We start from the raw sequence: 114,051 nt of genomic DNA on the forward strand, positions 1-114,051 counted from the left end.
CGAGAACATCTGCGCCCCCTCGGACCTCGACTGGCTCACGCGCATGTCGCTCGGCTTCCGCAAGGGCCTGCTCTCGCTCGCCGAGGAGTACGGCATCGAGCGCGTGCACGCCGTGTGCACCGCCTACGCAGCCGAGCACCCGGGATTCCACGTCCCGAAGAGCATCACCGGGAAAAACCTCCCGCGCTTCCGCAAGAACGTCGTGGTCACGCGGGAAGGCGAGCTCGCGATCGTCGCGGTGCGCAGGCCCGAGGTGCGCAATGCGTTGAACCGCGAGACGCTCACCGAGATCGAGGCGTCGATGAAGGAGCTTTCCGGTGACGACGCGGTCAAGGGCGTGATTTTCACGAGCCAGGACGGCGCGCTCGCGGGCGCGGACATCGGCGAGCTCGCCTCGCTGAAGAGCCCGGCCGATTGCGAAAACATCTGCCATTTGGGCCACGCGGTGCTGGACACCATCGCCTCGATGAAGAAGCCCGTCGTGGCGGCCTTGAATGGCCCCGTCCTCGGCGGCGGCGCCGAGATCTCGATGGCTTGCCATGGCCGCGTCGTCGGCCCGGAGCTCGTGCTCGGCCAGCCCGAGGTGAACCTCGGCATCATCCCCGGGTATGGCGGCACGCAACGGTTGCCACGGCTCATCGGCTTCGAGCGCGCCATCGACCTCCTCCGCACGGGCCGCTCGGTCGGCGCGAAGGAAGCGCACGCCTGGGGCTGGGCGACCGTCGCGCCCGCGAAGGATTTCCTCGGCGAGGCCAAGGCCCTCGTGAAGAAGCACCTCGCCGGTGAGATCAAGCTCGCCCCCGTCGATCCGGCGCCGATCGCGGTCTCCGACAAACTCCCCGCCACGGACCTCGGCCATCATTCGCGTGCCATCGACGCGATCCTGGTCTCCGTCGTCCGCCGCGGCAATGCATTGCCGCTCGCCGAGGGCCTCGCGCTCGAAGCGAAGGGTTTCGGGCAATGCAAGGAGACGGTCGACCTCGACATCGGCATGAAGAACTTCATCCAGAACGGCCCGCGTGTTCCGGCGGCGTTCCTCCACGAATGAGATCGGAGCGTTCGATGAGCAAGGAGACCAGCATCGTCATCCTCGACGGCGGGCGTCGCACCCCGCGCGCCGATATCCTCGTGGACAACAAGGCCCCGGGCCTCTTCTCGCGTTTCTCCACGACCCAGCTCGGCGGCATGGCCATCAAGGCGACGCTCGGGCACACGAAGATCGACCCCAGCCTCGTTGGCCACGTGGTGATGGGCATGGCCCAGCACAGCCACCGGGATTCGATTTACGGCGCGCAGGGCATGCGATGGCGCGGCGGCCTCGGCAAGGACGTCCCGGCCCTCACCGTGGCGCGCATCTGCGGCAGCGGCGCCGAGGCGATCTGCGTCGGCGCGGAGATCCTCCTCGCGGGGCTGCGTAATGACGAGGAGCGCCCGTTCACCGTGGTCGGCGGCGCCGAGAGCATGCAATACCCCTTCTGCCTGTACGATTACCGCGGCAAGAAGGTCGGCGCGGCGACGCAGAAATACGGCCCCATCGAGGCGAAGGCGCTGCCCGCGGGCACGCACCTGCAGGACATGCTCCTCATGAGCCTCTACGATCCGAGCGCAAAGATGGCCATGGCGAACACGGCCGAGGAGCTCGGCCGTCGGTATGGCATCAAGCGCGAGGAGGCCGACGTCTTCGCCTACCGTTCGCACAAGAACGCGAAAGCCGCCCGTGACGCGGGCCATTTCGACGAGGAGATCGAGCCGGTCGCGCTCCCCGCAGACGACGGCGGCGCGCCCACGGTCCTCAAATACGACACGCACATCCTCGAAGACCCGAGCCCCGCAAAAATGGCGCGCCTCGCGCCCGCGTTCGAGCCCGGCGGCATCATCACTGCGGGCAATGCGAGCGCCGTCGTCGACGGCGCAGCAGCCATGATCATCGGCAAGGAGTCGGACGCCGAGCGCCACGACGCGCGCCCGCTCGCGCGCATCGCGGGCATGGGCGTGGCCGCCTGTGACCCGCAAATCATGGGCTGGGGCCCCGTCCCCGCCGTGAAAAAAGCGCTCGCGAAGGCCGGCATCACGGGCAAGGACGTCGACATCGTCGAGATCAACGAGGCCTTCGCACCCCAAGCGCTCGCCTGCGTCCGCGATTTCGAAAAAATGGGCATCGACCCGGAGCGCGTGAACCCGATGGGCAACGCAATCGCGCTCGGCCACCCGCTCGGCGCGACAGGCGCGATCCTGACGCTCACCTGCGCCTACGCGCTGCGCCGGACGAAGAAGCGCTACGGCATCGTCACGATGTGCATCGGCGGCGGACAGGGCATCGCGCTCGTGCTCGAGTCGATGGGCTGACCCGCCGCGCCGGGGCTCTGCCCCGGACCCCGCGGGGGCTGTCCGCCCCTCGACCCGGACCAGGCACGGCCTGGACCGAGGGTGGAAGAACTGCGCTCCGCGCAGTTCTTCCAACGGGCCGGTGGCAAGACCAGGGACAACGTTGCCGGTCGAAATGGCAGCGCGGCTGTCTCGATTGGCGGGGGTCGTTCCTCGGCCTGTTCGATGAACTGCGCATCGCGCAGTTCATCGACGATCAGTCCAGCGCTTGCGCTGGTCCGGGTCGAGGGGCGGACAGCCCCCGCGGGGCCTGGGGCAGAGCCCCAGCGAGGCGGCGACCGCGCGAGCTCAGAACTCGTCCTTCCCGCCTGTCAGCATCGCTTCCAGCCGATCCGCCTGCTCGGCGATGGCCATCGCGATTGCCACGAATCGCGCCCGATCCAGCACGCGCAGCGGATACCGCGCCACGATCGTGTAATGCTCGGCCCGCTCGCAGAGCGCACCCACATCGAGCGAGCGGCTCCGGCGTAGCGCTTCCTCCGGCGTCAGACGGTTCTTCGGACAAACGGGGCTCTCCAGCGTCACCCACGTCGCCTCGCCCCCGTTCTCTTCCTCGAAACGCGGCGTGTGCGCGTGCGCCAGCAGACCCTGCGTCCGGCCCACCGGCTTTTGCCAGGCGATCGTCACGCCAAACGCTGTCTCCCCGCGCCCGTCCAGCGAGAACAGGTGCTGCGCCCGCCGCGCGAGGTCGTCGAACGACGCTGGCTTGCTCCACGGATCGACGTCCACCTCGACGTCTTCCTCTTCCTCGGCGTCCTGACCTGCGGCGACTGCGGCGAGATCCCGCACGCTTGCGAGCATCGTCTCGGCGATCGTGAAGATTGCGGGCAATGCCGCGCTCGAATCGCGCGGGTCGATGACGAGCGACACCATCTGCCCGTCGAAGCGCACCGACAACGTCCCGGTGAGCGTCGCCTCGCCCGCGGATTCGGGCAGGAGCGAGGGACCGAGCTCGATATCGACATCGAGCCCTTGCGGGCTTTCCTGCTCCATGTCGACGACGGCTCGCGCGATGCGCGCGTCCGGAAAAACGGCCATGGCTTCCTCCAGGCTCGCGAGCGCGTGGGCTGGGGAGAACCGAGCGTAGGGCAGCGTGAAGCAAAACGGACGGGGCATGGTTTTCTCTCAGGAACGGGCGAGCTTGCCTTCTTCGATGGCCAGACCGAGGATGTCCGCCTGCTCGGCGAGCGCGAGCGTGATCTCCAGGAAGAGCGACGCGTCGAGCGCGCGCACGGGATAACTCGTCGTGAGGAGGTACGTCTCGCCGTCGAGCGACATCTGGAAATCGGCCGCGGTGTTGATCCCGACCGCCTCAGCCGGCGGGAGCGCGGACAGCGGGCAAACCTCGCATTCGAGCGCGACCCATGACGCGCCTTCGCCCTCGCCTGCGGCGAACGCGGGCTCGAAGGCGCGCACGCGGACGCCCTTCTTGCGCGGCGGCTCCTCCCAGGAGACCGTGAGCGAAAACGATTTTTCGTCTCCTTCGATGGCCCCGAAGGTACGCGCGGCGACGACACGGAGCGCTTCGAAGGCCTCTCCGACCTCGTCCTCGGTTTCCTCTTCGTCCGCCTCGTCCTCGTCGACGTCCTCCTCGTCCTCGTCCTCGTCCTCGTCCTCGTCGACGTCTTCCTCGTCTTCGTCTTCGAGATCCTCGTCCTCGTCTTCGTCGAATTCCTCGTCCTCGTCCTCGTCTTCCTCGTCTTCGCTTTCGTCCTCGTCGATCACCTCGAGCCGACGGAGGACATCCTCGACGATCTTGACGAGCACCGGCATGACGTAGGCGTTTCGCTCGAGATCCACGGCGAGCGTCGTCTCTTCGCCTTCGGCGGAGAGCGTGATCTCGGCGCTGGGGGCGTCCTCGTCTTCCGGCAATTCGGGATCTTCGGGTGCGCGGTGTTGCTCGACGAGCGCGCGCGACAGCGAGATCTCGATGCCGCAGAGGGGTTCGTCGGGGTCGTCGGCTGCGTCGAGCTCGACGAACGTGATGCGGGCGCCAGGGAACGCGGCGAGCGACTGCTCCAGCGTCAGGAGGAATCGCGGCAGTTCCAGGCCCTCGAAGGGCAGGGTGAAGGTCGACCAGTTCGACATGAGCGGCGCGGAGGATACACCTTCGCGGCCCGACGTCACGCGCGAACGGCCCGCGCCGCGCGGCGAAGCGCGCCCGCGATGGTGAGGCGCGCATCCGAATCCCGAACCAGGTGGAGGAGCAAACCGACCTGGCCCCCGGGCCGCAATGTTATGTTCCCCTCGGGAACGTGCCACGCTCGCAAGAGCTCGCGCCCGAGCGTGGCCGGGAGAAACGGGTCCGAAAGGCCGAGCACGGCGTGAATGCGCTCCGGCGGAATGCCGGGCTCGCTCGGGGGATCGAAGACATCCCGCAGGCAGGCGAGGGCTTCGCGGGTCCAGCCAGCTTCCAGGATCGCCCGAGACAGACCCATTCGCTCGGCGAGCGGCGCGTCGAGGATCGCCTCGTCGAGCCGGAGGGCCGCACCTGCGAGGAAGACGGCGTCCGGGCGCATCCCTCGCGGAAAACTCCGCGCGCGCCCGCAGACTGCCTGCGCCACGAGCGCCCCGATGCTCGTGCCCCCGATGCCCACCACGCACGAACCGAGCTCGCGGGCCCACGCAATGAGCACCGCCATTTCCTGCGCGCCGGCTGCGCAGAGACGAAAAAGCCCCTCCGGCCCCGCCGAGAGAATCGCCTCGCCGCTCGCCTTTCCTGCGGGCGCGCGCCTCCCGTGCCACGGCGGCGCGAGCAGGATCACGCGATGCCCCCGCGCGGCGAGCCCTCGCCCCATCGCCTCCTCCTCGGGCCAGTACACGACATCGTCGCAAGCCGTGAAGAGGCCGCCGGCGTAAATGAACGTCGCCGCGACCTCCTCGCGTCGCTCGGGCTCGAAGACCCGGGCGTGGACGACGTCGCCGATGCGCGAGGGGGAACGAAATCGAATCAAGTATTCGGGGCCGACGGGCCCCGGGAGCGAGCGGGAGCACTCGATCGCGGGCAGCTCCGCGGGCAAACCGTACAGCAGCTCCGGGCGCGCGATCTCCCGCGCCCACCGCGCCGCGACCTCGCCGGGCGACGGGACGTGGAAGGCGATCGGATCAAAAGGGACCTCGGCCGCGAAAAACCCGAGCGTCCGCTGGGGGACGAGGCACCGCCGCGTGCGCACGCGCCGCTCGATTTCCAGCCGGATGAGCTCCTCGCGCCCGGGCGGCGGCCAGGGTTCGCCCCAGAATGCGCGCTCCCAGCGACGCGTGATCTCCTCGCGCGCCGCGTGCGCCCGCGCGAAGTGCACGAGCCCTCGGGCGAGGCGGCGCCGCATCTTCATCGACACCTCGTTTTTCACGCCGAGGCGCGCGATCAATTCGTCTGCGTCGGACGAGCCGAGGGCCGAGGCCATCGCGCCGAGGCGCAGGAGACGCAGCTCGAACGGCATACGTTCGAGCTTGAATCGTTCGTACGCGGGCGTATCGAGCAGGGCCCCGAGCGGGGAGCTGATCAGCCGGTGCACGGTCGGAGTCGGGAGCCGCGCTCGCATGAGACAGGTCTCCCCACCATGCACGCGGCTTGCCGCCGCATGTTCCCCCGGAAAGCGCTCCGCTACCGGAAAAATGCGCCGCCGGCAAACCGATACCGCCCGCGAAGCACGCAATCGTTCCTTTTCTCGATGGAGGCGCGCGCCGTACCCGACGTAGAATCGGCGCCATGCAAAGTCGCTCGGCTTTCGTCACGGCTTCCCTCGCGCTCGTTTCGATTCTCGCGGTCGGCGCCTGCACCGGCGTTATCGGCGGAGCAGGCGGTGGCGAAGGGCCTGCCGAAGGTGACGGCGGCTCGGCGGGCGTGGGAAACGGCCCTGCGAGCAGCGGCGAAGGCGGGACGAGCGGCGCGGGCGTGGGCGGCGCGGGCGGCGGAGCAAGCGCAGGCGGCGCGGGGCAAGGCGCCGGGGGCGGAGGGGCCTCGTCCACGGCGAGCTCGGGCGGCGGCGCCGGCTGCGGGGACAAGGTTTGCGGCGGCGGCGAGAGCTGCGAGACGTGTCCGATGGATTGCGGCGCGTGTTGTGGCAATGGCGTTTGCAGCGGCGGCGAGACGTGCATGACCTGCGCCACCGATTGCGGCGCCTGCGAGGCGTGCCTGGGCGCCGGCCCGGCCACGACCGCCCTCGACGCCGAGGAGCAAGGCTTTCTGGGCATCCTGAACGATTACCGCGCGCAGAATGGCCTCCCGCCGCTCGCGGCGTGCACCTCGCTGAACCGCGCCGCGCAGGGGCACAGCGAGGACATGCGCGACCAGAATTACTTCTCGCACGATGGAAAGAATGGTTCGAGTTTCAGCGACCGCGCGTGCGACGCTTGCTACGACCACGCGTGTCCTTTGCAGACCGCGATGGCCGAAAACATCGCCGCCGGCAACGGCACCGCGGACGCGACGTTCACGCAATGGAAAAACTCGGCCGGGCACAACGCGAACATGCTCGGCAGCTCGTACAAGGTGATCGGCATCGGCCGCGCGACCGACGGCGGCGATTACGGCGTGTACTGGACGACGGTCTTCGGCGGCGACACGGAGGCGAGCTGCAACTGAACCGCGGCGCTCAGGTGACCACGCGGAGCCGATTCCGCGGCTGGAACGAGGCGTGGCTGCCCGTCTGCGGGGCGCGCATCTCGGGATTCTGGGCGCGCGGCGCGGGCGCGCTCCAGACCCCGTAATCGGCCGAAAGCGGCCCCGGGAGCATCGGCTGCACGGTCCGTTCGAGGAGCTGAAAATCGTTGTTCGCTTCGAGCTCGAGCGGCGTGCCCCGGAGCGGCCCCGCCTGATCGAGCCACGCCTTCACCTTCTGCACGTTGCGCACGAGCACCCAGTGCTGCGGATCCTTGCGCCAGGCCTCCGTGAAGAGGTCTTGCATGTTCTTCCACGCGGAGCGCCGGGCCGCGATCACCGCGAGCATGTTCAGGCAAAGCCCGGGCAAGGGATGCCCGAGCTCGAGCGCCCGCGACGCGTGCCGCTCGGCCGCATCCAGGTTGTTTTCCCGGTAATGGGCGCTCGCGCAGTCGAGATGCGCCGGCGCGTGATCGCGGAGCCGCCCGAGGATCGCCTCGCATTCGGCCGCGTTCTCCCGGTAATGCTCGCGCAGGCCGCTGTTGTCGCGGAACCAGTCGCTCATGAGCTTCGTGTCCTCCTCGGAGGCATCGAACGGCACCTTGAGCTCCTGGAAATCGCCGCTGAAATAGACCTCGGGATCGAGCCAGCCGGAGGCCGTCGCCTCCTCGTAATCGCGCGTGCCCGGGTAAATCGAGAGGCACGAAAAAATGTACTGATGGGGCCGCGCGCGGTCGAGGAACGCGAGGGTCTCGCGGAACGTCTCGGCCGTCTCGCCGCGGTTGCCGAGCATCATGTAATAGCGGACCTTGATGCCGTACTTCTTCGCGAGCTCGGTCGAATCGATGATCTTCTGGACCGTGATCTTCTTGTCGACCGCCTTCAAGATCCGCGGCGAGCCACTCTCCACGCCGAGCGAGAGCCGCTCGCAACCCGCGAGGCGCATCTCGTAGAGCAGCTCCTCGCCGAGCACGTCGACGCGCGTGTCGCAGCTCCACAGGAATCGAATGTTCCGCTCCCGGATGCCGCGGCAGAGGTCGAGGACGCGTTTTCGGTTCGTGGTGAAGGTGTCGTCCTTGACGAGGATCATCTTCACGGGCAAACGCGCCACCGTCTTTTCGAGCACGTCGAGCACGTACGGCACCGATTGCCCACGAAACCCGCGCCCCCAGGTGTTCTCCGCCCCGCAGAACGTGCACGCCCACGGGCAGCCGCGCGACGTCATCAGGATGTGCGTGTCGAAAAACGAATGCGGCGAGGCGAGCGTGTCGAGATCCTCGACCGAGGCGCGGCTCGGGCCCATCTCGACGCGGCCTTCGAATCGATACGCCGCGCCCGGAAGTCCCCGCAGGCTGCGGCCCGCCGAAAGGCGATCCACGACCTCGAGGAACGTGACTTCACTCTCGCCGACCGTGGCGACGTCGACCTCGGGCCAATGTTCGAGGATCTCCTTCGCGAACGGGCTCGCGTGCGGGCCGCCGACGACGATCGGCGCCTTCGGCCGGCGCGCGCGGATCGCCTTCGCGACGAGCGCGACGCCGCGGCGGTTCGCGGTCCAGCACGACATCGCGTAGAGATCGGCGTCGAGCGTGGCGAGCACCTCCTCGACCTTCGCCCACGTCATCGCCGAGAGGTTCAGGACCTTGACCTGATGACCGGCGCGAATGGCCTGCGCCGCGATCGAGAGCAGGCCGTACGGGATCTGGTAGAAATCCGCGTCGAGATCCCCCTCGCGGTACTCGGCGGGCGGCCCGTCGCCGCGCGCGTCGTACGGCTCGCCGCGAGCCGGGATCTTCCAGGGCGGGGGATACAGGAGCGCAATACGCATCGGTGCCTCTCGACGGACCGATTGTAACGGGTCCAAAGCGCCCGGCGCGTCAAAAATCGCCCGTCACCGCTCGGAACGCCCGGTGAGATCGCCCCCTGGAAGGCGCAAAAAAAACGCGCCACGCGGACCTCGGGGGGGACAGGTCGACGCGCGGCGCGCGAGGACGTTGATAGCAGCGGGGTCCGGGGCGTGCAAGGCGCAGAAACCGGATCTCCGCGATTTCATTCGATCTTCATGCCCGGCGGCAACTCCCCGCTCCATACGGGGATCCCGCGCGCCGAAAGCTCACGTGCGAGCTCCTCGGCGCGCGCCGCTTGCCACGCCGGATCGCGTGTCCGGGCAAACCGCGGATCGGAGAACTCCGCTTCTGCCCCGAACGCGCCGCGCAGCACGTCGATGCTGACCGAACGAACGACGGGCGCGAGCGCGTCCGCGAGCGCGGGGATCGATCCTTCGAGGATCGGCTGGACGACGGCGAACGTGCGCACGCCATGCCGGGAGAAGGTGGAGAGGATGTCGAGCCGCTCCATGATGCTCGCCCCGCGCGGCTCGAAGAATCGGCGGACCTCTTCGTCGACCGTGGGAATCGAGACCCCGAGCCACGCCTCGGGGAGCGCGGCGAACACCGCGAGATCCTGCTCGACGAGGCGGCAGCGCGTGAGCACGAGGACGGGGCGCGCCGAGCGAGCGGCCCCGATCGTCTGGAGGCACGCGCGCGTGAGGCCATAACGGCGCTCGATCGGATGGTACGGATCACTCACGATCGGGCAGAACTTGATCGGCCACGGCGGGAGCCGTTCGAGCTCGTCCGCGAGCACCTCGGGTGCATTGATGCGCACGTCCACGTACGAGCCCCACGGCACCTCGGGCAAACGAGCGAGGCGGCGCGACTCGACGACACGCGTCTGCGCATAACAAAAGCGGCACCCGACGAGGCAGCCGACGTACGGGCTCAGGGTATGGTGCCGCTCGCCCGGCGCGCCGGCCGCGGTGAGCAAGCTGCTGACGCGTACTTCGCGCACGCGCGCACCCGCCTCTTCGAGCTCGCGCGCTTCGAACGCCTCGCGTTCGATCGCGGCGAGCACGTCCCGCTCGCTCGCGGATGCGCGCGCGGCGAGGGCCTTGCAAAGCGCGAGGCCGAGCGCGGGATCGACGTCGCCGCGGCCCGCGCCGTCGCGGTAGCGGAAGAGCAGGCGCTCGGTCCGCGCGGCGAAACGGCCTCCGTCTTCGACGCGGGCGATCTCGAGGTGCACGTCGCGCCCGCCGATGTCGACGGTCACGCGTAGCCCGAGCTCGGTCGAGAGCGCGGTGATCCGCGCGCCGTTCGTGAGCTCGTCCCCGGGCGCGAGGGGCGCGAGCAGGGCGCGGAGGTGGCGATCGAGATCCATGCGCGGCGGCGAACGATAACGTACCGGCGAGGCGAACGAAATAAGCTTGCCGACCGCCGCTTCCGGAAGCGGCGCGTGTTCTGGTAACATCGGGAACCGATGGAATGCCCTCGTTGCAAGATCGAGATGACGAACGACCCCTACCGCGGCGCCGAACAGCGCCATCACCGGCGTGAGCGGCTCGAAGCCGTCGCCCACGAGGCCGGCGTGGAGATCGATCGCTGCAGCGGATGCGGCGGCGTGTTCCTCGACCACGGCGAGCTCGCCAAGATTCAAACGGCCGCGGCCCACGGCGACACGAAGCCGACCCACGCCCCGACGACGGCCGTTCAGCGCGTCTACGCGCGCGCCCGCGAGCGCAGCGCCGCAGGGGAGGCCGAAGCCGCCGCGCTCGATTGTCCGGCCTGCGGCGGCGAGATGGCCGCGCGCAACTGGGGTTTTGGTTCCGAGGTGATGGTCGACACGTGTATCGAGTGCCGCGGCGTGTGGCTCGATTCCGGCGAGCTCGAGGCGCTCGAAGACCTGTTCCGTTAAAACCCGAGCCCGGCGTGCAGGCCGAGCTCGACCCATTCGAGGGGCGTGTAGACCGAATAGATCCCGCGATCGGTCGTGCTCTGCACGGCCACGTACCCTGCGTGCACGCCGACCCGGACGATCGACGCGCTGAAATCGACCGCTCCGCCCAGGTCGTACGTGGGTCCGCGGACATCCTGCTGCACGAGCGCGAGCCCGTAATGGGCGAAGATCGAGGGTTGCACCACGCCGCGCAAGGAAAGGCGCGCCCCCGCGACGCCGCGCATCGGGGTCTCGACGGCATTCAAGCGCAGGTAGGATCCCCCGAGCTCCGGGGTGATCGCGAACGGCCCGAGGTTCGCACGATATCCGATCCGACCGCCGATACCGCTGCCGACATCGCCGAGGGGGCCTCCGCCGCTCGTCACGACGCCCACGTTCATGTCGGCGTTCACCGAAAGGCCAGCCCGGGCCGTGGAAGGGATGAACCCCACCACGCCAAAACCAGTGATCACGGAAATCAGGAAAAGGTTTCGGCGCATGTTTGCCTCCTGGGACGGTCTTCGGCAAACGTAAGCACGTCCGGCGCCGACCCAGGAGGCATACAGCCCGAGCTTTGAAATGCGTCCCCGGCGGCGGATCCGCGTTTCAGGCGGCCTCGGCCTTGGCCCAGTCCTCGACCTCGTAAAGGAAGCGCGTGCCGCCGATGAGCTTGCGGTTGTACGAGGTGCTCTGCACGAACACGACGTATTTCTCCAGGCTCGCGGGCTTGATGCGCACGGTCGCGCCGGGCGGCAATCCGAGCATCTCGCGGGCGCGCTCGCCGCTGTAGAGATCGCCGGTCTTGCGGTCCATGAGCACCACCTCCTTGTGCCCCTGGATCGTCTCGGTCTTCATGAACTCGTAGAAGCCGCGGCCCGCCTTGAAGGTGAGGCCGTTTTCCAGGACGAACTGCTTGATGGGCATGTCGCGGTCCACCTCGAGCGCCTGGAACCGGCCGGGCGGCACGGCGCGCAGGTCGGTGTCGCCGTATTCGGCGGACGCCTCGCGCTTCATCATCGTGCCGAACATCTTGTCGAGGCCGCGGTTCATGCGGCCCTGCTTCTTCACCTCGCGCTCGTAATCCTGGAGCCTCTCGTCGGACGATTGCTTGTAGCAAACCGCGAGGATCATGTCGGTCACGTAGGCGAACTGGTCGAGGCCGATGTGGAAGCCGCCGCTCTTTCGCGCGAGCTCGGCGTAAAACGGCGTCGCGTGACGGCGGCCCAGGCATTGCACGCCGTAGACCGGAATCCCGGCCGCGCCGAGCGCGTCGACCTCGCTGCGCCAATCGAGCTTCTTCGGGTTCTGGTTCGGGCCGTGTGGCACGTCGTCGCCGATGAGGACGAAGACCTTCGTGTAATCCTTGGTCCACGACATCGACCGCGCCTCGTGCAGGACGAGCTCGTAACACTCGGGCGCGTCGCCGCCGCCCGTGGGGCCGACCTTCTCCACGAAACGCACGATCGCGTCGCCGTCGTCGGTCAAATCGAGGGCCTTCGTCACGTACGTCGAACCGGCGTCGCAATAATCGCCGTGGGCGATGATGCCGATCCGGATCCCCGGGATCTCCTTCATCAATCGCCGCACCGTCTCGCCGACCTTGCGGCGAACCTGCGTCAAGCAGGGGTACATGCTGCCGGTGGTGTCGAAAGAAAAGACGACCTCGATCCTGTTGTCGATCATGCCCAAGCCCTCCGATTCGTCGCGACCGCGTCGCGATTGGTTCGTCCAATGTGCGGCCATTCGACGCGATTGTCCATTGACGATTCAGGTGGGTCGGACATTGTTCGACACAGCGTTCCGCAATGGCGAACCGTGTTCCGCGATTGCCGCGAAAATGCGACAGAATCACGATAGGACATTGTTCGTCATAGACAGGGGACGACCACGGCGCGCCTCCGCTTTACGAGCGGACGCCCCTCCGGTAGCGTCGCGCGCCCCGGGCGTTCCGCGCGCCTGCCCTTGCGGCCCTCGGCTTGCAGGGCGTATGAAGACGGCCCCCTCCGGCCTATCCGCGCACGATGAGCCTCTCCCCCGCGATCGAGGTCCGCGACCTCTCGAAGCGCTTCGGCGACGTCGAGGCCGTCCGCGGCGTGAGCTTCACCGTGCAGGAAGGCGAGATATTCGGGTTTCTCGGGCCGAACGGCGCCGGCAAGACCACGACGATCAAGATGCTCTGCACGCTGCTCGCGCCGACGAGCGGCGCCCTCCGCCTCGCCGGCTTCGACGTCACGAAACGCCCCGAGGACGTGCGGCGATCGATCGGCGTGATCTTTCAAGATCCGTCCCTCGACGATCGCCTCACCGCAGAGGAGAACCTCGAGCTGCACGCCGTCGTGTACGGCGTGCCCCGCGCCGAGCGTCGCGCGCGCCTCGACGAGGCCCTCGCGTTCGTGGAGCTCTCCGATCGAAGAAAAGATCTGGTGCGCACGTTCTCGGGCGGCATGAAGCGCAGGCTCGAGATCGCCCGCGGCCTCGTGCATCGCCCGCGCGTGCTCTTCCTCGATGAGCCGACGACCGGACTCGATCCGCAGACGCGGAAAGCCACCTGGGAGGTGCTGCGGGACTTGCGCGACCGGAACGGGATGACGCTGTTCCTGACGACCCATTACATGGACGAGGCCGAGAACTGCGATCGAATCGCGGTGATCGATCACGGGCGGATCGTGGCCGAGGACAGCCCCGAGGCGCTGAAGCGCGCCGTCGGAAAGGACGTGGTGTTCGTACGGACGAACGAGCCGGCGGCGCTCTGCGCGGTGCTCGCCGAGCGCTACGGCCTCACGCCGGATCGGACGGAGGAAGGGCTCTGCTTCCGCGTGGAGGACGGCGAGGCGTTCGTGGTGCGTCTCGTGTCCGAGGTGCGCGTCGCCGTCACGGGCATCGCCGTGCGCCGCCCGACGCTCGACGACGTGTTCCTCGCGCTCACGGGCCGTCAGATCCGGAACGGAAACGGCGAAGCCGGACGCGACACGATGCGCGCCATGGCGCGGCGGAGATGAGCATGCGCGCGGAGGTCGTCTACCACCTCGCCCGCCGCGACGTCGTGAAGTTCCTGCGCGACCGGCAGAACCTCGTCGCGACGCTCGTGCGGCCGCTGCTCTGGATCCTCGCCGTCGGCTTCGGGCTTCGGCGAGCGTTCGACACCGGCGCGATCGGCGTCGACTTCGTCTCCTTCCTCGTGCCCGGCGTGGCCACGATGGCCGTGCTGTTCTCCAGCATGTTCTCCGCGATCTCGATCGTGTGGGATCGCGAGTTCGGGTTCCTGAAGGAGCTGCTCGTCGCGCCCGTCCCACGCGCCACGCTGGTCTTCGCGAAGATGATCTCCGCGAGCGTGACCGCGCTCATCGAGGTCTCGGTGGTGCTCCTCGTCTCGCCGCTCTTTGGCGCGCGGATCGATCCGCTCGGCGCGCTCCTCGCGATCCCCGTGCTCGTCGCCTTCGGCATGTCCGTGAGCGCGCTCGGGATCACCGTGGCCTCGCGCATGAAGACGTTCGAGGGCTTCGGCGGGATCGTGAACTTCCTGATCCAGCCGGTGTTCTTCTTCTCCGGCGCGCTTTACCCACTCGAAGGCTTGCCGCCCGCGCTCGCGGCCGTGGTGCGGCTGAACCCGATGTCGTATGCGGTTGACGCGACGCGGGGCCTCTGCGTCGGGGTGCACCATTTCCCGATCCCGCTCGACGCGGGCGTCGTGCTCGGGACGCTCGCCCTGCTCGGTACCCTCGCGGTACGCTCGTTCTCACGGATGCAGGCGTGAATCCCCGCGCCCGCCGCGGCGCCGCCGCAAGTTCTTGACGCCCGCGCGCACGAATTCCATACGTCGAGGAGCGTCGTTCCGATCGAAATGCGAAGGCTCCACCGCCGCCCTGCCCTCCCTGCCTTGCTCCTCGCCGTGTCCCTCGCGCTCTCCGCGGCGGGCTGCGGACGCGCTTACAAGCGCGCGATGGAGCGCGGCGACACCTTCGCCCGCGCCGGCGACTGGGACGCGGCGGCAGCGGAGTACGAGCGCGCGACACGCATCGATCCGGACGAGGCCGAGGCGCAGCGCAGGCTCGCGAGCGCGCGGCGCAAGCAGTCGGAGGCGCGCACGGTCGAGAGCCGCGAGGCGCTCTCGCGCGGAGAGCTCGAAAAGGCGCTGTTCCTCGCGCGCGACGCGGCCCTGTTCGATCCGGTGAACCAGGAGGCGCGCCGCGCCTACGTCGAGGCGCGCGCCGCCGTCTTCAAGCGCGCCGAGGAGCTGCTCGCGAGCGGCCACGACGACGCGGCCCTCGCCCTCGCGCGCGCGGCGCGGAAATGCGACCCGAACGATCAGGCCGCCGCCGTCCTCGAAGGTCGCATCCTCGATCGGATGGCGACACGCGCCTACGACCGCGCCCTCAAGTATGCCGCCGAGGGCAAACGTGGCAACGCCGTGCTCGCGTTCCGTGACGTCGAGGCCGCCCGCCCAGGCTTCCGCGACGCGAAGCAACGCGCCGAGGAGATTCGCCGCGCGCTCGAAGACGAGCTCCGCTTCTACCTCGTGATCGAAAAACCCGCGGACACGAAGGCGAGCGGCGTCTCCGCGCTCGTCGCGTCCGAGCTCCTCCGGTGGAAGGGCGACTCGCGCGCGCGGCTCGTCGTCGCGACCGCTCAAGAGCCGCCGCCGAACGCCGCCGGCGTACGCATCCAGGCCGCCTTCGACACCATCAACCGCGGCCACGACGTCGCCACGCAAGCTCGCACCTGCGATTACGTGTGCGGCACCGATCGCCTCCCGAACCCCGCCTACGACGCCGCCTCGCGCGAGGTCGACGAAGCCGAACGGCGCGCGCGCACCGCGGAGAGCAACGCCCGCCGCGCGAAGAAGATCGTCGAGGACGCGCGCCGCGCCCTCTCGTTCGCGACGAACGCACACGACCGCGCCAAGGCCGACGAGAAGCGCCTCGACCGCGAGCTCGATCAGTGCCGCGCGACGCAAAAGCCGCCCGCCGACTGCAAGGTCGAGTCGGATCGGTACGACGAGGCGCGACGCGCGCGGAGAGACGCGGAGACCCGCGAGGACGAGGCGAAACGAGAGCTCGACCGCCGGGAGCAGGAGTTCACGGACGCGCAGCAGAAGGTCTCGAACGAGCGCGACACCTGGGACCGCGCCGTCGCAGAGCTCCGCAGGACGCCCACGACGGTCCTCGTCGATCGCATCTGCACGCACAACTACGGCGTCGAGCTGCACACGTGGAGCGCGGCCACTTCACTCGCGCTCCGCGCCCACGTCCTCGGCGACGCGAACGCCGTGACCTTGCCGCCGGATCCGATCACGACGCGCGCGACGGACGAGACCTTCCGCGCCGAGTCGGGTCGCTGCCGGGAGGTCGCCGCGGGGGACCCTCTGCGCGTCCCGTCCGACGCGGACATCGAGGCCGCGCTCGCCACGCGCGCGGTCGAGAAGATCCGCGGGCAGGTGTTCGTCTGGTACGCGGGGTACGTCCAGAGCTACGCGGACGATCACGCGCGGGAGAAAGCGGCGGGGCGAACCGAGGAGGCCAACGAGGCCTGGGTCCGCCACCTGCTCACGGGCCCGGGCCTTCCCCCGATCGGCCGCTGACGAGCGCGCTGCGCGCCGCGAGCACCCGCGCTGCGGCCTTCTCCGCGGTCTCTGCCATCGCCACGAGGTGCCCCATCTTCCGACCCGGGCGCGCCTCGGTTTTTCCGTACAGATGAATCTTCACGTCCGGGAACGCCGCGACCCGCTCCCATTGCGGCTCGCCGTGCGCCCAGAGGTCCCCGAGCAGATTCGCCATGGCCGCGGGCCGGAGCAGCGTGGGCTCGCCGAGGGGCAAACCGCAGACGGCCCGCAATTGTTGCTCGAACTGGCTCGTCACGCAGGCGTCGAACGTGTAATGCCCCGAGTTGTGCGGCCGCGGGGCGAGCTCGTTCACCACGATGTCGCCGTTTGGCAGGTAAAACATCTCCACGCCGAGCACACCCACGAGGTCGATCGCCTTCGCGATGTCCGAGGCGAGCTCCGTCGCGCGCGCCCGCGCCATCGCGGGCACGCCCGCGGGCGCGAGCGAGACATCCAGGATGTGCCGCGCATGCCGATTCTCGGCGACCTCGAAGGGGACGATGTCTCCCTCGCGCGAACGCGCGACGACCACGGAGAGCTCACACGCGAACGGGACGAACGCTTCGAGCACGCCGAGCTTTCCGGCGAGCGCCTCGAACGCGCGGCCCGCGGCCTCGGGCGTGTCGATCCGGACCTGGCCTTTGCCGTCGTATCCGAACTCCGCCGTCTTCAGGATCGCCGGTGTGCCGAGACGAACGAGTGCTTCGCGCAGATCGTCCTCCGTCCGGATCTCGGCGAAGCCCGCCACGGGAAAACCGCCTTTCGCGAGAAAACGCTTTTCGTGCAGCCGGTGGCGGCACGTATCGAGCACGGCCGGCGAAGGGTGCACGGGCCGGAGCTCGGCGACGGCGGCGAGCGTCTCGGAGGGGACGTTTTCGAACTCGAACGTCACGACGTCGACCGCCTCGGCGAAGCGCCGCGCCGCGTCCACGTCCTCGTACGGCGCGACGACCTCGACGTCCGCGACCTGGCCTGCGGGCCCGTCCTGCGAGGGGTCGAGCGCGTGCACGCGGTAGCCCATGCGCCGCGCCGCGATCGCGAACATGCGGCCGAGCTGTCCGCCGCCCAGAATGCCCACGGTGCGTCCGGGGAGAATGGGGCCGCCGGAGGTCACGTCGTCAAACCTCGCTTTCGAGCGCGGCCCGGGTCTGCTCCGCGCGGAAGGCCTTGATGCGCTCGCGCAGCGGGGCGTCGGTGAGCGCGAGGATGGAAGCGGCGAGGAGCGCGGCGTTCTTCGCGCCCGCGTCCCCGATCGCCAGGGTCCCGACCGGGATGCCGCCCGGCATCTGCACGATGGAAAGCAGCGAGTCGAGCCCGTGCAGGGCGTGCGAGAGGATCGGCACCCCGAGCACGGGCAGGACGGTCTTCGCGGCCACCATCCCGGGCAAGTGCGCGGCGCCGCCCGCGCCGGCGATGATCACCTGCAGGCCGCGCGCCTCGGCCTCCTCCGCGTAACGGAAGAGGAGGTCCGGCGTGCGGTGCGCGCTGACCACGCGCATCTCGTACGGCACCTCCAGGCGATCGAGCATCTCGGCCGCTTTTCGCAGGGTCGGCGCGTCGCTCGTGCTGCCCATGATGATCCCCACGCGGGGGGCGCGCTGCGTCATGGCGCGTGTTCTAGTCGGTTTCGGGGCGCACGTCACCGAACTCGGACGTCGAGTCCGACCGCCCGGTGAAACGAGCGGACGGACCCGGGCCCGTGCGCCTTCCCAGGGGTCCCCGAGCCCAGCACGAGCTCGGGGACCACGGGGGTCTTCGGGTTTGCCGAAGGCGAGGCGCCTTCGATCAGTCCCAGCCGGCGCCGCAGGGCCCGATGTCGTTGAACGCGAACTCGCGACCGGCGATGTAGAGCCTCATGCGGCGGAAATCGAGGCCGCCCGCGTAGGCGCCGGCGCCGTCGCAGAAATCGCCGTAGTAGTCATTGAGATCGAGCGCGCCCTGCCAGATGTTGCCCTGGAGCGGCGTGGCGTAGTAGCCGCCGACTTGGACGTCACTGAAGTACGCGTCTTTGTTGTACCACCCGCCGCCGGCGCCGCCGCAGGTCGCGCCGCCCGTGAGGAACGCGTACATCTCGATCTCGTCCTCCAGGCACTCGTCGACCGCGAAACGGCAGAAAATCTGCTGGCCGTCGAAGCAGACGTCGACGTCACCGAACACGAGATCGTCGACGGGGCCGGGGAGGCCGCAGTCGACGCCGGGGGCGCAGCCGCCGCCGTAAGGCCCATAGCCGCCGTAGCCGTAGCCGCCGCCCCAGTCGTAGATCCGGCCCTTGCCGCCGTAGTACCCGCCGCGGGGGCCGTACCCGCGGTATCCATATCCATACCCGCCGCGATAGCCAGGTCCGCCGTATCCATATCCGCCGTAATATCCAGGACCGAACCCGTCATCATCGACGCCCCAAGCACCCGTACCCGCAAGCGCCTGCCCGGAAGCGGCGAGGAGCATGGCAGAAGCGAATGCGGCGGAAAGGATCCCGAGCGACTTCTTCATGAAAACCCCCTTTTCGGTTCTCTGCCTCCTCTCGCGTCAAACATCGACGCGAGAAGGGCCGGCGTCTCATTACATCAAGCAGCGGCTCGCCGGCGGGCCGCGCGACCCGAAGCATTGCAAGGTCGCGGCCGCGCGGATGACGCGCCGTGGTCGTTCGGAAGCGTGCGATATGGGGTCGCACGCCGGCTACGCACCACGGCCGCGAACGTATTTCGGTCCGCGGACATACGCACGCCGTGCAATGAGAAACCATACCGCCCCGCCTGCGCCGCGCGCCCGGATCGAGGACGGAGCCGCGCGCCCCGCGCGAACGGGTGAAGGCGGCCCGGACGCCGCGGCGGCGTGGGGATCGTCGGGAACGTCCCCTCAGCCGAATCGCTCGAGCGCCTCTCCCACGGTGGAAAGGCGCCGCGCGCGGAGCAGGCCTCCTTCGAGGAGCTCGGCGCGGACCGGATCGACGAGGTGCGTGTCCGTCGGCCGGCCTTCGAGATCGGCGCAAAGCACGTCGAGCAGGACGCCGTCGGTCTCGGCGACGTGCCAGTGCACGTTGTCGCGCTCGTCGGAGATGCTCGTCGCCTCGCCCGGGCCGAGGACCCGATCGATCGTGGGCCGGAGGACGATACCGCCGGGCTCGTCGCGCACGCGATCGTAATGGCGGACGCGGAATCGACCCCGGAGCACGTAATGCATCGAGACCATGTTGTCGTGCGCGTGCGGCGGGTTCGCCCGGCCGGCGCGCAGGACGAAGAGCTTCGTCACGAGCCGCGGACCGTCGTCTCCGGGCAGCGTGGTCGAGAACGGTACGACCGCGGCGCCGCGACTCGCCGCGGGCGCGCGCGCGAGGAGCGATTCGATGTCGATGGCGCGGGCGATTTCTTCCGGCGTGACGCCGCGGAAGGCCTGCTCCACGAGCTCCTGCCACGTCGCGGACGAAAATCGCCCCTCGGCGAGGGCACGGGAGGCCTCACGGGCGGCAAGAAAGACATTCTCTGCGGCACGACGCTCGGCGGATGCGGCCGCGCCCGAGAAGAGGGTGTACCGGGCCAGGGCGCCGAGGGCCGCGGTGAGGCACGCGCCCATTGCGACGCGTCGCCCGATGCGACGATCGGCGCGCAGAGCCCCCATGGCCGAGGGCCTACCCGGGAGCACGAACGTGCGCGTTTCGCTGGGCATGGATATGCCCGCATTACGAGACGCAGGGCCGAAAGTCAAGAAAACAGCGCGATCGAGGCGCCGCGTTCGTATCCATTCCCCGCGTTCGCCCTTCGCCGCCGCTCATTCCGGGAAATATCCAGCCTGGAGATACCCCACGTGTGTCGCGTACGGATCTCGCGTAGATGACGTCGCCAAGCCGATGACGGTGAATCGGCCCACGTTTCGAGCGTCATGACATTGCCGGTGCCGAAAAACCGTGGCAAGAGCGTCTCTACGTGGCAAGAGCGCCCTTCATTTTCAGCGATTATCGTGGCCTCGTTCAGCTCAAGCTGGAGACGGCCGAGGACCTCGCGCAGATCCACGCGCTCCCGGCGGCCCGTTGGTCCTCGACGAGCGTCCCCATCGACCAGCTCCTCTGCGACGAGGCGCTGCTCCGGTACGTCGACATCGACGGGAACGGGCGCATTCGCGTGCAGGAGCTGCTCGCCGCGCACGATTGGCTGCGCGCCCGCCTCCGGAACACGAGCCGCATCGCCGAGCGGACCGATACCGTTCACCTCGACGACCTCGACCCCTCGCAGCCCGACGCGGCGCGCCTCCGCGCCCTCGCGAAAAAACGCATCAAGGCGAGCGGCCAGGCCGCCCGGCCCGGGGCGACGCTCTCGCTCGCCGACATTCGCGCGTTTCGCGACGGATATGCGCGAAAATCCCCGAACGGGGATGGTATCGTGGCGCCCACGCAAATCGAGGACGCGGCCCTCGCGCGCCTCGCGGCGCTGATCATCGAGGCGACGGGCGGCGTGATGGATCTCTCGGGCGAGGTGGGCGTGAGCGTGGCGAAGCTCGACGCGTTCCTCGCGCTCGGCCACGCGGCGCTTGCGTGGGAGGCGGCGGGCGCGCTCCGCACGGGCGCGGAGACGAGCCTCGTCTTGCCATTCGGCGAAGCCACCGCGGCGGCGTTCGAGGTCGTGGACGGGCTCGCGGGCAAGCTCGACCAATTCTTCGCGCAATGTGATCTGCTGGGACAAGGCCCGGTCGCGGAGGATCGGCTCGCCGTCAAGCCGGAGCGGCTCGCGGCGCTCGACGTGAACGATCCCGCGGCCATCCGGGGCTATTTGCGCGAGGCCGCGCTCGGGCCGCCGGACCGCTCGGGCGTGCTCGACCTCGAATCCGGGGTGAATTCGCTCTTCGCGGACGAGGCGCGGCGGCTCTCGGTCGAGGTCTTGCCGCGCGCGCTCGGCGAGCCGGGGCCCGTGCAGAAGCTCGATCGCAAGGGCTGGGAGCGGGTCCGCGCGCTCTTCGAGCCGTATCGAGCGTGGCAGTCGAAAAAACCCGCGTCCTTGCCGGGCGGACTCGCGGGCGCGGAGCTCCGCGCCTTGCTCGAAGGGCCCTTGCCCGCGGCGCTGCGCGCGCTCGTGAACGAGGACGAGAAGGCCTCGGCCGAGCTCGTGGGGCTCTCCGATCTGGAAAAGCTCGCGCTTCTGCAGCGGTGGATCCTGGATCTCGCGAACAACATGGTGAGCTTTCCGGCGCTCTTTTCGGCAGGGGGGCGGTGCCTGTTCGAGGTCGGCACGCTCGTGCTCGATGGCCGCGAGATCAACCTCTGCGTGCGCGTCCTCGACAAGGCCGAGCACCGGCCGATCGCGGAGACGAGCAACATCTTCGTCGCGTACGTCGAGCTTTCGCGCAAAGAGGGCGACGAACGGAAGACGATGCACGTCGCCGCCGGCGTGACCTCGGGCTCGCGCCGCGGCATCGCCGTGGGCAAGCGCGGTGTGTTTTACGATCGCGACGGCAAGGAATGGGACGCGAAGGTCACGGACGTGATCGTCAAGCCCATTTCCATTCAAGAAGCCGCGCTCGCGCCCTTCGTGAAGCTGCGCGACTTCGTCGGCGACAAGATGACGAAGCTCTTCGGCACGAAGCTCGAGGCCATGGAGAAAAGCGTCTCCGATCGGGTCGACGCGCAGCTCACGCCGCCGAAGAGCCCGCCCGCCGCGCCGCCCCCGCCGCCGGTCGCGCCCGTCGCGCCGCCCCTCGTGGCACCGGGGGCGCAAGGATCGATCGTGGGCGGCGGCATCGCATTCGCGGCCGTCGGCTCGGCCGCGGCGTTCGCGTTGCAGACGCTTTCGAATACGAACCCGCTGAATGCCCTGCTCGCCGTGGCGGGCGTCGCGCTCGGGGTGATGACGGTCTCGGGTTTTCTCGGCTGGCTCAAGCTCCGCAAACGTGACGTCTCGGCGCTGCTCGAAGCATCGGGCTGGGCGTTCAACGTCCGCATTTACCTCCGGCGTAATCTGAGCCTCCGTTTCACGCGCGTGCCGCCATTGCCGCGGGGCAGCGTACGCGAGCTCCGCGTCCTGCCCGTCTTCGTCTCCGGCGAGGACCGGCCGCCCGTGGGCCGCATCGTGCTCGTGCTTGCCGCCGTCGCGCTCGGCGTATCGCTCGCGTGGCATTACCACGGGATGATCGTGGCATGGCTCCGCCATTTCTTCCCGATCTGACTTCTTCGTCTTCGCGGCCCTGCCCGGGCTCGGCATGCGCCGAGCCCCTTTTTCATATCAGCTCTTCGCGGCGGCGATCACAGTCGAGGCGTGCTCTTTCGGATCCACCTCGAGCCACACGTGCTTGATCTTCCCATCTTTCCCGATCAAGAACGATTGCCGTGCGGCGAACGAGAGCCGCGTCGGCACGCGGAACGCCTTGGTCACGGCGCCGTCCGTGTCCACGACGAGCGGGAACGGCAGCTTGTATTTCTCGATGAACGCCTTGTGGCTCTCGGCGTCCTGCGTCGAGACGCCATACACCTCGAGCCCGGCCGCCTGGATATCGGCCCAGCCGTCGCGCAGGCCCTGCGCCTCGATGGTGCACCCCGGCGTGTCGTCCTTCGGATAGAAATACACGAGGACCTGCTTGCCCTGAAGGCTCGACAGCTTGACCTCTTTGCCGTCCGTGAGCTTCAGCGTGATGTCGGGCGCGGCATCCCCCACCTCGAGGGGCTTGGACTCGTCGGCGGCGTGAGGGTTCGCCGCGGCGGCCGGATCGGCCTTCGTTGACGCGGGCTTGTCGTCCTTGCAAGCCGCGAGGCCGAGCGCGGCGATCACGAGAAACGGGAGGAGGCGGGGCGATCCGTTCATGGGCGGCAGGATGGCAAAGTCGTGAAGGCGCCGCAAGGGCGCCGTTCCGGCCGTCGGATCAAGGCTTCTTGCCGGGCTTCGGCTTCGGGGGCGGCAGCGTCGTGAGCGGGCGCGTCGTCGGCATGTAGCCGCCGAACTGCTTGTCGAAGCGCCACAGGATCTCGATCGCCCGTGGCGTCTCCTCGTCCGCATACTCGCGGGGCACGCCTCGCATGCCGAACCAATCGAATTTGTCCGAATGAATCTCGTAGACCTTCTCCCAGCGACCGACCCCCGTCTCCGCGTTGAACGGATACGAAATCGAGCCGTCCTCGGCCACGGCGACGACCGACCATCCTGCCTGAAAGCCCGCGGCGTCGAGCTCGTTCGTCTGCGAATAGCTGAAGACGTGAATCTGCTTGTTTCGTTCGACGATGCCCATCGGCTCCTCCCCGATGTCCGCGACGTCGATGACATCCACGAACGCGCCCCCCTTGAAGACGGCGACGGAGGGCAAAACGGCGGACGTATATCCGATCTCGACATCGCCGAGCGTCCGCTGGGGCACGTAAAGAGGGGACTCCGAGGTCACGACGGAGGAGGTGTCCTTGCCTGGATGACGGACCGTCTCGATATGGCCCGGGTCCGCGGGGGAATACGACAAGCCGAGCGGCTTTCTCTCGGCGAGATTCTGCCGGTAGACAGCGGCCCGTAGCTCGGCGTGCGGCTCGAACGCCACGGGTTCGGGCGCGGTGACGTCGATCCATTTTGCTCCGTCGATCTTCGGGGGCGTGGAGGTCGTCGCGGCGATCACCTGGACCCGCGCCCCGGGGATCGGCGCCGCCGACGCGCGGGGATACGCCGCGACGGGGATCCGTGCCTCGATGGTCATTGCGCGCGGCGTGAATGCCATGGTCGTGACGGAGTGCGGGACCGGGACGAGCGCGCCGCTCTCGCTCACCTGAAAAAGGCCACTCTTGTCGAGCCGGAACATCCGCACGAATCGCGCCTCGTGCGCCTCGACGCCGGACGAAGAAGCGGGCGTCGAGGGAGGAAACCCAAAGGCGAGCCAGATCCCGTCTTTCGAGAGCTCGGCGAGCTCCGCCGCGACGAATGCGCCGTCCTTCGTGAGCGCGAACGCGAGGTGCGAGGGTGCGCCGGCCGGAGGCTGATTCCCCTCGGGCGGCGGCAGGAGCGAACCCCACTCGGCGAGGTTGCCGTCGATCAAAACGTTCGCGGGGAGTTTGTCCGGGGCCCTCACGCTGACGAGTGGCGAGGGCTCGCGGGGCGCGGGTGCGGACGCGACCGCGGACGGCTCGGGCGACGGCACGGGTTTGCCGTTGTTCTGTGCGGTCGGCGCAGAGGCGCACGACGCCGACAGCGCGGCAAGCGAGGTGGCGAGCACAACGCACCGGGTCATGGCTCCAGCGTCTACCATACCCCTTGACGTCTTCGCCATCGTGGTCTCCCCTCCGCGGCAGGAACCGGAGGATCGACGGTGAAGATCACGTGCATCGGCGGCGGACCCAGCGGCCTCTACCTCGCCATCCTGGCCAAGAAGCGCGACCCTTCGCGCGAGGTCGTGGTCCTCGAACGCAACCGGCCGGACGACACGTTCGGCTTTGGCGTGGTCTTCTCCGACGCGACGCTCGACAACCTGGAGGGCGTCGACAGGCCCGTCTACGACGCGATCCGGAGGAGCCTCGCGCACTGGGACGACATCCACACGTTCTACCGCGGCGAGCGGCTCGTCTCGACCGGGCACGGCTTCAGCGGTCTGTCACGCCAGCGCCTGCTCGCCATCCTGCAGGCTCGCGCCGAGGAGCTCGGCGTCGTGCTCCGGTTCGAGCACGAGGCCACGGACTTCGAGGCGATCCGGCGCGCGAGTGATCTCGTGGTCGCGGCGGACGGCGTGAACAGCGCGGTGCGGAGCCTGTACAAGCCGCAGTTCGGCACGCGCATCGACGGGCGGCCGAACCGCTTCGTCTGGCTCGGCACGACGTTCCCGTTCGACGCGTTCACGTTCTACTTCGACGAAAACGAGCACGGCCTCTTCCGGGTGCACGCCTATCGTTACGAGCCCGAACGATCGACGTTCATCGTGGAGTGCCGCGAGGAGACGTGGCGCCGCGCCGGGCTCGATCGGGCGACCGAGGACGAGACGCTCGCATACTGCGAGAAGCTCTTCGCGCCGCGCCTCAAGGGGCACCGGCTGCTCAAGAACAAGAGCGTCTGGCGGAGTTTTCCCACGATCTACAACGAGCGGTTTTCCTGGGAAAACGTGGTCCTCGTGGGGGACGCCGTGCATACGGCGCATTTCTCCATCGGTTCCGGGACGAAGCTCGCGCTGGAGGATGCGATAAGCCTCGCGGACGCGCTCGATACGCACGCGCGCCTTCCCGACGCGCTCGCCGCGTACGAGGCGGATCGGCGGCCGAAGGTGGAGACGCTCCAGCGCGCGGCGCAGGTGAGCCTGGAGTGGTTCGAGAACACCGAGCGATACATGGATCTCGAGCCGCTGCAGTTCAATTTCAGCATGCTGACGCGTAGCCTGCGCGTGACGCACGAGAACCTGAAGGTGCGGGATCCGGCGCTCGTGCGCGAAGTCGACGCGTGGGTCGCGGCGAAGGCGGAAGCGCAATCGGGCGTGCGGATCGAGAGCAAGGAGCCGCCGCCGCCGATGTTCACGCCGTATCGACTGGGCAAGCTGCTCCTCGACAATCGCGTGGTCGTCTCGCCGATGTGCCAGTATTCGGCGGAGGACGGCGCGCCGAACGATTGGCATCTCGTGCACCTCGGCAGCCGCGCGGTCGGCGGCGCGGGGCTCGTGATCGCCGAGATGACCGACGTCAGCGCCGAAGGCCGGATCACGCCCGGATGCACGGGCCTCTACCGCCCGGGCCACGTGCCCGCGTGGCGGCGTGTCACCGATTTCGTGCATCAGTTCTCCACGGGGAAAATCGGCGTGCAGATCGCCCACGCGGGCCGCAAAGGATCGACGAAGCGGATGTGGGAGGGCATGGATCAGCCGCTCGAATCGGGCGGATGGCCGCTCCTCGCCGCGTCCGCGATTCCGTATCTGCCGCATAGCCCCGTGCCACGCGCGATGGATCGCGAGGACATGGACCGCGTGAAGGCCGATTTCGTGACGGCGACGAAACTGGCCGACGAGGCGGGCTTCGACCTCGTCGAGGTGCACATGGCCCACGGGTATCTGCTCGCGAGCTTCCTGTCGCCGATCACGAACCGGAGGACCGACGCATACGGCGGCTCGATCGAGAATCGCCTGCGGTTCCCGCTGGAGGTCTTCGACGCGGTGCGAGCGGCCTGGCCGAAGGACAAACCGACGAGCGTGCGTATCTCGGCGACGGACTGGGCGCCGGGCGGAATCACGCCGGAGGACGTGATCAAGCTCGCCGTGGCGCTGAAGGAGCACGGGGTCGACATCGTGGATGTATCGGCGGGGCAAACCGATCCGTCGGCGCGGCCGGTGTACGGGCGGCTCTTCCAGACGCCGTTCAGCGAGCTCGTGCGGCTCGAGGCGAAGGTGCCGACGATGACCGTCGGCAACATCCAGAGTTATGCCGACGTGAACAGCATCATTGCCGCGGGACGGGCCGATCTCTGCGTGCTGGCGCGAGCGCACCTGTTCGATCCCTACTGGACGCGGCACGCGGCGGCGGAGCAGGGATACGTGATGCGGTGGCCGAACCAGTACGGATCGGTGGAGCGGTACGTGCCTCGAATGAAGTAGGCGTCATCCCCGGCGGCGCACGAGCGCGAAATAACTCGGAAGCGCCTCGATTTCATCGGGCGTTCGCAGCGGTAGCGTGTACATGACCGTGGGGCCGCTCTCCAGGATTTCCCATGCGGCGCCGGGGAAGTATTGGCGCACCTCGGCGTCGCCGAAGCGCGACGGCGGCCTTACGCCGGCGGCGACGACCCTGCGCACCGGCTCGGGCATGTACGTCGGGGTCGCGCCCTGCAGCACCATGTGATCGAGCGGATCGCCGTCGATGCTGCTCTCCGATAGATAAAGCACGCCCCGCGCGCCGAGCACGTCGCGCATGTTTTCGATCGCGACGGCGCGGCGCTTCGGATCGAGGACGTGGAGGACGCCGCGCATGAAGGCATTGGCCTCTCCGAGCTCGTCCACGAGCCATCGGAGCGCGTACGGGACGCTGACGTCGGCGACGTGGAAAGAGAGATTCTCGATCCCGGCAGACTCCTCGCGCGCCATCTCGATAGCGTGGCTCGATACGTCGAGGCCGACGACCTTGGGATACTGCGCGGCGAGGAGCCGCGAAAACCTGCCATTGCCGCAGCCGATGTCGATGACGGGGAGGTCGACCGCGAAATGCGTGGTGACTCTTTTCAGGATCTCCTCGATTTCACGAGGATCCTCCGTGTCCCAAAGCACCTCCCCGTGGTTCCCCGTGCGCCGGATGCCGCTCCAGAAGCGGTCCCACGCCTTCGCCGGATCGCGGGGCGCGCGTGCGGCGTACGAGAGGAGCTGCGGGAGGAGAAGGTACTTTTTCCAGGGCATGGCGAGAAAACGATAGGGCGAGCGGGAAGCGTAGACTATTCGTCGCTCGCGCTACGGAACCGCTGGACCACGTAATCCACGAACGCGCGCACCTTCGTCGGCATGTGCCTCTGGTACGGGTGCACCACGAAGACGTTCGTCTCGCCAAGCGCGTGCTCCGGCAAGACACGGCGCAGCCTGCCCGCCTCGATGTCGGCCGCGACATACGACAAGGGCAGCCGCGCGACGCCGATGCCGTCGAGCGCCGCCTGGCGCAAAACGGCGATGTTGTCGGTGATGAGGGTCCCAGTGACGGGCACGACTTGCGTGCGGCGGCCGGGGCATCGAAAGGACCACTCGCGCCGGACCGGCGAGAGGCGCAGGCAATTGTGGTGCACGAGATCCCGCGGGGAGACCGGCCTCCCGCGACGATCGAGGTAATCGGGCGACGCGCAAACGATCATCCGCACGGAGCCGATGCGGCGCGCCACGAGCGCCGAGTCTTCGAGGGTGTCGGCGACACGAATGGCCACATCGTACCCCTCCGCGACGATGTCCACACGGTGCTCCGAGAGCGAGAGCTCGATCACGAGGCGCGGATATCGCTCGTGCAGCTCGCGCAGGATGCTCGGAAACTGCAGGATTCCCGTACCCACCGGTACGGTGACGCGCACGAGGCCCTCGGGCTCCGCCGACGCGCTCTCCAGCACGCCCTGCGCCTCGTCCGCCGCGGAGACGAGCCGCGCGCAGGTCTCGTAGAGCCGCGCGCCCTCCTCCGTGAGCGAGAGGCGCCGCGTGGTGCGATGCAAAAGCCTGACGCCGAGACGCTCTTCGAGCCCCGAGATCCGCGCGCTCACGACCGACTTGGAGAGGCCGAGGAGCGCCGCCGCGCCCGTGAACGAGCGCGCCTCCACGACCCGCGCGAAGACCGCCATGGAGACCACATCGTCGAGCGCCGCCGTCATCGATTGTTCGCCCTGGCGAACAGTGTTACCCGAGCCGCCCCCCTAATCAAGCGTCCGTTCGGGGCGCATGGTACAGCCTCGATACAACCCCGAAGGGACGATCCGACCATGCGCACGATTCGATTTGTCGTTCTCGCCGCCGCCGTGCCCGCTCTGCTCTCGCTCGCGGCTTGCGAGGACCCGGCCAAGGACAAGCCCAAGGCAACCGTCGCTCCGGCCTCGTCGGCGCAGGCGGAGGCGAAGCCCGCGAACGCCGCGGCGGTCCAGGAGACGCTCGACGTCGACGCCACGGCCTCGTCGGTCGGGTTCATCGGCTCGAAGGTGACGGGCAAGCACGAGGGCAAGTTCGAGAAGCTCGCCGGCAAGATCACGCTCGCGGACGGCAAGGCCGAGGGCGGCAAGATCTCGTTCGAGGTGGAGACGGCGTCGGTCAAGACGGACGCGGCCGACCTCGACAAGCACCTGAAGAACGCCGATTTCTTCGATGTCGAGAAGTTCCCCAAGTCGACGTTCACGTCGACGGAGATCAAGGCCGGCGGCACGAACGGCGCGACGCACACGGTCACGGGCGATCTCGATCTGCACGGCGTGAAGAAGTCGATCACGTTCCCCGTGACGATCACGATCGCGCCGGACGCCGCCACGGGCACCGCGGAGTTCTCCATCAACCGCAAGGACTTCAACATCACGATTGCGGGCAAGCCGGACGACCTCATCCGCGACGACGTGCTGCTCAAGCTCACGCTGAAGGCGCCGCGCAAGAAGGGCTGAAAGGCCCGCTTCCCCTCACCCGCCCGACAATCGCTGATTTCCGCGGTGTTTTGCCGTTGTTCCGCGGGAGCTCCCCCCTGCCGCACCGTTGTTCTGGCCGGCGTCGACGGCGTGAATCGTTGTTCGACGGGTCGACGTCGGCTGACGTCGTTGAAAGCCTCCATCAAGCCCCCGAGGCGTCGTGAAGGAGCGGGATGGCGTACGCGGCGCGCGCGTACGCTGCGAGGGGGTCCGGGAGGCGTGGGACGACGATGCCGGGCGGGGCCCGCGGCCGGCATTACAGCAGGTGCCGGGCCTTGATCTCGAGGTAACGATTGATGAGCGCGGGCGTGAGGTCGCCGGGCGCGACGTCGAGGACGAGGGCGCCGTGTTGTTTCAAGCGGCGCACGAGTTTATCGCGAAACGAGAGGATCTCGGCGGCCGCGCCGCGCAGGTAGGGGCCGACGCCGGAGAGCGCCGCTGCCTCGCCCGCATGGCCGAGCGCGAGGGCGTCGACATCGACGTCGCGCAGGAGCACGAGGAGCGGCAAATGGCGGGGCATGAGCCCACGCATGAGCTTTTCGAGCTCGGCGGCGGCAACCTCGTCGACGACCTGCGTGAAAAGGACGACGAGCGTCCGTTTTTTCACGCGAACCGCGAGCGCTTCGAAAGCAGCCCGGTAATTCGTGGGGGCGAGGTCGGGCTCGATGTCGTAGCCGGCTTGCATGATCTTGCGCGTCGCGCGGGCGCCGCCCGTGAGCGGGGCATACGCGAGGATCTCCTCGGCGAAGGCCATCATGGAGACCTTGTCGCCGCCGCGGGAGGCGACGTGCGAGAGCATGAGCGTCGCGTTCAGCGCGTGATCAAAAAGCGAGAGGTTCGCGAACTCGGCCGTCATGAGGCGGCCGGCGTCGATCAGAAAGACGACGTTCTGGTCGCTCTCGAGCTGGTATTCGCGGGCAATGAGCTTTTTGCGGCGCGCCGTGGCCCGCCAGTCGATGCTGCGATACTCGTCCTCGCGGCGATACTCGCGGAGGCGCGCGAACTCGCTCTCGCCGCCGAGGCGGCGTGAGGCACGCACGCCGGCAGGATCGCGGTCCTGCCGCGCGAGGAGCTCGTATCCGCGGACGGCTTCGAGGTCGGGGTACACCTTGACGGGCGAGCGCGCGGAAATGGGGTACTGGCGAATCCAGAGGCCGAGGGGCGAAGGATAACGGACGTAATGGTCGCCGAGGACGTGGGCGCCGCGGCGGGAGGGCGTGACGCGGTACTTGAGGGTCGTGTGTCCACGCGGCGGGAGGTCTGCTTCGAGGGGGAGCTCGTCGCTCTCGGACGAAGGAAAAAGCTCCTCCTGCACGTGGACGTGGAGCTTGCGCCGGGCGAGGGAGCGGACGTCGAGGGAAATGACGTTTGGCCGGCCAATTGAGAGCACGGCCGGGGCGCGGCGGACGACGGAGACCAAACGGCGCCGCGCGAGCAAGGCGTCGAGCAGCGCGAGCAGGACGATCGCGGTGTCTGTGAGGAGCATGGGGAGGATCAATCCCCGGTCGAGGAGCGTGAAAAAAGAGAGGACGAGCGGCCCCGCGAACAGGAGGACGAGCGCGCGCGAGGGGACCATGTCGAAATCAGGCCGCCGTGCGCGGGACCTTCGCCTCGCGCAGGATGTCTTCGACGCAATCGTCGGCGCTCGTGCCTTCGATCTCGGCGTCGGGGTGGAGGATCAAGCGGTGGCGAAGGACGGCCGGGGCGAGCGCCTTGACGTCGTCCGGGGTGACGAAATCGCGTCCCTCGCTGGCGGCACGCGCGCGCGCCGAGCCAAGGAGGCCAATCGATCCGCGCGGGGAGGAGCCGAGGTAGACGGCGCGGTGGGCGCGGGTGCGGGCGACGATGTCGGTGATGTATTCGAGGATGCCGTCGTCGACGCGCACGGCGCCGAGGGCCGCGCGCATGGCGAGGATCTCGTCGGCGGAGGCGATGCGCTCGATACCCGCGCGATCGAGCTTGGCGGCGGAGAAGCCGTCGACGTGGTGGCGAAGGATCTGCTTTTCGACGGCGGGTCCGGGGTAACGGACGTGCAATTTGACGAGGAACCGATCGAGCTGGGCCTCGGGCAAGGGATAGGTGCCCTGCGATTCGACGGGGTTTTGCGTGGCGATGACGAGAAAAGGCTCGGGCAGAGGGCGCGTGACGCCGTCGGTGGTGACGGCGAGGTCCTGCATGGCTTCGAGCAAGGCGCTTTGCGTCTTCGCGGGGGCGCGGTTGATTTCGTCGGCGAGCAGGAGCTGTGTGAAGACCGGGCCCTCGTGGAAGACGAAGCGGTCCTCTTTCTGGTCGAAGACGTTACCGCCGGTGACGTCGCTCGGCATGAGGTCGGGCGTGAATTGAATGCGGCGGAAGCTCGCGCCGAAGACATGGGCGAGGGTGCGGACGAGCAGCGTTTTCCCGAGGCCGGGGACGCCCTCGATGAGGACGTGGCCGCCGGCCAGGATCGCGAGGAGCGTGGTGTCGATGATCTCGTCCTGGCCGAGGAGGACCTTGCCCGCCTCGCGGCGGATGCGATCGAAGGTGTCGCGGAAGAGGGACAGGTTCATGCTTTTCGGGTCTTCTTGCGGGAGCGCTCGCGGGAGGTCTGGGCGAGGAAATGGTCGAGGTGGCGCATGACGGCGAAATCGGACGCGGCCTGGGCGCGGTCCTTGCCCCGCGAGCGGCCGCGGGGCGATACGTCGCCGGAGCGGAGGGACGCGGGGGCCGCCTCTTTTTGTGCCTCGGTGGCCTCGACGAGGACGTGCATGACTTCGCCCGTGGATTTGCCGACGCGGACGCCGATGGCCTCGGCGAGCCCGGATAGCCCCTGCCGGCCCTCGCGCGGGACACGCTCGCGGAGGCGCTCGACGGCCCACGCGGCATAAAGGCCGAGGGCGTGGCGCGAGACGCCGGCGCGGGCATACGCGAGGCCGAGGGCGCGGACGTGATCGGCGAAGGCGCGGCGACGATTCGCGGGCGGGTCGCGCAGGACGCCGAAGGCGCGGCCCTGCCAGAGGAAAAAGAGGCCGAGGAGCAAAAGAAGCTGGAGGAGAATGGGCAGGAGGCGCGCACGGCTCAGGGTTTCGAGCGGCGTGTCGGCGCCGAGGGAGGTCCAGGCGTCGCAGAGCTCGACTTCGCGGTGGAGCGGGCGGAAGAGGGAGATCAAAAAAGCCGCGTTGTCGCCGGCCGTCAAGGCGACGTTCGTGAAGAGTTTGTCGTCGGCGAGGACAATGACGCGGCCGTCGCCGAGCTGCTTGAAGGACGCATAGGCGCCAACGCCACGGCCTACCATGCGATCGGCATCCGTGAGCGTGAGCGCTGGCCCGCGGGGAACGGCGAGGAAGATTTCGCCGAATTGGGATTCGTAGGTCGAGGCGGGAACGACCGCGCTGTCGACGAGTTGATCCGGTTCGAGGGACGCGCCGGTCCAGCCGGGGAGGCCTTGCACGCCCGCGAGGACGAGATCACCACCCGCCTCGACCCACGCTTGCAAGCGGCGGAAATCGGAGGCCGAGATGTCGAGGTCGGGCAGAAGGACGAGCGTCGCTTCGTCCTCGTCGGGCAGTTTGTCGAGAGGATCGCGGCGATGGCGGAACTCGATGCCATAGGCCGAGAGCATGGCGCCGATCGCGTGCGTGCCCGAGGGCGAGGTGTCGCCGCGGAAGACGCCGTCGGATTCGTCGAGCGCGGCGACGCGGCCGCAAGAGACGGTCGCGGAGAGGCCGAGGATCACCACGAGAATGCCGAGGGCGCGCGAAACGATGGGGACGACGCGGTCGTGAATGCGGGCAAAGGCCTCGGCCGAAGGCGCGCGGGAGCCGAACTGGACGCTCTCGACGTCGGCGACGATGTTCCGTACGTCCGCGGCGATCTCGGGCCGCTCGCGGCGCAGGGTGCGCACGTAATCGCCGTTCGTGCGGGAGGCGTGGATCTCGATGATGCCGTCGCCGTCGAGGCGCCGGAGGAGCGCGGCATAGACGTCATCGATCGCAGGGCCAAACGCGCCGCGCTGGGCCGCCGCGCGGGCGCGGGCGAGGAGACGGGCGACGTCGGTCTCGACGGGGCCGCGGGGCACCTGTCGTCGCTCGCCCGGGGCATTCTCGGGGCGGTCCTCGGGCGGAGGCTCGTCCTCGGGCGCGTCGCGCTCGGAGAGGACGTTTTTCAGGACCATCCACGCGATGAAGGCGAGGAAGCCGCCGAGCAGGACGAAAAAGAGGAGGCGCGCGAAGCCGCTGGCGGCACTGCTGACGGCCGGATCCATGGGCTCGGGCGGCGGCGGGGGATTCGCGGGTCTTGGTTCAGCCTGCCCCTTCCCTTCCCCGCCGCCGGGATTCTGGCCGGGCGCGTCGCCGGGTTTGCCCGGGCCGGCCTCTCCGCCGGGTTTGCCGGAGCCGTCCTTTCCGCCGGGATTGCCCGGACCGGACGCATCCCCACTGCCATGTTTGCCTTGTTCGCCGCCGGGCTTGTCTTGACCCGCTGGGCCCGAGCTTGCGCCATCTCCGCCGCCGCCGGGCCCGCCGGGTTTGCCCGGCTCGCCCGCGCCTTCCCTCCCGTCGCCGGAGGCGCTGCCGGAGGATCCCTCGAATCGGCGGACAGCCGTGCGATCGTCGCGGCCCGAGGAGCGTCCGGCCAAACAGCGGGAGCCCGCCTTGCAGCTCGGGGAGATGCCGGCCGGAGGGCCGCCTTTTTCGATCGGCGCGGGCGGCTTGCGGCAGGCCGCGGGCAAAGAGGGGCAAGCCTCGCTGGTCTCGCCGACGAGGGGGCAGAAGGCGCGCTCGCCCTCGCCGAGGGGATAATCGTCCTCGTGGCAAAACCGGTACCGCTCCGATTCGAGGACCTCGCGGACCCGATCGTCGGCGTTGTATACCGGGCTCGCGCCGAGCGCCGAGAGGAGGAGGACGAACTTGATCACGCGGCCCTCCTGCGCTCCTGTTCGGCCCGAGCGCGGATCGCCGTGAAACGAAGCTGGATGTCCCAGCCGTCCTCCCGCGTGCGGGTGTCGATGTAATAAAGGAACCGCGCCGTGGCGACGAACGGTACGGCCAAGAAAAACCCGGCGAGGGCGGCCGGCGAGCCGCCGTCGTCGAAGAGCCAGCCGAATGGACGGCCGAACTGGAGGAGGTCGTTCACGAGCCCGTCGAAAAGGAGCTCTGCCGTGAGGACACCGCCGAATCGCGCGCCGAGGAGCATGAGGAGGACGAGGAACGCGTCGCCGGTGCGCATCGAGACGAGCCGCTGGGCGCGCTCATGCGCGCGCGAGCCGGAGAGGCCTTCGAGGAGGCAGGCCTCGTCGAGGAGCAGGAGGCGAATGCCGACGAACGGCAGGAGGAGAAAGAGCGCGAGGGAGCCGATCAAGAGGCCCAGGATACGAATGAAGAACGAGCCGAGCAGCGCGCCGAATCGCTTGCGAAAAAGAGCGAAGACGGCGCGCGGGGTGATGGTGGGCGAAAAGATGATCTGGCTGACGGCGACCGTGAAGAGGGCCTCGACGAAAGGCACGGTGAGGAAGGCCGCGAGCCAGACGAGACTCCAGGGGGCGTCGAGCGCATACCGCAGCGCGAGGCATCCGGCGAGGAGCGGGACGATGGCGAAGAGGGTGAGGCGCGCGTAAAGGGAAAATGCGAGGGAGAAGCAGAGGCGAAACGCGAGGTCCATGACCTCGGTGAGGTTGCGGGGGCGCAGGACGATCGCGGAGTCGCCGAGGTTCAACGGGCCCTCCCGCGTTCACGGCCGGCGAAGAGGAAATAAGCCGTGACGAGCAAAGAAAAGAGGGTGGCGACGGCCCATTTGACGGGCGGCGGCGCGCCCGAGGGGGACCAGAATCCCTCGATGCCCGCGGCGATGAGCAACATGACGGCCGCGCCCACGACGAGGCGGACGATGTCGGGCGCGCTCTCGCGGAGCGAGCCGAGGCGCGTGCGGCCGCGGGTGATGACGAGGGAATACCCCATGCGGAGCCCCGCCGCGCCCGCGACGACGATGGCCGTGAGCTCGAAGGGCCCGTGGCCGCACATGAACGTGCCGATGTTCCGGCCAAACCCGGCCCCGGTGACCCAGCCGGTCACCATGCCGATGTTGAGGCCGTTGTAGATGAGGTAAAAGACGCTGCCGAGGCCGAAGAAGATGCCGGTCGCGAAACAACGGAACGCAATGCCGACGTTGTTGCGAACGTAAAACCCGGCCATCGCGGAGTCGGCCCCCTCGCCGCGGCCCTCGTCGAAGCCCTTCGAATACATGTCGGCCATGCCGTCGAGCATGCTGCGCGGGAGGATCTGCGAGGCGGCGTCGGGGACGAAGAGGGCGAGGACGATGCCAATGGCGCAGGGGATCAAAAAAAGCGCGGAGGAGAGGGCGAAAAACGAGGCGTTCTTGCGGAGCGTGCGCGGGAAGTCGCGCGTGAGGAGGGACCAGAAGGCCGGGATGCGGAAAGGCTCGGCGCCATAAAGAGCGCTGTGCGCGCGGCCGGCGAGGTTGTCGAGGTACGCGACGAGGTCGGGCGTGCAGCGGGCGCGGCAAAGGACGAGGTCACCCGAGAGGGCCCGATACAGCGCGGCGGCGCGGGAAATGGAGGGGCCGTCGAGGTGGTGGAGGGCCTCGGCGCGCGAGACGAGGCTTTCGAGCTCGCGCCAATCGGCATGACGTGCCGCGACGATCTCGTCCTGGCTCCTCACAGAGGCCTCCTGCGCTCGCTGGCGCGCGCGTGAAGCAAAGCGAGGAGGCGCGCGGAGTCCTTGTTCCGGATCCCCATGCGGTTCGCGAAGATGGGCGCGACCATGGCCGCGAGCTCTTCCTCACGCGCAGGGCCGAGGCCTGCTTTGCGGCGGAGAAAGAGCTCGATGGCCTCGAGCTCGTCGCCGGAGAGCGGGAGGCGTTGCGGGAGGCTCGAAAGCTCCTTCGGGGTGGGCGGAGGGTCGATGCGGAGCGTGGTGGCAACGGCGCGGCGCTCCTCGACGATGACCATGGTGCCCGCGACCATGTCGCCGAGGCGCCGAAAACGGCTGTCGCGGGCCATCGCGACGAGGCCGATGGCATAACCGAAGGGGAGGAAATCGGCGGCGCGGAGGAGGTTGCGGAGGAAGCTGTCACCAATACGCAAGGGATGGCCGTGGACGGAGACGACCCGCAGATCGAGCGCACGTTTGCCCGGGGTGCGGCCATTCCAGGCGATCTCCCAGAGCGTGTAATACGTCCACTCGAGGAGAAAATAGATGACGAGGAGGAGCCCGACGGAGAGGCCTGCGACGGCATCACCGACAGCAAGGCCGCCCAGGAGCGCGAAGATGGCGAAGACGACGAGGACGGCGCCACGAATGAGCCAGTCGAGCGCCCAGGCGACGACGCGGCGAGCTGGGCCGGCGACGGGGTAATGGAACCGCACGTGCTCGGGCGTCTCGATCTCCGCGGTGGTGTCGATCGGCTGGAGGCGTCGTGCAGGCTCCGCCATGGGGCGGATGACATCACATCACGAGAGAGGCGTGGGGGTCAAACGACGTCGTCGTCGCCTTTGGTTGCGGCTTCGCGCGCCGCTTGTTCCTCGGGTTCTTCGCCGACGATCCATGCGACCTCGGTCCACAAGGCATCGAGGTCGAGCTCGAGTCCTTCACATCCAGGGAGCCTCAGCTTTCCCTCGGAGACGGAGGCATCGAGGACGTAACGACCATCCGCGCCGAGCTCGTAGAGCTCGAGCACTCGCGCTTCCGGGTCGATGAGCAGGTAGAGCTTGACACCGAAGCGGGCGTACTCCGAGCGTTTGTCCAGTCGATCACGCCGGACGTCGCGGGGACGCGGGGAGAGGACCTCGACAACGAGCCAAGGCGCGGTGCGGGAGAGAGAGCCGCGTCCGAGACGCGTCCCGGGGGCGTACATGGAGACGTCGGGCTTGCGGCCGCGTGTCTTCGAAACGCCGAGCTTGTGCTCGGAGCCAAGAACGGGCGCGCGACGCTCGGCTCCCCAGAGGCCGAGGATGCGGATGAGCCAGGCCACGACGGCCTCGTGCGGGTTGCTGGGCACTTCTTCCTCTTCCAGATGGCCATCGACGAGCTCGCCCGGCTCGTCCTCGTCCATGTCGGCCCATTCCTCGAGGGTCATGGGTTCCGGAGGGAGGATCTCAGCGGTCGCGAGAGAGCGCATGAGTGCAGTGTACCACGCAGAGAAAGCAGGGCACCACCGCCCTCCCGAAAAAAGGGCGGTCTGGATGTTCCCGGTCAAACCCCCGCAGCGTGGAGCGCAAGCACGATCGCCACGACGAGCAGCAACGCGCCAACGACATACAGCAGAATGGTCCGCGACCTCGCCGGCGCCACGCTCGGAAGGGCCATCGCCGCGGCCGTCGGCGCGGCGGCGGGCGCGGCCACGGGCGCCGCGCGTGTGTGCGGCGGGAGGGGAATGCCGCGCTTCTTGAGCCAGTCGCCGAGCGCTTCGTACATCTCGGCGGCGGTCTGGAAACGGGCGTCGGGATCACGCGACATGGCGCGGCGAATGATCGCCGAGAGCTCGGGATCGAGCGAAGGCAGGTGCGTCTCGGGCGGCGGCGGATCCTGCGAGACGACGCGGAACGCGAGCTCGACCGCGTTTTTCACGTCAAACGGGACCTTGCCCGTGACGCTTTCGTAGAGGATGACGCCCGCGGCATAGACGTCGCTACGCGGGTCGACCTTGTCGGAGCTGCGGATCTGCTCCGGCGACATGTACATCGGCGTGCCGACCATGGCCCCGGTACGCGTCAACGCCTGTCCCGCATTCGTGAGCTTCGAGGCGCCGAAATCGAGGATCTTGAGGAATCCGCGGCCCTCGGGGCCCGGCACGAGGAAGAGGTTCGCCGGCTTCAAGTCGCGGTGCACGATGCCGAGCTCGTGCGCCTTCGAGAGGCCGGCGAGGAGCTGGAGGACGAGGGAGACGGCCTCCTCCGACGGGAGCGGGCGGCGCTTGCGCAAAAGGTCGGCGAGCGTGCCGCCGTCGAGGTATTCGAGAACGATGAATCGTCCCTCGGGCGTAGCGCCCGCGCCATACACGTGGACGATGTGATCGGAGCCGATGCGGCTCGCGGCCTCGGCCTCGCGCTCGAATCGCTGGACGATCTCGGCGTTCTGGGAGAGCTCGCGATGCAGGATCTTCACCGCGACGCGATGGCCACGCACGTCGTCGATGGCCTCGTACACGGCGCTGACCGCGCCCTCGCCGAGGAATCGCACGACACGAAAGCGCCCCGCGACGAGATGACCAGGCTCGAGCTCCATGATGATCCCGTCAGGTCTCCAGGACGACGGCGCTCTTGGGATTCCAACCCACGACGACCGAGGTGCCATGCTCGATATGGCCGTGCGTGGCCGGCGGCTCGGTCGCGACGACACGCTCGCCGCCCGCGAGACGCACGACGGTCTTCCAGACGGAACCGACGAAAACGGTCTCCTCGACGGTCCCGGGGAGCGCGACGCCCTGAATTTCGCCGTCGTCCGCTTTGCGTACGGAGACCATTTCGGGGCGTACGCTCAAAGAGATGCGGTGGCCGGCTTCGAGGACGGCGTCGGGCTCGATCGGGATGCGCGCGCCGCCGAGGGAAAACGCGTGCGCGGAGCCATCACGGAAGACCTCGCCCGCGAGGAGGTTCGTCTCGCCGATGAAATCGGCGACGAAGCGGGTCTTCGGGCGGTTGTAAATGGCGACGGGCGCGTCGATCTGCTCGATCCGGCCGCCGTTCATGACCGCGACGCGGTCGCTCATGGTGAGCGCCTCCTCCTGGTCGTGCGTGACGTAAACGAACGTCATGCCGAGCTTGCGCTGGAGGCTCTTCAGCTCGAATTGCATCTCCTTGCGGAGCTTCAAGTCGAGGGCGCCGAGGGGCTCGTCGAGCAGGAGCACGGAGGGGCCATTGACGATCGCGCGCGCGACCGCAACGCGCTGCTGCTGGCCGCCGGAGAGCTCGCGCGGCTTGCGCGCGGCGAACGCGTCCATGCGCACCATGGCGAGGACCTCGGCCACTTTGCGCTCGATCTCGGCCTTGGGGAGGCGCTTCTGTTCGAGGCCATAAGCGACGTTCTGGCGCACGCTCATGTGCGGGAAGAGGGCGTAGCTCTGGAAGACCGTGTTGACGTCGCGCTTGTAAGGCGGGAGCGCGGAGACCTCGCGGCCGTCGAGGTAGATTTCGCCCGAAGTGGCCATCTCGAAGCCGCCGATCATGCGGAGTGTCGTGGTCTTGCCGCAGCCGCTCGGGCCGAGGAAGGTGAGGAATTCGCCCTTCTCGATGGATAGATCGAGCGATTTGACGACCTCGACGTCGCCGAAGCGCTTGACGACCTTGCGTAGCTCCACGATGCCCAAAACGATTACTCCTTGTCGCGGCCGCCGAGCGCGGTGCCGAGCAGGATGAGGCCGATCGATCCGGCGAAGACGAGGGTCGAGATCGCGTTGACCTCGGGAGAAATGCCCCGGCGCATCATGGCCCAGATCTGAATGGGGAGGGTGTTGTCGCCCGCGATGAGGAAAAACGTGACCGGAATCTCGTCGAGCGAGAGCGTGAACGAGAGGAGCGCCGAGCCGATGATGGCCGTCTTGATGTTCGGCAGGATGACCCGGAAGAACGTGGTGAGCGGCGGCGCGCCGAGATCCGCCGAGGCCTCTTCGAGCGATGGATCGAGGCGCCGGAGGCGGGCATAGACCTGCGTGAGCGTGATCGCGATGAGGAACGTGCCGTGGCCGATGAGGACGGCGAGGAGCGAGACAGGGACGCCAATGAGCGGAAAGAAGCTCAACATGGCGACGCCCGTGACGATGCCCGGCAAGGTGAGCGGCAAAAGGACGATCCGTTCGAGGAGCCGTTTGCCCGGGAACTCGTGGCGCGCGAGCGCAATGGCCCCGGGGACCCCGAGGAGGAGGCCGATCGAGGTGCCGCCGAGCGCGACGAGGAGGCTGATGCGGAGCGCCGACACGAGCTGCTCGTCCTCGAGCAGCATGCGATACCAGCGGAGGGAGAAGCCGCGCATCGGGAAGACGTTCACCGCGTCGGGGTTGAACGAATACACGACGACGACGACCATCGGCAGGTAGATGAACGCGAGGACGAACGCCGCCGCAGCGCCCACGAGGAGCGTCGGCAGATCGATGCGGGGGTTTGGGGGCAGAGCTCGGCTTGTCCGAGCGGAGCCCCCATGCGTAGACTGACGCGTCATCGCGCGCCTCCGAGGCGGCCGCGGCCCGATTCGAGGCTGGCGAACGATTTTTCGACGCGGGACGTCGTCTCCAGGAGCAGCACGACGACGACGAGCAGGACGATTCCGACGACGGAGCCGAGGGGACGATCGTTCGAGGTGCCGAAGAGGTTCTGCACGACGTTCGAGATCATGAGGTTGTCGGTGCCGCCGAGCAGGACGGGCGCGAGGAAATCGCCGAGCGTCAGGACGAACGCGAACGTGCCGCCCGCGATGACGCCGGGCAGCGAGAGCGGGAAGACGACGCGGAAGAACGTGGTCAGGCGACCGGCGCCGAGGTCCTTCGACGCCTCGACGAGCGAGCGGGGGATCTGCTCGAACGCCGTGTACACCGGCATGAGGACGAACGGCGTGTAGATGTGGACGAGGCCGATGATGATCGCCCATTCACTGTAGAGAAAGGCCTCGACGGGCGCATCCGTGATCTTCGCCCATTGCAGGAAGGAATTCAGGATTCCTTCGCGGCCGAGGATGATCTTCCACGCATACGCGCGGACGATGTAGCTCACCCAGAGCGGGACGATGATGAGGCTGTAGAGCAGCTCCTTCCCGCGGCGCACCTTGAACGCGATGAAGTACGCAAGCGGCACGCTGAAGAGCACGGAGAGGCTCGTGACGGTCAGCGCGATCTTGAAGGTGTAGAGCAGCGTGCTCCGGTAGAGGGTCTTCGTGAAAAAGGCCTTCCACGGGTCGAGCGTGGGCTCGAGGACGACGTTTCCGAGATCGTCGGATCCGAGGAAGCTCTGGAAAAACAGACCCAGGTACGGCAGGACGAGGAAGCAGAGCAGCCAGAGCGCAGGGGGCAGGACGAGGAACAGGAGCGCCCGCCTCTTCGGCGGGGTTTGCGTGTGTACCGTGGCCTTCGCGGCGGGCGCCGTATCCATGCTCGTTCGCCTACTTCGCGCTCTTCACCTCGTTCCAGAGCTCGTTGTACTTCTTGCGCTCCTTCACGTATTGCCAGAAGTTGAGGCGCTTGAAGTACGTCTCGCCCTCGGTGACACACGGGCTCTTCTTGAGGTCCTCGGACATGTGCTCCTTGGCCTTGGCATTCGCCACGCAATACCCGCCCGTCGCCTCGAAGACGAGCGCCTGGGCCTTCGGCGTCGTGACGTAATCGAGGTACGCGAGCGCGAGCTCCTTGTTCTTCGACGACGAGGTGATCATGAGCCGATCGATCCAGCCCGTCGCGCCCTCCTCCGGAATCACGCCCTTGAGGTTCAAGCCCTCCTTGTTGAGCGTGCCGACCGTGAGCGGCCAGCCGACGGCCAGGACGACCTCCTTGTTCTTGAAGAGATCGTTGAGCTCACCCGCGGTCGCCCAGTACTTGCGCACCTGGGGCTTGAGCTCGACGAGCTTCTTCTTCGCCTCGGCAAGCTGCTCGTCCGTCATGTTGTAGAGCGCCGCCGGGTTCGACTTGTCGAGCCCCATGATCTGGCCGACGAGATAGATGTTCGAGATGTCGTCCCAGAGGGTGACCTTGCCCTTGTATTGCGCGTCGTAGAAGACCTTCCAGCTCTTCGGCTCCTCTTTCACGACATTCGCGTCGTAAATGAGGTAATCGGGGCCCCAGGTGAACGGGACGCCGTAGAGCTTGCCGTCCTTCTTGACGTCGTCGAGGTTCTTCAGCGCGTCCGCGAGGTCGCCCCAGCTCGAGATCTTCGAGGTGTCGATGGGATCGACGAGGCCGCCCTGCATGAGCGTGTACGCGACGTCCGAGGACGGCGAGACGATATCGTAGACGCCGGGGCTCGACTTGAGCTTCGCCACGAGCTCGTCGCTCGAACCGAAATACGTGCCCTTGACGGTGACGCCGTATTTCTCCTCGAACCCCTTCGTGAACTTGGCATCGGCATACCCCTCCCACGCGAGGATGTTCAAGGTCTGACCCTTGAACTTCTGGGCAGGGTCGGCCGGCTTCTGCGCCGCGGGCGCCGCGCTGCCCGTCGGCGCCGCGCCCTCCGGCTTCTGTTCACCCGGGCGGCCACAGCCGAGCGCCGCGATCCCGAGCACGGCGAGGCCCGCCGCCGATACCCACGAAGACAAACGAATCATCGCGAATCCTCCAATCCCCACGGACGGGTCTATCCCCGGTACGAAATGACGGTCTTGCGCTCGCTGTACTCTTCCATCGCGTAACGGACGCCCTCGCGGCCGAGGCCAGACTCCTTCACGCCGCCATAAGGCATGTGATCGGCGCGATAGGTGGGGACCTCGTTGATCATGACGCCGCCGACCTCGAGATCCTCGGCCGCACGACGCGCGACACGCAAGCTGTCGGTGAAAACGCCCGCCTGGAGGCCGTACTTGGAACGATTGACCGCCTCGATGGCCTCGCCGACGTCGCGATAGGTGAGCAGGTTGAGCACCGGGCCGAAGACCTCCTCGCGCACGATCGCGAGCGCCTCGCCCGGACGATCGATGACCGTCGGCTGGACGAGGTTGCCCTCGCGTTTGCCGCCGCAAAGGACGTTCGCGCCCGACTTCTGCGCTTCGTCGATCCACGTCGTGATGCGCTCGGCCGCCTTGCCGTCGATGACCGGGCCGACGAGCACGCCCTCGGCGCGCGGATCGCCGGTCTTGATGCGAGCGACCTCCTCGATCAAGAAGCCGCGGAACGCCTCCTCGACGCTCTCCTCGACCCAGACGTTTTGCACGGAAATGCAGACCTGGCCGGCATACGCGAATGCGCCGTACGCGACGCGGGAAGCGGCGCGGACGAGGTCGGCCCCGCTGTGGACGATGACCGCAGCATTGCCGCCGAGCTCGAGCACGGTGCGCTTGCCGCGCGCCATGCTCTGGATGCTCCAGCCGACGGAGGCGCTGCCCGTGAAGCTGACGACGCCGACACGCGGGTCACGAATCGCGCGCCCCGTGACCTCGTTCGGCGCGGTGATCGTCTGGAGCGCGGCGAGCGGGATGGTCTCGCGGCTCTCGGAGACCTCGTTCGCCGCCGCCTCGAAGACCTCGGCGAGGAGGCGGACCGCGCCCGGGGTCTGCGGCGCCGGCTTGACGAGCACGGGCGCGCCGATCGCGAGCGCAGGTACGACCTTGTGCGCGACGAGGTTCAGCGGGAAGTTGAACGGCGTGATCGCGAGGACGGGCCCACGCGGGACGAAGAGGCTCGTGCCCGGCTCGTACGCGCGGCCCGCCGCGTCGATGTCGACGGGGAAGACCTCGCCGCCGTAACGCTTGGCCTCCTCGGCGCCGACGATGAAGGTGGTGATCGCGCGGGACACCTCGGCGTCCGCGAGCGCCGCGGGTTTGCCAGCCTCGTCGACGATCGACGCGACGAACTTCGCCCGCTCCTCGTCGATCCGTCGCGCCATCGCGGCGAGGAGGCGGCTGCGCAGGTACCGGCTCGTCTTGCGGAAACGTGTCTGCGCGGCCTTCGCAGCGCAAAGCGCGCGCTCCATGAGCGCGTCATCCGCCTCCTCCGCGACCGCGACGATGCGGCCGCTGTAGGGGGACTTGATGGTGTGCGTGCGGGACGACTCCCGCCACGCGCCGTCAATGAAGAGCAAGTGCCGGCTCATGCGCTCCTCCCGAGTTCTGCGAGCCCCGCTTCAAGGACCACGAGCCCTTCGTCGAGCTCAGTGTCTTCGAGGGTGAGCGGCGGGGCGAGGCGAATGACGTTGCCGTACGTGCCAGCGCCGAGGACGACGACGCCGTGCTGATAACAGTACTTCGCGAGCGCTTGCGCCGAGGCCTTGTCCGGCTCCCGCGTGTGGGGATCTTTCACCAGCTCGATGGCCCGCATGGGGCCGATGCCGCGGACGTCGCCGATGATCGGGAAACGCTCTTTCCACGCGAGGAGGCGCGCGCCGATGGTCTCGCCGACGGCGTGGATGCGCTTCAAGAGCGCGCCGCCGTCGGCCTCGAAGCGATCGATCACGGCGAGCGCGGCCGCGCAGGCGACGGGGTTTCCGCCGAACGTGCCGCCAATCGCGCCCTCGATGGGCGCATCCATGATCTCGGCGCGGCCGACGACCGCGGAGATCGGCAGGCCCGAGCCGAGGCCCTTCGCGAGCGTGACGAGGTCGGGCTCGATGCCGTAGTGCTCGCACGCGAAGAGCTTGCCGGTGCGGCCGAACCCGGTCTGGATCTCGTCGACGATGAGGACGATGCCGTGCTGCTTGCAGAAGCTCGCGAGCTCTTTGACGAAAGCCACGGGCGCGTCGATGAAGCCGCCCTCGCCGAGGACGAGCTCGATGACGACCGCGGCGACGTTGTTCGCGCCGACGTGGTGCAGGACGAGCTCGGAGAGCTCGCGCATGGCCCACGCGGAGGCGTCGGGCTCGGGCGAGCGGTAGGCGTAGGGGAACGGCGTACGGTAGACCTCGGGGACGAACGGCGCGAAGCCCTGCCGATAACCGACCTTGCTGGTCATCGTCATCGCGAGGAACGTGCGGCCGTGGAAGGCGTGGTCGAAGACGACGACGCCCTGCCGCTTCGTGTGGGCGCGGGCGATCTTGACGGCGTTCTCCACGGCCTCGGCGCCGCTGTTCGCGAGGAAGGCTTTCTTCGCGAAGGCGCCGGGCGTGATGCGGTTCAGGCGCTCGCAGAGCGCGACGTAGCCCTCGTACGGGACGACGTTGAAGCTCGTGTGCAAGAACCGTTCAGCCTGCGTCTGCACGGCCCGCACGACGTCCTCCGGCGTGTGGCCGAGGTTCGCCACGGCGATACCGGAGGCGAAATCGAGCAGTCGATTGCCGTCGACGTCCTCGATCACCGCGCCGTGCGCCTTCGCCACGAAGATGGGCGTCCCATGGAACGGCCCCCGGGCGACCGCCGCGCGGCGCTGTTCCATGAGCGCCCGGCTCCGAGGCCCCGGGATCTCGGTCTTCAATTCGATCCGCATGCGGTCTCTCCCAAAAAAACGTCGGCTAGTACCAGCCGAGCGGGGCCTCGTCCAGATTGATGTTGACCTGCTTGGTCTCGAGATACGCCTCGATGCCGTAGAGCCCGAGCTCACGCCCGGTGCCGCTCTGCTTGTAGCCGCCCCAGGGCATCTCGTTGAACGTCGGATGATACGTGTTCACCCACGTGATGCCGGCGCGAAGCTCGCGGATCACGCGGTGCGCGCGCGTGAGGTTCTTCGTCCAGACCGCCGCCGCGAGGCCGTACTCGGTGTCGTTCGCGAGCGCGATGGCCTCCTCCTCGGTGTCGAAGGGAAGCACGGCGAGAACCGGCCCGAAGATCTCCTCGCGCGCGATGCGCATCGAGGGCTTGACGTCGACGAAGATGGTGGGCTCGAGGAAGTGCCCGCTCGCGAGCGCAGGATCCGACGGACGCTTGCCGCCGCAGACGAGCCGCGCGCCCTCCTCGAGGCCGATGCGAACGTACGACTCGACCTTGTCGCGATGCGCGCCCGAGACGAGAGGTCCCATCTTCGTCGCGGGATCGAGGCCATGTCCGACCTTCACGCGCGGGATCTTCTCGACCATCGCGGCGACGAGGCGATCATGGATCGAGCGCTCGACGAGGAGGCGTGATCCCGCGGAGCAAACCTCGCCCTGGTTCGCGAAGGCGCCGAAGAGCGCGCCGTCGACGGCGGCCTCGAAATCGGCGTCGGCGAAGACGATGTTCGGGTTCTTGCCGCCGAGCTCGAGCGTGACCTTCTTCAAGTTGGTCGCGGAAGCCTGGAGGATCTTGCGGCCCGTGACGGTGCCGCCGGTGAAAGCGACCTTGTCGACGCGCGGGCTCTCGGCGAGCTCTTCGCCCGCGCCGGCGCCGGGGCCCGTGAGGATGTTGACGACGCCGGGCGGGAAACCGACCTCGGTGACGATGCGGCCGAGCTCCAGGGCCGTGAGGGGCGTGAGCTCCGACGGTTTGAGCACACAGGTGTTGCCGGCCGCGAGGGCGGGCGCGAGCTTCCAGGCCGCCATGAGGAGCGGGTAGTTCCAGGGGATGATCTGGCCGCAGACGCCGACGGGCTCGCGGACGACGAAGCTCACGCTGTTCGCCGGGACGTTCATGGTCTCGCCGGCGATCTTGGTGGCGAGGCCGCCGTAGAACTCGAAGCAGTTGGCGGCGTCGGCGACGTCGAACTGGGCCTCGGCGAGGGGCTTGCCACAGCTCTGGACCTCGAGGCGCGCGAGGGCGTCGGCCTCCTTGGTGATGGCCTCGGCGAGCTTGAAGAGGAGCTTCGCGCGGTCGAGCGCGGAGGTTTTGCGCCAGGGGCCGTTGTCGAATGCCGCACGCGCCGCGTCGATGGCGGCCCGCGCGTCCTCCCGGGAGGCTTCGGGGACCGTGGCGACGATCTCGCCATTGGCCGGGTCGCGAAGCTCGCGCGTCTGACCGGAGACGCTGTCCACCCAATTCCCACCGATGAGCATCTGATAGCGTTTCATTGCGCGGCCCTCTCCTCCCCTCGGAAGGCGGGCAGTCTACCCGGGATGAGGACCACGGCGGGAGAAAAAAGGGCGCGAGGGCGGACGAGGAACCGACGCGGACGGACCCGGCAGGCGTGAGCGCGGGGGCAGGCGCGGGGGCGGGGGCAAACGAGGGGGCGGGGTGCGCTCGCGAGGGCCTGCACGGCTGGCCGCGAGGAGCAAGCGCGCAGCCGGATTGGCGGGGCTCGTTCGAGCGTCGCAATGGTACGCTCGCCATTTCAATCATACGTCGGATCGATTCATCCCGCCGCCGTCTCGTCCCCCTCCTCGCTCGCCGCCCCCGCCCGGCTCACCTTCCGGAAAAACTGACCCGCCCAGTCGCGCGGCAAACCTCGCTCCCGCGCGCGGGCCGACAATGCCTCGTGCAATCCGTCCCGCTCGCGCGTGAGCCCCTCGGCGAGCTCTTCCCGGCCGATGCGCGCCTCGCCGCGCACCGTGGCGACCGCCGTGGTCCTCTTGAGCGCCGCGTCTGCCGCCTTCGCCCAGGGTTCGAGTCCCGCGCGGTGCTTATCGAGGATCGGATCCTTCGAATCGAGCCATCCGATCACGCGCGCGACTTGCTTGGGTAACGCCTGGCGGATGAATTTGCTGACGGGGACCGAGAAAAACTGCGACCACCGCGCCGCCCCGCGTTCCTTGCCCACGGCGAGGAAAAGCTCGTCCCCGAATCGCTGGCAAGCACGATCGAGCCGCGTATTGGCGATGGTACGCGCGGCGTCCGCGTCCGCCTGCGCCTCGCGAGCCGAGCGCTCCTTTGTACGAACGACCTCGATCATCGCGAGCCAGCCGTCCGTGAGGAAAAGGAGATCGTGCGCATCGGGGTCGGCCTTCAGTCCGGAGCGCGTGAAAAAGACCTCGGCCTCGGCTTCGTCGAGCAGCAGCGTGGGCGGGATCTTGCGGGGATGGGACATGGGAACCTCCAGAAAGGGGTCACGTGTGAAACGTCGTGAGGCAGACGCTCCGGCCGAGGCGACGATGCAAGGGGAGCACACTATCGACGGAAAACTCCCCGGTGAGCGTCACGAGACCCGCGTGCAGCCGTTGCAAGGCGCAGTGTGCGCGTACGAATGCCGCTTGCACGCGTTGCAAGCGGCATTCGGACACTCCGAGAGGCGTTTGCAACGCTTGCAAGCGGCGTTCGGACACTCCGAGAGGCGTTTGCAACGCTTGCAGACGGGTCTCGGAGCGGTGCAAATGCCGTTTGCAACCGTTGCACGCGGCATTCGGACGTCACCGACGGCGTTTGCAACCCTTGCAAGCGGCGTTCGGACGTGACGGTTACGCGTTTTCCGCGAGAACCTCGGCCATCGAGCCGACCGTAGCCGCCCGGACGAGCCAGCGCTGGAGCGTTTCGAGCTCGACGCAGGACCGGACGCGCTCGCGGTCGTCGTCCGAGCACGGGATCCCCCGGGCCGCGACGATGGCGAGTAGGCTGTTTTGCAGGCTCGTGAGGGCTTGCTCTGCCTTCGCCTGGGCTTGCTCCGCTTGCGCCTCGGCCTGCTCTGCCTTCGCCTGGGCTTGCTCCACTTGCGCCTCGGCCTGCTCGGCCTTCGCCTCCAAGCTCTGCATCATGCCCTGGAGGCGCCCGATGAGGTCCTCCGTCCCGAAAATCGCGGCCATTCCGTAGAAAAACTCGAGCTTGCCCTTCTCGATGGCCAGGTCGAGGCCCAGCACGCCCGAGGCGTATCGCCCCGCCTGCGGCACGATGCGCTGATATCGACGCGCCTCCGGGGCCGGGAGGCGGAAGCCGTGGAGTTGCTGCTTCTTGCGGTCGTAGACGAAATATTCGGGGATCCCGAGGCGCGCGTACCGCTCCACGTTGTCGACGAGGTCCTTCTTGCGGCGACCTTCGTAGAGGACCTCGATGACCAGGTCGAGCCCTCGCCCCTCGTCGGCCACGACCCACGCCATCCGCTCGTCGTCCTCGGGCTCGGGGACGTCGACGACGGCGAGGATGTCCGGGCAGAACGCGCGCTCGCCGGGGTAGAGGACGCTGAGTTCTCCCTCGGTGAGATAGATGCGTCGGCCAATCGCGTCGAAGTGCCTGCGGAGGCGGTCGGTCGCGCGGCGCTTGGCGAGATTATGGGGCTGACCGTTCCCGTCGTTCCATCGCGGATCCGAGAACGCTACGACGACCTCGTCAATGAACCGCTCGCGAGCCTGGGGTGTCATGGCGCGCCAAGCCCCCGCCGATGGGGTCACGGGCGGTTCAGGCAGGGCGTCCTCGCTCGTCTCGACCGGAGGTGCCATGACGAACGTATACCACGTCCCCCGATCCACGTACTCTCCCCCAATGTCCACCATCCCGCACCCCCTCCCCCTCTCCCTCGAAGCCGCGCAGGCGCTCTTCACCGGGGACGCGTCCTTTGCGGACGTGCGTGGAGTGCTTCTCTGCTTCGTGATGATTCCGGTCGAGGAGCGCATCGGTGAGTGGCGCTTCGCCGGCGTGGCAAGCCGAGCGGTGGAGATCGTGCAGGTCCTCGACCACTTCATCCACGCGATGTCGATGAGCCCGGGGATCAAGGATCCGGCGCTCGATATGCTGAGCTCGTCCGCGATGATGATCTGGGACGGAGTGGTCGATACGTGGTCGTACGGGCACCTACCGCTCGAAGAGATCGGCAAGCACGAGGTGGTCCTTCTGGCGGAAGGAGGCGCGCCCTACGACGACTTCGGCCTGTGTATCGTGGAGATCCCGTCGCTCGAAGGGTCTCCCTTCGAAAACCGCGCCCCTGAGACCACGCGGCCCGAGGCGTGGGAAGCGGCGATGCAGGCCATGGAGGACGAAGACGACGAGGAATGACCTCGCCGAACGAATTCAGCGTCTTCCGCCGCCGCCTCGACGACCCCCGCCACCCATGCGACCACGTCCGCCCCCCTTCCCCGCCGGCTTCTTTTGCGGCGGCGGCGCGGGCGGCGGCTCCTTCGTATACGCGATCAGCACGGCCCGCCCGCCCCTGAATTCGGGCGTGATCTGCGTGTATCCGTTGATCTTTCCGAACCCCTCCATGTCACCCTTGTGCTCGCCCATCCATTCGCTGAAGCGCTTCCAGAGGTCGCGCGCCGCCTCTTCAGGCAGCGCGACGCCGTCCACGAATGCGGCGAGGTTACCGGGCTCAGTCGTCATTGGATTCCGTACTCCTTGAGGCGCCTGTAAAACGTGCGGCGGGGCAAACCCACGAGGCGCGCGGCCTTCACGCGGTTCCAGTTCGAGGCCTGGAGCGCCGAGAGGATACGCTCGCGCTCGTCGGCCTTGTGGGCTTCGAGCGAGGAGAGCTTGCGCGAGGGCTCGGGCGAAACGCTGCGCGGGCCTTCACGGAGGCTCTCCGGCGGAGGGGGCGGGCGCGGGGCGAGGCGGGCCTCCGGGAGCTCGAAATCCTCGGGCTCGAGCTCCGCTTGATCGGAGAGGACCCACGCATTCAAGAGGACGTTCTCGAGCTGGCGCACATTGCCCGGCCAGCTATGCCCCATCAGCCGGCGAAGCGCAGCCCGCGAGACGCTCCGGCGCTCACGACCATAACGAGCCGCAAAGATGCCGAGGAAATGGTCGATCAAGATCGGGATGTCCTCGATGCGCTCGCGCAAAGGCGGGACGCGGACCTCGACGACGTGCAGGCGGTAAAGGAGGTCCTCGCGGAACGTGCCGGCCGCGGTCATCGCCACGAGATCCCGGTGCGTCGCGGCGACGACGCGCGTGTTGACCGGCTCCTCGCGCGCGCCGCCGACCGGGCGGACGACCTTTTCTTGCAAGACGCGGAGGAGGCCGGCCTGCATCTTCGGCGGCATTTCGCCGATCTCGTCGAGCAGGATCGTGCCGCCCTCGGCCTCGCGGAAGAGGCCGCGGCGATCCCGGTCGGCGCCGGTGAAGGCGCCTCGCATGTGGCCGAAGAGCTCGCTCTCGAGGAGGTGCTCGGGAATGGCGCCGACGTTGATGCCCACGAAAGGCTTCTTGGCGCGCGGGCCAGCATTGTGGATGGCCCGCGCGACGACTTCCTTGCCCGTGCCGCTTTCGCCGATGACGAGGACCGGGATGTCCGTGTCCTTCACGCGGTCGATGAGCGCGTAGACGCGGCGCATGGCCTCGCTGCGGCCGACGAGGCCCTCGTAGCCGAAATGCCCCTTGATGACCGCGCGCGCCGAGCGGAGGTCACGCTTCGTGGCCTTGAGCTCCTCGGTGCGCAGGCCGAGCAGCTCTTCGAGCTCGGCACGGGCAGCCTCGAGGTCGCGGTTCGCCCGTTCGAGCTCCTCGCTCTTCTTTTCGAGCTCGCGCGCGCGCCGCGCGTTCTCGCCGACGAGGCGCGCCGTCTCGATGGTGATCGCTACCTGATCGGCGAGCGCGACGAGCGTGGGGAGCTCGTCCGTGAAGCCCATCGCAGGGCGGAGGCGCGTCTCCAGGTAGAGCGCGCCGATCACCTCGCCACCCCGCGCGCGGATGGGCACGCACGCGATCGACTGGAGCATGAGCTGGTGGACCGAGACATACCCAGCCATGCGGTCATCCTCGCGCGCGCTCACCGTGACGATGGGCTCGCCGACATGGACGACACGCTCGGCGATCGACTGCGAGAACCGCGCGTGCGCGTCGTCGCCCTCACGGCCGCGGAAGGCATGGACCGAGAGCGCGAAGGGCAGCGGCGCCGAAGGATCGGCCTCGTCGCGCGGCTGCGTGCTCTTCAGGATGACGAAGCCACGCTCCGCGCCGAGCAGGGCGATCGCGTGATCGGTGACCTTCTCGAGCAGGCGCGCGAGATCGACCTCGCCCGCGATGGCGCGGTTGATCTCCAGGATGCGCGCGAGGCGCTCCTCCGTGGGAGCCTTGCGGATCGCCGCGAGCGTGCTCGAAGGCGAGGCGTTCGGCGACGCGGCCGTCGTGGCCTGCTGCGGCGTGTGCACGGAGGGCATGCAGAGCGCGCGCAGGGCGCGGCGGCGCGGGTCGTCCCAGAAGACCTCGCGCAGGTCGCGCGGCAAGACCGAGGCGATCTCCTCGAGGACGGCGAGCGCGGCCTCCCGATCACGGCGCGCGAGCATGGGCTTGCCGCCGTCCTCGTGCAGGGCCGCGCGCGCTTCGAGGGCGCGGGCGATGAAGTCCTTCTGGCCCGAGGCGCGCGCCGCTTCGAGCGCCTCCTCGCAATGCGCCGCGGCCTGTCGTTCGTCACCGCGAAGCGTGGCCACGCGGCCGCGCGCGAGCGAGAGGAGCGGGCGATGCGCCGAGCCGCCCCCGAGCGCCGCGGATGCACGCTCGATCTCGGCTTCGAGATCGTGCACGTCATCGCTGGGGGTCACAGGCGCGATAAGGACACGTTCGAGCCGCGCTTCGGCCGCGTCGACGCCCCGGCCGAGGCTCTCCCAGCTCTCGGCACACGCGCGGCAGAGGCGCTCGGCCGCGGCGGGATCTCCGGAGCGCGCGGCATGTTCGGCTTCGAGCGAGAGGAGCTGCGCGCGTTGGCTCAGGCCGAGCTCGCTGCGCTGGAGCGCGAGCTGGTCGATGGAGACGCGCGCCCGCGCGAGTCGGCCAAGGTAGAGCTCCAGGTTCGCGAGGTTGAGGAGCGCCTGGCGAAGCGTGGGGACACGGCCCGAGCGGTGGCCCATGTCGACCGCCGCTTCGAGGTGCATGAGCGCGGCCGCGAGGTCGCCCTGCCCCTTGGCGATGCCCGCGAGGTTCAAGCGTGTCGTGGCCACGCTGCCCGCGTCACCGGCTTGCTCCGCCGCGGTGAGGGCTTCTTCGTAAGCGGCCTTGGCGGGGTCGAGCTGATCGTCACGCTGGAGCGCGAAGGCGAGTGAGCCAAGCGCGACGGAGAGGATCCGCGGCTCGCCGACGGCGCGCGCGAGGCGGACGGCGCGCGCGAGCGTGCGCTTGGCGTCCTCGTGCCGCGCGGAAAAGCTCTGCGCGAGGCCCGAGACGGCGAGCGCGTCCGCGGCGATCGCAAGCATGGCGAGCGCGCGGCGGCCTTCCGCGCGTGGCAGCGGGGCGGCGTCGTCCGCGGCCGCCGAGAGGCCCGTGCGTTCGGACGCGGCGCCGGCCTGGGTCTCGGCGCCCGCGTAGTCGCCGGCGCGGAGGAGCGCGCGCGACGCGTGGAGGCAATACGAGGCTGCGATCTCGGCGTCGGCCGCGAGGGCTTCGTCGTGCACGCGTTCAAGCTCGGCGATCGCGCGCATGGCATCGCCGCGGCTCGTGAACAGGCGCGCGCGGGCGATCGCCACGGCCGGCGAGGGGTCGTCTTCGAGACGCGCGAGCACCTCGGCGGCCTCGTCGACGTGGCCCCGATCGAGCAGCTTCATCGCGCGCTCGCGATCGGTGCCGCGCTCGTCCTCCTCGGCGAGGAGACGATCGACGTCAGCAGGGCTCGCGACGGGGGCGCGCGCGATCGCCTCGACGATCGCGCGGATCTTCCCGGGCAAATGGCCCGCGCGCCGCGCCACGTGATCCGCGACGACGTCGCCGAGCGAAGGGATCGCCGAGCGCACGAGGTCACGCGCGCGCGACTCGTCGAGCGGCGGGACGGCGAAGAGCTCGAGCGTCGGGCCCGGCAGATTCGGCAGGCGCTCGGGGTCGAAGGTCACGACGACGCGGGCGCCGGCCTCGCGCAGCGACGCGAGGCGCGTCAGGTCGGATTTGGCGAGGCGATCGGCGTCATCCACGAGGACGATCGCACCTTGCGGCTCTCCCGCCCCCACGAGCTCGAGATCCATCGCGTGCCCCGGATCGGGCGCGACCGCGGCCTCGACCCAGGCCACGCCGCGTCCCTTCACGCCGAGCCACCACGCGACGCGTCGAAGAAGCGTGCTCTTGCCCGCGCCCGGCAGACCCGTGACCACGATGCCGCCGCCCGAGCGCAACGCCTCGATCTGCGCGTCGAGCGCGGCGGCATGCTCGTCGAGACCGACGATCGGCCAGACGAGCGCGTCACGCGAGGCGAACGATTCGGGCATCGGCAGGGAGGCGGCGCGGCGGATGGCGCTCGCGAGCTCGTCCGCGCTCGGGAAGCGGCTCGTCGGATCGGCCGCCGTGGCGCGACGCTCGACGTCTTCGAGCGCCGATACGACGGCCGGATCGAGCGCGGGCCCGACCGCCACGAGCGCCTCGCGCAGCGTGACGCCGAGCGCGTAGATCTCCACGCGCACGCCGAGCGGCGCGCCCGAGAGCAGCTCCGGGGCGGCGTACCGCGGCGTCATGCCCGACGGGAGCTCGCCGCCTTCGCGGAAGTTCGCCGCGAGCCCGAGGTCGACGAGCGTCGCCTTGCCGTCCGGCCCGACGATGATGTTCGCGGGCTTCAGATCGCCGTGCAGCAAGAGCGCACGGTGGAGCCGCGTGAGCTGATCGGCGGCCTGCGCGATCGCGTCGAGGATCTCGAGGGGCTCATCGGGTTCGGCGAACCGCGCGGCCAGGCTCTTGCCGACCACGAGCTCCCGCACGAGGTACGCGCGGCGGCTGTTCGGCAGACGTCCGAAGCCGAGGATGCGCGGCACGCCGAGGCCTTCGAGGCCGGAGAGCGCGACGGCTTCGCGGACGAGGGCGAGCATTTCCGCCTCGTTCGCGCCCTCGGCGAGGACCTTCACGGCGACGGTCACGCCGGTGATGCGGTCTTTCGCGGACCAGACCTCTCCACCGCCGCCCTTGCCAAGGGGTGCGATAGGCTCGTATCGGGGCGGGAGCTGCAACGTTCCCTGGGCTCCTCTTCCTTAGCTTAGAGGATGTAGTCGATGCTGGCGCCGAAGTACACGCCCGAGCTAATGGCGAAGCCCACGTCGGCGCGCGCCTGGAGCATCTTGATGGGTTTGTAGCGGAAGCTCACCTGCGGAAGGGCGATCCACGGGAAAATGAAGGGCTTCGAGCCGCCGTTCGCCCAGCTCGGCTCGGCGTAGTTGCCGAAGTGGCCGTTGTCGTTCGCGCAGTAGATGCCGTCCGGCTCGCCTTGGGCCGTGCAGTCGTTCCACTGCGACGGGACCCCGGGATCGTTCCCCGAGCCCGGGTAGACCTGCCGCCGATAGAGATCACCGATCACGCCGCCGATGCCCACGCCGCCGCCGAAGAGCAGGGAGAAGCGGCTCCGCTTGTCGAGCGGCACTTCGTAGAGGATCTCGACCTTGCCGAAAATCACGGCGAGATCACTCTGCACGCGCTCGTACGCCGTGTCCGGCTGGGCCTTGCCTTTGAAGAGCATCTCGGCGCTCGAGTAGTCGGCGTACGAGAGCGAGAAGATGTATTCGAGCCTGTCGCGGCGCGTGCCGAACTCGAGGCCCCCCATCGGCACGCCCACCGTCGCGCCGCCGTCGAGGAAGATGTTCAGGATCCCCTTCGGGATGATGGCGTGGCGGTAGCGGAGGCCGACGTAGCGGTACGCCTTCGTGGGATCCTCTGTCGTGTCCCAGATCCCGGTGTCGCCGCTCTCCGCCGTTTTCTTCTCCTTCTCGCCCGGCATCTTGTCGCCGGCCGCCGCCTCCTCCTTGTCGTTCGCCTTTCCGGCCAGCGTATCTTCGGCGTCCTTGTCGAACCCGTCCTCGGAGGCCTGCGCATACGCGGTGCCGGTCACGAAGAGGGACGCGCCAAGGGTCAGGAGGGCGAAGCGTGCAAGCAGGGCCTTCTGGAACATGGGACGCTCTTTCGTCGGTGTGTTCGAAGAAGAAGAAGGACGCCGAGACAGTACACGAGCCCGCCCGTCTTGAAAGCCCCCCCCGACGCACAACCCGCCAAGAGGCCCAAGGAGTGATCCATCCCACCTGAAGACGTGCACGTGCCATCCATTTCGGGATCTGCATCGCGCGGCTTCCCGGTTTTCCGGGAAAACGAAGGCGCGCGCAAGCCCCGAATGACCGGGAAGTGCTCGGCGCGTTGCATGCTCGGCACATTCTTGTAGGTAATCGGAGGGTACCGATGATCCTGCATCAACTCCGGGTCGAACAGGCGATCGATCGCGACGCGCGCGGGCGTTTCGTGAAGGAGCTGTGCATCGTACGGGGGGGCGCAGCCGATGACGGGATTCCGCTGGCGATGGTACGAAAGCGCTCAGCGGAGCTCGGCGGGACACGAGGGAGCGTGCTCCTCATTCACGGCTACGGGCAGAATCGGTACGCCTGGCATCTGCCCGCCCGGAGCCTCTCGAACTACCTGGCCCGCGAGGGCTTCGACGTCTTCAATCTGGACCTGCGTGGCCACGGCCGTTCCCGACATCTCGGCGCGCGGCGGCCGACGGACGTGAGCGAGTTCGTGAAGCAAGATGTGCCCTGGGCGCTCGAAGAGGTGCAGCGCCTCGCCGGTCCGCGGCCGGTGTTCCTCCTGGGGCACTCGCTCGGGGGGCTCGTCAGTTACGCGTCGGCGCCGCTCGCCCACGGCGCGGTGGCGGGCGTCGTGACCCTCGGCAGCCCGTACCATTTCACGCGCGGCTCGCTGCCGCTCACGCTGGCGGGGCACGTGCTCCTCGCCGTGGACCGGCGCATGTCGTTCGGGCATGGCGCGCTCGGGCTGCGCGCCTTCGGCGAGGTCGTCAGGCTCGCGCGCGTGCTCGTGGAGAGCCCCATTTTCCCCCTGCCGATCCGCGGCTTCCGGCCCGGATCGATGGAGCCCGTGGTGCTCTCGCAGCACATGTCGCTGGCGATGGATAGCGGCAGCATCACGGTGCTCCGGAACATGTTCCTCGCGGCGGCGGAGGCGCGGCAGAGCGGGCATCGGCTCGGCGGTTTGTCCGGATTCGTCGAGGGCTTCGAGGCGATGGACGTGCCGCTGCTCGTGGTCGCGGGCGAGAGCGACGACCTCGCGCCGCCGGCGTCGGTGGAGCCCGCGTATCGATCGAGCCGCTCGCGGGACAAGACGTACCGCATATTCCCGCAAGGGCACATCGATCTGATCATGGGCAGCCGCTCGACGCACACGGTATGGCCACTGCTCGCGCGGTGGCTCGGCGCGCGCGTCGCCCATTGAAGAAAGACCGATCGAGGAAAACGCGCGGGGGCTCGGCACGGCCTCGCGCGCCGCGCCCCCGCGCGCAAAGATTGCATTCACCAGTTGACGGTGATCGCCAGCGGATCGGTGGAGGACGGGGGCGCCGAATCCGGCGCGGGTTCCTCGGGCTGGCGGAGGACGACGCGGATCGGGCGCGGCGGCGGCGGCGTCGATTCTGCCTTGCGCCCGAGGGCCACGGCCACGGTGATGTCGGTGACGGGCATGATGACCTCGGCCCACGGGACGTAGCCCGGCGAAATGGCGCGCAGGACCCGCCAGCGCAGCTCGCACGGAATGCGCCCGCGATGCGGCCCGATCGAGATCAGCGTATCGTCGAGATAAATGCGCGCATCCGGGGGCGTGACATGGACGCAAAGCAGGACCGTGGAATCGGGCAACGCCTCGGCCGAGCGCTGGGTCCTGGGCTGGGTCGACGGCGGATCGTCGTCGGATTCAGGAACGCCCGGTACGCAGCGATTGGCGAGGCCGTTCGAGTGCATTCGCTCCCCTCCCGAGCACACGCGCGGGAAAAATCCGGCGCAAATGGCTCTGCAGGACTGTGACAAACGTAACCACAAACGCAAATCGAACCCACGCTTTTAGGGGAGGACGGGGGCCGGAGGCCGCCCTCGCTGAACCCCGGAGGTCGCGCGGGTCTGCTAGGCTCGGGCCATGTCCATCAAGGATCGAATCGTCTCCGAGGGGATGAAGCTCGCGGCGAGCCCGCAGGTCGCGAAGCTCATGCAGGACGAGCGCTTCATGAAGCTCGTGATGACGGCGATGAGCATGCCCGGGCGGGTGTCGACGTTCACGACGGAGCAAAAAGAAGCGTTCGCGAAGTCGATGGGCCTCGCGACCTCGGACGAGGTGCGCGATCTCCGGCGCGTCGTCTCGTCGCTGGAGCAGAGCGTGTCACGCCTGCGCGCGAAGCTCGAAAAGGACGCTTCGTAGCGGCAGCTAAGGCGCGGGCTCGATTTGTCGAACGGTGCGGAGGAGCGGCGCGTCCTGGGCAGGCTCCTCGCTCACGCTCTGCTCCTTGGCCTTCTCCTCGATGCCGGCGAGGCGCCCGCGCGCATCCTGGAGCTTTTGCTTCTCCTCGGGCCGCAAGGTCCCGGGGCGCTGCGCCTCGACCTGCTCGGTGAAGTCGAGCCAGCGCTCGGCGCCGTCGTGGTCCCCGAGCATGATCAGGGAAAGCCCCAGATACAGCCCGTAACTCACCTGCTTGCGCGGCGAGAGCTCGGCGACTTCGTCCTCGTGATCCCCGAGCTTCTCGGCCGCTTCGAGGTAACGGCCATCCTGGTATGCGCGCTGGGCGCTGCCGATGTATCCGCCGCAGCCCGCGGAAAACAACAGGAAGAGGGACGAACCAAGGAGCGCGCCGAGGCGTCGCATGAACGATCTATAACCTGGAAAAGACCAGGCCCCAATGGGGAGATCCGCGAAAATTGCCGCGAAATGGGTTTTGCGTAGCGCGAAGGCGGCTGCGCAGCGAGGGCCTTTCGCGAGGTTTCGCGTGTATTCGAGTGTGGCGCTGGGCTCACAGCGCACCGCGGCAAAATGAAAAAGGCTCCCCGCTCGGTGGGAGCGGGGAGCCTCGGGACGCGCTTCCGGAGACGGGGCTACTTGGTATCGCCGCGGGCGTAGATGCTCGCGACGTAGTCGAGGACGTCGCGCGCGGAGACTTCGTTGTAACCGAAGTATTTGATCATCCGCGTCTTGATGATGTCGATCTTCTCCTGGGTCTCCTTGTCGATGACGCTGGAGACGAGGGTCTGGAGCTTGATCGCGTCCTTCTGATCCTCGAACAGCTTGAGCTCGAGCGCGCGGCGCAGGCGGTCGTTCGTGTGCCACTCGAACTTCTTGCCGTCGACCGCGAGCGCGCCGATGTAATTCATGATCTCGCGGCGGAAGTCGTCCTTCCGGTTCTCGGGGATGTCGATCTTCTCCTCGATCGAGCGCATGAGCCGCTCGTCCGGCTCGACGTCCTCGCGGGTGAAGCGATCCTTGACCTTCTCCTTCAAGGTGTAGGCCTTGATCGAGTCGATGTAGTTCGCCGCGAGCTTCTGGATCGCGTCCTCGTCGGCGCTGATGGCGCGCTGGACCTCGTTCTTGACGATCTCCTCGTACTCGCGCTTCACCATGCCGATGCACTCGCCATAGCGCTTGCGCTGCTCGTCGCTCGAGATGAGCGAGTGGTGGCGCAGGCCCTTCTCGAGCTCGGAGAGCACCATGAACGGGTTGATCGTGCCCTCGCCGATGTCGTTCACGAGCGCGTTCGAGATCTTGTCCTGCACGTAGCGCGGGCTGATGCCCTCCATGCCCTCGCGCGGCGCCTCCTTGCGCAGCTCCTTCACGGTGTCCTGCGTGTAGCCCGGCAGGACCTTGCCGTCGTAGAGCTTCATCTTCTGCACGAGCGAGAGGTTGTGCTTCTTCGGATCCTCGAGCCGCGTGAGCACGGCCCACATCGCCGCCACCTCGAGGGTGTGCGGGGCGATGTGCTTGCCGCGGATCTTGTCGCGGTTGAAGTCCTTCTCGTAGATTCGGATCTCCTCCGACACCTTCGTGATGTACGGGATGTCGATCTTGATCGTGCGATCGCGCAGGGCCTCCATGAACTCGTTGGAGAGGAGCTTCTTGTACTCGGCCTCGTTCGTGTGGCCGAGGATGACCTCGTCGATGTCCGTCTGCGCGAACTTCTTCGGCTTGATCTTGTGCTCCTGCGACGCGCCGAGCAGGTCGTAGAGGAACGCGACGTCGAGCTTGAGCACCTCGATGAACTCGACGACGCCGCGGTTCGAGATGTTGAACTCGCCGTCGAAGTTGAACGCGCGCGGATCCGAGTCCGAGCCGTACTCGGCGATCTTGCGGTAATTGATGTCGCCCGTGAGCTCGGTCGAGTCCTGGTTCTTCTCGTCCTTCGGCTGGAAGGTCCCGATGCCGATGCGGTCCTTCTCGCTGAGCACGAGGCGACGCACGCGGATGTGCTGCATGACCTTGCCCCAGTCGCCGCCGTACCGCTCCATCAGCTTGTTGAAGATGAAGCGGCAGGCCGGATCGAGATCACCGTCGACGCGCACGTTGAACGTGGGGTTACTGAGCTCGAGCTCTTTGATCGCGCGATCGCGCCACGAGGGCGGGATGAGGCGCAAGGGCTCCTCATGCATCGGGCACTTGAAGCGACCGCTCTCGGGGCCCGCCATGCCGACGCCGTCGAGGTTCACCCAGTCGAACGTGTAGAGCGCTCCGTCCGGAGACATCGAGTAGTGCTCGATGCCCTTCTTCATGAGCCGCGCGATCGTCGACTTCGAAGAACCGACAGGGCCGTGGAGCAGGATGACGCGCTTCTCGGGGCCGTAGCCTTCCGCCGCCGCCTTGAGCACGTGCACGAGGCGCATGAGCGGGATGTCGAGGCCGTAGATGGCGTCCTGTCCGCCGTTCAGTTCGTCCTTGAAGAAGTTGTACCGGACGAGCTTCTTCTTGTTGTCGGTGTACTCCTCGGTCCCGTACCGAATGATCATGTCGTACGCACGCTGGAACGCGTTGCGCGTGACTTGCGGCTGCTTGCGAATGAGCGCCAGGTACTCCTCGAAGCTCCCTTCCCAAGACAGGTCCCGATACAGGGCGTAGTCCTGCATCGCAGCGATCTTGCCCACCAGACTTTGCGCGTCGCCCATGTGGATACCTTACAACACGGATCACGGTGACGCGAACGCGGCCGCACCGTTCAGAAACGCCTTCCAGGAGGCCTTTTCCTGACCCTGCTCGGTGAAGAGCCCGAGCGAGCATGCATAAGCTGCGTAGGGTCCGTCTGCAGGCTCGCCCAAGACGGCCACGCGCTCTCCGCACCGGACGGGACCAAGGTCGTGCAGCGCTTCGATGTTCACGAACACGAAGCGATCCCGCCTGGGCGCAAGCGCGCCGAAGAACGTCTCGAGGAAGAGCGCCTGCTTGTCCTCCGATCCCCCGACGACGGACGAGCTCGGAGACCCCACGGATTCGAGCACCACGGCCTTGTCCGCAGCATGCGCGAGGATCGTGTCGGCATGCGCGGAGATGTCGCTCGCACGCCCCGCCTCCGCGGCGCCAAGGCCAGGGAGGTACGAAGCGACCGCGACGTCGCTCGCGTCGAGCAGCGGCAAGAACGAGGGATCCGGAGCGGACACGCCCTCGAACGAAAAGCCCACGCCCGCGCGGATGTCCGGCGCGGCGAGCGGATGTGCGCGGACGTAGTCGAGGACGTCGCTCGCGAAGAGCTCGAAGGCCGCGCGCTCGTCGGGGTGAGCCGCGAGGCGAACGTCGACGTCGCGGCCGAGCACGAAGAAACGCGCCGAGGGGCCGAGCGCCGAGAGCGCCGCGTCAATCGAGGCGTGCGCGAAGGAGAGGACCTCGGGCGCGGTCCAAGGCATGTCCGCGAGCTCGGGCGGGAGGTGCAGGGCAGCGCGATCGACGATGACGAGCGAGAAGCCGAGGACGACGCCGCGGCTGTTGAAGAAGGCAGCCTCCTCGGCGAGCGCTTGGACGCCCTGTTCCGTGGCGAGCTCCATCGGCGTGCGTCGCACCATCGTGGCCCGCGCGCCGAGCGCGAGCGCGCCGAGCCGCGCCGTGATCACGTCGCCAGGCTTCGGCGGTCCATCACCCATGGGCGTCGGCGTGAGGCCAATCCAGACGGGCGCGGAGGGGACATCCGGTGCGTCGGGATCGCCGGCGTCGCCGTCCGGGAAGGCGTCGGCCGAGCCGCCGTCGGAGGAGGGACCGGCGTCGCCGGGATCACCCGGAAGGCCGATGATCACGGGGTAGCCGCTGTCGTCACACGCGAGCGGCGCGAGGGCGACGCCGAGGGGCACGCCGAAAAACAAGAACCAGCGAAGCAAAGCGCGCACGAAGAGGAGCGTAACGAATTCTTCGCGTGGTGGCTCGCGCGCGCGGACGCGCGAGGCGCGCGCTACGGAGGCCCGCCGTACCGCGGCGGCGCAGGCATGCTTGCCCCGGACGGGAGCCGTCCGGACCACTCCACGACACCCGGCGTGGCGTGCGCAGGCGCCCAGGCCATGCCGCCCTTCTCGAGCACGCCCGGCCACGAGTCGACGTACTGCGGAGGCTCGGAGGGGCCGGACGCGTCGATCCAGAGCGCGTGTCCCGTGCCGGGCCTGCGCACGTCGACGTGGACGAACTTGCTGTTCGGATAGAAGCCGCAGCCGACGTCGTCGAGGGTGCGGCAGAGCTGGAAGACCGTGGCGTTCGGGATGCCGTGGACCTGGATGTCCGCGGCGCGCGCGGCCGCGTGCATGCTCTGGTGGCTCGTGCCCGCGACCTTCGCGCCGGGGCGATAGCCGCTGTAGATGTAGATCGGCCGCCACGGGAACGAGTCGGCGATGCGCTGCAGCGCCCAGAGCAGGCGCGGGTGCACGAGGCGCACGTCGGAGATCCACTCGCCTTTGCGCACGGCCTCGGGATCGGGCTCGTCGGGAAGGAGGTCCGCGGGGCGCGCGACGTCGGCCGGGCGCATCATGAGCGAGAGGCGATCGAGGGCCTCGGGGGCGACGGATCCGTCACAACGCACGAGCGGGAAGACGTCACGCTCGCCGGGTCCGCGGACGAAGGTCACGGGGCGACGACGGCATCGCCAGTCGCGGACGGGCTTCGGCGGCGGGGCCCAGAGCGAGTCGAAGCCGTTCGAAGCGAAGCTCGGTCCAGTGGACGCAAGGAACGCAGGTGCACGCGCGGGATCGAGGCCGTTCCACGACCAGGACGGCAGGACGTCGGGCTCGATGCGAAGGAGCTCCGCGCCCTCGGAGGCCGCGCGGAAAAACGGGAGCGCCGCGCCGGCCGCGGGCTCGACGTCGAGGAGACGAACGCGGCTCGATGCGAACGCGTGGAGGTCGTCGTGCTCGTCGTGGGGTTCGTCCGCGGCGTCGTCCGCGGCCTGCGCGGGGCGCCACGCGAGTTGCCACCACGGCTCGTTCCGCCACTGACCGAAGGGCCCCCAGATGTAGCGGCGCAGCGGGCCGGGGCTCTCGACCTCGGCGTTGAGGTACGACCGCAGGAGGCCGAGGCGCGGCGCGGACGGGTCGTCGAGCTTGAAGGTGTAGAGCTTGGGCGGCTGATCGAGGAGCGGCCCCGCGTGGGCCTGCGTCGCGGCTGCGAGCACGATCGCCGCGATGCACGTCATCGCGAGACGCGGTGCCTTTTGATCCGAACGAACCACGAGCTTCGTCATCCCAAGAGCCGACTCCCTCGTTTTGCCACAACCCACGAGGAGGCGTCAGCAATTCCCGCGCTCAAGCCGAAGAGGCGCGGCGCAGGCGATCGTGGACGGCAGCCCACGCAGAGCCCGCCGGAGGTGCTTCGACCACGACACTTTCGCAGCCAGCATCGTCGAGTCGATGGAGCGCCGCATAAAGCGCGGCCGCGTAACCTTCGGGGTCCGCGGGCAAGATCTCGACGGGAGGATCGAGCGCGGTGCCGGGCGCACGGAGCGCGGCGCCCGTGACGAGGCCCGCCGCGCGGCGCTTCGCGATCTCGGCGCGCGCTTCGTCGGCAGGCACGATGACGAGCGTGGCACGAGGCGCGTAGTGCCGCGCGGAGGTGCCCGGCGCGGGCGCGCGTTCGTCGAGCGAGACGGTGATCGCACCGGGATCGACGACGTCGACGTGACGACGCAGTTCGTCGAGGGAGATGGCGCCCGGGCGTAAAAGAACCGCAGGGCTGCGCGAGACGTCGACGATCGTGGACTCGATGCCGTGACGGCAAGGGCCGCCGTCGAGCACGAGCGGGATGCGTCCGCCGAGCGATTTGAGGACGTGCTCGGCCGTCGTTGGCGAGAGCGAGGTCGTGCGGTTCGCGCTCGGCGCCGCGATGGGCAAACGGCACGCTTCGAGGAGAGCGCGCGCGACGGGAGCCGCAGGCACGCGGAGCGCAACGGTGGGTCCGCCGGCCGCGACCTCGTCGGCGACGGCGCCCGGCCTGCGCGTGACGACGAGCGTGAGCGGGCCCGGCCAGAAGAGCTCAGCGAGGCGCTCGGCGACGGGCGGAAAGTCGAGCGCGAGCGCGCGTGCCTCGGCGACGTCGGCGACATGCACGATGAGCGGGTTCGTCGCGGGACGACCCTTCGCTTCGAAGATGCAACGCACGGCGGAAGGTTCGTCGGCGCGCGCGCCGAGGCCGTAGACGGTCTCGGTCGGGAAGGCGACGAGACGCTTGCCGCGGAGGAGCGCGGCCGCGCGCGCGATGGCCGGTGGGTCGAAGGGCAGGAGCTCGGTGCGGATCACGGGCGCGGCGATCATGGAGCAAGGCGAGCCGCTTCGCACGCGGCGCGCGAGTTCTTCAACGCGCGGCGCGTAGGTAACGCGGCTCGAACGGCGCGAGCGCCGCGAGGGTCACGAGCGTGACCTGCTCGGCCACGACACTCGTGCCCGCCTGGCAGTCGGGCGGGATCGTCACGACGAACCCACGCTCGAGCGCATCCTTCGCGGTGGCGAACATGCCGATCTCGGTCGAGCAACCCGTGAGGATGATCTGATCGGCGTGGAGCTCGTCGAGCAGCGGCCCGAAGGAGCTGCCCGTGAACGCGCTGTACGTCCGCTTGTGCACGACGTGATCGCCGGGCGAGGGCGCGATCTCGGGCCACACCTCGGCGCCCGTGGTGCCGGCGACGGCGTGGCGCGGCCAGTCGCGGAAGTCCTCGTCGTCGGGCTCGTGTGCGTCGCACACGTAAATCACGGGAACGTTTTTCTCGTGCGCCCACGTGATGCGCTTCTTCACCGCCGGCACCACGTCACGCGCGCGCGGGACTTCGAGCGGGCGGCCAGGCGTGAGGTAGTCGTTGATCATGTCGAGCACGACGAGCACGGGCCGCCTCGGGCCGCGTGGTCGCGGACGCGTCGCGAGGAGGCGCTCGCGCAAGCGCTTCGGCGGCTCGACGGGCGGCGCGGCGTGCGCGACGAGCGCGAGGTCTTCATGCAGCGCGGCGAGGTCGGACGTGTCCTCGGGCGACGCCGCGGCGAGCGACGCGAGGGCCCTTTGGGGCGTGCCCGCGAGCGTGAGTTCGAGGAGCCGTTCTCTGCCGAGCCGATCCACCATGGAACGCGCTTTTTTTTCGTAGCACGTCCGTGCGGACGAACCCACGGCGGAGGCGCGCGCGGGCACAGTTCCTTGGGTCGGGCGGGGAGCCGCCGCGGTCAGGGCGCGGGCGTACCACCCTCGGGGGTGCCCTGCGCAGGCACGGGCGCAGGTTCTGCGCCCACGACGATCGTCGCCTGCGTCACCTCGCCCGACTTGACCTCGATCGGGACGCGGGCGAGCGCGCGCAGGCCTTTTCCGCGGAGATCGAGCTCGTACGCGCCGGGAGGCGCCTCGGCGGCGACGCCGGCTTCCGCAACGGAAGGACCGATCCGAAGGAAGGGGACGAGCGTATCCCGCGGGGACAGGAGCTCGACGCGCGCATCCGCGGGCGGAGGAAACGGCTTGCCTGCTTCGTCGACGAAACGAAGCTCGATCGCGCCCGGGACGCGCTCCTCGCGGACGAGGGCGAGCTCGGTGAGCACGCCGAGCGTGTCGCCACGCGGGGCCACCACGAAGAGACGCTCGTAGCGCGCCGAGCCGCCGGGCGGCAGCGTGACGTTGCGGCCAAAGCGAAGGCTCGTCGTCCCCGCGGCGCCTTCGATCTCGAGCGTGGGTCGATCGCCGGCGGGCGCGATCGCGTACGCGACGGAGCTCGCGAGCGCAGCCGCGAACGGGGCTTCGGCCACGGCGTTCGCGGGGGGTGATGGCTCTTTGCCGACCGAGGGCACAGGCTCGGCCGCGCCCCAGTGGACGGCGTCTCCGAGGCTCGGGATGACAACGGGCTCGTCGGCCTTCGAGGCGATCAGGGTCGACACGAGGATCACGCGCGCGCCCGGGACGAGCATGTACCGCGTAGCGATCGTCACGCGCGGATCCCCCTCGGCGTGGCCACGCGCGAGGATCTGCGCCGATCCGTCACGCCCTTGCGAGAAGCTCATCGTCACGCCGGTCAAGCAGCCGAGCGGCGCGCCGAGGCACGTCGCGACACGCCCGAACGCGTCCTCGCGGACCTCGGCGTCGGCCGCGTCCACGAGCGCGCCGTCCGAGGCGCTGATCACCGCCGCGATCGCGCCGTTGTCGACGAGGACATCCCCCGCCTTCGCCTCCACGAGCGCGCCCGCGAACGGCTTCTTGTCGCCTCCGATCCGCGCGAGGTTGACCGCGGCGGGCGCTTCCGGCTCCGGCGCGCAGAACCCGGCTTTGCCCTCGGCGCCGCGGCGAAAGCGGCACATCGCGGCGACACGTTCGCTCTCGCCGCCGTACATGACGACGCCGCCGTTCTGGATCGGCTCGACGCAGGCGGCGAGGCCCGTCAGGCCAAGACAGAGAGTTCCGATCGCGAGGCGTTTGCGGGGGAAGCCGGGCGGCATGATGAGCCTCCGACGCGCGAACGCGCCGGATCTTGGGACGTCACTCGTCGTCGACCATCTCGGGGTAGTCGCCGGGCGCGAGGTTGTCGAAGCGCGTGTACGAGGACGCGAACCGCACGAGCACCTTGCCCGTGGGACCGTTCCTCTGCTTCGCGATGATGATCTCGGCGATGCCCTTCGCGTTCGTGGTCTCCGGGTTGTAGTACTCGTCGCGGTAGATGAACATGATCGTGTCCGCGTCCTGCTCGATGGCGCCGGACTCGCGGAGATCGCTGAGCTGAGGGCGCTTGCCGTTGTCCTTGTTCGTGCGGGTCTCGACGGAGCGGTTGAGCTGCGAGAGCGCGATCACGGGGACACGAACCTCCTTGGCGAGCTGCTTCAACCCTCGGGAGATCTCGCTGATCTCCTGCTCGCGGCTGGTCACGCCGTCGCGGCCCTTCATGAGCTGGAGGTAGTCGATGATGACGAGCCCCACGCGCCTGTCGGGCTGGCCCGGCCCCGCCGAGCGGTTGTATTCGGCCTGGATGCGGCGGACCTTGGCGCGGAGCTCGAGGAGCGAGATCGCGGGCGTGTCGTCGACCCAGATCGGGAGCGTCGACAGATAAGACGCGCTCTCGGTGAGCCTGCGCCAGTCGTCCGGCTGCAAGAAGCCCTGGCGCAGCTTGCCGAGATCGACGCGGCCCTCGGTGCAGACCATACGACTCGCGAGCTGCTCACGCGGCATTTCGAGCGAGAACACGCAGACGCCGTAGCCGGGCTCCTGCCGCTCGTAGCCATGGTCCGGCTCGCCGGGGCCGGCGGCCACCGTGCGCGGCGAGGCGACGTTCACGGCGATGTTGAGAACGAACGACGTCTTGCCCATGCCGGGGCGCGCCGCGACGATCATCAGATCACCGTCGTGGAGGCCCGCGGTCTTCGAATCGAGCCGCTCGTACCCCGTGGAGATGCCCGTGATGCGATCGCCACGCTCGGCCGCGGCCGTGATCTGCTCGAACGCGGCCTTCAGGACCTGCGCGATCGGCTGCACGCTCGTCGACTGCGCGGTGCGCGCGAGCGCGTAGATCGATTGCTCGGCGTTGTCGATGAACTCCTGCACCGTGCCGACGTCGCCGTAGCCCTCGGCCGCGACGCGCTGGCAGGTGGCGATGAGCTGCCGCAGCCGCCACTTTTCGGAGACGACCTTGGCGTGCGCTGCGACGTGCGCCACGGCGGGCGTCGCATCGGCGAGCTGTGCGAGATAACTGGGGCCGCCGATCTGAGCGAGCCACTCGCGATCGCGTAGCCAGGAGGCTATGGAGACGATGTCGATCGGCGTGCCGGAGAGAGCGAGCGCGGTCGCCGCCTCGAAGATGCGCTTGTTCGCGTCACTGTAAAAGTGTTCCGGCTTCAGGATCTCGAGGACTCGATCGAGCGCATCACGCTCGAGGAGCACAGCCGAGAGCACCGCGGCCTCGGCGTCGAGGTCATGCGGAGGAACACGACCCGCGACAGGGGCCGGTTCCATCGGTTGGTTCGAACGTCCACGACGCTGCTGAGCGATCTGCATGGCACTTCTTCACCAGATGGCCCCAATCAATCCCGAAGATCTCCACATGGTGAGGCCCCAAATGGGAGACGCCCCGAAGGGCGGGCCCTCCGAGGCGTCGGGATCGACGAGCGATCTACCAGGAAACACCCGCGCGCGGTACCCGGATCGGCAAGACGATCGCGAGGAAACGACGACATCCGCCGACGTGGTGTGTGTGGGTGAGGCACTCTGGGACCTCTCCACATCACCGGGTACGTCCCTCGACGATGCCACACAACTCTCCCTCACGCCGGGCGGTGGCGCGGTGAACGTGGCGCTCACGCTGGCACAGCTCGGCCTGCGTGCAGGGCTCGTGGCCTCGGTGGGGGACGATCCGGTGGGCCACGCGCTCGTGGCACATCTGTCGCGGCGCGGGGTCGACGTGTCCCGCGTGCGCGCCGTGAAGTCGACCCGCACGGGGCTCGTGTTCCTGACGCACGCGCCGCCGCGCGCCGTGGCGTATCGCGCCGTGCTGGAAGAGGCGCTCGCGCTGCGTGACGCCTTGCCGCACGCCTTCGGCGCGAGTGTCGTCCACTTCTCCGGGCTCCTGCCCTCGCGTGCGTGCTTGCTCGCGCTCGAACGAGCGGCACGGCAGGCGCAACGCGAGGGAGCGCTCGTCACGATCGACGCGAACCTCCGGCCTCGGCTCTGGGCCGGCGATGCGCTCGGGCGCGCGGATCCGCGGAGGCTCTTCGCGGCGGCCTCCGTGCTCAAGGTGAGCGAGGACGATCTACGGCTGCTCGGCGTATCCGATCCGCGGGATCTCGCGCCCCTGCTCCGGCCCGAGGCGATCGTGGTCGCGACGTTCGGCGCGGCGGAGACGCGAGCGCTCGGGCCCTTCGGCGAGGTACGCGCGGGCGGCCCGGCGCTCGCGGTGGCGAGCACGTTCGGCGCGGGAGACGCGTTCGTCGCGGGGCTCCTCTCGGTGCTCGCGCGCGAGGGGCGGACAGCGCTCCAGGATCGCGCGGCGATCGAACGCGCGATCCAGCGTGGCAACGAGGTCGCGCGGACGTCTCTCCTGGAGAAATCGTCGGGGGTCAAATGAACGAAGGCCCGGACCGATCGGCTCTTCGCCTTTCGACCCGGGCCAACGCCTGACGCTTACGAGATCAGGACTTCGCGGCCACCGTGACGTCGATCGTCGCGGTGACGTTCGTCGCGAGGCGGATCGGAACCTGGTAGGTGCCGAGCGCCTTGATCGTGTCGAGCTCGATGCGACGACGATCCACCGTGTAGCCCTGCGCCGCGAGCGCCTCTTCGATGTCGCGCGACGTCACCGAACCGTAGAGCCGATCACCCTCGCCGACGGGCTTCGTGATCGTGATCTTCACGTTCGTGAGCTTCTGCGCGAGCTCCTCGGCCGCCTTCTTGGTCTTCGCCGCGCGCGCCTCGGCGACCTTCTTCTCGTGCTCGATGCGGGCGACGTTCTCCGCCGTCGCGCCGACCGCGAGGCCGCGGGGAACGAGGAAGTTGCGGGCGTAGCCCGGACGAACCCGGACGAGCTCGCCGCTCTTGCCGACGTTGGGGAGGTCCTCGGTCAGGACCACGTGAATGTAGTTGGCCATGACGTCCTCCTCGTTACGCCGTCACGGTGAACGGCAAGAGCGCGATGTTGCGCGCCCGCTTGATGGCGAGCGTGACCTTGCGCTGATGCCGCGCGCAGTTGCCGCTGATGCGGCGCGGGACGACCTTGCCGCGCTCCGAGATGAAGTACTTGAGCGCTTGCGGGTCCTTGTAGTCGATGAAGAGCGCCTTGTCGGCGCAGTAACGGCAGACGCGCTTGCGACCGGTGCGGCGGCGTCCGGGGGCGTCGGCGTTCAGATCCGGCGTCCGCCCGAAATCGCGGTCGTCCATGTCCATGTTGCGGCTGCCCGAATCCATTCCTCGTTGATTCATGGCTCAGCCTCCCTCTTCTTCGGTGCCGGCGATGTCCGCCTCGCCCTCGAGGTCGTCGAACTCGCCCGAGGCCGGCGCCTCGCTGGTCCGCTCCTGACGACGCTCCGGCTCGATCAGGCCGAGCTGACGCTCCCTCGACTCGTCGCGCTCCTCCTCGATCGGCGGCAGCTCGACGCGCTCGAACTTCACGTCCTCCTCGGCGATCGCGATCCCCGCGACCTCCACGTCGTTGCGGACGAGGACGGTCTGGTACTTGATCACGCCGTCCATCAGGCGCAGGTTGCGCTCGATCTCGGAGACCACGCGGCCCGTACCGAGGTACTTGAGGTAGATGTACACGCCGCGGCGGTGCTTGCGGATGTCGTAGGCGAGCCGGCGGCGGCCCCAGTTCTCGACCTTGGTCAGCCGGCCTTGCTCACGGCCGATCACGTCGGACAGGCGCGAGCCGACGCGCTCGGCGGTGTCCGCGTCGACGTCGGGCTTCAGGATGTAGATCGTTTCGTATTCTCTGGCGCGGTTCGGCGCCGTCACGAGTCGACTCATGCTTCTCCTCTTGGACAATGGCCCCGGAGACGTCGTGCCCCGGAGCGAGGACGGCGCGTCCGCCGGCCATCCACAGGGACAAACCGACGTTCGCGCCTCACGAAGGTGCGGAAAGCGTCCGGGTTACTCTCCCTCGCGCTTTTCGCCAGGCGAAACCGACGGTTTGTCCACCGCCGCCTTCGCGTTCGCGGGCTCGGGCGACGTAGGCGCCTCGCTCCGCTCCTTCGCTTGCTTCTTGCCGGCTTTCGGCCGGCTGTTTCGAACGTTCATCGCGGCGTCGAAGCCGCGGGTCGCGACTTCTAGCACAGAATCCGTCACGAGCTTCAAGATGTCGGGCAGGCGCGAGCGTTCGACCGCGTCGAACGGCGACAGCACGTAGTCCGCCACCTCCCCGCGATACCCCGGCGGGGGTCGCCCGACGCCCACGCGGACGCGCGCGAAGTCGCCCGTGCCGACGTGGGACATGATCGACCGCAGCCCGTTGTGCCCGGCGTGTCCGCCGCCAAACTTGAGGCGAACGTCCCCGAACGGAAGGTCGAGCTCGTCGTGGATCACGACGAGCTCCTTCGGGGCGATCTTGAAGAACGCGAGCGCGGGCTGAACGCTCCGGCCCGACTCGTTCATGTACGTCATCGGCTGCAGGAGCACGCCCGGCTCGTCTCCGAGCGTCGCGCGCGCCCACACGCCGGAAAACTTCTCGCGGAAGGCATCGGCGCGAGCGCGCGCCGCGAGCGCTTCGACGGCCATGAAGCCGACGTTGTGCCGGTGCGACGCGTATTTCTCGCCCGGATTGCCCAGGCCAACGACGAGCAGCATGACGAGGAAGTCGAGGCCCGAAGACGAGCGTGCCCCGCGGAGCTGCCTCGCAAGAGGCGCGCGCCACGGGGCGGATCACTCGGACCGTTGGTGCTGAAACTACTTCTTCTTGGCGTCCTTGGCGGGGGCCGCAGCCTTCGCCGCGGGCGCCGCGCCCTTCGCGCCGGCCGCAGGAGCCGCAGCCTTCGCCGCGGGCGCCGCGCCCTTCGCGCCGGCCGCAGGAGCCGCCGCCGCAGCGCCCGGAGCGCCCGGAGCCGCAGCCGCGCCTTCCTCACCCTTCTCGGGCACGGCCACGACGACGACCGTCTGATCCTCGGGCAGACGCGTCTTCACGCCCTCGGGGAGCGGAACCGCGCCGGCCTTCACCGTGTCGCCGAGGTCGAGCTCGGAGATGTCGATCTCGACGACGGCCGGGATCTTCTCGGGCAGGCAGCGGATGGGCAGCGTGCGGAAGATCTGCTGGAGGATGCCGCCGCCCGCGACGCCCTTCGACTTGCCGACGCAACGGACGGGGATGTCCACGTCGATCGGCTGGTCGAGCTTGACCTGGAGGAAGTCGGCGTGGACGAGCTCGCGCGAGATCGGGTGGTAGCCGTAGTCGCGCACCATGACGGTGAGCTTGTCGCCGCCCTCGACGGCCAGCTCGATGACCGAGTTCTTCCCGTGCGCCGACTTCAGCACCTCGAGGAGGGCCTTCGGAGAGACGGCAACCGCGAACGCTTCGAGGCCCTTGCCGTAGCAGATGGCAGGGATGTTCCCCGTGCGGCGGAGCCTGTTCGACGGGCCCTTTCCGCTTTCCTGACGACGGGTGGCGCTGAGCTGGATGATTTCCATCATGGGACGACTCTCCGGTTCCGATCCGAGACGCGGCGCTATAGCAGAGATCGATCGGGTTGTGCGCCTCTTCCGACGATCCTCCGAGGCGAAGCCAGAAGCCTGAGAGGAAACTGCACGGTTGTCCAGGCGCTTAGGGGGATACGAAACGACGAACGGGGGGCGAGGACGCTAGACGAAGAGGGAGCTCACCGAGTCCGAGTGGTGGATCCGGCGGATGGCCTCCGCGAGCAGGCGCGCCACGCTGACGACCTTGAACTTCCCGCACGCCTTGGCTTCCTCGGAGAGCGGGATCGAGTTGGAGACGATGACCTCGGCGAGCGGCGACTCCATGATCCGCGACAGCGCCGGGCCCGAGAGCACGGCGTGCGTGGCGCAGGCCGCGACGCTCTTCGCGCCCGCCTTCATGAGCGCGTTCGCGGCGTTCACCAGCGTGCCCGCCGTGTCGATGATGTCGTCGAGGATGAGGCAACGCTTGCCCTCGACCTCGCCGATGATGTTCATCACCTCGCTCTCGTTCGCGCGCTCGCGGCGCTTGTCGATGATGGCGAGCGTGCCATCGAGGCGCTTCGCATAGGCGCGCGCGCGCTCGACGCCGCCCGCGTCCGGCGAGACGATCACACAGTCGCGGCTGTAGTGCTCACGAAGGTGCTGATCGAGGAACGCCGGCATCGCGTGCAGGTGATCGAAGGGGATGTTGAAGAACCCCTGGATCTGGCCCGCGTGCAGATCGAGCGCGACGATGCGGTGCACGCCCGCGGCGACGAGGAGGTCGGCCACGAGCTTCGCCGTGATCGGCGTGCGCGGCGCGGCCTTGCGGTCCTGCCGGGCATAGCCGTAGTACGGGATGACCGCGGTGATGGAGCCCGCGGAGGCGCGCCGGAGCGCGTCCACCATGATGAGAAGCTCCATCACGCTGTCGTTTACCGGCGAACACGTCGGCTGCACGACGTACGTGTCCACGCCACGAACGTTCTCCTGGATCACGCAGAACGTCTCCCCGTCGGAGAACCGCGAAACGCGGCATTTGCCGAGCGGGAACTCGAGGCACTGGCAAATCTCTTGCGTGAGCGTGGGGTTCGAGTTCCCCGAGAAGATGCTCACTCTCTTGAACATCGGCCAGCCTCCCTGCCTGCCGAGGGTCGACGCTCAGCCAGTCCGAGCGACCACGACAACCCCGAACGCCGAAGGGTCAACGGCGGCGCGGCTCTACCAGCCACCACTATCTCCGTCAAGGATCTTCTGGTCAATGCATGATGGAACGACCTCGGCTTTGCGCGGGGCCTCGGGTTTGACTAGGTAGCGCGATCGTGGATCGGCAGAGCGGCTCCCAGCGCGGCGAGACGAGCGGACGTACCGGCACGGTCGTCGTGATCGGCAACTTCGACGGTCTCCACCGAGGCCACCGCGCCGTCCTGGAAGAAGCCGCTCGGATGGCCCGCGATCGCGGGCTCGATCCCGTGGTGCTGACGTTCGATCCGCACCCGGCCGAAGTCCTCGGCCGCAAAGCGCCGCCGCTGCTCACCCCGCTCGCGCGCAAGATCGCCCTCTGCGAACGCGCCGTGCCGGGCCTCCGGGTCTCCGTGGCGCACTTCGATCGCGCGTTCGCCGCGCAGAGCCCGCGCGTGTTCGCCGAACGCGTGCTCGGCGATCTCGGCGCGCGTGTGGTGATGGTCGGGCAGAACTTCCGCTTCGGCGCGCAGCGGGCCGGCGATTTCGCCGAGCTCGAGCGGCTCGGCAAGGAGCTCGGCTTCGAGACGCGCTCCCACGCGCTCGTCGGTGACGCGACCGGGCCCTGGTCGAGCACGCGCGCGCGAGAGGCGATCGCGCGCGGCGATCTCGACGAGGCGCGGCGCATCCTCGGTCGATGGCACGCGCTCTCGGGGACCGTCGTGGCCGGGGACCAACGCGGGCGGACGATCGGGTTCCCCACGGCGAACATCCTCGACGCGCCCGAGGCGTTCCCCCCGTTCGGCGTGTACGCGGTCTTGATCGATCGTTTGCCTGCGGAGGGCGAGCGCGGCGCGAAAGTGCTGGGCGTAGGCGTCGCGAATCTCGGCGTGCGGCCCACGGTGGATCCCACGGCGGCGCGCCCGCGGCTCGAGGTACATGTCTTCGATCGGAACGAGGATCTGTACGGCGCGCGGCTGCGTGTGCACCTCGCGCGCCACATCCGCCCGGAGCAACGTTTCGCGGGGCTCGACGCGCTGAAGGCGCAGATCGCGCGGGACGCCGAGGAGGCGCGCCGCGCGCTCGAAGGCATCACGCCGGATCCCGAGGCGGGTTCGGCCTGGGCTTGAAGCGCGCGCGTCATCGCACGCAACGCACGCGCGCCTTCACGGCTACCGACTGGTGATCGATGCGGCCCGTGAGGCCGTCGAGGAGCCACGCTTCGGACGGCGCGGCGGCGACGGGCGTCGACGACCAGAAGCGGCCTTCCTCGTCGAGAAACGACGTCGCCGCGGACGTGGGATCTTCGCCCTCGCCGTGGCCGAGGCTCACGAGCTCCTTGATGCTCGGCAGTCGGAAGCCGCTCGCACCGCCGAGCATGAGCGACGCGCAGAACGCGAGCGCGCCTTGCCACGAGCTCACCTCCGGCGTGCTCACCCGTTGCCACACGAGGCCCGTGCGCTCGTCGATCAGCGTCTCGCCGTCCGCGCCTTCCTCGAAGCACAACGCGCGCGGAGGACCGATGACGCAGCGGGTGCGCGCCGTGAGCGTGCGATCGAGGGACGTCATCGATCCATCGACGAACCCGACTACCCACACGCCATCCATCGCCGTCGTCGCCGTCCAGTAGAGATCCGTGGACGACGTGGGCACGGAGATCATCGAGGGGTTGATCGCGGGCCCGTCGCGCCCGTAGTCCACGAGCGAGACGAGCTCCACGCGGGAAGGCAGCCGTGCGCCGCCGCCGAGTTTTTCACAACGCGCGCGCGCTTCCTCCCACGAGACGGGTGCCGGTGCCGCATCGCTCTCCCACACGAGATCGAGGATCTCGTCGCGCACGCCGCCGTCCTCGACTTCGCCGAACGAAGCCTCCGTGTAGCTCGGCAAGACACCGAGCACGTGACCATCCTGCCCCGCCCCCAGGCTCGTGTCGTCACAGGACACCGCGAAGGCGCCATCGGAGCAGAACCGCGTCGCCGAGTCGGGAAAGCCCGCGCCCGTGATCTCGGTGCACACGCTCTCGGGCGCGGCCGCCGGCGCGAGCCTGCGTGGCTCGATCCCCGCCACGATCTCGCAGCCGAGGGGGCTCGCGAGGAGGAGCTGCCACGCGACATACCGGGCGAACGGAGGGACCACCGTTCGTTTTGTGCTCAAAATGTTCCTCCCAGGAGCAACGTCGCGCCCGATCCCGCGGACGGCGCGATTGCGATCGACGCGCGTGGCTCCGACGGACTCTTCGAGCGCGACACCCAGTAGAGGGTCGCGGACGTGACCAGGCAGATCGCGCCCGCGCCGAGCGTCACGTTGGCGATCCGCGCGGCCGTCCGCCCCTCCTCGGCCACGCCGAACGACGCCGCGTCGGGGCAAACCGAGCCCTGACACTGCGCCCGTGCCTCGTTCTCTTTCACCAGCGCGCGGATCCCGAAAAACGCCCCCGCGCCGAGCGCGACCGCCGAGAGCCCCGCGGTCACGTGCGCCGCGATGCGCGCGCCCGAAGGCCCCCGTGACGGCGCGAGCGCGGGCACCACCACCGTGATCCGCGCGCCCGGCGCAACCCGCACCGTCGTGCGAAACGGCTCCTTTCCGTCGGCCGTCGCGACGACCACGTGTTCGCCCGGATCGACCGGTGCGGGATCGCCGAGCGACGCCTCCGCGATCGGCGCCCCGTCACGCTCGATCACCATCCCTGCGGCGCGCGCGCCGGGCCCGAGCACCACCACGAGCCGCGCGAGCTTGTCTTCGAGCGCCTCGAGCCGCTCGTGAGCGATCTCCGCGCGATCGGGCCTCGCGTCCGTGCGCGCCCACGCGAGGGCCTCGCCGAGCTCGCGGTAGGCCGTCGCCGTCTTGCCTTCCGCCTCGTGGCAGCGGGCGAGGTTCAGGATCGTCCCGCCGCCCGGATCGAGCCGATGGCTCTCCGCGAACTTCGAGCAAGCCTCGGCATACCGCTTCTCCGCCATGAGCTGCTTGCCCTCGCGGAAGAGGGCCTCTGCCTCCTCCGCTGCGGAATCGTCCGCGCGGGCGGTCCCTCCGGCGGTGATGACGAGCATCACGAGTCCGGGGAGAAGAAGTCGGTTGTCTAGACGAACGTATCTCCTATTTGCGACTGCCCAGCGGATCAAGGAAGCTCCCTCCTTTGCGGCGCCCCGCAGGGGCCCCAGAGGTTCGATAAGACGAAGTCGTGGAAGTCTTTGGCTCCTTGGCCCCCTGGCTCGGCGCGGGGGCCGCGGTCTCCTCGGAGCTTTCGGCGGCCGGGGCGCGCTGCTCGGCCGGCGCGACCTCGGCCGAGGGCTCGTTTCGCCGCTCGGGGGCCCCGTGGGCCTGCCCCGGCGCGGGCGCGATTTCCTCGGGCGTGTCTCCGCTCGACGCGACGAGCGCCCCCACCACGAGCAGCGTCACACCGAGCAAGCCGAGCCCGGCGCGGATGCGCGCCGAGCGCCGCAGCGCTGCAGGCAAAAGGGCCGTCGAGAGCGCGCCGGGCGGGCTGTCGGCCTCGCGGCTCCCGGTCCATCCTGCATACGTGGACAATTTCTCCGGCGTTATGCCGAGCACGCGGATCGCCCGTCGCACGCTGGTCTCGCTGCGCTCGGGCGCGAAGGGCCGGAGCGACGCCGCGAGCTCGGCCACGTCGGGCGTGCGCTTGCTCGGATCTTTTTGCAGGCACTGGAGAATCGCCTTTTCGAGCCCCTCGGGTACGTCGGGACGAACATCCCGGACCCGCGCGGGCGGGTCCGCGGCGATGCGGAAATAAAGCGACGAAATGGTCTTCGCCTCGAAGGGGCTCTGGCCGGTCAGGAGCTCGTGCAAAACGATGCCGAGCGACCAGATGTCGGTGCGGGGATCGACATGCGTCGGATCCCGCAGCCGCTCGGGCGAGGTGTACCGCGGCGAACCCACCACGAATCCGTGGCCCGTGAGCGTCACCATGTCCTCCGGCTGCGCCGCGCCGCTCGGGCGCAGGACCTTGGCGATGCCGAAATCGAGGACCTTGATGAGCGGCGAGCCGTCGGCACGGCTCGTGAGAAACAGGTTCGAGGGCTTGATGTCGCGATGGACGATGCCCAGGGAATGCGCCTCGGCGAGCGCCTCGCAGGCCTGGAGGATGTAATCGACCGCATCCTCGACGGGCAGTGGGCCGCGGCGGCCGAGCACGCCCCGGAGGTCGATTCCGGTGAGATATTCCATCACGACGAACGGCGAGCCCCACGACAAGGTGCCCATGTCGAGGACGCGCGCCACGTGCTCGCTCTTGATCGCGCTCGCGGCCCGCGCCTCGCGGAGCAGCCGCGTCACGGAGACGTCGCTCGCTGCCACCTTTGGGTGCAGGAACTTGAGCGCGACGCGCTGCCGGAGGCTCGTGTGCTCCGCCTCGACCACGACGCCCATCCCCCCGGCGCCGAGGGCCCGCAGGACCCGATATTTCCCCGCGACCACGTCACCCGGGCGCGGCAGCGAGGCCTCGCCGAGATCGACGTCGACGTCGATCGCATATTCCGCGCTCTTCATACCCCCCATGATCCCCGTGTTTTACGATAGCGCGCGGGGGCGGAAACACAATCGATGGCGGGCGATCCCGGCGCATCCGCGAGCCGCGCCGTTCCGGCTGAAACCCGTGGAAGGAGGACGATCCATCAATGGTTTGTCGACAGCGAACAATGAAAAAGATGCCCCGGACGGGGCGTCCCGCTCCCCTGCCCTGCCGCGCACGGACCGAGCCGCCCCGGGCAGCCGCCCCGGAGGCGGCTTCCGTGCGTCCCACCTGCCGCGCGCGACAGGCATCCCCTCGGCCCTCGGCTTCTGCTAGAGCCTGCCCGTGACCGACCTCGTCGTCTTTCCATCTGAACGCCCTCTGACGGGCAGCGTCCCGGTCCCCGGCGACAAGAGCATCGCCCACCGGGCCATCCTGCTGTCTGGTCTCGCCGAAGGGCAGAGCCGCATCGAAGGCGGCGCGCTCGGTGCAGACAACATGTCCACGCTCGGCGCGCTCCGTGCGATGGGCATCACCACCGAGCAGCAGAACGAGACGCTGCTCGTCGACGGCAAGGGCCTCTACGGCCTGCGCGCGCCGAGCGAGCCCATCGACTGCGGCAACTCGGGCACGACGATGCGCCTGCTCGCCGGCGTGCTCGTCGCGCAGCGCTTTGCCACCGTGCTCATCGGCGACGAGTCGCTCTCGCGCCGGCCGATGGAGCGCATCGCGAAGCCGCTGCGCCTGCGCGGCGGTCGCATCGAGGGCAAGCTCGATCCGAAGCGCGTCGGAGAGATCACGGCGCCGCTCCAGATCGGCCCGCTGCCCGAGCCCAACGTGCTCGGGCCGCTCGAGTACGAGATGCCCGTCGCGAGCGCGCAGGTGAAGAGCGCGATCCTGCTCTCGGGCCTCTACGCCGACGGAAAGACGTACGTGCGCGAGCCGCTCGTGTCGCGGGATCACACCGAACGGCTCTTGCTCGCGCTCGGCGTTCCGCTGCGCACGGTCGGCGCGATCATCGAGCTCGACGGCCCCGCGTTCTCGGGCAAGCTCCCGGCGTTCTCGATCACGGTGCCGGGCGATCCCTCGTCCGCGTCGTTCCTCGTCGCGGCCGCGCAGCTCGTCCCGGGCAGCCGCGTGACCGTGCGTCGCGTGGGCCTGAACCCGACGCGCACCGGGCTCTTCGAGGTGCTGCGCGACATGGGCGGCTCGCTCGTGCTCGAGCCGAAGGGCGAGGAGATGGGCGAGCCGATCGGCGACCTGCACGCCGGCGCGTCGGATCTGCATCAGGGTCGGCTTGGCGGCGAGCTCGTGGCGCGCACGATCGACGAGGTGCCGATCCTGTGCGCACTCGCAGCACGCGCGAATGGCACGACGCTCATCGAGGACGCGGCCGAGCTCCGCGTGAAGGAGAGTGATCGCATCGCCATGATGGCGCGCGTGCTGCGAGCGTTCGGCGTGACGTGCGAGGAGCGGCCGGACGGGCTCGCCGTCGAGGGGAAGCCGGAAGGCAAGCTCAAGGCGGCGGACATCGAGAGCGGCGGCGATCACCGCATCGCCATGGCATCGTGCGTGCTCGGGCTCCTCGCGGACGGACCCACGCGCGTGCGCGACGCCGACAACATCGCAACGAGCTTCCCGCGCTTCGTCGGTACGATGCGCGCGCTCGGAGCACGGATCGAGGTGGAGTCGGGCGGAGGAACTCCATGAGCAGCGGACGGAGGAGGGCAGTACGCGTCGCGATCGACGGGCCGGCGGGCGCGGGCAAGAGCACGGTCGCGCGAAGGCTCGCGGAGCGGCTCGGCTACCTGCTCCTCGACACGGGCGCGCTCTACCGCACGGTCGCGCTCGCGGCCGTGCGCGCGCCCATCCGCTGGGACGATCGCGAGGCGCTCGGCGCGCTCGCCGAGGATCTCGTGGCCCGCAAGCGCATGGTCATCGAGCGCGCCGAGGGCGCGACGGGCGGCGGCAGCGGCATGCGTGTCCTGCTCGACGGCGAGGACGTCTCGACCGCCATCCGCTCGCCGGACGTGAGCCTCGGCGCGAGCCGAGTCTCTGCCGTGCCCGCGGTGCGCGCCGCGTTGCTCGACATGCAGCGCGGGCAAGGCGCCGAGGGCGGCGTGGTGCTCGAAGGTCGCGACATCGGCACGGTCGTCTTCCCGGACGCCGAGGTGAAGTTTTTCCTGACCGCATCACCCGAGGTCCGCGCGCGAAGGCGTTACGAGGAACTCGTCGCGCAGGGCAAGGACGCGACCTACGAGGCGACGTTCGCGGACGTCGAGCGCCGCGACAAGGCCGACACGGAACGACCCGTGGCGCCACTCCGGCAGGCCGACGACGCGATCGTCGTCGACTCGAGCCACAGGGACGTCGCCGAGCTCGTCGAGGAGATGGCGCTTGTCGTCGAACAGCGCGAGCGCGCCGGCTGAGGTTTTTCGACGCGCGTTCGTGCTCGGCCTCGGCGCGCTCGTGTTCGCCGCGGCGTGCGGCGGCGAGGTGCCAGCCCCGAAGACCGCGTCCCGGGGCAAACACGACCTCCTCGATCCGGCCGAGCTCTTCCCTGCCGATCTCGATCTCGTGCTGCGCGTCGATCTCGGCCGCATGCGCGCGCAGCTCGGCCCTCTGGCGGATGCGCTCTCCGCGCGCGTCGAGGAGGAGAGCGGCGGCGAGGAGGCGCTCGTTTCGCAGGCGATTGCGCGCGCCAAGGTCGTGTGGATCGGCCTGCGCGCTGCGGACGCCGAGGTCGGTGATCGTGTGCTCGTCGTCGAGGGCGAGGTGGAGGACGTGCGGCCCGATCCAAGGCTCTTCCGTCTCGTCGATCCTCCGATCGCGGACGATGTTCGAACGTGGGAGCGCCAAGGGCCCCTCGGCCGCGCCACGACCGCGCGCATCCACGCCTTCGCCGGCCGCATGATCGTGTTCGTCACGCCGGTCGAGGTCGACAGCGTCGAGCGCGTGCTCCTCAAGGGCCCGGACGACCGCCGGCGTGATCCCGCAGCCGAAGGCCTCGTCAGCGCGGATCTCCGCGCACGGCGCTTGCCACCCTCGCTCGAACGGCGCTTCCCCTCCATCGCGTCGATCATCGGCGGCCTCGAGCGCGCCCGTGCGAGCGCGGTCATGGTCGGCGACGCGCTCCGTGTCGACGCCGAGATCACGGCCGGTACGGGGCAAGCCGCGGGCAAAGCCGAGAACCTGCTCCGCGCGCTGCGCGAGGGTGGGCAGGGCAGCCGGTACGCGGCGCTCTTCGAGGACATCCGGATCGAGCGTGTCGATCGCGCCGTGCGTGTGCGCTGGGATCTCTCCTCGGAGGTCCTGCGCGCATTGCTCGAAGGCAAGCTCGCGGCACCGGAGAGGATGCAAGGCGAGCGCTGAACGCTTACGCTCGGGGCGATGGCCGACACGCTCGTGGATCCGATCGAGCCCGTCCCGCCCACGCAGCGCGATCCCGACGCGCTCGGAGCGGCGCCCGCACCTGCGCCGGAAGCGCCCGCGGTCGCTCCACCCGAACCGCCGCCGGAGTCGCCGCCCGAGCCGCCGCCCGAGCCTCGCGCCGAAGCGCCGCGTCCGAAGCCGCGCACGTCGCGCATCGTGCTCGTGGCCGTGGCCGCCGTTTTCGTGGTCGCGGCGATCGCGGCGCTCGTGTTCTGGAACTTCGTCCTGCGATATCGGCCCACGGCGCGTGCGCACGTGCCTGCGGGGACGAACGTCGCGATCCGGATCGAAGCGGCGGACCTCGTGCTCTTCGGCCCCGTGCGCGAGCACCTCTTGAAGCTCGCGCTCGATGAAGGCAGCACGCCCGAGGCCTCTGCGCCGTCGCGCCCCTCGCGCGCCTCGCGCATCCACGATCACACGGGCGTGCGTTTGCCCGCGGACCTGCGCGAGGTCGTCGTCGCGTCGATGGACGGCAAGAGCTGGGTCGCGCTGCTCGGCGGTCGCATCGAGCATGGGAGGTTCGTCAAAGGACTCGCGGAGGTCGCGCGCGAGGAGGGCTGGACCGGATTCCGCCGGGAAGGCGAGCTCTTCGTGGGACCTTCGATCGTGATCGGACAGGCGGACGACGGGACGATCCTCGTCGGCACGGATCGATCGATCGTGGAGGCGGCGCTCCCGGCGACGGAGGAAGGACAGAAGCTCGGTTTGCCCGAGAAGGGCGCGGTCACGTTCGCGATCGCGCGGCAGGCGTTCGAGGCGCTCTCCGGAACGAGCGCGATCACGCCGCGCGCGTCTGCTCTCGGCACGGTCGAGCGAGCCACGGGCACGCTCGCGCTCGGCAGTTCGCCGGAGCTCGTCGTTCGTCTCGAACCGACGAAAGCCGCGGACGCGCCGAAGCTCGAAGAAGCCACGCGCGCGCTCCTTTCTGATCTCGGGCTCGCGCTTTTGCTCGTGCCGGACGTCGCGGGGGAGAAGGAGGCGCTCCGCGCGACCACCGTGAAGCGCGAGGGAGATGTCGTCGTGCTCCGCGCGGCCTGGCCGTACGCCGGACTGGATCGGGCGGCGGAGACGCTCGCGGGCAAGCTCCGAGGGGCGGAAATCCCCGATAAAAAGCCTTGATTTGGGTCGCCCCGGCCGAACGGCGTGCTCTCGGGTCGGGCGGACAAAACGGACGCGCGCGGGGCACCGCATTGACAAGGCGCTGGCACCGGACTAGAGGGACCGCTCTCCCGGATCCGGCTCGATGCCCGACGTGTGCCCGAGGCCGGCTCAATTCGAGCCGCACGCTCGCGCGGCGCATCGCATCCGAGCTCCGGGAAATCCTAGGGAAGGACGGTTTCAAAAGACCAGATGGCTAGTAACGCGAACGTGGAGATGACGGGATCCGACATGGGATCCAGCATGGAGAGCTTCGCCGCGCTCTTCGAGCAGCGGGTCGAGTCCGATTTCGCGCGCGAGGGCGAGATCATCGCAGGCACGGTCGTTCAGGTCGGCCGTGACTCGGTGGTGGTCGACATCGGTGGCAAGAGCGAGGGCGTAATCCCCCTCCGAGAGTTCGCGGACGCCACAGGTCAGGTCGGCGTCAAGCCCGGCGACAAGGTGGACGTCTACATCGAGAGCCGCGAGAACGACGACGGCCTCGTCACCTTGTCGAAGGAAAAAGCCGACAAGATGAAGGTCTGGGATGAGATCTCGAACGCCTGCGAGGCGGACGAGCTCATCGAGGGCACCATCAGCCAGCGCGTGAAGGGCGGCCTCTCGGTCACCATCCGCGGCGGCGTGAAGGCGTTCCTCCCGGGGTCGCAGGTCGACCTCCGCCCGATCCGCAACTTGGACAAACTGATCGGCCAGACCTACAAGTTCAAGGTCATCAAGTTCAACAAGAAGCGGGGCAACATCGTCCTCTCCCGCCGCGTCCTGCTCGAGCGCGAGCGCGACGAGATGAAGCAGAAGACGCTCGAGACCCTCACCGAGGGCATGACCGTCAAGGGCACGATCAAGAACATCACCGAGTACGGTGCGTTCGTGGACCTCGGCGGCATCGACGGCCTGCTCCACATCACGGACATGAGCTGGGGCCGCGTGAATCACCCGAACGAGGTGTTCAACGTCGGCGACGAGGTCACCGTCAAGGTCCTCAAGTACAACCCCGAGACCGAGCGCGTCTCCCTGGGCCTCAAGCAGACCCAGGAGGATCCGTGGAACCACGCCGAGGAGGCCTACCCGGCCGGCAAGAAGGTCCGCGGCAAGGTCATGTCGATCACGGACTACGGCGCCTTCGTGGAGCTGGAGCCGGGCGTCGAGGGCCTGATCCACGTGAGCGAGATGAGCTGGACCAAGAAGGTCAAGCACCCGTCGAAGCTCCTCGAGGTCGGTCAGGAGATCGAGTGCCAGGTCCTCGAGGTCGACGCGCGCGCCAAGCGCATCAGCCTCGGTCTCAAGCAACTCGAGCCCGATCCGTGGATGCTCTTCACGGACAAGTACCACCCCGGCGACAAGATCGCGGGCAAGGTCCGTTCGCTCACCGATTACGGCGTGTTCGTCGGGATCGAGGAGGGCGTCGACGGCATGGTCCACAAGAGCGACCTCTCGTGGACGGTGCGCGTCAACAACCCGAGCGACCTGCACCACAAGGGCGATGACGTCGAGGCGATCATTCTCTCGATCAACCACGACGAGAAGAAGGTCTCGCTCGGCATCAAGCAGCTCTGGGACGACCCGTGGCCGACGATGCTCAGCGAGTTCGCGCCCGGCCGCGTGATCGACGAGTCCCAGGTGATCAGCATCGTCGAGTACGGCATCTTCGTGCGCCTGCGCGAGGGCGTCGAGGCGCTCGTCTCGACGGGCGACATCCTCGAGCCCGAGGGTACGAAGATCAAGGTCGGCGACCTCGTGAAGGTCGAGATCTCGAGCGTCGACACGATCGAGCGCCGCCTCTTCGCGACGATGAAGAACATCGGCGTGGAGAAGCCGCAGCCTGCCGAGCGCCCGAAGCGCGCGAAGGGAGCGGGCGGCGGTGGCAGCACGGCGGCCGACGAGGAGAAGAACGTGCCGGGGACGATCGGCGATCTCATCAAAGAGAAGCTCGGCGGCAAGCTCGACCTCAAGAACAAGGCGAAGGATCAGGAGTAATCCTGCCCCTTCTCGGGTGACCGTTCGCGGCGCCTTCCCCCTCGCGAGAGGGAGAGGCGCCGCGCGCGTTTTGTCCCTACGATCGGCGCATGAAACGCCTCGTCGCGCCCGTCGTCCTCGCTGCACTCGTCACCGCGCTCCCGGCGCGCGCGGATCCACCGAGCGATCCCGATCCTTTTTTTGGTCGCGACAAGGCGCTGCACTTCGGCTTCTCGGCCGCGCTCGCCGGCGGCGCGTATGGCGCCACCGCCCTGTACGGGCTCGACGGGCGGGCGAACCGCGTCGCGGTCGGCATGGCCGTCGCGCTTGGTGCTGGGTACACCAAGGAAATCCTCGACGCCGCGGGGTTCGGCACGCCGTCGTGGAAGGATTTCGCCTGGGATCTCCTGGGGACGGCGGTGGGGCTCGGCGTCTCGGTCGCCATCGATTACGCCCTTTCGCCTTCCCCGAGCGAGAAATCCGGTAGGCCGGCGCCCGCGCGTTGATCGCCACCGGCCGGTGCCGGTGCTAGCGTGCCGCGATCGATGGGCAATCCGCTCTGGGCGCCGTGGCGCATGGAGTACATCCTTTCGAAAAAGGGTGGATCCTGCGTGTTTTGCGGCATTGAGGCTGCTCCGCCGGAGGAGCTCCGCGCGCGGCTCGTGGTGTGTGACACGCCGCGCGCGTTTGTCGTGCTCAACCGCTATCCGTTCGCCGCGGCGCACCTCTTGGTCGTGCCGCACGCGCACGTCGACGCGCTCGAGAAGCTTTCGCACGAGGATCATCACGCGCTCTTCGATCTCGTGCGCGAGGCGACGGTGCGGCTGCGCGCGGCGGTGAAGCCCGAGGGGCTCAACGTCGGCTTGAACCTCGGCGCGGCTGCGGGCGCTGGCATCGCCGAGCACCTGCACGCGCACATCGTCCCGCGCTGGAGCGGAGACACGAACTTCATGCCGGTGCTCGCCGACGTACGCGTCGTGCCGCAGGCCCTCGAAAAGACGCGCGACTACCTCGTGCCGTTCTTCGCGGATCTGCCGGGCGTGCGTTTGCCCGCGGCGAGCGAGGGAGCCGGAAACCCGTGAGCGAAGCGTCGCCGCCCGTCACCCCCCTGCCCCCGGAGCGCAAGACCGCGCGCCGCATCTTCCTCGCCACGAGCGCGGTGCTCGTCGTCTCGCTGTGCATCGTCGCGCACGAGGTGATGCTGCCGTTCGTGCTGGCGCTCGTCGTCGCGTACGTGCTGACGCCCGCGGTGCTGCGCGTCGAGCGCATGCGCGTGCCGCGCTGGGCCGCGATCCTGCTCGTCTATGCGATGACGCTCGGCGCGATCGGCGGGTTCATCGGGATGATCGTCCCGCGCCTCGTCACGGAGGGGCAGGCGCTCGCGAGCGAGTGGCCGAACCTCACGCGCAAGATGCGGAACGAGTGGCTGCCGGCGATCGACTCGCGGCTCGTGCGCTGGTCGGGGCAACGCCCCGCGGAGGAAGCCACGCCGGCTCCCACGCCGAACCCGAGCCCGGAGATCGGCGCGGGCGAGCCGAGCAAGCCCGAGGCACGTGCAGACGAGCGTCCGCCGCTGCGGATCGTGAAGCGCGACGACGGCTCGTACGATGTCTTCGTGAGTGAAGATCTGCGCCTGCACGAGGTGCAGCACGGCACGTGGGAGGTCTTGAACCAGGAGCCGAAGCGCCTGTCGAGCGCGGGCCTCTTGCGCGAAGGGTTCGATAAGGGGCTGCTCTACCTGCGCCAGAACGCGACCGTCGTGCTGCAGATCGGCCAGCGGATCGCGGGCGCGATCTCGCGCGGGATCTTCAACCTCTTCATGACGTTGATGCTCGCGGGTTACATCATCCTGACCCACGAGAAGATCCTCGCCTTCTTCCGCGATCTCTGGGACCCGACCTCGCACCACACGTTCGAGCGGTTCATGCGGAGGCTCGATCGAGGCCTGTCCGGCGTCGTGCGCGGACAGCTCCTCATCTGCCTCGTGAACGGCGTGCTCTCGGCGATCGGCTTCTGGCTCTTCCACCTGAAGTACTGGCCGATCCTCTCGATCCTCGCGGCCGTGATGTCGCTCATCCCGATCTTCGGCTCGATCCTGAGCTCGGTGCCGGCCGTGCTCATCGGCCTGACGCAGTCGCCCATGACGGCGGTCGGCGTGCTCGCGTGGATCGTCGGCATCCACCAGCTCGAAGCGAATTTCCTGAACCCGAAGATCATCGGCGACGCGGCGAAGATCCACCCCGTCCTCGTCGTCTTCTCGCTTCTCGTGGGCGAACACTTCTTCCAGATCACGGGCGCGCTCTTCGCGGTGCCGTGCATGTCCATCGCCCAGACCATCTTCCTGCACTTCCGCGAGTCCACGATGGGCCTCACCGATCCCATGTCGACGCACCCGCCCTCCGCGAAGGTGCGTCCGGACGTGAAGGCGACGCCGCCCGAGCCCCAAGCAGGCGCCGCGGGCTGACGAAGTCGGGAGGGCCCGCGCTACTGTTTCCCGTGGCACGTGGTATGAAGCGCTCGCCTTGAAGACGTCCGACAAGCCGAAGAGCAACACCCAGGAGAAACCGAAGACCGCGGACAAGCCGAAGGCCGCGGCGAAGCCGGCGAGCGCGAAGGACGCACGCGAAGCGCTCATCGCGTCCGCGCGCGACAAGCAGGCCGCGCAGCCGGATCCGCTCCAGATGCTCGAGCCGAAGAAACTCGCGGTCCGGATCGGCATCCCGCTCGCGATCGTCTGGATCATCGCGCTCTTCATCTCGGGCTGGATCTCGAAGGTCGTGGCGCTCGTCGTGACGATCGCGGTCGCGGGGCTCGTCGTCTGGGTGGTCCGGTACGCGAAGCGCTCGCGCGCCGTGGCGAACCTCGTGCGCGGCGCGGACACGCCCGAGGCGCGCAAAGAAGCGATCGAGAAACTCGAGAGCGAGTTCGGCAAGGACGACCCCGCGGCCGTGTTCGCGCGCGCGCAGCTCGAGTTGCAGGAGGATCCCAAGAAGGCGCTCGCCACGCTGGAGAGCATCAAGCTCGACCGCGTGATGCCGCCCGTCGCGGACGAGGCGCGGGCGCAGCGCGCGATGATCCACCTCGTGCTCGGTGAGACCGAGGCGGCCAAGGGCCTCGTCGACAAGATCGATCTCAGCCGGCACAAGGACGCGAAGAGCCGGGCGACGATCGCGGCGATCGTGGGTGAGGCGTGGGCGCGCGGCGGTCAGGCGAAGAAGGCCGTGGAGCTGCTCGACACGCTCGATCCGAACGACGCGACGTTCGCCGACATCAAGCCGCAGCTCCTGCGCTCGCGCGCGTTCGCCTACGCGTGGACGAACGATACGAAGCGGATGAAGCAGATCCTGCGGCAGCTCTCGGCGATCAACCCGCAGTACCTCGCGTCGTTCATCACGAAGAAGAAGATCCCCGGCGGCGTGTCGCCGAAGGGCGTGCACCCGCTCCTCGAGAAAGAGGCCTTCGAGATGATCTCGAAGAGCGGCATGATCCCGCGCAAGATGGAGTACCGCAGGTCGTAGCGAGAGCTACGGCTTCAGGTAGCGCGCGACCGTGCTGAGAAGCGTCTCGATGCCGACGGGCTTGCGCAGGTAACCGTTCGCCGCGATCTTCGTGGCCTGCTGCCGCAGGTTCCCGTCGGCCGAGATCACGATGACGGGGATGTCGGCGATCCTCGGATCGCTGCGCTGCTCGGCCCGGAAGCCCCAGCCATCCAGGATGGGCATCATCAGGTCGAGCAGGATGAGTTGTGGGCGCGCTCCCTCGCGAAGCAGGTCGAGAGCCTGCTTGCCATTGCTCGCGCCGCGCACCTCGTACCCCTCTTCCTCGAGGATCTGCGCGATGGTCTCACGGATGTCCGGATCGTCCTCGACGATGAGGACGCCGCGGCTCCCCTGCTCGATCGTGCCCATGGTCCCCGCCGGCAAAGGCGTGCCACTCTACTGACCTGCCCACGGCATCGCCAGCCCCCGCCCCGCCGCGCTGGACGAATCTTCGTGCGTAGGCGAACGAGCTCACCAACCTGTAACGCGAGTCTCCGCCATGGCCCAGGCATGCACCTTTTGTCGTATTGCGATCGGTGAGCTTCCTGCCCACGTCGTGCTCGACGAACCCGAGGTCTTCGCGTTCCTCGATCGCAGCCCTCTGTTCGTGGGCCACTGCCTCGTCGTGCCGCGTGCTCACGTGCCGACGCTGCTCGATCTGCCCGAGCCCTCGATCGTGCCGCTCTTCGGCGCCGCGCAGCGCATCGCCCGCGCGATCGAGCCGGCGCTCTCGGCGGAGGGTTCTTTCGTCGCGATGAACAACAAGATCAGCCAGAGCGTGCCGCACCTGCACGTGCACGTGGTGCCGCGGCGCAAGAAGGATGGATTGCGGGGGTTCTTCTGGCCTCGCGCGAAGTACGAGAGCGACGACGAGATGGCGCGTGTCGCGGAGGCGCTACGTACGGCGCTGCGATCTCCCGCATAATGCGCCCATGAGTGACACACCTCCCTCGTCCCGCCCACGCTCGCCCGTGCGCGAGGTGGCGAGGCTCTGGTTCGGCCTCGAAGCGCCTGTTGGCAGGCGCGCTTACCTGATCACGGGCGTCACGTTGATGGCGCTGAAGTACGGCATCGACGCGCTGCTCGTGTACCTCGCGTCGGGCGTGGTCTTCTCGCCGCTCGCCTACCTGAACCCGATCTTCACGTTCCGTACGAAGAGCATCCCGGTCACACATCCGTGGCTCTTCGTGGCGATGGGTATCGCGACGCTGCCGTTCCTGTGGATCGGCGTTTCGATGAGCATCCGCCGCGCGGCGAACGCGGGCCTGTCGCCGTGGGGAGGGCTGACGTTCCTCGTGCCGGGGCTGAACTACCTCGCGATGATTGTCCTCGCTGCGATCCCCGAGCGCGGGGACGCGTGGAAGCCGGACCCGACGTCGCCGTATCGCGCGGGCGGGCCGCAGGAGAAGATCCAGCCGAAGATCGAGGGCACGCTGCGGAGCGCGCTGCTCGGCGTCGCGACTGCGGTCGCGGTGGGGCTCGGGATGGCGGGGCTCAGCGCGTGCACGATGGAGCTCTACGGTTGGTCGCTCTTCTTCGTGACGCCGTTCGTGATGGGCGCTGTGAGCGCGTTCCTCCTGAACCGCGACGCGCCGCAGCCGCTCCGCCGCGCGGTCACGGTCGCGTGTTTGTCCGTGGCCCTCACGGGCGCGGCGATGCTCCTGTTCGCGCTGGAGGGGCTCGTGTGCCTCTTGATGGCCACGCCGATCGCAGGTGTGGTGGCGGTGATCGGCGCGATCCTGGGACGCGCGATCGCGCTGCAGGCGAAGACGCCGCGATCCCACGCGGCAGCGGCGGTGCTGATGCTGCCGGGGATCGTGAGCGCGGAAGCGGCGGTCGCGAAGCCGGAGCTGCGCGAGGTGAAGACGGTGATCGAGGTGGACGCGCCGCCGGATCGCGTCTGGGAGAACGTGATCGGCTTCGGCGAGCTCGCGCCGCCCTCGGAGTGGTTCTTCCACACGGGGATCGCGTATCCGGTACGCGCGCGTCTCGAAGGCGAGGGCGTGGGCGCCGTGCGGTACTGCGAGTTCTCGACGGGTCCGTTCGTCGAGCCGATCACGGTCTGGGACAAACCGAACCGGCTCGCGTTCGACGTGTCGAAGCAGCCGCACGCGATGAAGGAGTGGAGCCCGTTCCAGTACGTGCACGCGCCGCACCTCGACGGTAGTTTGAGGTCCAAGCATGGACAGTTCCTGCTGACGGAGCTGCCTGGCGGGCGAACGCGGCTCGAAGGGACGACGTGGTACGAGCTCGAGATGTCACCGAACGTGTACTGGGCGTTCTGGTCGGACAGCGCGATCCACGCGATCCACACGCGCGTGCTCGAGCACGTGAAGAAGCTCAGCGAGAAGAAGTGACGCCGCGGGGGCGGGCTATGCCTCGACGCCCACCTGCCCCGCCCCTCCATCCACGGTGATCATCTGCCCCGTCGTGATGCGCGCCGTCGCGCCGGCGACGCCGACCACGGCCGGGATCCCGTACTCACGCGCGACCACCGCGCCGTGCGACATGCTCCCGCCCATCTCCATCACGAGCCCGCCCGCCGTCAGGAAGAGCGGCGTCCAGCCAGGATCCGTCGACGGCGCGACCAGGATCTCGCCGGGCTCGATCTTCGCGCCCACGGGATCCAGGACCACGCGCGCCTTGCCTGTGACACGCCCCGCCGAGGCAGGCGTACCTGACAAACCTCCCTCGCTCGACGCGGCGGCGGCGATCGTCTCGGGCTCCGTGCCGTCCGAGAGCAGGATACGCGGCACGTGTTTGCGGCCGAGCTCCTGCGTGTTCAGGCGGCGACGTTCGGCCACGAGCGCGCGGAAATCCGTGCCTCCGGTGACGGCGCGTAGCTCGCGCAGGTCGAGGAAAAACACGTCGTCCTCGGCGGCGAGTTTGCCCTCCTGGGTGAGCAATCGACCGGCCTGGAGCAAGAGCGAGCGCGCGTGCGCGATGATGCGCACGATGCCGAACTTCGGTGCCTCGCGAACCCCCATGAGCCTGCGCACACGGCTCGCCGCGAACCGCACGACCTCACCACGCAGGACGCCCTTCGCGCGCGCACGCGACACGAGCTCCTCCGCCTTCCGCTCCGCCTCGCGCGCGCCGCGCTCGAAGGCCACGTCCGGCGGGGCCGCGTCCTCGCCGAGCGAGAGGTAATTCGCGACGCTGCCGAGGATGTGCGTCGGATCGTCGCGCCACCGCGGCACGCCGATGTCGATCTCCGCCACCCCGCGCGCGCCCCAGCGCGCGAGGAACGCTTGGAGCTCACGTTGAAGCACGGCCGGCAGCGAGCGATCGGCGTAGCGCTTCGCCAGCGCAAGAGGCGCCTCCTCGCGCAGCGCGCTCCGGGACGCGGGATCAGCGCCCACGCGGCGCGAGAGCGCCCAGAGCTCGAGATCCATCTCCGTCGTTGGGTTGTTCGGGAGCGACCGCAGGAGCGTGTGGACCTCGGCCTCGTCCAGGTCGTCTCCCAGCAAGCCGCGGAGGACACGCAACGCGACGAAGCCAACCGCAACGCTCGGCATGTTCAGGAAGATGAAGAAGGGAGCGCGGAGCATGCGCTCGACCGCGTCGAGATAGGCCGACGGAGGCGACCCCTCGGCAACCTCGCCGAGCGCGATCGTGGCATCGGCATCAGCCGCGATCTTCGCCGAGACGGCGTCGGGCTTCACGAGCCCCCGCAAGACCATCCGCGGGGCACCGATCGACACGAGAGCACGAGCGACGCTCCGCGCAGTCTTCCAGGAAGGCGTGTGCACGAGGCCGAGGCGCTCGTCTTCCAGGAGCGTGCGCACCACGGCGCCCGTACGTGCCTCCATCCGTGTCGAGGCGAAGAGGAAGACGCGGCGGCCGAGCGGATTACGAAGGACGCCCGTGATGTCGAGGAACAACCGGTTCGCGCCGATGGCCCAGAAGGGCGCGCCGTCCAGAGGATCGCCGTCCCAGAGGCCCGTCGCTCTCGCGGCATTGCCCGAGAACGCGCGCCAGAACTGAAGGCCCATCGGCGAGAACGGGCGAAACACCCCCTGCGCCACGTTGAAGCTGAAGTAGACGCGCGGGCCTTCCTTGGAGGACCAAGGACCTTCGGGGATCGGGAACAACGTGGTGATCGGGCGCGACTGCACGAGGAGGATCTTTCCTTCGGGATCGATCGCCCACTCGATGTCCTGCGGCGCGCCGAAATGCGCCTCGACGCGCGCGCCCATGGCCGCGAGCGCACGCGCCTCCGTGTCGGAGATGCAGGCCTCTGCCGAGCCATCGGCGCGCTGTTCGTGACGCGTTCCTCCGCCGGGCAGCGCCTCGATCACGACACGTTTGTCCCCGAGGCGACGCGTGACGATCTCGCCCGTATCGACGCGCACCTCCAGGTGATCGGGGTTCGTCGCGCCGCTCACGACGGCCTCACCGAGCCCCGGCGCCGCATCGATCACCGCCTCGTGGCGCCGACCCGTCACAGGGTTCGCCGTGAAGAGCACGCCCGCGGCGCGTGCATGCACGAGGCGCTGCACGACGACCGCGAGCGAGACCTCGCGCGGATCGATGGACCGATCCGCGCGGTACACGACGGCACGCTCGGTGAAGAGCGACGCCCAGCAACGACGAACGGCATCGAGCAAGGCATCCTTGCCGAGCACCCCGAGGTACGTGTCCTGCTGCCCGGCGAAGCTCGCATCCGGCAGATCCTCGGCCGTGGCCGACGAGCGCACGGCCACGGCCGCGCCCCCGAGCTCGACGTCGTACGCGCGGACGCACGCCTCGGCGATCGCATCGGGCACGGTCACGGACGAAAGCGCGGCGCGGATCTCGGCCGCGAGCTCTGCGAGGCGGTCGCGATCGCTCGGATCCGCCGACGCGAGCGCTTCGAGCTTCGGGCCGATGTTCGCCGCTTCTGCTGCGGCGCGGAACGCGGAGGTCGTCAGGACGAACCCCGGCGGGACCGGCACCCCGGCGCGGAGCATCTCGCCGAGGTTCGCCGCTTTTCCGCCGGCGATGGGGAGCGAGGATCGATCGAGCGCCGAGAGCGGGAGCACCGTGCCTTCTGTCGTCATCGTCGGACCTCCTTCGTCGTCTTCCTCTTCGCGGCCTCGCCCAGGAGGGTGAAGGCCCGCAGTACGAGCGCGCGCTCTTCGTCCGAGAGCGCCTCCATCACGTGGATCTGCGCATCCGTGCGTCGATCCAAGAGCTCCGCGACGAGGCGCGCCGCGCGCGGGCTCCTCGTCACGCGCCGCGCGCGCCGATCCTCGGGATCCTCCTCGCGCAGGAGCAGCTTGCGCCGCACGAGCTGATCGACGAGGCGGCTCGTCGCCGAGGGAGAACGGCCGATGAGCTCCGCGAGCTCTTTCAACGTGCGCGGCACGCCGTCGTCGAGCAGGAGGAGCACGCCGAGCTGGAGGAGCGTCAGCTCGACCTCGTCGAGCGAGGCGATCGCCCCGATCAGGAAGTCGCGCGCCGTCGCGATCCGCGTGACGCGGATGCTCTCTCGCAGCGCTCGGCGGTCCTCGGCGTTCATGTGCACGGATCGAATGATTGCATCCATGCACCTAATTTTCCAGAAAAAAGGAGCCCGGATGCGCCGGGCTCCTTCGTCGTGGCCTCAGAACTCGCAGTGGCCGGGCGTGCGCGGGAACGGGATGACGTCCCGGATGTTGCCCATGCCCGTGCAGAGCAGGACGAGGCGCTCGAAGCCGAGACCGAAGCCCGCGTGCGGGGCCGTGCCGTATTTGCGGAGGTCGAGGTAGAACTCGTAGTCCTCGGGCTTGAGGCCGGCCTCCTGCATGCGCTCGAGCAGCACGTCCAAGCGCTCCTCGCGCTGGCTGCCGCCGATGATCTCGCCGATCTGCGGCACGAGCACGTCCATGTTGCGCACGGTCTTCTTGTCGTCGTTCAGGCGCATGTAGAAGGCCGTGAAGTCCTTCGGATAGTCCGTGAGGATCACGGGCTTCTTCAGGTGCACCTCGGTCAGGTACCGCTCGTGCTCCGTCTGCAGGCTCGATCCCCACTTCGCCGGGTACTCGAACTTCTGGCCGGACTTCTCGAGGACCTCGATCGCCTCGGTGTACGTCATGCGCGCGAACGGGCCCGCGACGATGTTCTGGAGGCTCTCCTTGAGGCCCTTCTGCACGAAGCTGTCGAGGAGGTTCAGGTCCTCCTGGTTCTGCTCGAGCACGGCGCGGATGACGTGCTTCAAGAACTCCTCGGCGATGTACGCGTTGTGATCGAGGTCCGCGAACGCCATCTCGGGCTCGATCATCCAGAACTCGGCGAGGTGGCGCGTGGTGTTCGAGTTCTCGGCGCGGAACGTGGGGCCGAACGTGTAGATGTTGCCGAGGGCCATCGCGTAGGTCTCGCCCTCGAGCTGGCCGCTCACCGTGAGGCTCGTGCGGCGACCGAAGAAGTCCCTCGTGTAGTCGATCTTGCCCTCGGGCGTGCGCGGGAGTTTGTCGAGGTCGAGCGTCGTGACCTGGAACATCTCGCCCGCGCCCTCGGCGTCGTTGGCCGTGATGATCGGGGTCTGGACGTAGAAGAAGCCGCGCGAGTGGAAGAAGTCGTGCACGGCCATCGACAGGGTGTGGCGGATGCGCGTGACCGCGCCGAAGGTGTTCGTGCGCGGCCGGAGGTGGCCGATCGTGCGCAGGTAGTCGAAGCCGTGGCGCTTCTTCTGCAGCGGGAAGTCCTCGGACGCGAAGCCGTAGACGTGCACGCGCTCGGCCTTGATCTCGATCGCCTGCTCCTTGCCCTGGCTCGCGACGACGATCCCTTCGACACGCAAGCTCGAACCCGTGCCGAGCTTCTTCACCTCGGTCTCGTAGTTCTCGAGCGTGCCGTCCGCGATGACCTGCAGGTTCTTCAAGCAGGAGCCGTCGTTGATCTCCAGGAAGGAGAAGTTGTTCTTCGCGTCGCGGCGCGTGCGGACCCAACCACACACGCTCACGCGCTGGCCAACGGGCGACTGCTTGAAAAGCTCCTGTACGCGATGGATCTGCATGGTGCCCTTCCCCAAAGCACCAGACTCCGAGGGGCGCAAGGGGCTTCCCCGATCGAGGCTCAGCCGGTCTCGATCGAGAGGGATGCGTCCCGTGCCCAGTCGCTCCAGGACCCCTCGTACAGAGCGACGTCCTCGCGGCCGAGGATCGCGAGGGCGAGGAGATCGTGGCAGGCGGTGACGCCGGAGCCGCAGTAACAAACGACGTTCTTCGCATCGAGCGCGCCGAGCGTCCGGTAGCGCGCGTCGAGCGCATCGCGCGAAAGGAAGGCGCCGCCAGGCGAGACGAGGTTCTCCACGAAAGGCGCATTCCGGGCGCCGGGGACGTGCCCGGCACGCGCGTCGATCGGCTCGGAGCGGCCCTCGTACCGCTCGCGAGCCCGCGCATCGAGGACGAGGGCCGCCGGCAAGCCGAGCGCGGCGAGGCGAGCGACGTCGGCTTTGTCCACGACGGGAGCACCGCCGGGCCGAAGCGCGAGGGGCGGCGTGGGCGTGATGTGGGGCGGGTCGGTGCTGAGCGCGCGGCCGGACGCGATCCAGCCACCGAGGCCGCCGTCGAGGACACGACCGCCGGAATGCCCGAAGTAGCGAAGTAGCCACCACATGCGCGCTGCGATCGCGCCGCCGGCGTCGTCGTAGGCCACGACGATCGAATCCTCGGTGACGCCGAGGCGCGCGAGCAGCGAGGCGAATTTGTCAGGTTCGGGCAGCGGATGACGACCCGGGCCTCGCGCAGGATCCCCCGCGAGCTCCGCGTCGAGATCGACGAACGACGCGCCGGGGATGTGGCCCGCTGCATACGCATCGACGCCACGCTTGCCCGAGAGATACCAGCGCACGTCGACCACGCGGACACGCGGATCGGTTGCATGCGCCGCGAGCCAATCCACCGTGACGAGCGGGCCTTCGGACATCGGCGCTTCTCCTAGAACGTACCCGACAAACCCACGCTCCCCGGCCCGATGTACGGCACGACCACGGGCGCGAGATGCGCGTCCTTCTTCGCCGCTTTCTTCCCACCGCCCGAGGGCAAGAGCCAGAACGTGAGCGCGAGCGCGCCCATCACGCCGCCGCCGATCGCGAGGCCGAGGCCCACCGTCTGGAACGTCCGCCGCTCGTCGTCCCGCGCCTTGATCTCGGCATAGTCCGTCGCGGGCAAGCTCGTGCCCGGCTCGCGCAGCGCCGCGAGGTCCTCGATCTCGCTCGTGCGTGAAGCCGCCGTGTAGAGAAACACGCCCGAGGCGGCGCCGAGCCCGACGGTCAAACCTGTCGCGATCCAGGCGAACGTGCGCCCTCCGCCCTTCGTCGGCGAGAGCGCCACGCGCGCCACGCTTCCGCGCTGCACGGTGACGGTCGTGCTCGACGTCGCGCCGTCCACCTGCATCTCGACCTCGTGTTTGCCCGGCTCGACAGCGACGCGGCCGTCGTCGTCCGGATCGACGGGCTTGTCATCGACGAGCACCACGGCCGAGCCCGGCACGTCGCCGAGCGCGACGATCGCTTCCTGGGCAGGCACCATGAGCGACTTCGTGAGCGCGGTCGTCGCGAGATCACCGAACTTGTCCTGCGCGACGATCGTGATGTCGAGCTTGGCCTTCGGCCGGATGAACGAAGGATCGAGCGTGCCGCGCAGAGGCCCGTCGGGCGAAGGCGCGAGCGGCAGATCGAACGATCCCTCGATCGCGCTCGATCGAACCCGCGCGATCACGCGCAGCCACGGAGGCGCGACGCTCGCCGTCGCAGAGATCCGCACCGGCGCCCACGCCACCTCGGGCGCTTCGATCTCGAGGTCCGAAAGTTTCACGCCCGCACGTTCGATCCGCTCTTTGCGCGCGCTCTCCGCGGCCGTGCGACAAGCCGCGCGCACCTTCGGCGATTGATCACGCGCGACCTCGGGATCGTAGCCCGCCGCCACGACCGCCTTCGTGCACGCCTGCGCGCCCGCGGCCTCGCCGCGCGTGACCAGCGCGGCCTGCGTCTCCAGCAGGCCCGCCTCCACCGCGAGCGTCGGCGGGAGCTCCGACTTCGGCAGCGTATTCAGCGTGCGGAGCGCATCCGCGAACGCGCCGCTTTCGACCTGCTCGCGCGCCCTCGCCACGACGCTCGCGAGGTCCTCCCCTCGCGCCTCCGTCCCGGCGGCGCCGAGGGCCACACCCACCGAAAGAGCCAACGCGACTCGCCCGAGCCGAGCGCCCATGCTCCGCTTCCCGTTCTTCATGGCAAACCTTACTCCGCCCTGCGCAGATCCACCCGGACCGACGACGGTTTGCCCGGCTTGATCGTGACCGACAGGCTACGCGACGCGCCGAGCTCGCTGTTGCGCAAGACCACCGAGTGCGGGCCCGGCGCGAGCGAGATCGGCGCGAGCGGTGTGGTCCCGACCGAACGACCATCCACGGTCACGTCGGCCCAAGGCGAGACGGACACGACGAGCGTGCCCGGCTCGTTCGAATTCGCTTCCTCGGCCGCCGCAGACGCGGTCGACGCGGCCGTCGATCCTTGCGCCGTTCGTTTGGGATCGAAACGCCCGCCGGTCCCCTGCGCGACCGTCGCCGTCGGCGTGGCCGAGGGCGCGCCCGTCGACGTGGTCGTGGGCTGCGCGTCAGGCGCCGTCGTGCTCGGCGCCGCGGCGATCGTTTCGGTCGGCGCAGGCGTGATCGCGGACGGCGACGCCGACGTGACGGCTTGATCCGTACGCGGCCCCGACGCGCTCCGCGAGAGCACGAAAAACGCCGTCACGCCGCCGAGGATCGTGAAGCCCGCGAGCGCGAGCACGGGCAGGACCATCGAGCGTCGCCCCTTCGCCTGCAAGCTCGACGGCGCGCCCGCATCCGCGAAGGTCCCGACGTTCGTCACGCCAAGGCCGCCGCTCATCGGGTTCGATCCAGGCGCCGATCCTGGCGCGCCCACCATCGACGGGTGATATCCGGGCGCCGAGATCCGCCCCGCGCCCGTCCCCGGCTGCGCCATGCCCCCGTGCGTGCCGTACGAGGGTTGCACCGGCGCGTCGGACGAACGCGTGATCTCCGTCGGAAATCCGCTCGGCCGCTGCGCGCCCGTGCCGAGCTGCATGCTCCACTCCTGCGGCCGCTTCGCTTGCCCCGTGCCCGGCGCGCTCGATCCACCGGCAGGCGCGCCCGCCACCTGCTCGACACGCGCGCGAAGCTCGGCCTGCGCTTCCTTCACGGCGCTCGGCCCGAGCGCGCGCAGGGCCTCGTCCATGAGATACGCGAGCTCGCCGCCGTCCGCGATGCGCCGGCGTGGATCGAGCTCTGTCGCGCGATCGATGGCATGCGCGAGCGCATCCGGGACGCCCGGCAAGAGCTCGTGCACGCGCGCGACCGGCTCGCTCGCGATCATCATGAGGAGCTGCGTCTGCGTCTCGGCCTTGCGCAACCTGCGCCCGAGCAGCCCTTCGAAGAGCGTGATGCCGAGCGCGAACACGTCGGCGCGACCGTCGAAGGGCTCGCCGCGCGCCTGCTCGGGCGGCATGTACGGGAGTTTGCCCTTGAACACGCCGGTCTCGGTCTTCTCGCCGCCGAGGCCCGAGATCCGCGCCACGCCGAAGTCCGAGAGCCGCACGCGGCCGTCGCGCGCGACGAGGATGTTCGATGGCGTGACGTCGCGATGCACGACGCCGACGTTGTTGCCGTTCTCGTCGCACATGCCATGCACGGCCTCGAGCGCGCGCGCGACCTCGCGACCGATGTACGCGACCGTCGCGGGCGCGAGCGTGCCCGTGCGCTTGAAGATGCGATCGAGCGCGGCGCCGTCGACGAACTCGAGCACGAGGTAGAGGCCGCCCTCGGCGTTGCCGAGCTCGATCAGGCGCACGACGTTCGGGTGATCGAGGCGCGCGATCACCTGCGCTTCGGCGACGAACGAATCGGTCGCGACGTCGCCGATGTCGCCCGCGGTGAGCAGGCGCTTCACCGCGACGCGGCGGCGGAAGTTGCGCGGCCCTTCCTCCTCGGCGAGCCACACCTCGCCCATCGCGCCCTTGCCGAGCATGCGGAGGAGGCGGTACTTGCCTGCGAACAGAGGCTGGGAGCCAACGGAGCCGATGCTCATACGCGCCTCAAGGTGCCGCCGGGGGCTCGGGCTCGGGTAGGACGGCCATGCGGATCGTGGCCGACGTTTCGTCCGTCTCGAGCCAGCCGACGAAGAGCTTGCCCGAGGTGAGGACCGCATGGAGCGCGCCGATGCTGCGCGTGGAGAGGCGCGGAATCGAAGCCACGCGCGACGCCTCCGCGCTCGCCGGATCGACGAGGTAGACCGCGATCTCCGGCGCATCGACGGCTTCTCCGGGCGTGACGAGGATCGGCTTCGCGCCATCACGTCCGATCCACGCGGGGCGCGGCGTGTCGCGCAGGCCCGGCAGCGCGCCGATCGAAGTCTCGACGGGCGGCGTGGGATCACCCATCACGGGCGCCGCGACCGTGCGCAGCCCGGCCGGGCCCGACACGGGATCCGTCGGCTGCTTGTCCCCCTGACGCGCCGAGGGCTCGATGTACGTGAGCGAAGCGTCATCCGCGGCGACGGGGATCGCGAGGCGACCGAGCTTCACTTCGGCGGCGCCGCCGTCGTCGGGCAAGAGCAGTGCGCTCGGCCGCTCGTTGTCGAGGATCCACCACGCGCCCGTGCTCACGCGGAACGCGCCGAGGACACCCACGGCGACGGGCAACTTCGCGCGCGCCGAGTGATACGTGGGCTCCGGCGCGAAGAGCGTGCCGTCTTCCTGCATCGAGAAGACCGTGAGCTCAGCGACCGTCTCCAGGTTGTTGTCGATGGTCGCCGTCCGCGAACGCACGTAGCCGAGCTCGACACGATCGCCGTGGTGAAGGAGCTTCGGAAAGCTCACTGCGCCGTACCCCACGGTCGCGAGTCGTTCCTCCTTGGGCCACGCGGATTCGAACGCGGCCGGTTGATCCTCGCGCCCCTGGGGAGGCAGATCGACGCGGTACGTGACGAGGCGCGGCTCGACCGTGGGATCGTCGGGGAGCGAAGGCGCGCTGATCGCCACGAGCACGCGATCACCGCCCACGGGCAGGACATCGAAGTAGGGCTCGAGCGAGTCGGCATCCGCGACGTAGCGACCCACGATGTCCATGCGCGGGCTCACGGCGCCGTCAGGCGCGACGCGCGCGCCCACGAAGCGCTGCCCTTCGTCGGAGTACGCGTACGTCTCCCACACGACGAGCACGCCCGAGGCTTGCGGCACCATGCGCACGTCCGGGCCACGCAGATACGGGACGACGCCGACGGTGATGGGCACGGGCGTACCCGGCAGCGCGCAGACGCCGTGGATGCAGTCGTATCCCTCGGGGCAAGCGCCGCCCTCCGCGCAGAGCGCCGGCATCTCCCCGAACGAAGGTTCCCCGCAGCCCGCCCCGAACATCCCGAGCGCGGCCACCACTGCGCCCGAAAAAACCCGTCCCCTCGATCCCCTCAAGGTGCCCCCTGTCCTTGCGCCGCCTCGATCCGCGGCCCTTCGCTCGGCCGCGCGAACCCGCGCGCGCGCGCCGATCGACCGAGGAGCGTCCCCACGCCCTCGCGACGCAGATCCGACACGCCGATCCAGAGGTCCATGTTCGACTCGTAAAATTCGGTCCACGCGACGTACGCCTTGTTGCCGAGGCCAAAGGCGCGCGCCGTGAAGATCGATCCGGTGCTCGTCCGCGGCACGCTCGCCACGATCCGCAGAGGCTCCGTCGGCGAGCGCCACGCGACGTCGATCGTGGGCAACTCCGGATCACGCGAGACCGGCGCCACGAGCGCGCCTCCCTCGAACGGCGTGCCCACGAACGGCGTGGCCGTCTCCGGCATCGTGAAGCCCTTGTCCTCGGTGGGCATGCCCGTCGCGGGGGTGAAGACGTAGCTCACCGCGTACGTCGCCTTCGCGGAATCGTAGTCGCCGACCCGCAACGCGAAGACGCCGTCTTTCCAGCCGAAGAGCGGCTCGTCGGTGGTCGGCGCAAACTCGGTCATCGAGCCCATGCCGCCCATCGCGGTCGCGGGATCCACCGTCGAGAGCGCGTAGCTCTCGAAGCCCACGCGCACCGTGAGCAGGCCGCTTTCGTCGCGGAAGATCTGACAGTCGCCGGAGAGCGGCGGCACGTCCGGCGGCAGGTTCGCCGACGCCTTCCACGTGGGGCTCCAGAGCGAGCCTTCCCGTTCGAGGTGCAGCACCTCCACGCGACCGCCACCCGAGGGCACGGTCCACGCGATGTTCAGCGTGGTCCCGTCGATCACGGCGCCCACGTACGGAGGCTCGGCGCCGCCGAGGAACGGCGTCGTCGTGGAGAAGAGTTTTTCCACCGCAGGCGTCGAGCCACTCGTCGACGTGCGCTCGATTCCGAGGAGCTCGAGCGTCATCTCGTCGGATTCGACGTTCGGGAACCGCACGAGCACCACGCCGTATCGGCCGTCGGGCAGCGGCACCACGGACGAGGAGATCGTCCCGCCGGCGTACGTGAAGAGCGCGCGCGGCTCGGACACCTTGCCGTCGGGCGCGACGCGGATCTCGTAGATCCCGCGCGCGCCCGGGGTGAAACCGTCGTTCACGAGGAGCGTCGCGCCCTCGCCCTCGGACGACAGCCAGAACATCTCCGGCGGATTGATCCAGGCAACGCGCTTCGGCCTGCGACTCGTGGGGTTCGCGCCGTCGCGCACGCAGACCGTGGCCTGGCACGCGTACCCTTCGGGGCAGACGCCGCCGGTTTCGCACGCGAACGGCACGTCGCCGAGCTCGGGCGTGCAGCCCGTGCCGAGGAGCGCCGAAAGGACCCAAACGTAGCGGGCCATCCGCCCGAGCATGCCGAGCAGTCTACCCCCGGATCCGGCCGCTTTGCGTGGGAAATGCGCGGCGGCCGGCTCAGCCTTCGTGCGCGCCGCCGGGCGTGAGGGCCACGGGCGCGGGCTGCTTCGGCCCGCCCGCCTCGCGGGGGTGCCCTTCGAGGTGGGGAAACCACTCGAAAAACTGGTGCAAGTGAGCGTGCCTCTCCGGCTCGATGTACTCGAAGACGACCCCCCGATCGTTGATCTCCCAGAACTCGTTGGTGGTCACGGAGAGCATCTCGTTCTTGATCGAGCGCAGCCGATCAGGCCGCTCGTCGCGCATGTCGCGGTGGATCCGCCGCGCGAGATCGATCTCGCCCTTCTGCAGATAGTACGTCGCGAGCTTGACCTGGGCCTTGCGCACGCCGCGCAGCGACAGCTCCTGCTGCGCCACCTCGGCCTCCTTGTCGACCTCGAGGAAGATCTGCAAGAGCTCGTCCCGCACGCCCGCGCCGAGATCGTAGGCGAGCTCGTTCAGCGCGCAGAGATCGAAGGCCACGGTCTCCGTGACGAACGCGAGCTTCATCGCGTGGGCCGTCTGCGCGTAGTACTTGAAGTGCCCCGCGATCCGGAGCGCCTCGTCGCCCCAGCCCTGCGAGAGGATCTTCTCGCCGAGGTAGCGGTACTGGTTCAGGCAGTTGTAGGCCGCGGGCACGTCCCGCGCGTTGAGCGCGCGGCGCATGTACGTGTTGAAGAACTTGATCACCGTCGCGAGCGCGGCCCGATCCTCCGCCGCGAGCGCCGCGAGCCCGATGTACCGCGTGTCGATCGCGATGCGATTGACGATGTCGGGCATCTCCGTGAGCGCCTCGCGGTAGACCATCAAGAACTGCCGCAGCGCCTTGTATTCGAGCCACGTGCGATCGCTCTGGAGCTTGCCGAGCGCCATCTCGTTCATGCTCACGAAGTCGGCGTCCTTGAGCAGCCGCCCGCGGATCGAGAACCATCGATCGTCGAGCTCGCGCTTGTGCGGCATGTACGCGACCACGAGGTCGCAGATCGCGTCGACCGTGTTCGAGGCGATCCCCTTGTCCTTCTGCTCGATCGCGTTGAGCCCGATGTCGGCGAGATGCTCGAGCGCCGAGAGCGCCGTCATGCGCCGACCGTCGACCTCCTCCTCCGACTCGTCGCTCGATTTGCGCAGCGCCTGCGCCACGCCGCCTCGGCGGATGCGCTCGACGATCTTGTCGGGCTCGAGGAAATCGAAGACGTAATTGAAGTACGGCGCCATCACGAGAAGGCTCAGCGTGAGCAGCACGATCGAGCCCATGACGCCGAAGCGCGGGACGAAGGACTGCGCAGCGTCGGGCGCCTGCCGGATCGCGTAGTTCACCCAGAGCGAGAAGACCGCCGAGACCACGAAGAACGCGATCACCGCGCGATTCGTACGGTCCCGGAAGAACATGTCCGTGATGCGCGGCGTGTACCTCGTCGCCGCGAGCTGCACGATGATCGACGCGACCGTGATGACGATGCCGAGGATCGCGGCGATCACCTCGCCCGTGCCGCCCATGATCCGGCTCGCGTCGTCGGGCGACATCTCGCCGAAGAGCCCAGTCACGCCGCCGGGCTGCGTATGCGAGAGATCGAGGAGCCGGAACGCGACGAACGCCGTCACGCTGACGATCGCGAGGATCGACAGCGGGTAGAGCCACAAGCTGTTCGAGAACGCGAGGCGAGCTTTACGCACGAGCCTCCTCGAGAGGACGAGAGCGCGGCTACGGGCTCTCGCCGCCCTCGAGGTCCTCGGCCAAGTAGCTCAGGATGACCTCGTCGAGCGATTTCTCGCTGATGAGATCCTCTCCGAAGATCGAGGTTCCCTGCGCGGGACGCGCGGTCGCGAAGATGGCCGGGGGACGGGTCTGCGCGTAACGACCCGCGGAAGACGGCGACGACGCGGGCTCCGGCGTGCCGAGCGCGCGGTAGACGCCCGCCGTGAAGAGCGCGCCGCCCTTCTTGACCGACGTGGGCGGCGGCGGGAGGTCCTGCGTTTGCTGCACGAACGCCGGCGTCTCGGGCGCCTTCGTCTGCTCCTCGAGCCCGGCCAGCGAGGCATCGATGTCCGCAGGCGATACCGACGCCAGCGGCGGCCGCGGCGAAGGCGGATTGCCCCGAAGCGCGGCCTGCAGATCCGACGCGTTCATCAGCACGGAGGGGCGCTGCGGCAGATCCGGCTTGAAGCTCGGCGGAGGCGCCGCGGGCTCGGGCGCCGGAGGAGGCGCCGCGGGCGCCGCGGCGGCAGGCGCGGGCGCCGGAGCGGGTGCCGACGCCTCGGTCTTCTCCTCGAAAATGTGATCGAATTGTCCGTCTCGCAAAGCGACGAACATCGCCTTGTGCTGATCCTTCATCAGCTGACGGACGATCTCCTGCACGTTCGCCTCGTTGAGGTGCTCCGCGTAGGAGGTCTTCAGGGTCTTCAGGATGCGCCCGCCGTCCGCAAAAAGATGCGTAATTACATGCGGGTGACGGTGCCCCGAGTCTTCCGTTTGAATATGGAAGACACGTCCCTTGTGTTTGACGTTGTTGTTGAAGCCGAGAAGCGGTGAGATGACTTTCACGGCGATCGATAAGGCTCCTGAAGGCCCGAAGAGACCCTACCATAGGGTCCGCCGAAGCGACCAGGAAACGACGCGCAGATCGACACGACCGCTGAAATCTTGCGCCCTGGGAGGCGACGCTCTCCCGGGTTGTCGTCCTTCCTCACGGCAGACATCGCTCGAACTCGTCGGCGTTGTTCGCGCGCAGCGCACACTCGGCCTCGTCCACCGTGAGGTAGGTCGGGCAGCGGGCAAACTTGGGATCCGTCGACGCAAGCGTGCGCGCTTGGGCCTTGCGCGAGGCGAGCTCGGAGGCCGGCGGCTTATCGTTGATCGCGTGGACGATGTGCTCCACGTAACGATCGAGCAGGGCCGCGCACGTGTCTCGAGAAGGATGCGCTGATAAAGAGCGTCGGAGCGGCTTCGACAGGACGAACCCGAGGGCGGCGAGCACGATCAGGAGCGTCGCGACCACCTCCGCGCGGGTCGCGGGCGAGCTCAATCGAGGCACAGATCGACCTGCTCGGCCGTCGTGGCCTTGCGCACGCACTCCATCGCGCGCTGCGTGATCCGTCGGCCGACGCACTTGCTGACGAGCTCCTCCCCCCGCGCGGCGCGGACGGCGGCCGTCCTCTTCTGCACCTCGGCCGGGTCGGTGACGTTCTGCGCGGCGAGCTCGATCGCGGCGCTCTTGTCGAGGATCTCCTCGCACTCGGCGCGCGTCGCCGGGCGACCACACCCGACCCCGAAGAACCCGAGCGCGAGCATCAGGGAGGCCCCGGCGAGGCCCCTCCTCGCCTTCGAACCACCCTGCTCCGTTACCCGCTGGCCCATGGCGTCGAGACCTTGGCGTGCCTCCGCCCGAGGCGCAACCTCGCCGCGCGAGGGGCCACGACCTCGCACGAAGGGCCCCGTCGAATTCTGGACGCTTGTATAGGCCTTGCTAATCTCGATCCGTGAGCAAGGCGAAGGACAACCCAACTTCCTTCGCCCCCGCAGGAGCGGGGAAGACGGCCAAGCCAAAGGCGCCGCGGCGCGCGTCGCGTGAACCCGAGCGCGAGCGCGAGGCAGACGTCGCCGTTGCAACCACGAAGAAAACTTCCGCGCGCCGCGAACGCGCGAAGGCGCCGACGAAGAAGCGGCCCGCGCGTCCGAAGTCCGTGCTCGCCGAGGACATGCTCCGCCGCGCGCTCGAAGCGACGACGCCACGCTCGCGCGCGCTCTGGGCGAGGCGTGGCCTCGCCACACGCGCGCAGCTCGATCGCACGACACAGGCGATGCTGCTCCGTCAGCTCTACCTCGCCTACTACGAGGAGTGCCGCTTCGCGCAGGCCGCCGCGATCGCCGAGCAAGCGCTCACGCTCGACGTGTTGCCCGACGTCGCGCATCAAGACGCCGCGCGCGCGAAGCAGGCGCTCGGCGATGTCGAGGGCGCGGCCGCGCATCTGCGGCTCGCCGCGCGCATCGGCCCCGCGAGCCGCAAGGCGTTCCACTACTGGACCCTCGGCAGCCTCTTCTACCTGCACCACCGCTACGCCGAAGCGATCGCCGCGATGTCACGCGCCGCGCGCTGGGGTACGACGGACAAGCCGCTCTATCACGGGCACCTCGCGCTCGCCCGCATCGCGCTCGGGCAAACCGTGGAAGGCATCGGCGACCTCATCGACAGGCTGCTCGTCGCGCCCGCAGGCAACGGATACGGCCGCTTCGTGCTCGGCTTCCTGGCCCTGCATGCCGGCCGACCGGACGACGCCCGCCGTTGGCTCGAAGCCTTCGTCGACCGCACCATGTCCGGCCGAAGGGCCGCCGCCGTCGCGCTCCGCGGGGAGGTCGAGGTTGCCCGCCAGGCGCTCGCTCGCCTCCCAGCCGACTGAATCGAAGATCGTGTCGCTCGCGGATCGGGCCGAACGTCCGACCCTTTGGTAACATACGCGCCGTGCGACCCGCCTTCCGACGTGCTCAGTCTCTCTTCGGGCCTCGATCGCTCGCGCCGCTTTGCCTCGCCGCGCTCGCGCTCGGGGTGCTCTTGCTCTCGCCCTCCGCGGCTTTCGCGGCGGAGGACAGCCGCGACCTCTTCACACGCCTGCGCGAGGACTACGGCCTCGTCGGCGGCGCGGTGGGTGCGTTCGCCGGCGGCCTCCTCACGTGCCTCACACCCTGCGTCTACCCGATGATCGCGATCACGGTCAGCGTCTTCGGGGCCAAGCAGGCGTCGAGCCGGAAGCAGGCCGTTCTGCTCTCGCTCTCGTTCGTCATGGGCATCGCGGTCCTCTTCACCACGCTGCTCGTCGGCGCGGCGCTCACGGGCGGCCTGTTCGGCGCGGCGCTCCAGAAGTGGTGGGTCAACGTCGGGATCGCGCTCGTGATGGGCGCGATGGCCGCGTCGATGTTCGGCGCCTTCGAGCTCACGCTCCCCGACAGCTTGATGCAGCGGCTCTCCAGCGTCGGCGGTGTCGGTTACGGCGGCGCGTTCGCGCTCGGCCTCGTGAGCAGCTTGATCGCCGCGCCGTGCACGGGCCCCGTGCTCACCGGCGTGCTGCTCTGGATCGGCAAGACGCAGAACGTGGTGCTCGGCGCGCTCGTGGGCTTCTGCTACGCGCTCGGCCTCGGCCTGCCCTTCTTCCTCGTCGGCGCGTTCGCCGTCGGCCTGCCGAAGAGCGGCAAGTGGATGGTCTCGGTGAAGTCGTTCTTCGGCACCGTCCTGCTCGTCTGCGCGCTCTACTTCCTGCGTTACGCGATCCCGGCGATGACCAAGGTGGCACGCCATGACACGATGTTCATGGTCGCGGGCGGCGCGGCGATCCTGTTCGGGATCCTGCTCGGCGCGGTGCACCTCGACTGGCACGACGGCGGCCTCGGCGTGAAGATCCGCAAGGCGCTCGGCATCACGGCGGCGACGGCCGGCGGCTTCATCCTCTGGGTCAGCATCGAGCTGCCGCCCGAGATGCCGCACGTCGTGGCGACGGCGGAGGCCGCGGCCGGCAAGAAGCTCCTCGCGTGGGAGCACTCGGAGAAGGACGCGACGGAGAGGGCGCAACGCGAGAAGCGGCCGCTGATGGTCGACTTCACGGCGGACTGGTGCGGCGCTTGCAAAGAGTTCACGAAGCACACCTTCTCCGATCCACGCGTCATGGAAAAGGCGGGCAACTTCGTCGCGGTCAAGTTCGACGCGACCGATGACGAGGATCCGCAGGTCGAGCAGGTGAAGAAGAAGTACGGGGTGGTTGGGCTTCCGACGGTGGTCATCTTCGACTCGAACGGCAAGGAGCGGCAGCGGTTCACCGAGTTCGTCCCTGCCGACAGGTTCCTCAAGGCCATCGAGGGCATCGACTGACGGACGCGCCCACGCCACCTCGCATCCCCTGCATCGCGAGGTCCGTCATGGGTAACGTCATCCGGCTTCTCCCCCTCCTATTCACGCTCCTCCTCGTCCTTCCTAGCTGCTCCGGCAGTGCGCCCACACGGGGCGGCCTCGTCGTCGGCGTCACGAGTGATCTGCGCGTCGGCGTCGACGTCCTGCGCCTGCACGTGATCCGCAAGGTCAACGGCGCAGTCATCAGCGACGAGGAGCTCTTCTCGGACGGTGCGTCTCCCTTCCAGATCCCACTCGAGATCGGCTTCGCGGATCTCGAAGACGGCGATGACGTCGACGTCGAGATCGAGGCCTTCGGCAGCACGAGCACGCCGCTCGTCATCCGCACCGCGGGCAGCACCATCCAGGCAGGCCGCACGCTCCTCTTGCGGGCCGACCTCGCCTCCGCGTGTGCCGGCTCGTCGGCGCCGACCTGCGACGCGCCGCAGACGTGCACAGGCGGCGTCTGCGGAACTTCGTACGTGAGCCCCGCGATGCTGGAGGAGTACAGCTCCGGCTGGTCCAAAGGAAAGACGGACATCTGCAAGCCGAACGACGGCCCGCCGACGCTCTTCGTGGGCAAGGGCCAGGCCGATTACCTGCCGACGAGCGATTACGATCTCGCGCAGATCGAGGCAGGTCCGCAGGGCGGGCATCACATCTGGATCGCGCTGCGCATGAAGAACCTGCGGCAGTCGGGGAGCATCACGACGCTCACAGGCCACGTCGAGGAGCTCGACCTCGACATCAACCCATTCACCGTGATCTTCACGTTCGATCCCGACGAAGGCGGGTTCTGCAAGCTCTACGGTCTGCGGTTCCAGATCGACGGCGCAACGGACATCGAGTCGCTGCTCGGCAAGACGCTCCTCGTGAAGGCCAGCGTGAAAGACAAGGACGGCGATGTCGGCACGGCAGAGCGCTGGGTGAAGTTGTCGTCGGATATTCTCTGAGGGCCGTTTCGCCGGGGTTTCACCCCGGGCCCGACCAGGGGCTCTTCGCCCCTGGACCCGAACCAGGGCGCAGCCCTGGACCTCGGGTGCAAAGGCCGCGATGCGGTCGATGCAACGGATCAACGTGTTGCTGTCGCGTCCTCGCCGAGACGCGTCGTCTTCCATCGCGACCAGAAGCCCCCCGTCAGCACGTCGAGCGTGCCGTCCGCCTCCATCACCGTGAGCACCGCGCGTGTGCGTGCCTCGGGTTCGCGCGTCTCGTCGTCGCGCTCCACGCACGCGCGTTGCCACGTGAAGAGCGCTTCGAGCACGCGTGCTTCGAGCTTGTGCCTCGCGGCAGCGCGCTCCTCGCGGAGCCGTTCGAGCGCGACTTCCTCGTCAGCAAAGACCAGCCGATCGAAGCGAAACGTCGCGCGCGCTTCGAGCCACAAGCTCGATCCACCGGCAGCCGTGACGCGATCCGGATCGTACTCCGTCGGCGAGAGCGCACGCGACTCGTCGAGCAGGCGCGTCACGCGCAGCCGAAGCTCGGGCAGGAGCGCGGACGCACGTGCGCGGGAGGCCACGCGATCGATCCGCGTGACGTGCTCCTCGAGGCGCGCATGTTCGATCGCCGCCGACACGACGGCACGCGCGACGGACGGCGAGATCAAGATTCGCGGCGGAGCAGGCGGAAGCTCCGGTGTCGTCTCGGCAGCGGTGGAAGGCGCGGGCTCCGGCGAAGGCGCGAGCGGATCGGCGTTCGTGGCCTTGGCGATGCGCCCACGCGCGCGCCGCGTCCCTGCAGGCTCGGCGATCCGTTCGATCGGAACCCCGACGAGCACCATCGCGCCGAGATCGTTTTTCCCCTCATCGCGACGCACGAACGACACCTGGAGGGAGACCCACAACGATCCCTGCGAAGCGCCGTCACTCCAGAGCTCGTGCGCCTCCGCGTCATCGAGATCCGCGACCGCGTGAAACGCCCAGTCGTCGTCCAGCAACGTCGCCGCAGCGCGCGCCGGCGTCACGTGGAGCAGCGCGGCGAGCGCAGCGGCGAGGGCCAAGAGAAGAGGAGAACGTACTTCGAGGCAAACTCGTTGGACCATGCACGTACATCGACGCGGCCCGCGACGAGTTGCGCACGATCCAACGATTGTCGTCGCGCTCTACCGTTCGCGTGATCCGGGACGAACCTGCTCGCTCGCGCCGCCACGCGGAAGCTCGCTCGCGCCTCCACGCGTAGGCGCGCTCGGCCTCGATGCCTCGACGGGCAGGCCGCGGTCGCCAAAGTCGAGCGTGGGCCAGCGATCACCGCTCGCCTCGATCCGCCCGCCGCCACCCGTATGCACAGGAGCCGCCGTGCCCGAGAGGATCGGCGCGAGCATCGACTCGATCTCGGCAGGCGCGGGCGCACCGCCAGAGGCGCGCACCGGCGCAGCGGCCGCGACGCCGGCTTGTACAGGCGCGCCTCGCTCAGGCGTCCATCGCGCGACGCGGATCGACACCGCCGAGGTAGGCTCGCTCCGCGACGTCACGACCTCAGCACCGATGGCGAACGGCTCGAACATGCCGTGCGCGAGCCAGCCGATGCTCACGCGTACGTTGGATCCCGGCTGCAAGTTGCGGAGGTACGCGTCGCCGAAAAGCGCGTCGATGCGGAGATCCCGCTGCTCGACGATCGGACCATCCCAGCTCGGCGTGACCTGGATCATGCGCACGACGAGCGCGCCGTCGGTGTGCCGACCCCGCGCCCGCGCAAGGCTCACGGGACGAACTTCCCAGTAGAGGTAGAGCGTCGTGGGATCGACGGCGATGGCCACGATCTCGTCGACGTCGTAGCGCTCGGGCAGCGGCAGCTCCTCGATGGCATCCGCCTCGGGCGCCGACCAAGCCGGCTCTTCGGGCTCCGCTTCCGCTTCCGCAGCCGCTTCCGCAACCGGTGCCGCTTCCGCTTCCGCGACCGCTTCCGCAACCGGCGCCGCTTCCGCTTCCGCGACCGCTTCCGCAACCGCTTCCGCCTCCGTCTCCTCGACCGCCTTCGCCTCTATCGCGGCCTCGACCTCCGCGGCTTCCTCCGTGCTCTCTTCCTCGACCGGCTCGGGCTCGCTGTCACTCTCGCTCGGCGTGGTCACGACTTCCTCCCGCTTCTCTTCCCCGACCGCGGGCGCCGCGCCTCCTGCGACGAGCCGCTGCCTCAGCACGCGCGCTTCCGTGTGCTCCGGCTCCCGCGCGAGCACCTCGTCCAGCACGCCGATCGCTTTGTCCACGAACCCCTGCGCCGCGTAGATCTCCGCGAGCGTCACCGTCGCGAGGGGCGGCGGCGCCGTCGGCCAGCCTTTCGCCGGTGGCGGCGCGCTCCGCACGGCGTTCGCCACGTCGGGCAGGTGCAGACCTCGCTCGATCACCCCGGCGAGCAGATCCCTCGCTCGCCCCATCCATCCACGCGACCGCGCGCGGTCCCGCTCGCTCCGCGCCGTGCGCGTCACGATCTCGTCCATGAGCTCCGGAATCGTGAGCGCGCGCGGACGGGCGATGCCGAGCTCTTCCGAAAGCGCGATCAGCTCTTCCCGCGTCAAACCCTCGAGCTCGTGCCGCTCCATTTCGCGCGCAACCTAGCACGAAGCGCGGCGTGGCGAGAGCGTCCGAGGCGGGGCAATTTCATTGCGTCCGTTCGTCCGGAGCATCCCTGCAGAATGCCATCGGAAAACCGCCGAGCGACGGCTCCCGCGCACTAGAATTCGAACATGCCGCCGCCGCACGTGCTCGCCTTCCGCGGCCAGGACCGCGCCGAACGAAGGCCAAGCACGCGCGCGGCCGGCTGGACGCATTTCGCCTTCACGAGCCTCGCCTCGCTCGCCGCCGTCGTCTTCGCCGCCTCCCGCGTCGAGCGTGTCCGCCTCCTCGAAGCGCTCGTCGTACCGGGCACCTTCCTGTTCGCGAACCTCGTCGAGTACCTCGTGCACCGCGGCCCGATGCACCGCCGCAAGAAGCTCCTGCCGATCCTCTACGAGCGCCACACCTTGCGGCACCACCGTTTCTTCACGCGCGAGGCGATGGCCTGCGAGTCCGCGGCCGACTTCCCCATCGTCCTCTTTCCCCCCGTGATGATCCTCGTGGTCCTCGGCGGCGTGGCCCTGCCGGTCGCGCTCCTCCTCTTCGCCGTCGCCACCCCGAACACCGGCTGGCTCTTCGTGGCCACCGCCATGGCGTACTTCCTCACGTACGAGTGGCTCCACTTCGCCTACCACCTGCCAGAGCGCTCCTTCCTCGCGCAAAGCCGCCTCGTCCGCGCCCTGCGCCGGCGGCACGCGCTCCATCACGACCTCGGCCGGATGGCACACGAGAACTTCAACATCACGTTCCCGATCTGTGACTGGCTCTTCGGGACGCTCGGTCAGCAGAGAAACGACGACCGAGACGGTTGACGCGCGAAAACCCACGCGGACCACGGTGACCAGCGGCCCTCGACGGCGCGTCGACACCCGCTGGCAACGATGACCAAGGGCCCTCGACACGCGTCGACCCCCGCTGGCAACGACGACCAAGGGCCCTCGACGGCGCGTCGACACCCGCTGGCAACGACGACCAGCCACCCTCGACGCGCATCAACCCACGCGGATCACGATGACCAAGGGCCCTCGACGGCGCGTCGACACCCGCTGGCAACGACGCCCCGTCATCCTCGACGCGAGGATCAGGGCACGAGAGACGATTTTCGGGGGGATTCGGGGATCGAGGGGCTGCTCAGCCCACCGACTTCATCATCGCGACGGGCGCCGCCGCGTTCGCGCGGTAGCTGCCCGCCGAGAGCGTCTCCACCGGCGTCTTCCGGCGCGCCGGCTGGTTCAGCTTCGCGCCGTCGAGCACCGCCTCGCAGAGCTCGCCGAAATCGTACCCCTTCGCAGCGGCCGCCCGGGCGAGCAGGCCGTCCGGCGACAGCGCCGGCAGCGTGTTCACCTCGAGCACGTACTCGTTCTCGCCCGCCGTCACGAGCAGGTCGACCCGCACCGCGCCCGTGCATCCGAGCGCCCGCGCGGCACGCTCCGCCAGGTTCTGCACCCCGCGCTCCCGCTGCGGCGACAGCTCCACCTTCACGAGCTCCGCGCCGGGATCCTCCAGCATCGCCTTCGGCGTCGCCACTTCCACCGAGCCGAGCACCTGCCCGTCCAGGATCGCGACGTTGATCTCCACGCCCGTCACGAACCGCTCCACGAGCGCGATGTCGTCGAACTCGAACGCCTGCTCCAGCGCCGCCCGCAGCTCCGCGAGGTTCGTCACCCGCGACACGCCCTGGCTCGACCCCTCCCCGCGCGGCTTCACGATCGCCGGGTACCCGAACGAGCCGTGCATCCCCTCGAGGTCCGTGAGGTCCGCGTCCTCCGACACCGTGTAGTACGGCGGCGTCGGCACGTTGTGCAGGCGGAACATCTCCTTCGCCTTCAGCTTGTCCATCGCGAGCGCGCTCGCGAGCACGGACGACCCCGTGTACGGAATCCGCAGGAGCTCCAGGAGCCCCTGCACGCAACCGTCCTCGCCCATGCGGCCCGACAGGGCCAGGAACGCCACGTCGATCCGGGCTTTCTGGATCACGGACGCGAGGTCGGGACCGTAACTCTCGCCGAGCGACAGCCGGACCACCTCATGGCCCCGCGCCGAAAGCGCCTCCGCGACGGCATGTCCGGCGGACAGCTCCGACGACGAGCCACCCATGATCACGCCGACCCGCCTCCGCATCGATCGCCTCTTCATCGAATCCACCTCCGTCGGCCTGAACGCTCGGACCACGTCACGACCTTCTAGCCGGCGGGTATCAGACAATCGACGAAGGGGTCAACAAAACGGACAACTTCGGATCTACGCGGGACCGTTCGGGATCTAGAACATCGGAACGATGTTCTAGGGAGATCGCAACGCGAGCTCCCTCGGGGGGTGAATCGGCCGGGCTTCGCCTGGCCGAGTGGGGGACGCGAGGCGTCCCCCTCGGGACTAGACGACCTCGACAAGAACGGCGGTGATGTTGTCTTTACCGCCTCGCCCGTTCGCGAGGTCGATGAACTGCGTCACCGCGTCGGCTGCCCCGAGCGCCGCGATCTCCGGGATCTCCTCGGTCCTGAGGTAGCCGTGCAGCCCATCCGAGCAGAGCAGGTACCGATCCCCCGCCCGCACCGCGAGCACCGCCGTGTCCACTTCCACGTAGTCGCGGTTGCCCACCGCGCGCGTGATCACGTTCTTGTGCGTCGCCTTCGCCGCCTCCGCGGGCGTCAGCAGGCCTTGCTTGATCTGCCAGGCGAGCAGCGTGTGATCCTCGGTGAGCTGCACCGCGGCGCCTTCGCGGATCTGGTAGATGCGGCTATCACCCACCTGCCCCGTCACCAGCGATCGGCCGAGGAACAGCGCCGCGCTGATCGTCGTGCCCATCCCGAGCTTGTCGCGCTCGAGCTCCGCCATCGCGTAAATGAGGTACGTCGCCGCCTGGATCGCCCCCTCCATGATCCGACACGCCGCGTGCGCCTGGGCCCCGTCGAGCTCCCCGTCGAGGGCCCCGATCTCGCTGAGCCCGCGCTTCACCATCCCGTGGATCGTGTCCACCGCCTGATGGCTCGCGACCTCGCCCGCAGCGTGCCCGCCCATCCCGTCCGCGACGATGTAGAGCGCGAGCTCGTCGTCGTGGAAAAATGCATCCTCGTTGCTCTTGCG

100 protein-coding genes (2 of these 100 running past the window's edge) are annotated in these 114,051 nt (G+C 68.8%); 30 read left to right on the forward strand and 70 right to left on the reverse strand.

The features are described 5' to 3' along the window. On the forward strand, positions 1 to 1,048 hold the 3' portion of the coding sequence (locus KEG57_RS11515; protein WP_272458466.1) for a 3-hydroxyacyl-CoA dehydrogenase/enoyl-CoA hydratase family protein. 917 nt of this gene lie to the left of the window's left edge; 1,048 of the gene's 1,965 nt are visible here — the last part of the coding sequence; its start codon lies off the left edge, out of view; the stop codon is at positions 1,046 to 1,048. Positions 1,049 to 1,062: 14 nt separating this feature from the next. Further along, positions 1,063 to 2,346 carry a thiolase family protein gene (locus KEG57_RS11520; protein WP_272458467.1) on the forward strand — a complete coding sequence of 428 codons (1,284 nt, stop codon included), beginning with the start codon at positions 1,063 to 1,065 and terminating at the stop codon, positions 2,344 to 2,346. Between the two features lie 327 nt (positions 2,347 to 2,673). On the opposite strand, the gene KEG57_RS11525 is transcribed toward KEG57_RS11520, so the two are convergent. Genes KEG57_RS11525 through KEG57_RS11535 form a run of 3 tightly spaced genes read right to left on the reverse strand, consistent with a single transcriptional unit; the run spans position 2,674 to position 5,900 of the window. Further along, entirely contained in the window at positions 2,674 to 3,501 is an 828-nt protein-coding gene (locus KEG57_RS11525) for a hypothetical protein (protein ID WP_272458468.1), read from the reverse strand. Positions 3,502 to 3,510: 9 nt separating this feature from the next. Beyond that, on the reverse strand, positions 3,511 to 4,473 hold the full coding sequence (locus tag KEG57_RS11530) for a hypothetical protein (protein WP_272458469.1): 963 nt from the start codon (positions 4,471 to 4,473) through the stop codon (positions 3,511 to 3,513). 35 nt (positions 4,474 to 4,508) lie between these two features. Beyond that, a complete protein-coding gene (locus KEG57_RS11535; protein WP_272458470.1) occupies positions 4,509 to 5,900 on the reverse strand; it encodes an alpha/beta fold hydrolase in 1,392 nt (463 codons plus the stop codon). Positions 5,901 to 6,094: 194 nt separating this feature from the next. Between KEG57_RS11535 and KEG57_RS11540 the strand changes: the two genes are divergently transcribed. After that, positions 6,095 to 6,970, forward strand: coding sequence for a CAP domain-containing protein (locus KEG57_RS11540; protein ID WP_272458471.1), 876 nt, complete (start codon positions 6,095 to 6,097; stop codon positions 6,968 to 6,970). A 10-nt stretch (positions 6,971 to 6,980) separates the two neighbouring features. On the opposite strand, the gene KEG57_RS11545 is transcribed toward KEG57_RS11540, so the two are convergent. Together KEG57_RS11545 and KEG57_RS11550 are read right to left on the reverse strand one after the other, a co-directional pair. After that, positions 6,981 to 8,813, reverse strand: coding sequence for a B12-binding domain-containing radical SAM protein (locus tag KEG57_RS11545; protein ID WP_272420068.1), 1,833 nt, complete (start codon positions 8,811 to 8,813; stop codon positions 6,981 to 6,983). Positions 8,814 to 9,034: 221 nt separating this feature from the next. Then, complete coding sequence (locus tag KEG57_RS11550; RefSeq protein ID WP_272420067.1) at positions 9,035 to 10,291, reverse strand: SPL family radical SAM protein; 1,257 nt, start codon at positions 10,289 to 10,291, stop codon at positions 9,035 to 9,037. Between the two features lie 9 nt (positions 10,292 to 10,300). Between KEG57_RS11550 and KEG57_RS11555 the strand changes: the two genes are divergently transcribed. After that, entirely contained in the window at positions 10,301 to 10,735 is a 435-nt protein-coding gene (locus tag KEG57_RS11555; protein WP_272420066.1) for a TFIIB-type zinc ribbon-containing protein, read from the forward strand. Here KEG57_RS11555 and KEG57_RS11560 read toward each other — a convergent pair. Beyond that, entirely contained in the window at positions 10,732 to 11,256 is a 525-nt protein-coding gene (locus KEG57_RS11560) for a hypothetical protein (RefSeq protein ID WP_272420065.1), read from the reverse strand. The two genes, KEG57_RS11555 and KEG57_RS11560, sit on opposite strands and share 4 nt — an antisense overlap. A 106-nt stretch (positions 11,257 to 11,362) precedes the next feature. Then, positions 11,363 to 12,439 carry a vWA domain-containing protein gene (locus KEG57_RS11565; protein WP_272420064.1) on the reverse strand — a complete coding sequence of 359 codons (1,077 nt, stop codon included), beginning with the start codon at positions 12,437 to 12,439 and terminating at the stop codon, positions 11,363 to 11,365. 338 nt (positions 12,440 to 12,777) lie between these two features. Here KEG57_RS11565 and KEG57_RS11570 point away from each other — a divergent pair, with 338 nt between their 5' ends. The 3 genes from KEG57_RS11570 (at position 12,778) to KEG57_RS11580 (ending at position 16,334) form a co-directional block, all read left to right on the forward strand. Further along, positions 12,778 to 13,755: an ATP-binding cassette domain-containing protein gene (locus tag KEG57_RS11570; RefSeq protein WP_272420063.1), complete on the forward strand. Its 978-nt coding sequence runs from the start codon at positions 12,778 to 12,780 to the stop codon at positions 13,753 to 13,755. A gap of 2 nt (positions 13,756 to 13,757) precedes the next feature. Continuing rightward, positions 13,758 to 14,510, forward strand: coding sequence for an ABC transporter permease (locus tag KEG57_RS11575; RefSeq protein WP_272458472.1), 753 nt, complete (start codon positions 13,758 to 13,760; stop codon positions 14,508 to 14,510). Positions 14,511 to 14,597: 87 nt separating this feature from the next. Further along, the gene (locus tag KEG57_RS11580) at positions 14,598 to 16,334 is read left to right on the forward strand and encodes a tetratricopeptide repeat protein (protein WP_272458473.1); all 1,737 of its coding nucleotides are present in this window, start codon (positions 14,598 to 14,600) and stop codon (positions 16,332 to 16,334) included. Here KEG57_RS11580 and KEG57_RS11585 read toward each other — a convergent pair. From KEG57_RS11585 to KEG57_RS11600, 4 genes are all read right to left on the reverse strand, one after another. Next, positions 16,300 to 17,469: a 5-(carboxyamino)imidazole ribonucleotide synthase gene (locus tag KEG57_RS11585; RefSeq protein ID WP_272420060.1), complete on the reverse strand. Its 1,170-nt coding sequence runs from the start codon at positions 17,467 to 17,469 to the stop codon at positions 16,300 to 16,302. The two genes, KEG57_RS11580 and KEG57_RS11585, sit on opposite strands and share 35 nt — an antisense overlap. A gap of 4 nt (positions 17,470 to 17,473) precedes the next feature. Further along, a complete protein-coding gene (purE, locus tag KEG57_RS11590) occupies positions 17,474 to 17,962 on the reverse strand; it encodes a 5-(carboxyamino)imidazole ribonucleotide mutase (RefSeq protein ID WP_272420059.1) in 489 nt (162 codons plus the stop codon). Between the two features lie 178 nt (positions 17,963 to 18,140). Continuing rightward, positions 18,141 to 18,845 carry a hypothetical protein gene (locus KEG57_RS11595; RefSeq protein WP_272420058.1) on the reverse strand — a complete coding sequence of 235 codons (705 nt, stop codon included), beginning with the start codon at positions 18,843 to 18,845 and terminating at the stop codon, positions 18,141 to 18,143. A gap of 366 nt (positions 18,846 to 19,211) precedes the next feature. Beyond that, complete coding sequence (locus KEG57_RS11600; RefSeq protein WP_272458474.1) at positions 19,212 to 19,970, reverse strand: cupin domain-containing protein; 759 nt, start codon at positions 19,968 to 19,970, stop codon at positions 19,212 to 19,214. Between the two features lie 305 nt (positions 19,971 to 20,275). Between KEG57_RS11600 and KEG57_RS11605 the strand changes: the two genes are divergently transcribed. Next, the gene (locus KEG57_RS11605) at positions 20,276 to 22,504 is read left to right on the forward strand and encodes a hypothetical protein (RefSeq protein ID WP_272420056.1); all 2,229 of its coding nucleotides are present in this window, start codon (positions 20,276 to 20,278) and stop codon (positions 22,502 to 22,504) included. Positions 22,505 to 22,561: 57 nt separating this feature from the next. Here the strand turns inward: KEG57_RS11605 and KEG57_RS11610 are convergent, their stop codons facing one another. Together KEG57_RS11610 and KEG57_RS11615 are read right to left on the reverse strand one after the other, a co-directional pair. Continuing rightward, a complete protein-coding gene (locus tag KEG57_RS11610; RefSeq protein WP_272420055.1) occupies positions 22,562 to 23,137 on the reverse strand; it encodes a peroxiredoxin in 576 nt (191 codons plus the stop codon). A gap of 58 nt (positions 23,138 to 23,195) precedes the next feature. Continuing rightward, on the reverse strand, positions 23,196 to 24,536 hold the full coding sequence (locus tag KEG57_RS11615) for a hypothetical protein (protein WP_272420054.1): 1,341 nt from the start codon (positions 24,534 to 24,536) through the stop codon (positions 23,196 to 23,198). Positions 24,537 to 24,614: 78 nt separating this feature from the next. On the opposite strand from KEG57_RS11615, the gene KEG57_RS11620 reads away from it, so the two are divergent. Beyond that, positions 24,615 to 26,870, forward strand: a complete 2,256-nt coding sequence (locus KEG57_RS11620; protein WP_272420053.1) for a bifunctional salicylyl-CoA 5-hydroxylase/oxidoreductase — start codon at positions 24,615 to 24,617, stop codon at positions 26,868 to 26,870. A gap of 3 nt (positions 26,871 to 26,873) precedes the next feature. Here the strand turns inward: KEG57_RS11620 and KEG57_RS11625 are convergent, their stop codons facing one another. Together KEG57_RS11625 and KEG57_RS11630 are read right to left on the reverse strand one after the other, a co-directional pair. After that, positions 26,874 to 27,662: a class I SAM-dependent methyltransferase gene (locus tag KEG57_RS11625; RefSeq protein WP_272420052.1), complete on the reverse strand. Its 789-nt coding sequence runs from the start codon at positions 27,660 to 27,662 to the stop codon at positions 26,874 to 26,876. 35 nt (positions 27,663 to 27,697) lie between these two features. After that, positions 27,698 to 28,606, reverse strand: a complete 909-nt coding sequence (locus KEG57_RS11630) for a LysR family transcriptional regulator (protein ID WP_272420051.1) — start codon at positions 28,604 to 28,606, stop codon at positions 27,698 to 27,700. Between the two features lie 108 nt (positions 28,607 to 28,714). Between KEG57_RS11630 and KEG57_RS11635 the strand changes: the two genes are divergently transcribed. Next, the gene (locus KEG57_RS11635) at positions 28,715 to 29,377 is read left to right on the forward strand and encodes a YceI family protein (RefSeq protein ID WP_272420050.1); all 663 of its coding nucleotides are present in this window, start codon (positions 28,715 to 28,717) and stop codon (positions 29,375 to 29,377) included. 277 nt (positions 29,378 to 29,654) lie between these two features. On the opposite strand, the gene KEG57_RS11640 is transcribed toward KEG57_RS11635, so the two are convergent. The 17 genes from KEG57_RS11640 to KEG57_RS11720 all read right to left on the reverse strand — a co-directional run bounded on the left by KEG57_RS11640 (position 29,655) and on the right by KEG57_RS11720 (position 49,226). Further along, entirely contained in the window at positions 29,655 to 30,974 is a 1,320-nt protein-coding gene (locus KEG57_RS11640; protein ID WP_272458475.1) for a DUF58 domain-containing protein, read from the reverse strand. Positions 30,975 to 30,981: 7 nt separating this feature from the next. Next, on the reverse strand, positions 30,982 to 31,947 hold the full coding sequence (locus KEG57_RS11645; RefSeq protein WP_272420048.1) for an AAA family ATPase: 966 nt from the start codon (positions 31,945 to 31,947) through the stop codon (positions 30,982 to 30,984). Continuing rightward, complete coding sequence (locus KEG57_RS11650) at positions 31,944 to 34,292, reverse strand: DUF4350 domain-containing protein (RefSeq protein WP_272420047.1); 2,349 nt, start codon at positions 34,290 to 34,292, stop codon at positions 31,944 to 31,946. Before KEG57_RS11650 ends, KEG57_RS11645 begins: the two co-directional genes overlap by 4 nt. Then, positions 34,289 to 35,089, reverse strand: coding sequence for a hypothetical protein (locus tag KEG57_RS11655; protein WP_272420046.1), 801 nt, complete (start codon positions 35,087 to 35,089; stop codon positions 34,289 to 34,291). Before KEG57_RS11655 ends, KEG57_RS11650 begins: the two co-directional genes overlap by 4 nt. After that, a complete protein-coding gene (locus KEG57_RS55565) occupies positions 35,086 to 36,051 on the reverse strand; it encodes a stage II sporulation protein M (RefSeq protein WP_272458476.1) in 966 nt (321 codons plus the stop codon). The genes KEG57_RS11655 and KEG57_RS55565 overlap by 4 nt, the downstream gene beginning before the upstream one ends. Continuing rightward, positions 36,048 to 36,824: an RDD family protein gene (locus tag KEG57_RS11665; RefSeq protein ID WP_272420044.1), complete on the reverse strand. Its 777-nt coding sequence runs from the start codon at positions 36,822 to 36,824 to the stop codon at positions 36,048 to 36,050. The genes KEG57_RS55565 and KEG57_RS11665 overlap by 4 nt, the downstream gene beginning before the upstream one ends. Positions 36,825 to 36,862: 38 nt before the next feature. Continuing rightward, the gene (locus tag KEG57_RS11670) at positions 36,863 to 37,468 is read right to left on the reverse strand and encodes a Uma2 family endonuclease (protein WP_272458477.1); all 606 of its coding nucleotides are present in this window, start codon (positions 37,466 to 37,468) and stop codon (positions 36,863 to 36,865) included. A gap of 116 nt (positions 37,469 to 37,584) precedes the next feature. Beyond that, the gene (locus tag KEG57_RS11675; RefSeq protein WP_272420042.1) at positions 37,585 to 38,616 is read right to left on the reverse strand and encodes a serine/threonine-protein kinase; all 1,032 of its coding nucleotides are present in this window, start codon (positions 38,614 to 38,616) and stop codon (positions 37,585 to 37,587) included. A gap of 10 nt (positions 38,617 to 38,626) precedes the next feature. Further along, entirely contained in the window at positions 38,627 to 39,688 is a 1,062-nt protein-coding gene (locus tag KEG57_RS11680; protein WP_272420041.1) for an ABC transporter ATP-binding protein, read from the reverse strand. Positions 39,689 to 39,702: 14 nt separating this feature from the next. Next, positions 39,703 to 40,545, reverse strand: coding sequence for an ABC transporter permease (locus KEG57_RS11685; protein WP_272420040.1), 843 nt, complete (start codon positions 40,543 to 40,545; stop codon positions 39,703 to 39,705). Then, positions 40,542 to 41,468, reverse strand: coding sequence for an ABC transporter permease (locus KEG57_RS11690; protein WP_272420039.1), 927 nt, complete (start codon positions 41,466 to 41,468; stop codon positions 40,542 to 40,544). The genes KEG57_RS11685 and KEG57_RS11690 overlap by 4 nt, the downstream gene beginning before the upstream one ends. 10 nt (positions 41,469 to 41,478) lie before the next feature. Beyond that, complete coding sequence (locus KEG57_RS11695) at positions 41,479 to 42,636, reverse strand: ABC transporter substrate-binding protein (protein ID WP_272420038.1); 1,158 nt, start codon at positions 42,634 to 42,636, stop codon at positions 41,479 to 41,481. A 29-nt stretch (positions 42,637 to 42,665) separates the two neighbouring features. Next, positions 42,666 to 44,117 (reverse strand): aldehyde dehydrogenase family protein, encoded by a 1,452-nt coding sequence (locus tag KEG57_RS11700; RefSeq protein WP_272420037.1) that lies wholly within the window; start codon positions 44,115 to 44,117, stop codon positions 42,666 to 42,668. Then, the gene (gene gabT, locus KEG57_RS11705) at positions 44,114 to 45,442 is read right to left on the reverse strand and encodes a 4-aminobutyrate--2-oxoglutarate transaminase (protein ID WP_272420036.1); all 1,329 of its coding nucleotides are present in this window, start codon (positions 45,440 to 45,442) and stop codon (positions 44,114 to 44,116) included. Before gabT ends, KEG57_RS11700 begins: the two co-directional genes overlap by 4 nt. 25 nt (positions 45,443 to 45,467) lie before the next feature. Continuing rightward, positions 45,468 to 46,934, reverse strand: a complete 1,467-nt coding sequence (locus KEG57_RS11710) for an aldehyde dehydrogenase family protein (RefSeq protein WP_272420035.1) — start codon at positions 46,932 to 46,934, stop codon at positions 45,468 to 45,470. A 281-nt stretch (positions 46,935 to 47,215) separates the two neighbouring features. Then, on the reverse strand, positions 47,216 to 47,887 hold the full coding sequence (locus KEG57_RS11715; protein WP_272420034.1) for a hypothetical protein: 672 nt from the start codon (positions 47,885 to 47,887) through the stop codon (positions 47,216 to 47,218). A 367-nt stretch (positions 47,888 to 48,254) separates the two neighbouring features. Then, positions 48,255 to 49,226 (reverse strand): Uma2 family endonuclease, encoded by a 972-nt coding sequence (locus KEG57_RS11720; RefSeq protein ID WP_272420033.1) that lies wholly within the window; start codon positions 49,224 to 49,226, stop codon positions 48,255 to 48,257. Positions 49,227 to 49,269: 43 nt separating this feature from the next. On the opposite strand from KEG57_RS11720, the gene KEG57_RS11725 reads away from it, so the two are divergent. Continuing rightward, on the forward strand, positions 49,270 to 49,779 hold the full coding sequence (locus KEG57_RS11725) for a hypothetical protein (RefSeq protein WP_272420032.1): 510 nt from the start codon (positions 49,270 to 49,272) through the stop codon (positions 49,777 to 49,779). A gap of 15 nt (positions 49,780 to 49,794) precedes the next feature. Here the strand turns inward: KEG57_RS11725 and KEG57_RS11730 are convergent, their stop codons facing one another. Genes KEG57_RS11730 through KEG57_RS11740 form a run of 3 tightly spaced genes read right to left on the reverse strand, consistent with a single transcriptional unit; the run spans position 49,795 to position 55,567 of the window. Next, entirely contained in the window at positions 49,795 to 50,103 is a 309-nt protein-coding gene (locus KEG57_RS11730; protein ID WP_272420031.1) for a hypothetical protein, read from the reverse strand. After that, positions 50,100 to 54,635, reverse strand: coding sequence for a sigma 54-interacting transcriptional regulator (locus tag KEG57_RS11735; RefSeq protein ID WP_272420030.1), 4,536 nt, complete (start codon positions 54,633 to 54,635; stop codon positions 50,100 to 50,102). The genes KEG57_RS11730 and KEG57_RS11735 overlap by 4 nt, the downstream gene beginning before the upstream one ends. Positions 54,636 to 54,661: 26 nt before the next feature. Continuing rightward, positions 54,662 to 55,567, reverse strand: a complete 906-nt coding sequence (locus KEG57_RS11740) for a hypothetical protein (protein ID WP_272420029.1) — start codon at positions 55,565 to 55,567, stop codon at positions 54,662 to 54,664. 281 nt (positions 55,568 to 55,848) lie between these two features. Between KEG57_RS11740 and KEG57_RS11745 the strand changes: the two genes are divergently transcribed. Next, the gene (locus tag KEG57_RS11745; protein WP_272420028.1) at positions 55,849 to 56,892 is read left to right on the forward strand and encodes an alpha/beta hydrolase; all 1,044 of its coding nucleotides are present in this window, start codon (positions 55,849 to 55,851) and stop codon (positions 56,890 to 56,892) included. Between the two features lie 77 nt (positions 56,893 to 56,969). Here KEG57_RS11745 and KEG57_RS11750 read toward each other — a convergent pair whose 3' ends face one another. Beyond that, entirely contained in the window at positions 56,970 to 57,413 is a 444-nt protein-coding gene (locus KEG57_RS11750) for a hypothetical protein (RefSeq protein ID WP_272420027.1), read from the reverse strand. Positions 57,414 to 57,585: 172 nt separating this feature from the next. On the opposite strand from KEG57_RS11750, the gene KEG57_RS11755 reads away from it, so the two are divergent. Next, on the forward strand, positions 57,586 to 57,864 hold the full coding sequence (locus KEG57_RS11755; RefSeq protein ID WP_272420026.1) for a hypothetical protein: 279 nt from the start codon (positions 57,586 to 57,588) through the stop codon (positions 57,862 to 57,864). Positions 57,865 to 57,870: 6 nt separating this feature from the next. Here the strand turns inward: KEG57_RS11755 and KEG57_RS11760 are convergent, their stop codons facing one another. The 8 genes from KEG57_RS11760 to dnaB all read right to left on the reverse strand — a co-directional run bounded on the left by KEG57_RS11760 (position 57,871) and on the right by dnaB (position 67,848). Then, positions 57,871 to 58,305, reverse strand: coding sequence for a hypothetical protein (locus tag KEG57_RS11760; protein ID WP_272420025.1), 435 nt, complete (start codon positions 58,303 to 58,305; stop codon positions 57,871 to 57,873). Positions 58,306 to 58,532: 227 nt separating this feature from the next. Then, positions 58,533 to 60,587, reverse strand: a complete 2,055-nt coding sequence (locus KEG57_RS11765) for a PrkA family serine protein kinase (protein ID WP_272420024.1) — start codon at positions 60,585 to 60,587, stop codon at positions 58,533 to 58,535. Between the two features lie 21 nt (positions 60,588 to 60,608). Then, positions 60,609 to 61,793, reverse strand: coding sequence for a hypothetical protein (locus KEG57_RS11770; protein ID WP_272420023.1), 1,185 nt, complete (start codon positions 61,791 to 61,793; stop codon positions 60,609 to 60,611). Between the two features lie 62 nt (positions 61,794 to 61,855). After that, positions 61,856 to 63,130 carry a YcbK family protein gene (locus KEG57_RS11775; protein ID WP_272420022.1) on the reverse strand — a complete coding sequence of 425 codons (1,275 nt, stop codon included), beginning with the start codon at positions 63,128 to 63,130 and terminating at the stop codon, positions 61,856 to 61,858. A 61-nt stretch (positions 63,131 to 63,191) separates the two neighbouring features. After that, positions 63,192 to 64,196 carry an L-threonylcarbamoyladenylate synthase gene (locus KEG57_RS11780; RefSeq protein ID WP_272420021.1) on the reverse strand — a complete coding sequence of 335 codons (1,005 nt, stop codon included), beginning with the start codon at positions 64,194 to 64,196 and terminating at the stop codon, positions 63,192 to 63,194. A gap of 40 nt (positions 64,197 to 64,236) precedes the next feature. After that, positions 64,237 to 64,992, reverse strand: a complete 756-nt coding sequence (locus KEG57_RS11785; protein ID WP_272420020.1) for a cysteine hydrolase family protein — start codon at positions 64,990 to 64,992, stop codon at positions 64,237 to 64,239. 98 nt (positions 64,993 to 65,090) lie between these two features. Further along, positions 65,091 to 66,344: a hypothetical protein gene (locus KEG57_RS11790; protein WP_272420019.1), complete on the reverse strand. Its 1,254-nt coding sequence runs from the start codon at positions 66,342 to 66,344 to the stop codon at positions 65,091 to 65,093. 40 nt (positions 66,345 to 66,384) lie between these two features. Next, positions 66,385 to 67,848, reverse strand: coding sequence for a replicative DNA helicase (gene dnaB, locus KEG57_RS11795; protein ID WP_272420018.1), 1,464 nt, complete (start codon positions 67,846 to 67,848; stop codon positions 66,385 to 66,387). An 88-nt stretch (positions 67,849 to 67,936) separates the two neighbouring features. Here dnaB and KEG57_RS11800 point away from each other — a divergent pair, with 88 nt between their 5' ends. After that, positions 67,937 to 68,956, forward strand: coding sequence for a PfkB family carbohydrate kinase (locus KEG57_RS11800; protein ID WP_272420017.1), 1,020 nt, complete (start codon positions 67,937 to 67,939; stop codon positions 68,954 to 68,956). Positions 68,957 to 69,020: 64 nt separating this feature from the next. Here KEG57_RS11800 and rplI read toward each other — a convergent pair whose 3' ends face one another. The 6 genes from rplI to KEG57_RS11830 form a co-directional block, all read right to left on the reverse strand. Beyond that, positions 69,021 to 69,476 carry a 50S ribosomal protein L9 gene (gene rplI, locus KEG57_RS11805; protein WP_276072821.1) on the reverse strand — a complete coding sequence of 152 codons (456 nt, stop codon included), beginning with the start codon at positions 69,474 to 69,476 and terminating at the stop codon, positions 69,021 to 69,023. Between the two features lie 13 nt (positions 69,477 to 69,489). Next, positions 69,490 to 69,807, reverse strand: a complete 318-nt coding sequence (gene rpsR / locus KEG57_RS11810) for a 30S ribosomal protein S18 (RefSeq protein ID WP_136929515.1) — start codon at positions 69,805 to 69,807, stop codon at positions 69,490 to 69,492. A 3-nt stretch (positions 69,808 to 69,810) separates the two neighbouring features. Further along, positions 69,811 to 70,350, reverse strand: a complete 540-nt coding sequence (gene rpsF / locus KEG57_RS11815; RefSeq protein ID WP_272420016.1) for a 30S ribosomal protein S6 — start codon at positions 70,348 to 70,350, stop codon at positions 69,811 to 69,813. A gap of 123 nt (positions 70,351 to 70,473) precedes the next feature. After that, positions 70,474 to 71,166, reverse strand: a complete 693-nt coding sequence (gene pth, locus KEG57_RS11820; RefSeq protein WP_272420015.1) for an aminoacyl-tRNA hydrolase — start codon at positions 71,164 to 71,166, stop codon at positions 70,474 to 70,476. 99 nt (positions 71,167 to 71,265) lie between these two features. After that, the gene (locus KEG57_RS11825; protein ID WP_272420014.1) at positions 71,266 to 72,003 is read right to left on the reverse strand and encodes a 50S ribosomal protein L25/general stress protein Ctc; all 738 of its coding nucleotides are present in this window, start codon (positions 72,001 to 72,003) and stop codon (positions 71,266 to 71,268) included. A gap of 168 nt (positions 72,004 to 72,171) precedes the next feature. Beyond that, positions 72,172 to 73,116, reverse strand: coding sequence for a ribose-phosphate pyrophosphokinase (locus KEG57_RS11830; RefSeq protein ID WP_272420013.1), 945 nt, complete (start codon positions 73,114 to 73,116; stop codon positions 72,172 to 72,174). 194 nt (positions 73,117 to 73,310) lie between these two features. Between KEG57_RS11830 and ribF the strand changes: the two genes are divergently transcribed. Continuing rightward, a complete protein-coding gene (gene ribF, locus KEG57_RS11835; RefSeq protein ID WP_272420012.1) occupies positions 73,311 to 74,300 on the forward strand; it encodes a riboflavin biosynthesis protein RibF in 990 nt (329 codons plus the stop codon). 10 nt (positions 74,301 to 74,310) lie between these two features. Here ribF and KEG57_RS11840 read toward each other — a convergent pair whose 3' ends face one another. The 3 genes from KEG57_RS11840 to KEG57_RS11850 are packed head-to-tail and all read right to left on the reverse strand — an operon-like array spanning position 74,311 to position 77,673. Beyond that, entirely contained in the window at positions 74,311 to 75,324 is a 1,014-nt protein-coding gene (locus KEG57_RS11840; RefSeq protein WP_272420011.1) for an Lcl C-terminal domain-containing protein, read from the reverse strand. After that, positions 75,321 to 76,220 carry a tetratricopeptide repeat protein gene (locus tag KEG57_RS11845; RefSeq protein ID WP_272458478.1) on the reverse strand — a complete coding sequence of 300 codons (900 nt, stop codon included), beginning with the start codon at positions 76,218 to 76,220 and terminating at the stop codon, positions 75,321 to 75,323. Before KEG57_RS11845 ends, KEG57_RS11840 begins: the two co-directional genes overlap by 4 nt. Positions 76,221 to 76,263: 43 nt before the next feature. Continuing rightward, complete coding sequence (locus tag KEG57_RS11850) at positions 76,264 to 77,673, reverse strand: serine/threonine-protein kinase (RefSeq protein ID WP_272420009.1); 1,410 nt, start codon at positions 77,671 to 77,673, stop codon at positions 76,264 to 76,266. Positions 77,674 to 77,980: 307 nt separating this feature from the next. On the opposite strand from KEG57_RS11850, the gene aroA reads away from it, so the two are divergent. The 9 genes from aroA (at position 77,981) to KEG57_RS11895 (ending at position 87,696) form a co-directional block, all read left to right on the forward strand. Beyond that, positions 77,981 to 79,345: a 3-phosphoshikimate 1-carboxyvinyltransferase gene (gene aroA, locus KEG57_RS11855; RefSeq protein ID WP_272420008.1), complete on the forward strand. Its 1,365-nt coding sequence runs from the start codon at positions 77,981 to 77,983 to the stop codon at positions 79,343 to 79,345. Further along, the gene (gene cmk, locus KEG57_RS11860) at positions 79,342 to 80,064 is read left to right on the forward strand and encodes a (d)CMP kinase (protein WP_272420007.1); all 723 of its coding nucleotides are present in this window, start codon (positions 79,342 to 79,344) and stop codon (positions 80,062 to 80,064) included. Before aroA ends, cmk begins: the two co-directional genes overlap by 4 nt. After that, positions 80,033 to 81,007: a hypothetical protein gene (locus tag KEG57_RS11865; RefSeq protein WP_272420006.1), complete on the forward strand. Its 975-nt coding sequence runs from the start codon at positions 80,033 to 80,035 to the stop codon at positions 81,005 to 81,007. Before cmk ends, KEG57_RS11865 begins: the two co-directional genes overlap by 32 nt. 18 nt (positions 81,008 to 81,025) lie before the next feature. Then, positions 81,026 to 82,186 carry a hypothetical protein gene (locus tag KEG57_RS11870; protein ID WP_272420005.1) on the forward strand — a complete coding sequence of 387 codons (1,161 nt, stop codon included), beginning with the start codon at positions 81,026 to 81,028 and terminating at the stop codon, positions 82,184 to 82,186. 231 nt (positions 82,187 to 82,417) lie between these two features. Then, positions 82,418 to 84,199, forward strand: coding sequence for a 30S ribosomal protein S1 (locus KEG57_RS11875; RefSeq protein WP_272420004.1), 1,782 nt, complete (start codon positions 82,418 to 82,420; stop codon positions 84,197 to 84,199). An 89-nt stretch (positions 84,200 to 84,288) separates the two neighbouring features. After that, on the forward strand, positions 84,289 to 84,684 hold the full coding sequence (locus KEG57_RS11880; RefSeq protein WP_272420003.1) for a YfiM family lipoprotein: 396 nt from the start codon (positions 84,289 to 84,291) through the stop codon (positions 84,682 to 84,684). A 39-nt stretch (positions 84,685 to 84,723) separates the two neighbouring features. Then, on the forward strand, positions 84,724 to 85,260 hold the full coding sequence (locus tag KEG57_RS11885) for an HIT family protein (RefSeq protein ID WP_272420002.1): 537 nt from the start codon (positions 84,724 to 84,726) through the stop codon (positions 85,258 to 85,260). Beyond that, entirely contained in the window at positions 85,257 to 86,642 is a 1,386-nt protein-coding gene (locus KEG57_RS11890) for an AI-2E family transporter (protein ID WP_272420001.1), read from the forward strand. The genes KEG57_RS11885 and KEG57_RS11890 overlap by 4 nt, the downstream gene beginning before the upstream one ends. A 58-nt stretch (positions 86,643 to 86,700) precedes the next feature. Further along, positions 86,701 to 87,696 (forward strand): tetratricopeptide repeat protein, encoded by a 996-nt coding sequence (locus tag KEG57_RS11895; RefSeq protein ID WP_272420000.1) that lies wholly within the window; start codon positions 86,701 to 86,703, stop codon positions 87,694 to 87,696. Positions 87,697 to 87,702: 6 nt separating this feature from the next. Here the strand turns inward: KEG57_RS11895 and KEG57_RS11900 are convergent, their stop codons facing one another. Continuing rightward, positions 87,703 to 88,086 (reverse strand): response regulator, encoded by a 384-nt coding sequence (locus tag KEG57_RS11900; RefSeq protein ID WP_272420126.1) that lies wholly within the window; start codon positions 88,084 to 88,086, stop codon positions 87,703 to 87,705. Between the two features lie 70 nt (positions 88,087 to 88,156). Between KEG57_RS11900 and KEG57_RS11905 the strand changes: the two genes are divergently transcribed. After that, complete coding sequence (locus KEG57_RS11905) at positions 88,157 to 88,642, forward strand: HIT family protein (RefSeq protein WP_272420125.1); 486 nt, start codon at positions 88,157 to 88,159, stop codon at positions 88,640 to 88,642. A gap of 7 nt (positions 88,643 to 88,649) precedes the next feature. Beyond that, entirely contained in the window at positions 88,650 to 90,074 is a 1,425-nt protein-coding gene (locus KEG57_RS11910) for a hypothetical protein (RefSeq protein ID WP_272419999.1), read from the forward strand. A gap of 15 nt (positions 90,075 to 90,089) precedes the next feature. On the opposite strand, the gene KEG57_RS11915 is transcribed toward KEG57_RS11910, so the two are convergent. From KEG57_RS11915 to KEG57_RS11970, 12 genes are all read right to left on the reverse strand, one after another. After that, a complete protein-coding gene (locus tag KEG57_RS11915) occupies positions 90,090 to 92,759 on the reverse strand; it encodes a PEP/pyruvate-binding domain-containing protein (RefSeq protein ID WP_272419998.1) in 2,670 nt (889 codons plus the stop codon). Continuing rightward, positions 92,756 to 93,247 (reverse strand): MarR family winged helix-turn-helix transcriptional regulator, encoded by a 492-nt coding sequence (locus KEG57_RS11920; RefSeq protein WP_272419997.1) that lies wholly within the window; start codon positions 93,245 to 93,247, stop codon positions 92,756 to 92,758. Before KEG57_RS11920 ends, KEG57_RS11915 begins: the two co-directional genes overlap by 4 nt. Positions 93,248 to 93,304: 57 nt before the next feature. Continuing rightward, positions 93,305 to 94,696: an asparagine--tRNA ligase gene (gene asnS / locus KEG57_RS11925; RefSeq protein ID WP_272419996.1), complete on the reverse strand. Its 1,392-nt coding sequence runs from the start codon at positions 94,694 to 94,696 to the stop codon at positions 93,305 to 93,307. 59 nt (positions 94,697 to 94,755) lie between these two features. Further along, the gene (locus KEG57_RS11930) at positions 94,756 to 95,607 is read right to left on the reverse strand and encodes a sulfurtransferase (protein ID WP_272419995.1); all 852 of its coding nucleotides are present in this window, start codon (positions 95,605 to 95,607) and stop codon (positions 94,756 to 94,758) included. 11 nt (positions 95,608 to 95,618) lie between these two features. Then, positions 95,619 to 96,911 carry a hypothetical protein gene (locus tag KEG57_RS11935; RefSeq protein ID WP_272419994.1) on the reverse strand — a complete coding sequence of 431 codons (1,293 nt, stop codon included), beginning with the start codon at positions 96,909 to 96,911 and terminating at the stop codon, positions 95,619 to 95,621. 8 nt (positions 96,912 to 96,919) lie between these two features. Next, complete coding sequence (locus tag KEG57_RS11940; protein WP_272419993.1) at positions 96,920 to 98,764, reverse strand: serine/threonine protein kinase; 1,845 nt, start codon at positions 98,762 to 98,764, stop codon at positions 96,920 to 96,922. 7 nt (positions 98,765 to 98,771) lie between these two features. Then, positions 98,772 to 100,145 (reverse strand): hypothetical protein, encoded by a 1,374-nt coding sequence (locus KEG57_RS11945; protein WP_272419992.1) that lies wholly within the window; start codon positions 100,143 to 100,145, stop codon positions 98,772 to 98,774. After that, positions 100,142 to 101,497 carry a hypothetical protein gene (locus KEG57_RS11950; protein ID WP_272419991.1) on the reverse strand — a complete coding sequence of 452 codons (1,356 nt, stop codon included), beginning with the start codon at positions 101,495 to 101,497 and terminating at the stop codon, positions 100,142 to 100,144. Before KEG57_RS11950 ends, KEG57_RS11945 begins: the two co-directional genes overlap by 4 nt. Before the next feature lie 70 nt (positions 101,498 to 101,567). Then, positions 101,568 to 103,220: a DUF2254 family protein gene (locus tag KEG57_RS11955; RefSeq protein ID WP_272419990.1), complete on the reverse strand. Its 1,653-nt coding sequence runs from the start codon at positions 103,218 to 103,220 to the stop codon at positions 101,568 to 101,570. A 28-nt stretch (positions 103,221 to 103,248) separates the two neighbouring features. After that, positions 103,249 to 104,088: a RomY N-terminal domain-containing regulatory protein gene (locus tag KEG57_RS11960; RefSeq protein ID WP_272419989.1), complete on the reverse strand. Its 840-nt coding sequence runs from the start codon at positions 104,086 to 104,088 to the stop codon at positions 103,249 to 103,251. Positions 104,089 to 104,230: 142 nt separating this feature from the next. Beyond that, positions 104,231 to 104,578, reverse strand: coding sequence for a hypothetical protein (locus tag KEG57_RS11965; RefSeq protein ID WP_272419988.1), 348 nt, complete (start codon positions 104,576 to 104,578; stop codon positions 104,231 to 104,233). Next, on the reverse strand, positions 104,566 to 104,901 hold the full coding sequence (locus tag KEG57_RS11970) for a hypothetical protein (protein WP_272419987.1): 336 nt from the start codon (positions 104,899 to 104,901) through the stop codon (positions 104,566 to 104,568). The genes KEG57_RS11965 and KEG57_RS11970 overlap by 13 nt, the downstream gene beginning before the upstream one ends. Before the next feature lie 122 nt (positions 104,902 to 105,023). Here KEG57_RS11970 and KEG57_RS11975 point away from each other — a divergent pair, with 122 nt between their 5' ends. From KEG57_RS11975 to KEG57_RS11985, 3 genes are all read left to right on the forward strand, one after another. Next, positions 105,024 to 105,941 carry a tetratricopeptide repeat protein gene (locus tag KEG57_RS11975; protein ID WP_272419986.1) on the forward strand — a complete coding sequence of 306 codons (918 nt, stop codon included), beginning with the start codon at positions 105,024 to 105,026 and terminating at the stop codon, positions 105,939 to 105,941. A gap of 62 nt (positions 105,942 to 106,003) precedes the next feature. Next, positions 106,004 to 107,401 carry a protein-disulfide reductase DsbD family protein gene (locus KEG57_RS11980; RefSeq protein ID WP_272419985.1) on the forward strand — a complete coding sequence of 466 codons (1,398 nt, stop codon included), beginning with the start codon at positions 106,004 to 106,006 and terminating at the stop codon, positions 107,399 to 107,401. Between the two features lie 47 nt (positions 107,402 to 107,448). Further along, complete coding sequence (locus KEG57_RS11985) at positions 107,449 to 108,372, forward strand: hypothetical protein (protein WP_272419984.1); 924 nt, start codon at positions 107,449 to 107,451, stop codon at positions 108,370 to 108,372. A gap of 119 nt (positions 108,373 to 108,491) precedes the next feature. On the opposite strand, the gene KEG57_RS11990 is transcribed toward KEG57_RS11985, so the two are convergent. Both KEG57_RS11990 and KEG57_RS11995 read right to left on the reverse strand, forming a co-directional pair. Further along, positions 108,492 to 109,418: a dihydrolipoyllysine-residue succinyltransferase component of 2-oxoglutarate dehydrogenase complex gene (locus tag KEG57_RS11990; protein WP_272419983.1), complete on the reverse strand. Its 927-nt coding sequence runs from the start codon at positions 109,416 to 109,418 to the stop codon at positions 108,492 to 108,494. Positions 109,419 to 109,520: 102 nt separating this feature from the next. Continuing rightward, positions 109,521 to 110,954 (reverse strand): DUF4912 domain-containing protein, encoded by a 1,434-nt coding sequence (locus tag KEG57_RS11995; RefSeq protein ID WP_272419982.1) that lies wholly within the window; start codon positions 110,952 to 110,954, stop codon positions 109,521 to 109,523. A gap of 144 nt (positions 110,955 to 111,098) precedes the next feature. On the opposite strand from KEG57_RS11995, the gene KEG57_RS12000 reads away from it, so the two are divergent. Then, positions 111,099 to 111,779: a sterol desaturase family protein gene (locus KEG57_RS12000; RefSeq protein ID WP_272419981.1), complete on the forward strand. Its 681-nt coding sequence runs from the start codon at positions 111,099 to 111,101 to the stop codon at positions 111,777 to 111,779. 319 nt (positions 111,780 to 112,098) lie between these two features. Here the strand turns inward: KEG57_RS12000 and KEG57_RS12005 are convergent, their stop codons facing one another. Both KEG57_RS12005 and KEG57_RS12010 read right to left on the reverse strand, forming a co-directional pair. After that, positions 112,099 to 113,103, reverse strand: coding sequence for a D-alanine--D-alanine ligase family protein (locus tag KEG57_RS12005; RefSeq protein WP_272419980.1), 1,005 nt, complete (start codon positions 113,101 to 113,103; stop codon positions 112,099 to 112,101). A gap of 237 nt (positions 113,104 to 113,340) precedes the next feature. Continuing rightward, on the reverse strand, positions 113,341 to 114,051 hold the 3' portion of the coding sequence (locus KEG57_RS12010) for a PP2C family protein-serine/threonine phosphatase (RefSeq protein ID WP_272419979.1). The gene runs 108 nt beyond the window's last position; only the last 711 of its 819 coding nucleotides appear in the window; its start codon lies off the right edge, out of view; its stop codon occupies positions 113,341 to 113,343.

It is taken from the genome of Polyangium jinanense (assembly GCF_028435365.1).

Excerpts from the sequence above, each read along its gene's own strand:
- KEG57_RS11520 (WP_272458467.1), top strand. The coding sequence starts at position 1,063 with ATGAGCAAGGAGACCAGCATCGTCATCCTCGACGGCGGGCGTCGCACC.
- KEG57_RS11525 (WP_272458468.1), bottom strand. The coding sequence starts at position 3,501 with ATGCCCCGTCCGTTTTGCTTCACGCTGCCCTACGCTCGGTTCTCCCCA.
- KEG57_RS11530 (WP_272458469.1), bottom strand. The coding sequence starts at position 4,473 with ATGTCGAACTGGTCGACCTTCACCCTGCCCTTCGAGGGCCTGGAACTG.
- KEG57_RS11540 (WP_272458471.1), top strand. The coding sequence starts at position 6,095 with ATGCAAAGTCGCTCGGCTTTCGTCACGGCTTCCCTCGCGCTCGTTTCG.
- KEG57_RS11545 (WP_272420068.1), bottom strand. The coding sequence starts at position 8,813 with ATGCGTATTGCGCTCCTGTATCCCCCGCCCTGGAAGATCCCGGCTCGC.
- KEG57_RS11550 (WP_272420067.1), bottom strand. The coding sequence starts at position 10,291 with ATGTTACCAGAACACGCGCCGCTTCCGGAAGCGGCGGTCGGCAAGCTT.
- KEG57_RS11555 (WP_272420066.1), top strand. The coding sequence starts at position 10,301 with ATGGAATGCCCTCGTTGCAAGATCGAGATGACGAACGACCCCTACCGC.
- KEG57_RS11560 (WP_272420065.1), bottom strand. The coding sequence starts at position 11,256 with ATGCGCCGAAACCTTTTCCTGATTTCCGTGATCACTGGTTTTGGCGTG.
- KEG57_RS11565 (WP_272420064.1), bottom strand. The coding sequence starts at position 12,439 with ATGATCGACAACAGGATCGAGGTCGTCTTTTCTTTCGACACCACCGGC.
- KEG57_RS11570 (WP_272420063.1), top strand. The coding sequence starts at position 12,778 with ATGAGCCTCTCCCCCGCGATCGAGGTCCGCGACCTCTCGAAGCGCTTC.
- KEG57_RS11575 (WP_272458472.1), top strand. The coding sequence starts at position 13,758 with ATGCGCGCGGAGGTCGTCTACCACCTCGCCCGCCGCGACGTCGTGAAG.
- KEG57_RS11580 (WP_272458473.1), top strand. The coding sequence starts at position 14,598 with ATGCGAAGGCTCCACCGCCGCCCTGCCCTCCCTGCCTTGCTCCTCGCC.
- purE (WP_272420059.1), bottom strand. The coding sequence starts at position 17,962 with ATGACGCAGCGCGCCCCCCGCGTGGGGATCATCATGGGCAGCACGAGC.
- KEG57_RS11595 (WP_272420058.1), bottom strand. The coding sequence starts at position 18,845 with ATGAAGAAGTCGCTCGGGATCCTTTCCGCCGCATTCGCTTCTGCCATG.
- KEG57_RS11600 (WP_272458474.1), bottom strand. The coding sequence starts at position 19,970 with ATGGGGGCTCTGCGCGCCGATCGTCGCATCGGGCGACGCGTCGCAATG.
- KEG57_RS11610 (WP_272420055.1), bottom strand. The coding sequence starts at position 23,137 with ATGAACGGATCGCCCCGCCTCCTCCCGTTTCTCGTGATCGCCGCGCTC.
- KEG57_RS11615 (WP_272420054.1), bottom strand. The coding sequence starts at position 24,536 with ATGACCCGGTGCGTTGTGCTCGCCACCTCGCTTGCCGCGCTGTCGGCG.
- KEG57_RS11625 (WP_272420052.1), bottom strand. The coding sequence starts at position 27,662 with ATGCCCTGGAAAAAGTACCTTCTCCTCCCGCAGCTCCTCTCGTACGCC.
- KEG57_RS11630 (WP_272420051.1), bottom strand. The coding sequence starts at position 28,606 with ATGACGGCGGCGCTCGACGATGTGGTCTCCATGGCGGTCTTCGCGCGG.
- KEG57_RS11635 (WP_272420050.1), top strand. The coding sequence starts at position 28,715 with ATGCGCACGATTCGATTTGTCGTTCTCGCCGCCGCCGTGCCCGCTCTG.
- KEG57_RS11640 (WP_272458475.1), bottom strand. The coding sequence starts at position 30,974 with ATGGTCCCCTCGCGCGCGCTCGTCCTCCTGTTCGCGGGGCCGCTCGTC.
- KEG57_RS11645 (WP_272420048.1), bottom strand. The coding sequence starts at position 31,947 with ATGAACCTGTCCCTCTTCCGCGACACCTTCGATCGCATCCGCCGCGAG.
- KEG57_RS11665 (WP_272420044.1), bottom strand. The coding sequence starts at position 36,824 with ATGGCGGAGCCTGCACGACGCCTCCAGCCGATCGACACCACCGCGGAG.
- KEG57_RS11670 (WP_272458477.1), bottom strand. The coding sequence starts at position 37,468 with ATGACCCTCGAGGAATGGGCCGACATGGACGAGGACGAGCCGGGCGAG.
- KEG57_RS11675 (WP_272420042.1), bottom strand. The coding sequence starts at position 38,616 with ATGGAGCTCGAGCCTGGTCATCTCGTCGCGGGGCGCTTTCGTGTCGTG.
- KEG57_RS11685 (WP_272420040.1), bottom strand. The coding sequence starts at position 40,545 with ATGACGCGTCAGTCTACGCATGGGGGCTCCGCTCGGACAAGCCGAGCT.
- KEG57_RS11690 (WP_272420039.1), bottom strand. The coding sequence starts at position 41,468 with ATGGATACGGCGCCCGCCGCGAAGGCCACGGTACACACGCAAACCCCG.
- KEG57_RS11695 (WP_272420038.1), bottom strand. The coding sequence starts at position 42,636 with ATGATTCGTTTGTCTTCGTGGGTATCGGCGGCGGGCCTCGCCGTGCTC.
- KEG57_RS11700 (WP_272420037.1), bottom strand. The coding sequence starts at position 44,117 with ATGAGCCGGCACTTGCTCTTCATTGACGGCGCGTGGCGGGAGTCGTCC.
- gabT (WP_272420036.1), bottom strand. The coding sequence starts at position 45,442 with ATGCGGATCGAATTGAAGACCGAGATCCCGGGGCCTCGGAGCCGGGCG.
- KEG57_RS11710 (WP_272420035.1), bottom strand. The coding sequence starts at position 46,934 with ATGAAACGCTATCAGATGCTCATCGGTGGGAATTGGGTGGACAGCGTC.
- KEG57_RS11715 (WP_272420034.1), bottom strand. The coding sequence starts at position 47,887 with ATGTCCCATCCCCGCAAGATCCCGCCCACGCTGCTGCTCGACGAAGCC.
- KEG57_RS11720 (WP_272420033.1), bottom strand. The coding sequence starts at position 49,226 with ATGGCACCTCCGGTCGAGACGAGCGAGGACGCCCTGCCTGAACCGCCC.
- KEG57_RS11725 (WP_272420032.1), top strand. The coding sequence starts at position 49,270 with ATGTCCACCATCCCGCACCCCCTCCCCCTCTCCCTCGAAGCCGCGCAG.
- KEG57_RS11730 (WP_272420031.1), bottom strand. The coding sequence starts at position 50,103 with ATGACGACTGAGCCCGGTAACCTCGCCGCATTCGTGGACGGCGTCGCG.
- KEG57_RS11740 (WP_272420029.1), bottom strand. The coding sequence starts at position 55,567 with ATGTTCCAGAAGGCCCTGCTTGCACGCTTCGCCCTCCTGACCCTTGGC.
- KEG57_RS11745 (WP_272420028.1), top strand. The coding sequence starts at position 55,849 with ATGATCCTGCATCAACTCCGGGTCGAACAGGCGATCGATCGCGACGCG.
- KEG57_RS11750 (WP_272420027.1), bottom strand. The coding sequence starts at position 57,413 with ATGCACTCGAACGGCCTCGCCAATCGCTGCGTACCGGGCGTTCCTGAA.
- KEG57_RS11755 (WP_272420026.1), top strand. The coding sequence starts at position 57,586 with ATGTCCATCAAGGATCGAATCGTCTCCGAGGGGATGAAGCTCGCGGCG.
- KEG57_RS11760 (WP_272420025.1), bottom strand. The coding sequence starts at position 58,305 with ATGCGACGCCTCGGCGCGCTCCTTGGTTCGTCCCTCTTCCTGTTGTTT.
- KEG57_RS11765 (WP_272420024.1), bottom strand. The coding sequence starts at position 60,587 with ATGGGCGACGCGCAAAGTCTGGTGGGCAAGATCGCTGCGATGCAGGAC.
- KEG57_RS11775 (WP_272420022.1), bottom strand. The coding sequence starts at position 63,130 with ATGACGAAGCTCGTGGTTCGTTCGGATCAAAAGGCACCGCGTCTCGCG.
- KEG57_RS11780 (WP_272420021.1), bottom strand. The coding sequence starts at position 64,196 with ATGATCGCCGCGCCCGTGATCCGCACCGAGCTCCTGCCCTTCGACCCA.
- KEG57_RS11785 (WP_272420020.1), bottom strand. The coding sequence starts at position 64,992 with ATGGTGGATCGGCTCGGCAGAGAACGGCTCCTCGAACTCACGCTCGCG.
- KEG57_RS11790 (WP_272420019.1), bottom strand. The coding sequence starts at position 66,344 with ATGCCGCCCGGCTTCCCCCGCAAACGCCTCGCGATCGGAACTCTCTGT.
- dnaB (WP_272420018.1), bottom strand. The coding sequence starts at position 67,848 with ATGGAACCGGCCCCTGTCGCGGGTCGTGTTCCTCCGCATGACCTCGAC.
- KEG57_RS11800 (WP_272420017.1), top strand. The coding sequence starts at position 67,937 with ATGGTGAGGCCCCAAATGGGAGACGCCCCGAAGGGCGGGCCCTCCGAG.
- rplI (WP_276072821.1), bottom strand. The coding sequence starts at position 69,476 with ATGGCCAACTACATTCACGTGGTCCTGACCGAGGACCTCCCCAACGTC.
- rpsR (WP_136929515.1), bottom strand. The coding sequence starts at position 69,807 with ATGAATCAACGAGGAATGGATTCGGGCAGCCGCAACATGGACATGGAC.
- rpsF (WP_272420016.1), bottom strand. The coding sequence starts at position 70,350 with ATGAGTCGACTCGTGACGGCGCCGAACCGCGCCAGAGAATACGAAACG.
- pth (WP_272420015.1), bottom strand. The coding sequence starts at position 71,166 with ATGCTGCTCGTCGTTGGCCTGGGCAATCCGGGCGAGAAATACGCGTCG.
- KEG57_RS11825 (WP_272420014.1), bottom strand. The coding sequence starts at position 72,003 with ATGATGGAAATCATCCAGCTCAGCGCCACCCGTCGTCAGGAAAGCGGA.
- KEG57_RS11830 (WP_272420013.1), bottom strand. The coding sequence starts at position 73,116 with ATGTTCAAGAGAGTGAGCATCTTCTCGGGGAACTCGAACCCCACGCTC.
- KEG57_RS11850 (WP_272420009.1), bottom strand. The coding sequence starts at position 77,673 with ATGAAGAGCGCGGAATATGCGATCGACGTCGACGTCGATCTCGGCGAG.
- cmk (WP_272420007.1), top strand. The coding sequence starts at position 79,342 with ATGAGCAGCGGACGGAGGAGGGCAGTACGCGTCGCGATCGACGGGCCG.
- KEG57_RS11870 (WP_272420005.1), top strand. The coding sequence starts at position 81,026 with ATGGCCGACACGCTCGTGGATCCGATCGAGCCCGTCCCGCCCACGCAG.
- KEG57_RS11875 (WP_272420004.1), top strand. The coding sequence starts at position 82,418 with ATGGCTAGTAACGCGAACGTGGAGATGACGGGATCCGACATGGGATCC.
- KEG57_RS11880 (WP_272420003.1), top strand. The coding sequence starts at position 84,289 with ATGAAACGCCTCGTCGCGCCCGTCGTCCTCGCTGCACTCGTCACCGCG.
- KEG57_RS11885 (WP_272420002.1), top strand. The coding sequence starts at position 84,724 with ATGGGCAATCCGCTCTGGGCGCCGTGGCGCATGGAGTACATCCTTTCG.
- KEG57_RS11900 (WP_272420126.1), bottom strand. The coding sequence starts at position 88,086 with ATGGGCACGATCGAGCAGGGGAGCCGCGGCGTCCTCATCGTCGAGGAC.
- KEG57_RS11910 (WP_272419999.1), top strand. The coding sequence starts at position 88,650 with ATGAGTGACACACCTCCCTCGTCCCGCCCACGCTCGCCCGTGCGCGAG.
- KEG57_RS11915 (WP_272419998.1), bottom strand. The coding sequence starts at position 92,759 with ATGACGACAGAAGGCACGGTGCTCCCGCTCTCGGCGCTCGATCGATCC.
- KEG57_RS11920 (WP_272419997.1), bottom strand. The coding sequence starts at position 93,247 with ATGGATGCAATCATTCGATCCGTGCACATGAACGCCGAGGACCGCCGA.
- asnS (WP_272419996.1), bottom strand. The coding sequence starts at position 94,696 with ATGCAGATCCATCGCGTACAGGAGCTTTTCAAGCAGTCGCCCGTTGGC.
- KEG57_RS11930 (WP_272419995.1), bottom strand. The coding sequence starts at position 95,607 with ATGTCCGAAGGCCCGCTCGTCACGGTGGATTGGCTCGCGGCGCATGCA.
- KEG57_RS11935 (WP_272419994.1), bottom strand. The coding sequence starts at position 96,911 with ATGAAGAACGGGAAGCGGAGCATGGGCGCTCGGCTCGGGCGAGTCGCG.
- KEG57_RS11940 (WP_272419993.1), bottom strand. The coding sequence starts at position 98,764 with ATGAGCATCGGCTCCGTTGGCTCCCAGCCTCTGTTCGCAGGCAAGTAC.
- KEG57_RS11950 (WP_272419991.1), bottom strand. The coding sequence starts at position 101,497 with ATGGCCCGCTACGTTTGGGTCCTTTCGGCGCTCCTCGGCACGGGCTGC.
- KEG57_RS11970 (WP_272419987.1), bottom strand. The coding sequence starts at position 104,901 with ATGGGCCAGCGGGTAACGGAGCAGGGTGGTTCGAAGGCGAGGAGGGGC.
- KEG57_RS11985 (WP_272419984.1), top strand. The coding sequence starts at position 107,449 with ATGGGTAACGTCATCCGGCTTCTCCCCCTCCTATTCACGCTCCTCCTC.
- KEG57_RS11995 (WP_272419982.1), bottom strand. The coding sequence starts at position 110,954 with ATGGAGCGGCACGAGCTCGAGGGTTTGACGCGGGAAGAGCTGATCGCG.
- KEG57_RS12000 (WP_272419981.1), top strand. The coding sequence starts at position 111,099 with ATGCCGCCGCCGCACGTGCTCGCCTTCCGCGGCCAGGACCGCGCCGAA.
- KEG57_RS12005 (WP_272419980.1), bottom strand. The coding sequence starts at position 113,103 with ATGAAGAGGCGATCGATGCGGAGGCGGGTCGGCGTGATCATGGGTGGC.